General features: G+C 67.7%; 107 protein-coding genes and 1 pseudogene (2 of these 108 only partly in view). 63 read left to right on the top strand and 45 right to left on the bottom strand.

Annotated features, from left to right (window positions below; genetic code table 11):
- From HDA44_RS20570 to HDA44_RS20590, 5 genes are all read left to right on the top strand, one after another.
- Positions 1-278 carry the 3' end of a sensor histidine kinase gene (locus HDA44_RS20570; protein WP_184836814.1) on the top strand. The gene continues 1,000 nt to the left of window position 1, outside the view, so only the last 278 of its 1,278 coding nucleotides appear in the window; its start codon lies off the left edge, out of view; it ends in the stop codon at positions 276-278.
- The gene (locus tag HDA44_RS20575; RefSeq protein WP_184836816.1) at positions 181-858 is read left to right on the top strand and encodes a response regulator; all 678 of its coding nucleotides are present in this window, start codon (positions 181-183) and stop codon (positions 856-858) included. The genes HDA44_RS20570 and HDA44_RS20575 overlap by 98 nt, the downstream gene beginning before the upstream one ends.
- 147 nt (positions 859-1,005) lie before the next feature.
- Positions 1,006-3,285, top strand: a complete 2,280-nt coding sequence (locus HDA44_RS20580; RefSeq protein ID WP_184836818.1) for an MMPL family transporter — start codon at positions 1,006-1,008, stop codon at positions 3,283-3,285.
- Positions 3,286-3,318: 33 nt separating this feature from the next.
- Positions 3,319-3,753, top strand: coding sequence for an aspartate 1-decarboxylase (gene panD / locus HDA44_RS20585; RefSeq protein ID WP_184836820.1), 435 nt, complete (start codon positions 3,319-3,321; stop codon positions 3,751-3,753).
- A 40-nt stretch (positions 3,754-3,793) separates the two neighbouring features.
- Positions 3,794-5,311, top strand: coding sequence for an aminopeptidase P family protein (locus tag HDA44_RS20590; RefSeq protein ID WP_238352502.1), 1,518 nt, complete (start codon positions 3,794-3,796; stop codon positions 5,309-5,311).
- A gap of 624 nt (positions 5,312-5,935) precedes the next feature.
- Here the strand turns inward: HDA44_RS20590 and HDA44_RS20595 are convergent.
- The 3 genes from HDA44_RS20595 to HDA44_RS20605 form a co-directional block, all read right to left on the bottom strand.
- Complete coding sequence (locus HDA44_RS20595; RefSeq protein ID WP_184836822.1) at positions 5,936-7,891, bottom strand: M13 family metallopeptidase; 1,956 nt, start codon at positions 7,889-7,891, stop codon at positions 5,936-5,938.
- A 101-nt stretch (positions 7,892-7,992) separates the two neighbouring features.
- Positions 7,993-8,286 carry an HU family DNA-binding protein gene (locus HDA44_RS20600; protein ID WP_184836824.1) on the bottom strand — a complete coding sequence of 98 codons (294 nt, stop codon included), beginning with the start codon at positions 8,284-8,286 and terminating at the stop codon, positions 7,993-7,995.
- Positions 8,287-8,363: 77 nt separating this feature from the next.
- Positions 8,364-9,149, bottom strand: coding sequence for a phytanoyl-CoA dioxygenase family protein (locus tag HDA44_RS20605; RefSeq protein ID WP_184836826.1), 786 nt, complete (start codon positions 9,147-9,149; stop codon positions 8,364-8,366).
- A 70-nt stretch (positions 9,150-9,219) separates the two neighbouring features.
- On the opposite strand from HDA44_RS20605, the gene HDA44_RS20610 reads away from it, so the two are divergent.
- The 7 genes and pseudogenes from HDA44_RS20610 to HDA44_RS20640 all read left to right on the top strand — a co-directional run bounded on the left by HDA44_RS20610 (position 9,220) and on the right by HDA44_RS20640 (position 15,189).
- Entirely contained in the window at positions 9,220-10,023 is an 804-nt protein-coding gene (locus tag HDA44_RS20610) for a helix-turn-helix domain-containing protein (RefSeq protein WP_184836828.1), read from the top strand.
- Positions 10,024-10,105: 82 nt separating this feature from the next.
- Positions 10,106-11,137: an LCP family protein gene (locus tag HDA44_RS20615; protein WP_184836830.1), complete on the top strand. Its 1,032-nt coding sequence runs from the start codon at positions 10,106-10,108 to the stop codon at positions 11,135-11,137.
- A gap of 8 nt (positions 11,138-11,145) precedes the next feature.
- Entirely contained in the window at positions 11,146-11,715 is a 570-nt protein-coding gene (locus HDA44_RS20620; RefSeq protein WP_184836832.1) for a DUF1990 family protein, read from the top strand.
- Positions 11,700-12,389: a uracil-DNA glycosylase gene (locus HDA44_RS20625; protein ID WP_202887463.1), complete on the top strand. Its 690-nt coding sequence runs from the start codon at positions 11,700-11,702 to the stop codon at positions 12,387-12,389. Before HDA44_RS20620 ends, HDA44_RS20625 begins: the two co-directional genes overlap by 16 nt.
- Positions 12,390-12,560: 171 nt before the next feature.
- A pseudogene (locus HDA44_RS20630) lies at positions 12,561-13,229 on the top strand (DUF969 domain-containing protein); the annotation flags it as partial.
- Between the two features lie 26 nt (positions 13,230-13,255).
- Complete coding sequence (locus tag HDA44_RS20635) at positions 13,256-14,227, top strand: DUF979 domain-containing protein (RefSeq protein ID WP_184836838.1); 972 nt, start codon at positions 13,256-13,258, stop codon at positions 14,225-14,227.
- An 8-nt stretch (positions 14,228-14,235) separates the two neighbouring features.
- Positions 14,236-15,189 carry a DUF2891 family protein gene (locus HDA44_RS20640; RefSeq protein WP_184836840.1) on the top strand — a complete coding sequence of 318 codons (954 nt, stop codon included), beginning with the start codon at positions 14,236-14,238 and terminating at the stop codon, positions 15,187-15,189.
- On the opposite strand, the gene HDA44_RS20645 is transcribed toward HDA44_RS20640, so the two are convergent.
- Positions 15,137-16,912 carry an ABC transporter ATP-binding protein gene (locus HDA44_RS20645; protein ID WP_184836842.1) on the bottom strand — a complete coding sequence of 592 codons (1,776 nt, stop codon included), beginning with the start codon at positions 16,910-16,912 and terminating at the stop codon, positions 15,137-15,139. The genes HDA44_RS20640 and HDA44_RS20645 overlap by 53 nt on opposite strands.
- Entirely contained in the window at positions 16,909-18,564 is a 1,656-nt protein-coding gene (locus HDA44_RS20650; RefSeq protein WP_184836844.1) for an ABC transporter ATP-binding protein, read from the bottom strand. The genes HDA44_RS20645 and HDA44_RS20650 overlap by 4 nt, the downstream gene beginning before the upstream one ends.
- 145 nt (positions 18,565-18,709) lie before the next feature.
- Between HDA44_RS20650 and HDA44_RS20655 the strand changes: the two genes are divergently transcribed.
- The 8 genes from HDA44_RS20655 to HDA44_RS20690 all read left to right on the top strand — a co-directional run bounded on the left by HDA44_RS20655 (position 18,710) and on the right by HDA44_RS20690 (position 26,695).
- Complete coding sequence (locus HDA44_RS20655; protein WP_184836846.1) at positions 18,710-19,897, top strand: ROK family transcriptional regulator; 1,188 nt, start codon at positions 18,710-18,712, stop codon at positions 19,895-19,897.
- Between the two features lie 12 nt (positions 19,898-19,909).
- On the top strand, positions 19,910-21,232 hold the full coding sequence (locus tag HDA44_RS20660; RefSeq protein ID WP_184836848.1) for an ABC transporter substrate-binding protein: 1,323 nt from the start codon (positions 19,910-19,912) through the stop codon (positions 21,230-21,232).
- On the top strand, positions 21,229-22,155 hold the full coding sequence (locus tag HDA44_RS20665) for a carbohydrate ABC transporter permease (protein WP_184836850.1): 927 nt from the start codon (positions 21,229-21,231) through the stop codon (positions 22,153-22,155). The genes HDA44_RS20660 and HDA44_RS20665 overlap by 4 nt, the downstream gene beginning before the upstream one ends.
- Complete coding sequence (locus tag HDA44_RS20670) at positions 22,152-23,036, top strand: carbohydrate ABC transporter permease (RefSeq protein WP_184836852.1); 885 nt, start codon at positions 22,152-22,154, stop codon at positions 23,034-23,036. The genes HDA44_RS20665 and HDA44_RS20670 overlap by 4 nt, the downstream gene beginning before the upstream one ends.
- Positions 23,033-24,289 carry a 6-phospho-beta-glucosidase gene (locus HDA44_RS20675; protein WP_184836854.1) on the top strand — a complete coding sequence of 419 codons (1,257 nt, stop codon included), beginning with the start codon at positions 23,033-23,035 and terminating at the stop codon, positions 24,287-24,289. Before HDA44_RS20670 ends, HDA44_RS20675 begins: the two co-directional genes overlap by 4 nt.
- Positions 24,277-25,281 carry an N-acetylglucosamine kinase gene (locus HDA44_RS20680; RefSeq protein WP_337906194.1) on the top strand — a complete coding sequence of 335 codons (1,005 nt, stop codon included), beginning with the start codon at positions 24,277-24,279 and terminating at the stop codon, positions 25,279-25,281. The genes HDA44_RS20675 and HDA44_RS20680 overlap by 13 nt, the downstream gene beginning before the upstream one ends.
- Positions 25,282-25,518: 237 nt before the next feature.
- A complete protein-coding gene (locus HDA44_RS20685; protein WP_184836856.1) occupies positions 25,519-26,115 on the top strand; it encodes a hypothetical protein in 597 nt (198 codons plus the stop codon).
- Positions 26,116-26,155: 40 nt separating this feature from the next.
- Positions 26,156-26,695, top strand: a complete 540-nt coding sequence (locus HDA44_RS20690) for a hypothetical protein (RefSeq protein WP_184836858.1) — start codon at positions 26,156-26,158, stop codon at positions 26,693-26,695.
- Positions 26,696-26,760: 65 nt separating this feature from the next.
- Here the strand turns inward: HDA44_RS20690 and HDA44_RS20695 are convergent, their stop codons facing one another.
- Positions 26,761-27,636: a mechanosensitive ion channel family protein gene (locus HDA44_RS20695; protein ID WP_184836859.1), complete on the bottom strand. Its 876-nt coding sequence runs from the start codon at positions 27,634-27,636 to the stop codon at positions 26,761-26,763.
- A 237-nt stretch (positions 27,637-27,873) separates the two neighbouring features.
- Here HDA44_RS20695 and HDA44_RS20700 point away from each other — a divergent pair, with 237 nt between their 5' ends.
- A complete protein-coding gene (locus HDA44_RS20700) occupies positions 27,874-28,329 on the top strand; it encodes a GNAT family N-acetyltransferase (protein WP_184836861.1) in 456 nt (151 codons plus the stop codon).
- Here the strand turns inward: HDA44_RS20700 and HDA44_RS20705 are convergent.
- Genes HDA44_RS20705 through HDA44_RS20715 form a run of 3 tightly spaced genes read right to left on the bottom strand, consistent with a single transcriptional unit; the run spans position 28,316 to position 31,922 of the window.
- Positions 28,316-29,191 carry a neutral zinc metallopeptidase gene (locus HDA44_RS20705; protein ID WP_184836863.1) on the bottom strand — a complete coding sequence of 292 codons (876 nt, stop codon included), beginning with the start codon at positions 29,189-29,191 and terminating at the stop codon, positions 28,316-28,318. The genes HDA44_RS20700 and HDA44_RS20705 overlap by 14 nt on opposite strands.
- Before the next feature lies 1 nt (position 29,192).
- Complete coding sequence (locus HDA44_RS38615) at positions 29,193-30,794, bottom strand: neutral zinc metallopeptidase (RefSeq protein ID WP_184836865.1); 1,602 nt, start codon at positions 30,792-30,794, stop codon at positions 29,193-29,195.
- A gap of 33 nt (positions 30,795-30,827) precedes the next feature.
- On the bottom strand, positions 30,828-31,922 hold the full coding sequence (locus HDA44_RS20715) for a neutral zinc metallopeptidase (protein WP_238352504.1): 1,095 nt from the start codon (positions 31,920-31,922) through the stop codon (positions 30,828-30,830).
- A gap of 373 nt (positions 31,923-32,295) precedes the next feature.
- On the opposite strand from HDA44_RS20715, the gene HDA44_RS20720 reads away from it, so the two are divergent.
- From HDA44_RS20720 to HDA44_RS20730, 3 genes are all read left to right on the top strand, one after another.
- On the top strand, positions 32,296-32,718 hold the full coding sequence (locus HDA44_RS20720) for a hypothetical protein (protein WP_184836869.1): 423 nt from the start codon (positions 32,296-32,298) through the stop codon (positions 32,716-32,718).
- Positions 32,719-32,799: 81 nt separating this feature from the next.
- Positions 32,800-33,351, top strand: a complete 552-nt coding sequence (locus HDA44_RS20725) for a TetR/AcrR family transcriptional regulator (RefSeq protein ID WP_184836871.1) — start codon at positions 32,800-32,802, stop codon at positions 33,349-33,351.
- Between the two features lies 1 nt (position 33,352).
- The gene (locus HDA44_RS20730) at positions 33,353-34,573 is read left to right on the top strand and encodes an FAD-dependent monooxygenase (RefSeq protein ID WP_184836873.1); all 1,221 of its coding nucleotides are present in this window, start codon (positions 33,353-33,355) and stop codon (positions 34,571-34,573) included.
- Here HDA44_RS20730 and HDA44_RS20735 read toward each other — a convergent pair.
- The 7 genes from HDA44_RS20735 to HDA44_RS20765 all read right to left on the bottom strand — a co-directional run bounded on the left by HDA44_RS20735 (position 34,570) and on the right by HDA44_RS20765 (position 42,452).
- On the bottom strand, positions 34,570-35,388 hold the full coding sequence (locus tag HDA44_RS20735) for an aminoglycoside 3'-phosphotransferase (protein ID WP_184836875.1): 819 nt from the start codon (positions 35,386-35,388) through the stop codon (positions 34,570-34,572). The two genes, HDA44_RS20730 and HDA44_RS20735, sit on opposite strands and share 4 nt — an antisense overlap.
- On the bottom strand, positions 35,369-36,844 hold the full coding sequence (locus tag HDA44_RS20740) for an arylsulfatase (RefSeq protein WP_184836877.1): 1,476 nt from the start codon (positions 36,842-36,844) through the stop codon (positions 35,369-35,371). The genes HDA44_RS20735 and HDA44_RS20740 overlap by 20 nt, the downstream gene beginning before the upstream one ends.
- A 117-nt stretch (positions 36,845-36,961) precedes the next feature.
- Positions 36,962-37,954: a LacI family DNA-binding transcriptional regulator gene (locus HDA44_RS20745; protein ID WP_202887464.1), complete on the bottom strand. Its 993-nt coding sequence runs from the start codon at positions 37,952-37,954 to the stop codon at positions 36,962-36,964.
- 16 nt (positions 37,955-37,970) lie between these two features.
- Positions 37,971-38,846 (bottom strand): carbohydrate ABC transporter permease, encoded by an 876-nt coding sequence (locus HDA44_RS20750; protein WP_184836879.1) that lies wholly within the window; start codon positions 38,844-38,846, stop codon positions 37,971-37,973.
- On the bottom strand, positions 38,843-39,796 hold the full coding sequence (locus HDA44_RS20755) for an ABC transporter permease (protein WP_238352505.1): 954 nt from the start codon (positions 39,794-39,796) through the stop codon (positions 38,843-38,845). The genes HDA44_RS20750 and HDA44_RS20755 overlap by 4 nt, the downstream gene beginning before the upstream one ends.
- Positions 39,797-39,799: 3 nt before the next feature.
- Positions 39,800-41,422, bottom strand: coding sequence for a substrate-binding domain-containing protein (locus HDA44_RS20760; RefSeq protein WP_184836880.1), 1,623 nt, complete (start codon positions 41,420-41,422; stop codon positions 39,800-39,802).
- A 202-nt stretch (positions 41,423-41,624) separates the two neighbouring features.
- Entirely contained in the window at positions 41,625-42,452 is an 828-nt protein-coding gene (locus tag HDA44_RS20765; protein WP_202887465.1) for a DUF11 domain-containing protein, read from the bottom strand.
- 242 nt (positions 42,453-42,694) lie between these two features.
- Here HDA44_RS20765 and HDA44_RS20770 point away from each other — a divergent pair, with 242 nt between their 5' ends.
- The gene (locus tag HDA44_RS20770) at positions 42,695-43,291 is read left to right on the top strand and encodes a hypothetical protein (protein WP_184836881.1); all 597 of its coding nucleotides are present in this window, start codon (positions 42,695-42,697) and stop codon (positions 43,289-43,291) included.
- Positions 43,292-43,385: 94 nt separating this feature from the next.
- Here the strand turns inward: HDA44_RS20770 and HDA44_RS20775 are convergent, their stop codons facing one another.
- Genes HDA44_RS20775 through HDA44_RS20790 form a run of 4 tightly spaced genes read right to left on the bottom strand, consistent with a single transcriptional unit; the run spans position 43,386 to position 46,380 of the window.
- The gene (locus HDA44_RS20775) at positions 43,386-43,715 is read right to left on the bottom strand and encodes a cupin domain-containing protein (RefSeq protein ID WP_184836882.1); all 330 of its coding nucleotides are present in this window, start codon (positions 43,713-43,715) and stop codon (positions 43,386-43,388) included.
- Positions 43,693-44,331: a VOC family protein gene (locus HDA44_RS20780; protein ID WP_184836883.1), complete on the bottom strand. Its 639-nt coding sequence runs from the start codon at positions 44,329-44,331 to the stop codon at positions 43,693-43,695. The genes HDA44_RS20775 and HDA44_RS20780 overlap by 23 nt, the downstream gene beginning before the upstream one ends.
- 52 nt (positions 44,332-44,383) lie before the next feature.
- A complete protein-coding gene (locus tag HDA44_RS20785; protein ID WP_184836884.1) occupies positions 44,384-45,184 on the bottom strand; it encodes a polysaccharide deacetylase family protein in 801 nt (266 codons plus the stop codon).
- 53 nt (positions 45,185-45,237) lie between these two features.
- A complete protein-coding gene (locus tag HDA44_RS20790) occupies positions 45,238-46,380 on the bottom strand; it encodes an XdhC family protein (protein WP_184836885.1) in 1,143 nt (380 codons plus the stop codon).
- 145 nt (positions 46,381-46,525) lie between these two features.
- Here HDA44_RS20790 and HDA44_RS20795 point away from each other — a divergent pair, with 145 nt between their 5' ends.
- A complete protein-coding gene (locus HDA44_RS20795; RefSeq protein WP_184836886.1) occupies positions 46,526-47,680 on the top strand; it encodes an MFS transporter in 1,155 nt (384 codons plus the stop codon).
- Here the strand turns inward: HDA44_RS20795 and HDA44_RS20800 are convergent.
- The 10 genes from HDA44_RS20800 to HDA44_RS20845 all read right to left on the bottom strand — a co-directional run bounded on the left by HDA44_RS20800 (position 47,677) and on the right by HDA44_RS20845 (position 58,909).
- Positions 47,677-48,873, bottom strand: coding sequence for an amidohydrolase family protein (locus HDA44_RS20800; RefSeq protein WP_184836887.1), 1,197 nt, complete (start codon positions 48,871-48,873; stop codon positions 47,677-47,679). The two genes, HDA44_RS20795 and HDA44_RS20800, sit on opposite strands and share 4 nt — an antisense overlap.
- Positions 48,870-49,700, bottom strand: coding sequence for a carbohydrate ABC transporter permease (locus HDA44_RS20805; protein ID WP_184836888.1), 831 nt, complete (start codon positions 49,698-49,700; stop codon positions 48,870-48,872). The genes HDA44_RS20800 and HDA44_RS20805 overlap by 4 nt, the downstream gene beginning before the upstream one ends.
- On the bottom strand, positions 49,697-50,584 hold the full coding sequence (locus tag HDA44_RS20810; protein WP_184836890.1) for a carbohydrate ABC transporter permease: 888 nt from the start codon (positions 50,582-50,584) through the stop codon (positions 49,697-49,699). The genes HDA44_RS20805 and HDA44_RS20810 overlap by 4 nt, the downstream gene beginning before the upstream one ends.
- A 73-nt stretch (positions 50,585-50,657) precedes the next feature.
- The gene (locus tag HDA44_RS20815) at positions 50,658-51,965 is read right to left on the bottom strand and encodes an ABC transporter substrate-binding protein (protein ID WP_184836892.1); all 1,308 of its coding nucleotides are present in this window, start codon (positions 51,963-51,965) and stop codon (positions 50,658-50,660) included.
- A 94-nt stretch (positions 51,966-52,059) separates the two neighbouring features.
- The gene (locus tag HDA44_RS20820; RefSeq protein WP_184836894.1) at positions 52,060-53,259 is read right to left on the bottom strand and encodes an amidohydrolase family protein; all 1,200 of its coding nucleotides are present in this window, start codon (positions 53,257-53,259) and stop codon (positions 52,060-52,062) included.
- The gene (locus tag HDA44_RS20825) at positions 53,253-54,365 is read right to left on the bottom strand and encodes an NAD/NADP octopine/nopaline dehydrogenase family protein (protein ID WP_184836896.1); all 1,113 of its coding nucleotides are present in this window, start codon (positions 54,363-54,365) and stop codon (positions 53,253-53,255) included. Before HDA44_RS20825 ends, HDA44_RS20820 begins: the two co-directional genes overlap by 7 nt.
- The gene (locus HDA44_RS20830; RefSeq protein ID WP_184836898.1) at positions 54,362-55,324 is read right to left on the bottom strand and encodes an LLM class flavin-dependent oxidoreductase; all 963 of its coding nucleotides are present in this window, start codon (positions 55,322-55,324) and stop codon (positions 54,362-54,364) included. The genes HDA44_RS20825 and HDA44_RS20830 overlap by 4 nt, the downstream gene beginning before the upstream one ends.
- Positions 55,321-56,226 (bottom strand): FAD binding domain-containing protein, encoded by a 906-nt coding sequence (locus HDA44_RS20835; RefSeq protein ID WP_184836900.1) that lies wholly within the window; start codon positions 56,224-56,226, stop codon positions 55,321-55,323. The genes HDA44_RS20830 and HDA44_RS20835 overlap by 4 nt, the downstream gene beginning before the upstream one ends.
- On the bottom strand, positions 56,223-56,660 hold the full coding sequence (locus HDA44_RS20840; RefSeq protein WP_184836902.1) for a (2Fe-2S)-binding protein: 438 nt from the start codon (positions 56,658-56,660) through the stop codon (positions 56,223-56,225). Before HDA44_RS20840 ends, HDA44_RS20835 begins: the two co-directional genes overlap by 4 nt.
- Positions 56,657-58,909, bottom strand: coding sequence for a molybdopterin cofactor-binding domain-containing protein (locus HDA44_RS20845; RefSeq protein ID WP_184836904.1), 2,253 nt, complete (start codon positions 58,907-58,909; stop codon positions 56,657-56,659). The genes HDA44_RS20840 and HDA44_RS20845 overlap by 4 nt, the downstream gene beginning before the upstream one ends.
- 113 nt (positions 58,910-59,022) lie before the next feature.
- Here HDA44_RS20845 and HDA44_RS20850 point away from each other — a divergent pair, with 113 nt between their 5' ends.
- A complete protein-coding gene (locus HDA44_RS20850; protein WP_184836907.1) occupies positions 59,023-60,210 on the top strand; it encodes an enolase C-terminal domain-like protein in 1,188 nt (395 codons plus the stop codon).
- Positions 60,191-61,114: a 2-hydroxyacid dehydrogenase gene (locus tag HDA44_RS20855; protein WP_184836909.1), complete on the top strand. Its 924-nt coding sequence runs from the start codon at positions 60,191-60,193 to the stop codon at positions 61,112-61,114. The genes HDA44_RS20850 and HDA44_RS20855 overlap by 20 nt, the downstream gene beginning before the upstream one ends.
- Positions 61,115-61,144: 30 nt before the next feature.
- On the opposite strand, the gene ggh is transcribed toward HDA44_RS20855, so the two are convergent.
- Positions 61,145-62,467 (bottom strand): glucosylglycerate hydrolase, encoded by a 1,323-nt coding sequence (gene ggh, locus HDA44_RS20860; RefSeq protein ID WP_184836911.1) that lies wholly within the window; start codon positions 62,465-62,467, stop codon positions 61,145-61,147.
- A gap of 119 nt (positions 62,468-62,586) precedes the next feature.
- Here ggh and HDA44_RS20865 point away from each other — a divergent pair, with 119 nt between their 5' ends.
- From HDA44_RS20865 to HDA44_RS20875, 3 genes are all read left to right on the top strand, one after another.
- Positions 62,587-63,912 carry an ROK family protein gene (locus HDA44_RS20865; RefSeq protein WP_184836913.1) on the top strand — a complete coding sequence of 442 codons (1,326 nt, stop codon included), beginning with the start codon at positions 62,587-62,589 and terminating at the stop codon, positions 63,910-63,912.
- 64 nt (positions 63,913-63,976) lie between these two features.
- Positions 63,977-64,519 (top strand): helix-turn-helix domain-containing protein, encoded by a 543-nt coding sequence (locus HDA44_RS20870; RefSeq protein ID WP_184836915.1) that lies wholly within the window; start codon positions 63,977-63,979, stop codon positions 64,517-64,519.
- Between the two features lie 182 nt (positions 64,520-64,701).
- Positions 64,702-65,502: a polyprenyl synthetase family protein gene (locus HDA44_RS20875; protein WP_184836917.1), complete on the top strand. Its 801-nt coding sequence runs from the start codon at positions 64,702-64,704 to the stop codon at positions 65,500-65,502.
- Here HDA44_RS20875 and HDA44_RS20880 read toward each other — a convergent pair.
- Entirely contained in the window at positions 65,494-66,831 is a 1,338-nt protein-coding gene (locus HDA44_RS20880; RefSeq protein ID WP_184836919.1) for an aminotransferase class I/II-fold pyridoxal phosphate-dependent enzyme, read from the bottom strand. The two genes, HDA44_RS20875 and HDA44_RS20880, sit on opposite strands and share 9 nt — an antisense overlap.
- A 63-nt stretch (positions 66,832-66,894) precedes the next feature.
- On the opposite strand from HDA44_RS20880, the gene HDA44_RS20885 reads away from it, so the two are divergent.
- The 4 genes from HDA44_RS20885 (at position 66,895) to HDA44_RS20900 (ending at position 71,765) form a co-directional block, all read left to right on the top strand.
- Positions 66,895-67,569 (top strand): DJ-1/PfpI family protein, encoded by a 675-nt coding sequence (locus HDA44_RS20885; protein ID WP_184836921.1) that lies wholly within the window; start codon positions 66,895-66,897, stop codon positions 67,567-67,569.
- A gap of 41 nt (positions 67,570-67,610) precedes the next feature.
- On the top strand, positions 67,611-69,713 hold the full coding sequence (locus tag HDA44_RS20890; protein WP_184836923.1) for an endo-beta-N-acetylglucosaminidase: 2,103 nt from the start codon (positions 67,611-67,613) through the stop codon (positions 69,711-69,713).
- Between the two features lie 196 nt (positions 69,714-69,909).
- Complete coding sequence (locus tag HDA44_RS20895) at positions 69,910-70,836, top strand: EamA family transporter (RefSeq protein ID WP_184836925.1); 927 nt, start codon at positions 69,910-69,912, stop codon at positions 70,834-70,836.
- 14 nt (positions 70,837-70,850) lie between these two features.
- Positions 70,851-71,765, top strand: a complete 915-nt coding sequence (locus tag HDA44_RS20900) for an aminoglycoside phosphotransferase family protein (RefSeq protein WP_184836928.1) — start codon at positions 70,851-70,853, stop codon at positions 71,763-71,765.
- A 12-nt stretch (positions 71,766-71,777) separates the two neighbouring features.
- On the opposite strand, the gene HDA44_RS20905 is transcribed toward HDA44_RS20900, so the two are convergent.
- Positions 71,778-72,482: a hypothetical protein gene (locus HDA44_RS20905; RefSeq protein ID WP_184836930.1), complete on the bottom strand. Its 705-nt coding sequence runs from the start codon at positions 72,480-72,482 to the stop codon at positions 71,778-71,780.
- 165 nt (positions 72,483-72,647) lie between these two features.
- Here HDA44_RS20905 and HDA44_RS20910 point away from each other — a divergent pair, with 165 nt between their 5' ends.
- Together HDA44_RS20910 and HDA44_RS20915 are read left to right on the top strand one after the other, a co-directional pair.
- Positions 72,648-73,106 carry a nuclear transport factor 2 family protein gene (locus HDA44_RS20910; protein WP_184836932.1) on the top strand — a complete coding sequence of 153 codons (459 nt, stop codon included), beginning with the start codon at positions 72,648-72,650 and terminating at the stop codon, positions 73,104-73,106.
- A gap of 57 nt (positions 73,107-73,163) precedes the next feature.
- Positions 73,164-74,345, top strand: coding sequence for a lanthionine synthetase LanC family protein (locus tag HDA44_RS20915; RefSeq protein ID WP_184836934.1), 1,182 nt, complete (start codon positions 73,164-73,166; stop codon positions 74,343-74,345).
- A 211-nt stretch (positions 74,346-74,556) separates the two neighbouring features.
- Here the strand turns inward: HDA44_RS20915 and HDA44_RS20920 are convergent, their stop codons facing one another.
- Positions 74,557-75,300 (bottom strand): nucleotidyltransferase domain-containing protein, encoded by a 744-nt coding sequence (locus tag HDA44_RS20920; protein ID WP_184836936.1) that lies wholly within the window; start codon positions 75,298-75,300, stop codon positions 74,557-74,559.
- A gap of 63 nt (positions 75,301-75,363) precedes the next feature.
- A complete protein-coding gene (locus HDA44_RS20925; RefSeq protein WP_184836938.1) occupies positions 75,364-75,786 on the bottom strand; it encodes a pyridoxamine 5'-phosphate oxidase family protein in 423 nt (140 codons plus the stop codon).
- 214 nt (positions 75,787-76,000) lie between these two features.
- Between HDA44_RS20925 and HDA44_RS20930 the strand changes: the two genes are divergently transcribed.
- The 17 genes from HDA44_RS20930 to HDA44_RS21010 all read left to right on the top strand — a co-directional run bounded on the left by HDA44_RS20930 (position 76,001) and on the right by HDA44_RS21010 (position 95,081).
- Positions 76,001-76,969 carry an ABC transporter substrate-binding protein gene (locus HDA44_RS20930; protein WP_184836940.1) on the top strand — a complete coding sequence of 323 codons (969 nt, stop codon included), beginning with the start codon at positions 76,001-76,003 and terminating at the stop codon, positions 76,967-76,969.
- Between the two features lie 61 nt (positions 76,970-77,030).
- Positions 77,031-77,927, top strand: coding sequence for an amino acid ABC transporter permease (locus HDA44_RS20935; RefSeq protein WP_184836942.1), 897 nt, complete (start codon positions 77,031-77,033; stop codon positions 77,925-77,927).
- Positions 77,911-78,705 (top strand): amino acid ABC transporter ATP-binding protein, encoded by a 795-nt coding sequence (locus HDA44_RS20940; protein WP_425557123.1) that lies wholly within the window; start codon positions 77,911-77,913, stop codon positions 78,703-78,705. The genes HDA44_RS20935 and HDA44_RS20940 overlap by 17 nt, the downstream gene beginning before the upstream one ends.
- Positions 78,702-79,811, top strand: a complete 1,110-nt coding sequence (locus tag HDA44_RS20945) for a membrane dipeptidase (RefSeq protein WP_184836944.1) — start codon at positions 78,702-78,704, stop codon at positions 79,809-79,811. Before HDA44_RS20940 ends, HDA44_RS20945 begins: the two co-directional genes overlap by 4 nt.
- 4 nt (positions 79,812-79,815) lie before the next feature.
- Entirely contained in the window at positions 79,816-80,892 is a 1,077-nt protein-coding gene (locus HDA44_RS20950; protein ID WP_184836946.1) for a dipeptidase, read from the top strand.
- A gap of 71 nt (positions 80,893-80,963) precedes the next feature.
- A complete protein-coding gene (locus tag HDA44_RS20955; RefSeq protein ID WP_420488537.1) occupies positions 80,964-81,761 on the top strand; it encodes an electron transfer flavoprotein subunit beta/FixA family protein in 798 nt (265 codons plus the stop codon).
- Positions 81,754-82,746, top strand: a complete 993-nt coding sequence (locus HDA44_RS20960) for an electron transfer flavoprotein subunit alpha/FixB family protein (RefSeq protein WP_184836950.1) — start codon at positions 81,754-81,756, stop codon at positions 82,744-82,746. The genes HDA44_RS20955 and HDA44_RS20960 overlap by 8 nt, the downstream gene beginning before the upstream one ends.
- A 91-nt stretch (positions 82,747-82,837) precedes the next feature.
- Positions 82,838-83,203 (top strand): cupin domain-containing protein, encoded by a 366-nt coding sequence (locus HDA44_RS20965; RefSeq protein ID WP_184836952.1) that lies wholly within the window; start codon positions 82,838-82,840, stop codon positions 83,201-83,203.
- Positions 83,204-83,457: 254 nt separating this feature from the next.
- Entirely contained in the window at positions 83,458-84,753 is a 1,296-nt protein-coding gene (locus tag HDA44_RS20970; RefSeq protein WP_202887466.1) for an FAD-dependent oxidoreductase, read from the top strand.
- 51 nt (positions 84,754-84,804) lie between these two features.
- A complete protein-coding gene (locus HDA44_RS38620; RefSeq protein ID WP_184836956.1) occupies positions 84,805-86,022 on the top strand; it encodes a helix-turn-helix domain-containing protein in 1,218 nt (405 codons plus the stop codon).
- Between the two features lie 210 nt (positions 86,023-86,232).
- Positions 86,233-87,780: an ABC transporter substrate-binding protein gene (locus HDA44_RS20980; protein WP_184836958.1), complete on the top strand. Its 1,548-nt coding sequence runs from the start codon at positions 86,233-86,235 to the stop codon at positions 87,778-87,780.
- Positions 87,777-88,667, top strand: a complete 891-nt coding sequence (locus tag HDA44_RS20985; RefSeq protein ID WP_184836960.1) for an ABC transporter permease — start codon at positions 87,777-87,779, stop codon at positions 88,665-88,667. Before HDA44_RS20980 ends, HDA44_RS20985 begins: the two co-directional genes overlap by 4 nt.
- Entirely contained in the window at positions 88,664-89,692 is a 1,029-nt protein-coding gene (locus HDA44_RS20990) for an ABC transporter permease (RefSeq protein ID WP_184836962.1), read from the top strand. Before HDA44_RS20985 ends, HDA44_RS20990 begins: the two co-directional genes overlap by 4 nt.
- Entirely contained in the window at positions 89,692-90,558 is an 867-nt protein-coding gene (locus HDA44_RS20995) for an ABC transporter ATP-binding protein (protein ID WP_184836964.1), read from the top strand. Before HDA44_RS20990 ends, HDA44_RS20995 begins: the two co-directional genes overlap by 1 nt.
- On the top strand, positions 90,548-91,363 hold the full coding sequence (locus HDA44_RS21000) for an ATP-binding cassette domain-containing protein (protein ID WP_184836966.1): 816 nt from the start codon (positions 90,548-90,550) through the stop codon (positions 91,361-91,363). The genes HDA44_RS20995 and HDA44_RS21000 overlap by 11 nt, the downstream gene beginning before the upstream one ends.
- On the top strand, positions 91,360-93,426 hold the full coding sequence (locus tag HDA44_RS21005) for a hydantoinase/oxoprolinase family protein (protein ID WP_184836968.1): 2,067 nt from the start codon (positions 91,360-91,362) through the stop codon (positions 93,424-93,426). The genes HDA44_RS21000 and HDA44_RS21005 overlap by 4 nt, the downstream gene beginning before the upstream one ends.
- Positions 93,423-95,081 (top strand): hydantoinase B/oxoprolinase family protein, encoded by a 1,659-nt coding sequence (locus HDA44_RS21010; RefSeq protein ID WP_184836970.1) that lies wholly within the window; start codon positions 93,423-93,425, stop codon positions 95,079-95,081. Before HDA44_RS21005 ends, HDA44_RS21010 begins: the two co-directional genes overlap by 4 nt.
- A 115-nt stretch (positions 95,082-95,196) precedes the next feature.
- Here HDA44_RS21010 and ctlX read toward each other — a convergent pair whose 3' ends face one another.
- The 5 genes from ctlX to HDA44_RS21035 are packed head-to-tail and all read right to left on the bottom strand — an operon-like array spanning position 95,197 to position 100,423.
- A complete protein-coding gene (gene ctlX / locus HDA44_RS21015) occupies positions 95,197-96,156 on the bottom strand; it encodes a citrulline utilization hydrolase CtlX (protein ID WP_184836973.1) in 960 nt (319 codons plus the stop codon).
- A gap of 17 nt (positions 96,157-96,173) precedes the next feature.
- Complete coding sequence (locus HDA44_RS21020; protein ID WP_184836975.1) at positions 96,174-97,208, bottom strand: ornithine cyclodeaminase; 1,035 nt, start codon at positions 97,206-97,208, stop codon at positions 96,174-96,176.
- Complete coding sequence (gene ddaH, locus HDA44_RS21025) at positions 97,205-98,035, bottom strand: dimethylargininase (protein WP_184836977.1); 831 nt, start codon at positions 98,033-98,035, stop codon at positions 97,205-97,207. Before ddaH ends, HDA44_RS21020 begins: the two co-directional genes overlap by 4 nt.
- A 4-nt stretch (positions 98,036-98,039) precedes the next feature.
- On the bottom strand, positions 98,040-99,116 hold the full coding sequence (locus HDA44_RS21030) for a diaminopropionate ammonia-lyase (protein ID WP_202887467.1): 1,077 nt from the start codon (positions 99,114-99,116) through the stop codon (positions 98,040-98,042).
- 53 nt (positions 99,117-99,169) lie between these two features.
- Positions 99,170-100,423 (bottom strand): M20 family metallo-hydrolase, encoded by a 1,254-nt coding sequence (locus tag HDA44_RS21035; RefSeq protein WP_184843999.1) that lies wholly within the window; start codon positions 100,421-100,423, stop codon positions 99,170-99,172.
- A 98-nt stretch (positions 100,424-100,521) separates the two neighbouring features.
- Between HDA44_RS21035 and HDA44_RS21040 the strand changes: the two genes are divergently transcribed.
- A complete protein-coding gene (locus tag HDA44_RS21040) occupies positions 100,522-101,427 on the top strand; it encodes a LysR family transcriptional regulator (RefSeq protein ID WP_202887469.1) in 906 nt (301 codons plus the stop codon).
- A 14-nt stretch (positions 101,428-101,441) separates the two neighbouring features.
- Here the strand turns inward: HDA44_RS21040 and HDA44_RS21045 are convergent, their stop codons facing one another.
- Positions 101,442-104,867, bottom strand: a complete 3,426-nt coding sequence (locus tag HDA44_RS21045) for a bifunctional proline dehydrogenase/L-glutamate gamma-semialdehyde dehydrogenase (RefSeq protein ID WP_184836981.1) — start codon at positions 104,865-104,867, stop codon at positions 101,442-101,444.
- Between the two features lie 72 nt (positions 104,868-104,939).
- Here HDA44_RS21045 and HDA44_RS21050 point away from each other — a divergent pair, with 72 nt between their 5' ends.
- The gene (locus tag HDA44_RS21050) at positions 104,940-105,863 is read left to right on the top strand and encodes a LysR substrate-binding domain-containing protein (RefSeq protein ID WP_184836983.1); all 924 of its coding nucleotides are present in this window, start codon (positions 104,940-104,942) and stop codon (positions 105,861-105,863) included.
- Here the strand turns inward: HDA44_RS21050 and HDA44_RS38950 are convergent, their stop codons facing one another.
- Entirely contained in the window at positions 105,864-106,163 is a 300-nt protein-coding gene (locus HDA44_RS38950) for a MarR family winged helix-turn-helix transcriptional regulator (protein WP_420488538.1), read from the bottom strand.
- A 12-nt stretch (positions 106,164-106,175) separates the two neighbouring features.
- Here HDA44_RS38950 and HDA44_RS37420 point away from each other — a divergent pair, with 12 nt between their 5' ends.
- The 4 genes from HDA44_RS37420 (at position 106,176) to HDA44_RS21075 (ending at position 109,288) form a co-directional block, all read left to right on the top strand.
- Positions 106,176-106,916 carry a nitroreductase family protein gene (locus HDA44_RS37420; protein ID WP_420488539.1) on the top strand — a complete coding sequence of 247 codons (741 nt, stop codon included), beginning with the start codon at positions 106,176-106,178 and terminating at the stop codon, positions 106,914-106,916.
- Positions 106,917-107,260: 344 nt separating this feature from the next.
- Complete coding sequence (locus HDA44_RS21065; RefSeq protein WP_184836985.1) at positions 107,261-107,890, top strand: hypothetical protein; 630 nt, start codon at positions 107,261-107,263, stop codon at positions 107,888-107,890.
- A gap of 476 nt (positions 107,891-108,366) precedes the next feature.
- Positions 108,367-108,900: a DUF3592 domain-containing protein gene (locus tag HDA44_RS21070; RefSeq protein WP_184836987.1), complete on the top strand. Its 534-nt coding sequence runs from the start codon at positions 108,367-108,369 to the stop codon at positions 108,898-108,900.
- A 46-nt stretch (positions 108,901-108,946) separates the two neighbouring features.
- Positions 108,947-109,288, top strand: coding sequence for a DUF2200 domain-containing protein (locus tag HDA44_RS21075; RefSeq protein ID WP_184836989.1), 342 nt, complete (start codon positions 108,947-108,949; stop codon positions 109,286-109,288).
- A 364-nt stretch (positions 109,289-109,652) separates the two neighbouring features.
- On the opposite strand, the gene HDA44_RS21080 is transcribed toward HDA44_RS21075, so the two are convergent.
- Both HDA44_RS21080 and HDA44_RS21085 read right to left on the bottom strand, forming a co-directional pair.
- Entirely contained in the window at positions 109,653-109,979 is a 327-nt protein-coding gene (locus HDA44_RS21080; RefSeq protein ID WP_184836991.1) for a hypothetical protein, read from the bottom strand.
- A gap of 195 nt (positions 109,980-110,174) precedes the next feature.
- Complete coding sequence (locus tag HDA44_RS21085; RefSeq protein ID WP_184836993.1) at positions 110,175-110,396, bottom strand: hypothetical protein; 222 nt, start codon at positions 110,394-110,396, stop codon at positions 110,175-110,177.
- A 5-nt stretch (positions 110,397-110,401) separates the two neighbouring features.
- Here HDA44_RS21085 and HDA44_RS21090 point away from each other — a divergent pair, with 5 nt between their 5' ends.
- From HDA44_RS21090 to HDA44_RS21100, 3 genes are all read left to right on the top strand, one after another.
- Positions 110,402-110,848: an FtsK/SpoIIIE domain-containing protein gene (locus HDA44_RS21090; RefSeq protein WP_184836995.1), complete on the top strand. Its 447-nt coding sequence runs from the start codon at positions 110,402-110,404 to the stop codon at positions 110,846-110,848.
- 785 nt (positions 110,849-111,633) lie between these two features.
- Positions 111,634-111,846 (top strand): hypothetical protein, encoded by a 213-nt coding sequence (locus HDA44_RS21095; protein ID WP_184836997.1) that lies wholly within the window; start codon positions 111,634-111,636, stop codon positions 111,844-111,846.
- A gap of 383 nt (positions 111,847-112,229) precedes the next feature.
- Positions 112,230-113,447 carry an NHL repeat-containing protein gene (locus tag HDA44_RS21100; protein ID WP_184836999.1) on the top strand — a complete coding sequence of 406 codons (1,218 nt, stop codon included), beginning with the start codon at positions 112,230-112,232 and terminating at the stop codon, positions 113,445-113,447.
- Positions 113,448-113,459: 12 nt separating this feature from the next.
- Here the strand turns inward: HDA44_RS21100 and HDA44_RS21105 are convergent, their stop codons facing one another.
- Positions 113,460-114,839 carry the 3' portion of a hypothetical protein gene (locus HDA44_RS21105; protein WP_184837001.1) on the bottom strand. Its footprint extends 489 nt past the window's final position, so the window shows 1,380 of its 1,869 coding nt (coding positions 490-1,869); its start codon lies off the right edge, out of view — the gene reads right to left on this strand; its stop codon occupies positions 113,460-113,462.

Consider the following 114,839-nt stretch of genomic DNA (forward strand, 5'->3'; position numbering starts at 1 on the left):
CCGACACCGGTCGCGGACTCACGTCGGCAGGCGCTGCAGTCGCGCATGTGGGAGCTGGGCATGGGCTGGTTGGCATGCGGGAGCGGGTTGCTGCTGTTAGGGGCCGGTTGACGACCGGACCGGAACCGGCAGGCGGGTTCGCAGTACGTGCAACGTTGCCTTTGGAGACAGGAGTGATGAGTGACGATCAGGGTGTTGCTGGCGGACGACCAGACGCTGATCCGGAGCGGGTTCCGGGTGCTGGTGAGCTCGGCGCCGGACCTACTGGTCGTCGCTGAGGCGTCGAACGGGCAGGAGGCGGTCGAGCTGGCCCGGAGCGAGCGGGCCGACGTGGTGTTGATGGACATCCGGATGCCCGAGCTGGACGGGCTCGCGGCGACCCGGCTGATCACCGCCGACGAAGCGCTGGCCGGGGTGAAGGTGCTGATCCTGACCACGTTCGAGGTGGACGAGTACGTGTTCGAGGCGATCCGGGCGGGTGCCAGCGGGTTCCTCGGCAAGAGCGTCGAACCGGCCGAACTGATCGACGCGATCCGGGTGGTCGCCCGCGGCGACGCGCTGCTGTCCCCGAAGGCGGTGCGCGGACTGATCAACCGTTTCCTGGCCGAACCCACGCCCAGCCGGCCGACCGGGCCGACGGTGCTCGACGTACTCACCGAGCGCGAACGCGAGATCGTCGGCCTGGTCGCGCTCGGCCTGTCCAACGACGAGATCGCCGAACGGCTGGTGCTGTCGCCGTCGACCGCGAAGACACATGTCAACCGCGCGATGATGAAACTCGACTGCCGCGACCGCGCCCAGCTGGTCGTGCTCGCGTACCAGACCGGCCTGGTCCGCCCGGGCGTACCGCAGTCGTAGGTACCAACCCGCGCTGTATGTACCACCGGTGCGGTTCCGCGCTGTATGTACCGCCGGTGCGGTAGGCGGGTACGGCGATCGTGGTACGGGCAGGTGTCCGCGATCGGGCGACGCGGAGGACGGGGTCGCGCCGGGAGCATCGATTGCATGGCTACGTACCTCTACCGGCTCGGCCGCTTCGCCTTTCGTAGGCGGCGGCTCGTCGTCCTGATCTGGCTCGGGCTGCTCGCGGCCGGCGTCACCGGGGCGGTCACCCTCTCCGGCCCGACCGCCGCCGGCTTCTCCATCCCCGGCACCGAATCACAGCGCGCCGCCGACCTGCTCCACGACCGCTTCCCGCAGTCCGGCGCCGACTCCGCGAGTGCCCGGATCGTCTTCCAGGCACCACCCGGCCAGAAGCTCGCCGGCAACCCCCAGGTGCGGCAGACGCTGGACCGGCTCGCCAAGGCGCCACAGGTCGCGCACGTACTCGACCCGTTCGCCGCGAAGGCGATCTCGCCGGACGGCCGCACCGGGTACGCGCAGGTGACGTACACCGTCCGCGCCGCCGAGATCACGCCCGAGGCCAAGGACGCGGTGGACGCCGCGATCGCACCGGCCAAGGCTTCCGGTCTCACTGTCGAGTACGGCGGGGAGGCGCTGCAACCCAGTGGCGCGCAGCACCTGACCGAGGTGATCGGCATCGGCGTGGCCGCGGTCGTGCTGCTGATCACCTTCGGCTCGCTCGTCGCCGCCGGACTGCCGTTGCTGTCGGCAATGATCGGGGTGGGGATCGGGGTGACCGCGATCTCGGCCCTCAGCGGGTTCGTCGACATCGGTTCCGGGACGTCGATCCTGGCGATGATGATCGGTCTCGCGGTGTCGATCGACTACGCGCTGTTCATCATGATGCGGTACCGGCACGAGTTGGGTACCGGCCTCGAAGCCGAGGAGGCGACCGGACGGGCAGTCGGTACGGCCGGGTCCGCGGTGGTGTTCGCGGGGCTGACCGTGGTGATCGCGCTGGCCGGGCTGTTCGTCGTCGACATCCCGTTCCTCACCCAGATGGGGCTGGCGGCCGCGTTCACGGTGGTGATCGCGGTCGGGATCGCCCTCACCCTGCTGCCCGCCCTGCTCGGCTTCGCCGGTCCCCGGGTCTTCTCCGGGCGCCTCGGGCGCCTGGTAACGGCGCGCCGCACCGGCCGGGCCACCGGCACCGGCGCGGCCGGAGTAGCCGCAGTAGCTGGAGCAGCTGGAGCAGCTGGGCAGGCGGATGGGACTGTGCCTGAGCGGGTGACTGCTGGGCGCCGGTGGGTGCGGTTCGTTACCAAGCGGCCGCTGGCGGTGCTGCTGGTCACCGTCATCGGTCTCGGCATCGTGGCGATCCCGGCAACCGATCTCGAGCTCGGCCTGCCCAACGACAGCACCGCCGCCCCCGACTCCACCCAGCGCAAGGCGTACGACCTGCTCACCGAAGGCTTCGGCCCCGGCTTCAACGGTCCGCTGATCGTCGTCGTCGACGCCGGCAACACGCCCAGCCCGCCGAACGCGGCCAGTGCCACCGCGGCCGCGATCCGCGCTCTGCCGGACGTGAAGCTGGTCTCCCCGCCGCGCTTCAACCCGGCCGGCAACACCGCTCTGCTGACGGTCATCCCGGACAGCGGCCCGAGTACGACCCAGACGAGCGACCTGGTGAAGTCGATCCGCGCGCTGCCGAAGCACGACGGCGCCGAGATCGCGGTGACCGGCGCGACCGCGATCAGCATCGACGTCTCGGACAAGCTGGCCGGCGCGCTCGTGCCGTACCTGAGCCTGATCGTCGGCCTGGCGTTCCTGCTGCTGATGCTGGTGTTCCGGTCGCTGCTCGTCCCGCTGAAGGCGACGCTCGGGTTCCTGTTCAGCGTGGCGGCGACGTTCGGCGCGCTGGTCGCGGTGTTCCAGTGGGGCTGGCTGGCCGACCTGTTCGGGATCACCGGGCAGACCGGTCCGGTGATCAGCATGCTGCCGATCTTCCTGATCGGCGTCGTGTTCGGGCTGGCGATGGACTACCAGATCTTCCTCGTCACCCGGATGCGCGAGGAACACGTCCACGGCGCGGAACCGCAGGCCGCGGTGGTCGACGGGTTCGCGCATGGCGCCCGGGTGGTGACCGCGGCGGCGGTGATCATGACGGCGGTGTTCTCCGGGTTCATCCTGTCCGACCAGGCGCTGATCCGGGAGATGGGCTTCGGGCTCGCGCTGGCGGTCCTGATCGACGCGTTCGTGGTCCGGATGACGCTCGTACCGGCGGTGATGGCACTGCTCGGCCGGCGCGCCTGGTACCTGCCCCGGTGGCTGGACCGGCTCCTGCCGCGCGTCGACGTGGAAGGCGACTCGTTGCGTACCCGGCAACCGAGCGTGCCGCGGGAGCCGGAGCTGGTTTCCGGCGGCCGTGATGACGGCCACTGACAAAGTTGGCACTGCCGCCGGATGATGACCCGCATGTGGCGGCAAATGATGAAGTCGAAGGTGCACCGGGCGACGGTGACGCAGGCCGATCTGAACTACGTCGGTTCGTGCACGCTGGACGCCGAACTGATGGCGGCGGCCGATCTGTTGCCCGGTGAGAAGGTGGACATCGTCGACATCACCAACGGTCACCGGCTGTCCACGTACCTGATCGAAGGCCCGCGTGGATCGGGTGTCGTCGGCATCAACGGCGCGGCGGCACACCTGATCCACCCGGGCGATCTGGTCATCCTGATCGCGTACGGGATGTTCGACCCGGCCGAGGCCAAGGTCTTCGAACCGAGCGTAGTCTTCGTGGACGAGCACAATGCGATCACCCGCATCGGCTCGGACCCCGCCGAAGCACTGCCCGACACGGATATGCGCCGCGGCGACGAACTGGACACCAGCGTCTCGCACGCGATGTAGCTTGCGAGACACTTAGGGCTGAAACGAGGACTGGTCAAGGATGACCGACACCACCGCGCACACCACCGCGAACGCCACCGCTGCTTCCACGTCCGCTTCCGCCGACGCTGCCGTTGAGACCGGCGGTGGGGAGGCGGGGAATGCCGTGCCCAAGACGGCTTCGCATGACAACGAGCCGAGTCCGAAGCTGCGGGCGTTCATGAACTCCGGCTGGGCCGACTCCGAGCGGCACGACCTGGCCGTGGCGGACGTCGCCGACTGGGCGGCGAAGCGGCGGGACGCGTTGTCGCAGGCGTTCCCGGGCGAGCGCCTCGTCATCCCGGCCGGCACCTACAAGGTCCGGTCCAACGACACCGACTACGTCTTCCGCCCGCACACCGACTACGTGTGGCTGACCGGCAACCAGACCTCCGACGCCGTCCTCGTCCTGGAGCCGAACGGCACCACCGGCCACGACCCGGTGCTGTACTTCCGCCCGCGCGCCGACCGCAGCCAGGGCGAGGAGTTCTGGCGCGACCGGATGTACGGCGAGCTGTGGGCCGGCCGCCGCCCGTCGCTGACCGAGACCGCCAAGGAGTTCGGCATCGAGACCCGGCACGTCGACCAGCTGGCCGACGCGCTGAAGGGCGACGTACCGACCCGGGTCCGGCGCGACGAGGACCAGTCGATCGCGTCGCTGCTGACCGGCGCCCGGATCGATGACCTGAAGGACAACGAGCTCGCGGCGGCCCTGTCCGAGCTGCGGCTGGTCAAGGACGCATACGAGCTCGAGCAGCTCCGGGACGCGGTCGCGATCACCCACCGCGGCTTCTCCGATGTCCTCGCCGAAATGGACCAGGTCCGGAAGTACGGCGAACGCTGGATCGAGGGTACGTTCTGGCGCCGCGCCCGGGCCGAAGGGAACGACGTCGGGTACACGTCGATCGCCGCGGCCGGACCGCACGCGACCACGCTGCACTGGATCGAGAACGACGGCACGGTCGACGACGGCACGTTGATGCTGCTCGACATGGGCGTGGAGAACCGGCAGCTGTACACCGCCGACATCACCCGTACGCTGCCCGTGAACGGTGAGTTCACGCCCCGCCAGCGCGACCTGTACCAGCTGGTCCTGGACGCGCAGAACGCCGGGATCGCGGCGCTCAAGCCCGGGGCGGCGTTCCGCGCCGGCCACGAGGCCGCGATGGAGGTCATCGTGCACGGGCTGGACGCGATGGAACTGCTACCGGTGTCCGCCGAGGAGGCACTCGACCCGGAGAGCCGCCTGTACCAGCGGTACACGCTGCACGGCGTCAGCCACATGCTCGGCCTGGACGTCCACGACTGCGCCTCGGCCCGCAACGAAACCTACCGGCAGGGCACCGTCCAGCCCGGCTACGTCCTGACCGTCGAGCCCGGCCTGTACTTCCAGTCCGACGACCTCACCGTCCCCGAGGACCTTCGCGGCATCGGCATCCGGATCGAGGACGACATCCTGATCACCGAAGCCGGCCCGGAGAACCTCTCCGAAGCCATGCCGCGCACCATCGAAGACATCCAAACCTGGATGGCTTCCTAGCCCCCACTTAAGCCGGCCGCCCCTGCATAACCCGGCGCGAGACCACATCCCCATCACCCACCCATCCAGCGCACCGCACACGGCACAACCGGCGCAGGTACGGCTCCGCACAAACAGCACGAGCGAGCTGCACCCAACGAGAGCACACACCCGATGCCGGTCCCCGCCCCACGCGGGTACACACCCCGCGCCGGTCGACGCCCCGCGCGGAGCAACCGTGGTGATGCGGTGTAGCCGGCACAAGCGCGGGGACCCGCCCGGCCGCCGGTGGATCCCAGCCCTCGGGCGGTGGATGGCGGGTTGTTTGGCTGGTGGCGTCCTACAACGTGCCAGCGGTGAAACAACCCGGCAGCCGGCTCGTCCGCAGGCCATTTCAGGGGTGAACGTCTCGTCGTGAGCGTTCACCGGCCGCATGCGCGAGGTGAACGGGCAACTTCGGGGGCGAACGTCCGAAATGCAACGGAGGCGGGGCGGCCCGGTGCAGCCCGGGTAGGCCCGGCGCGATGCAACCCCGGGCCGGCGTCGTACAACCAGCGAAGGTGCGGCGCGGTGCAGCCCAGGCGGGTGCGGTGCAGCCCAGACGGGTGCGGTGCAGCCCAGACGGGCCGCACCGCAGGGGTAGAGCTACCAGATGCGGACCCGGTCGGCCGGATCCAGCCACATTGCGTCATCGGCGGTGGTGCTGAAGGTGGTGTGGAACTCGTCGATGTTCTTCACCACCGCGTTGCACCGGAACTCCGGTGGTGAGTGCGGGTCGATGGTAAGCCGGCGAGCGGCTTCCTCCGGGCGGGTCTTGGTGGCCCAGGCGTGCGCCCAGGCGGCAAAGAACCGTTCGCTGCCGGTACGCCCGTCGATCGTCTCGTCCTCGGCGCCGTTCAAGGCCAGCTGGTACGCGACGTGCGCGATCGACAGTCCGCCAAGGTCGCCGATGTTCTCGCCCAGGGTGAGCTTGCCGTTCACCTTCTGCCCGGGGGTTTCGGCCGGCTCCAGCAGGTCGTACTGCGCGACCAGCTTGTCGGTGCGCTGCTCGAAGGCGGCGCGGTCGTCGTCGGTCCACCAGTCGTTCAGGTTGCCGTCCCCGTCGTACCGGGAGCCCTGGTCGTCGAAGCCGTGGCCGATCTCGTGCCCGATCACCGCGCCGATCGCGCCGTAGTTGGTGGCGTCGTCGGCGACCAGGTCGAAGAACGGCGGCTGCAGAATGCCGGCCGGGAAGACGATCTCGTTCATCCGCGGGTTGTAGTACGCGTTCACCGTCTGCGGCGTCATCCGCCATTCGTTCCGGTCGACCGGCTTGCCGAGCTTCGCCAGGTCGCGCTCGGTCTCGACCGCGACCGAGCGGCGGACGTTGCCGAACAGGTCATCCGGGGCGACCTCGAGCGCCGAGTAGTCCTTCCACTCGTCCGGGTACCCGATCTTGGGCACGAAGGTGCCGAGCTTCTCCAGCGCCCGCTGCCGGGTGTCCGGACCCATCCAGTCCAGCGCCTCGATCCGCTGCCGGTAGGCAGCGACCAGGTTCTGCACCAGGTCGACCATCCTGGCCTTGGCGTCCGGTGGGAAGTGCTCGGCCACATACAGCTTGCCGAGGGCCTCGCCGAGCGCCTGCTCGACCGTGCCGACCGCGCGCTTCCACCGGTCGCGCAGCTCCGGCGCGCCGGTCAGGGTCTTGCCGTAGAAGGCGAAGTTCTCGTCGACGAAGGCCTGGCTGAGCAGCGGCGCGGCGCTGTGCACGACCCGCCAGGTCAGCCACTCCTGCCACCGGCTCGGCTCGATCTCCCGCAGCGCGGCCGCGGCGGCGGTCAGGAAGTCCGGCTCGCGGACGACAACCTGCGCGAACGCGCTTTCCGGTACGCCCGCGCCGGCCAGCCAGGTCTTCCACTCCAGGCCGGGCGTGAGCTCCTCGAGCCCGGCCCGGTCGAGCTTGTTGTAGGTCAGTTGGACGTCACGGTCCTTGACCCGGTCCCAGTGCGCGCTCGCGAGCCGGGTCTCCAGCTCCAGGACGCGCGCGGCGGCACCGGCCGGATCGGCCGCACCCGCCAGCTCCAGCATCTTCGCGACATGCGCGACGAACGCCGTCCGCAGCTCGGCGAAGTTGTCCTCGCGGTAGTACGACTCGTCGGGCAGGCTGAGGCCGCCCTGGGTCAGATGGACGATGTTCTCGTCGGACTTCTTCGCGTCGGCGTCGACCCAGTAGTGGAAGACGCCCGGCACGCCCTGCAGCTCCAGCTGCCCGAGGACGCCGGCCAGCGCGGAACCGTCGGTGGCGCTCCGGACCAGGGCGAGCTGATCGGCGATCGGGGCCGCGCCCAGCCGCTCGATCGTCTCGGTGTCCATGAAGCTGGTGTAGAGGTCGGCGATCTTCCGCGGCTCGCTGCCGGCCGGATGCCCGGCCGCGACCGTCTTCTCGACGATCGCGCGGACGTCCTGCTCGGCGGTGTCCCAGAGCGCGTGGAACGCGCCGTGGATCGCCTTGTCCGCGGGAATCTCGTGCTCCGCCAGCCACGCCCCGTTCACGAACCGGTACAGGTCGTCCTGCGGCCGCACCGCGCCGGACGCCTCCGCGCCGTCGATTCCTGCTGTCATCCTGACCCCTTGCTCCGTGTCGAGTTGCTGCCAGCGAACATACCCGGTTCGCCACGGCCGGGCCCGAACTTATCCACAGCACCTCGTCACATCGGCACTACTCAGGAAGACTGGGGTACCTTGCCGCGAGCCGCCGCCTTGAGCCGGCTCCCGCACGACAACCGCACCGAGTAGCCGGCCGGAATGGACAACGGCTCACCGGTCTGCGGATTGCGACCGGTGCGCGGGGCCCGCAGCACCCGCTCGATGCTGAGCAAACCCGTCAGCGACACCTTCTCGCCGCGCTGGACCGCGTCGGTCACGACGTCACCGAGGGCGTCGATCACCCGTTCGGTCTGGTTCCGCGGGATGCCCGCCTTCTCCGCCACGTCACTGATCAGTTCGTTCCGGTTCACGGCACTCCTCCGACTCGGGTTCAAGGTCCGAGCGGCATCTTAAACGAAATGATTGTCGTTTGCGAGAAGCGTGCCCGTCAGAGTCCGTCCCGGTCATGCCAGTGGTGCTGCCACCGGGCGTCGACGGCGTCGTCGGCACGCTGGTAGCGGATGTCGGTCGACAGCCGCATCTCCGTCGACACATTGTCCAGTGCGGCGTGGATGGTGTGCGCCGTGTGGATGACGACGTCTCCCGCCGCGTAGTTCGCGACGAGCCAGTTGGCGTCATACTCAGTTGCCAGCGCGGGCAGGTCAGCGGTCATAGATGCCGCAGGCCGTTTCAGTCGACCGGCGGCTTCGTCCGCGAGCACCCTGTGGTGGCTGCCCTCCAGGTACGCCAGTCCGCCGCGACTGACCGGGCAGTCACCCAGTGGAATCCAGGCCGACAGCACCTGGTCGCTCCCCTCTCGCAGGTACACCAGGTCGTAGTGCGCCTGGGTCGCCGTACCGATGCCGTTCTCGCCGGGCGCTGTCTGCCGGATGATCTTCCGCCGATGCAGGAACGGTTCACCACCCAGGAACCACTCGAACCAGTCCTTCAAAGCCGGCTGCGCGCAGAAGGCGGCGTACTCCGGCCCCGGCACGATCTCCTCGAACAGGACCTTCCGGTACGACGCCCGGTCCGTCGCAGCGCCCGTCAGCCGGAAGTAGTACTCGCGAAACTGTTCGACCACTGCAGCGTCCAGTAGTCCGGTCAGGTACAAGTACCCGTCGCGCATCAGCCGCGCGCGTAGTACGTCGCGTTCTGATCGCTCCGGTTCCGGTACGACCTGCAGTACGCCCAACCGTTCTTCGTCGAGCACGTATCCATTCGAAGTCAGCACATCTCAATGACACCGGCGTACGCCACCGAACGGAATGGACACGGCGCCGTACTTCTTGGACTCTTGTACCGTGCCGAACTGGTCGATCTACCTGACTCCAGGGGTCTTCGAGCGTGAACTTGGACTCTTCTGCTTAGGCGCCGGTGAACAGACACATGGTGCACTACCAGCCCCGGAACGCGCCCTCGGCTGCCATGCACTCGTCTGGCTCAAGGAAGGCCACGGCCACCTACTCCACGGCCCCGACCGCCAGTCGTACGAAGTACGCGCGCCGGCACTGCTGACACTCTTCCCCGGCGTACTACACGGCTACCGCCCCGCCACTCGCTGGCGACAGGCGTGGACGCTGTTCAGTGGCTCAGCAACCGATGCGCTCACTGCACTTGGTCAACTCGATGTCAGCCAACCAGTCCGCCAGTACAGCGATCCACGCCCACTGGACCGTGCGTTCACTCGGCTACTGCGCATCAGCGGCCAGCACAACCCCGTACAGCTCACCGGTGCTCTCTACGACCTCATCGGTGAAGCTGGAACAACGACGGGCGATGGAGTGGCCGCGCAGCTCGCTGACCTGGCATGTACGCCGATGAGCGTTCAGGACTACGCCAGTGCGCTCGGACTGACCGTACGCGAACTCCGCGATGCGGTACGCCGTACCACAGGCTCAACTCCACAGGAACTGATCCTGAGTACCAGACTCAGCTATGCAAAGGTTCTGCTTGCTGAGGAGGACCTGTCCGTCGCCGCGGTCGCCCGGCGGGTCGGGTACGACGATCCGGCGTACTTCAGCCGCCTGTTCGCCACCAGGGTTGGGATCTCGCCGGTCGCGTTCCGGCGATCTGGTTCGCTCTCCGGGCCGATTTCCTCCCTTTGAGGGAGGCGGCGGCTACTTTCGGACGTGTAAAACCATTCACTGGGGTGACGTGTCCGGGGTCCGGCACCGATACGGTCGTGGCATGAGTGAAACGCAGCCCATCGACCCGCGATACGCGGACCGGTCGCCACGGCCTTCGGCGCGGAAGCCGAAGAAGCGGCGCAACTGGTTCCTCCGGACCGTCGGACTGATCGTCCTGCTGTTCGTCCTCATGCTGATCGCGGTCCCGCTGTACGCGTGGAGCCGGATCGACAAGATCGAGGCGATGCCGACCGGCACCCGGCCGGCCGAGACGCCGGGGACGACGTACCTGATGGTCGGATCGGACGCCCGCGAGAATCTCAGCCGCGCGGAGCGGGCCCGGCTGCACACCGGCGGTGACGCCGGACCGGCCCGGACCGACTCGATCATGCTCATGCACGTACCGAAGTCCGGCCCGACCGTGCTGATCAGCATCCCGCGGGACAGCGCGGTGAACATCCCCGGCGTGTCCGGCCGGCAGAAGATCAACGCGGCGTTCAACAAGAGCCCGGCGCTGCTGATCCAGACGATCGAGAACACCACCGGCCTGCGGATCGACCACTACGTCGAGGTCGGCTTCGGCGGCTTCGCGTCGGTGATCGACAGCGTCGGCGGGATCAACATGTGCCTGCCGAAGCCGATGAACGACAAGCTGGCGCACATCAACCTGCCGGCCGGCTGCCAGAAGCTCGACGGCGTCAACGCCCTCGGGTACGTACGGTCCCGGCACGCGGACGGCCAGAACGACTTCGGCCGGGTGCAGCGGCAGCGGGAGATGGTCGGCGCGATCGCCAAGAAGGCCAGCTCGCCGTCCACCTTCCTGAACCCGTTCCGCTACTACGGCGTCGCTACCAAGGGCGTGGACGCATTGACCGTCGACAAGGACATGAGCCTGTTCGACTTCATCCGGTTCGCCCGTGGCATGCGAGCGATCTCCGGTAGCGGCGGAGTCACGCTGACTGTCCCGATCAGCAACGACAACTACCACCTGAGCAACGGCCGAGGCGTAGCCGTGAAGTGGGACACCGCAAAGGCGAAGGCCATCTTCGACGCGATCAAGGCCGACAACACCTCCGGCCTCAAGAGCAGCTAGCGAGTCCGATGAAGCTGGAAGACCTGGCGGACCTGCGGTTCAACTACGACGCCGTAGGTTCGACTCGGTACAACAAGACGCCGCAGGGCTACCACCGGCTCAAGCATCGCGTTCTGCTTGGTGCTGGGGACGACGTGTTCCAGCTGGCCAGTGACGGGCTGCTGCAGTGGCGCATGCACCGTGGCGCGGGGCTGCCGGTGCGGGCGACGGACACGCCGCCGCGCATCGGCACCAACGCACTGGCCAGCATGACCGCCGGCCTCCTGTTCAACCGGCTACGTACGCTGTCTCCGCTGAACCGGTTGGGCCTGCCAGTGCCCTGTCGCGTCGTCTGGACAGTCAACGAACCAGACCGCATCGGCTTCGCGTACGGAACGCTGCCAGGCCACCCAGCATCCGGCGAGGAGTCATTCGTCGTCACCCGGGACACCGACGGCGTACACCTCACCATCCGCGCCTACAGCCGCGCCGCCACTTGGTACACCCGCCTGGGCGGTCCGCTCACCCGGCAGGTGCAGCAGTACACGGCACGCCAGTACGCGGCTGCTCTCCGTCGCCTGGCATGCTGTGGCGGGTGACTGCTAAGGGTTTGGCTGAGTTGGTGGCTCCGGACTGGGCCGAGGCGTTGAGTCCGGTTGAGACGACCGTCGCGCGGATGGGCGAGTTCCTCCGTGGCGAGATCGCAGCCGGACGTTCGTACCTACCGGCCGGTGAGAACGTTCTGCGCGCCTTCCAGCGGCCGCTGGGCCAGGTGAAGGTGTTGGTGGTCGGCCAAGACCCGTACCCGACGCCGGGACACCCGGTGGGACTCAGCTTCTCAGTGGCCCCGGACGTACGGCCGATCCCGCGCAGCCTGGCCAACATCTACCGCGAACTGATGGCCGACGTCGGCGTACCCGCGCCGTCGAACGGTGACCTGACGCCGTGGTCGGACCAGGGCGTACTGATGCTCAACCGAGTACTGACCGTGCAGCCGGGCAAGTCCGGTGCGCACCGGGGCAAGGGCTGGGAGTCCGTCACCGAGCAGGCCATCCGCGCGCTGGTCGAGCGGGGCGGTCCGCTGGTCGCGATCCTCTGGGGCCGAGACGCCCAGACGCTCAAGCCGATGCTGGGCAGCACTCCGTACGTGGAGAGCGCCCACCCGAGCCCGATGTCCGCGGACCGCGGTTTCTTCGGCTCCCGCCCGTTCAGCCGGGTCAACGCCCTCCTGGAGCAGCAGGGCGCCGCACCGGTCGACTGGCGCCTCCCCTAGGTAACTCGCACGCCTCTCCGCACTCCCACCTGACTGTAGATACCTCCGCTTCCCACTCCCGCCTGGCTGTAGATCTTGTTCTAATGATCCATTGCAGGATCGTTGAACAATCCTTATGGTGAACGGAACATCTCTCCCCGTAGCTACACCGTTCCGTCCCCGGGAGGAACCATGTGGGTTCTGCTCGCCATCGCGGTGGTGGTCGTCGGCTTCGCACTGCGGATCAACTCGATGCTGGTCGTCACGGCGGCCGGCATCGTGGCCGGACTGATCGGCGGGTTGTCGCCGGTCAAGATCCTGAACGCCTTCGGTGACGGCTTCGCCGGCAGCCGGTCCGTCACCGTCTTCATCGTCACGCTGCCCGTGATCGGGCTGATCGAGCGCTACGGCCTGCAGCATCAGGCCCGGAAGCTGATCAGCAAGCTGGCGGTCGTCACCACCGGCCGGCTGCTGGCCGTGTACCTGCTGATCCGGCAAGGCACCGCGGCCCTCGGCCTGACCAGCATCGGCGGTCCCGCGCAGGCGGTCCGCCCACTCATCCACCCGATGGCCGCCGGCGCCGCGGAGCGCCGGTACGGCAAGCTGCCGGAGAAGGTCCAGGAGAAGATCAAGGCGTTCGCCGCCAGCGCCGACACGGTCGGGCTGTTCTTCGGCGAGGACATCTTCGTCGCGATCGGTTCGATCCTGCTGATCACCGGCTTCGTCGACGCCACCTACGGCCTGCACCTGGAGGCCATCGACATCGCGGTCTGGGCGATCCCGACCGGCATCTGCGCCCTGCTCATCCACGGCACCCGCCTGCTCCTGCTGGACCGCAAGCTCGACAAGCTGGCCGCCGAGCTCAAGGCCGAGAAGGAGACCGCGCGATGATCAAGGTCGAGTGGTTCTACTGGCTGTGCGGGCTCTTCTTCGTCGTGATCGCGCTGCAGGTGCTGAACGATCGCAGCAACCCGAAGCGGCTCGGCAGCGCGGCGTTCTGGGGCATCCTCGGAGTCTCGTTCGGCTACGGCACGTTCGTGGTGAACAAGCAGGCGCCGTCCTGGCTGCTCGGCATCGCGGTCATCGGTCTCGCGGTCCTGGCCGGATCGGGTTTCCCGGGCAAGGGCGCGGAGCGTACGACCACGCCGGCCGAGCGCGTACACCTGGCCGATCGCTTCGGCAACAAGCTGTTCCTGCCCGCGCTGGTGATTCCGATGGTCGCGGCGCTGTTCGGCGCCTGGCTGGCCAAGGTGAAGCTTGGTGACGGCAGCCTGCTCCTGCAGTCCGGTTCCGCGACCATCATCGGCCTCGGCGTCGCGTCGATCCTCGCGCTGATCGTCGGGATGACGCTACTCAGGCCGAAATCCCCTGCGATCCCTATGCACGAAGGGCGGCGGCTGCTGGAGCACATCGGCTGGACCGCGATCCTGCCGCAGATGCTGGCCACGCTGGGGCTGCTGTTCAACGCATCCGGTGTCGGCAAGGCGGTGGGCCGAGTCACCGATCACCTGGTACCCAAAGGTTCGCTCATCGCGGCGGTCGCGCTGTACTGCATCGGGATAGCCGTCTTCACCATCATCATGGGCAATGCGTTCGCCGCGTTCCCGGTGATGACGGCCGCGGTAGGTTGGCCGCTCCTGGTGCAGCAGTTCCACGGCACACCGGCCGTGGTGTTCGCGATCGGCATGCTGGCCGGCTTCTGCGGCACGCTGTGTACGCCGATGGCAGCCAACTTCAATCTGGTCCCAGCGGCTCTGTTGCAGATGAAGGACCAGTACGGCCCGATCAAGGCGCAGATCCCGACCGCTGTCCCGCTGCTGGGCTGCAACATCGTCCTGATGTACTTCTTCGCGTTCTAAGGAGAGTCATGGAGTACGCGGCCTGGGCGCGCATCGCCTGTGAGGTTCTGGACACGCGGTACCCGTATGGCAGCGCGCATGCGTCACGGGGTCCGGACGACGTCGATGTGACTCCGGAGCGGCTGCACCCTGCCTTCCACGGCTCGTACGACTGGCATTCCAGTGCGCACATGCAGTGGTCGCTGGTCCGGCTGCTCACGCTGGCGCCGGATCAGCGCTCGATCGACCTACTCAACCAGCGGCTCACGCCTGAGGCGATCGCTGTCGAGGCTGCGTACCTGCGCGAGCGGCCTGGGTACGAGCGCCCGTACGGCTGGGCGTGGGCCGCCATGCTCGTCGCTGCTGCCCGCGACACCCACTGGGCGGCAGCACTTGCTCCGCTGGGTGCGGTGATCGCGGACCTGGTCATGGCGTGGCTACCGAAGCAGGCGTACCCAGTACGTCACGGCGCACACCTGAACTCGGCCTTCGCACTAGCACTGCTCCACGAGGCGTACGGCGAGCTGGGCCGGACAGATGTGGTCGAGGCGGTCCGGGCGCGGGCGTTGGACTGGTACGGCGGCGACACCGCGTACGACACCCGCTTCGAGCCATCTGGGACAGACTTCTTGTCGCCAGCCCTGTCAGAGGCTGAGCTGATGCGGCGCGTACTGCCCGCTACAGCGTTCGCCAGCTGGCTGACTGCCTTTCTCCCTGGCTTGGGCAAGGAACAGCATCTGCACCTGCTGGAGGTGCCGGTGACGGATGACTCAGGCGATGGTCAGTTGGCGCATCTGGCCGGGCTGGCGTTGTCACGCGCCTGGCAGCTCCGCACGATCGCACCGGCGCTGCCGGACGTGGCCGACGTACTGCGGGCCGGTGCAGACCGTCAGGTCGCGGCAGTACTGCCGACTGTCACCGGCGGGGACTTCATGTCGACGCACTGGCTGGTGTCGTTCGCCCTGCTGGCTGACCAGGCGTAGCAGTACCCGTCCAGCTCGTCCACAGTTGCGCGTACCGCCCACCGCTGGCGAGCAGCTCCGCGTGGGTACCTGACTCGACCACGTGCCCGTGGTCCATCACGACAACCCGGTCCGCCTGCTCCGCTTGTGTCAGTCGGTGCGCGACGACCAGCGTCGTACGCCCTGCCGTAGCCGCCGCACTTGCCCGCTCCAGCTCACGTGCACCCGCACTGCCCGCTTCAGCAGTCGCCTCATCCAGTACGGCAACAGGCGGGTCCGCGAGTACCAGTCGAGCGAAGGCGAGCTGCTGTGCCTGCGCACCGGTCAGCTGATGACCGCTCTCACCCACCACTGTCGCCAGACCGTCAGGCAAGGCCCGCACCCACGCCAGTGCGCCAACACACTCGAGCGCGTCCTCGATCTCCGCATCGGTAGCGTCGGCGCGAGCGAGCCGTACGTCATCGACCAGCAGTCCAGAGAACACATGCACTTCCTGACTGAGCAGAGCGACCTGCCGCTCCGCCAGTGCCTCCAGTTGCACTCCACCAAGGCGTACGGCGCCGGCAGACGGCCTGAGTACACCTGCCGCGATCGCTGCCAGCGTGGTCTTCCCGGCACCGCTCGCCCCGACCAGTGCGACGCGTTCTCCTGGTTCCAGCCGCAGTGACACGTCACTGACGACCTCTGGTCCGTCGTAGCGGTGACTGATCTGCCGCAACTCCAGTGACGAGTCCGCCGGGTCCAGACGGACCGCCGGCGACGGTTCCGGTTCGATCTCCAGTACGCCCGCCAACCGCGCCATGCCCGCGGCGGCAGTCTGGATCTGGTCGAACTCCATCAGCACGATGTTGACCGGGTTGAACAACCGGTGGAAGTACAACGCGGCCGCCGTCACCGCGCCGATGCTGACCGAGTCCGCCCTGACCAGGAAGAACCCTGTCACCAGGATCGCTGTCAGGCCGGTGAACTCGGCGTGGTTGATCCGCGCCGAGAAAGAGCTGAACAGCCGGAACACACCGATCGAGATGTCCCGCGCGGCCCCGGAAGTCGCGTCGATCTTGCCCAGCTGCCGACCCTCCAGCCGGTACGCGCGGACGGTCGCACTGCCCCGCAGCGACGCGATGATCGCTTCGGACCGTTCTCCCATCGCGATGCGTTCCTGCTTGTAGTACGGCGCCGATCGCCGCAGGTACCAGTGCAACGCGAGGAGGTACATCGGTACGGCGAGCAGCCCGGCCAGACCGAGCCGCCAGTCGAGCGCGAACATGCCACCCACGGTCAGCACAATCGTCAACGCCGCCCCCAGCACGGACGGACCCACCTCGGTCAGCGCGGACGCGACCGATGCCACGTCGTCACCGACCCGTGAGAGCAGGTCACCGGTCCGCACCTTCTCCAGCATCGGTGCCGGCAACCGCAGCACCCGGTCCAGTACACGCTCCCGAATCCGCGCCAGTACGGTCTCACCGACCCGCGCCGCCAGTGTCACGCCAAGTGCAGTCAGGACGCCGGACAGCAGTGCAGCCAGTCCGATCATCAGCACAACGCGTACGATCGCGTGCTTGTCGCCACCGCCCGCGATGGCATCCACCAGTGCACCGAGCGCCCATGGCGCGACCAGACCGGCCGCACTGGCTCCAGTGATCACCAGAGCCGCCAGCGAGGACAGCCACGGCTGCCTGCGCAGCTCTTGCCACAGTACGGACCACGTCGCGCGCGGACCGGCAACAGGAAGCAAATTCATCGCAGTACCGCCTCCTGGTACGCCGGATCGGTCTCAGCCAGTTCGGAGTGGATGCCTTCAGCAACCACTGCGCCATCGGCGATCACGACCACACGATCCATCTTGCCCAGCAGGGCGGGGCTGCTCGTCAGTACCAGCGTGGTCTGACCAGCGCGCTCAGCGGCCAGCCCTTCCGCCAGCAGTTCCTCAGTCACTGCGTCCACTGCCGTGCTCGGATCATGCAGCACTAGCAGCGGCGGTTCAGCCAACAAGGCACGCGCCAGACCGAGCCGTTGCCGCTGCCCACCAGACAGCGACTGACCACGGTCAGCCAGCGGCCGGTCCAGTTCGTCCACCAGATCAGCAGCGCCGGCAGCCACCATCACCCGTTCCAGAGCCGGAGTCTCTACCAGTAAGTTGCTGCGCAGCGTCCCCTCGAACAGGTCCGTCTCGTGCCGCTCCAGCAGTACGGTCCGCCGCACCAGCTCGACGTCCAGCTCTTCGAGCACCGCGCCACCGACCCGCACCGATCCGGTGTGCTCAGGCGCGCGCCCACCCACGACTGCCAGCAGTACATCCGCATCGCGCGGGTCGTAGCAAAGCACGCCCACCGACTCCCCCGGCCGAACAACCAGACTCAGCGACGCCAGCGTCCCGTGCGACACCCCTTCCAGCGCAAGTGGCGGCTGATCCGCGTCAACGGCCGTACCGGTGCCGGTAACCATCAGTGGTGGCGCGGAAAGCACCCCAGCGAGTCGCTCCGCCGAAGCGCGCGACCTTGCAATCACCTGGCTGACGTACCCAAGCGTCGCCACCGGTTCGGCTACGAACTGCGCCAGGCCGACCACCGTGATCAACTCACCGATCGTGATCCGCCCGTGCAACGCGAACCAACCGGACACACCAGCCACCGCAGCCAGCAGCAAACCGCTCAGCGCGGTGGTCACACCGTCCTGCAGACCGTTGGTCGACGCAGCACGCAGTGTGGCCCGCAGAGTGGCCTGACTGGACCGCCGGTACCGCTCAGCCGCGTTGTGCTGCGCTCCGATACCCCGCAGCGTCCGCAGTCCACTCACCAGATCGGTCGCCAGTGCAGTCGTCTGCGCGACCGCCTGCTGCTGGCTCGACGTACGCCGGGTCAACAGCGGGGACAGCGCCTGGATACCCAGCACCAGCAGTGGTACGCCAATGAGTACCCCAAGCCCCAGTGGTACGTCGACCAGCAGCAAGGACACCGACGACACGACCAGCGCCGTACACGCGGCTGCTCCGATCGACACACCCCGCATCACCAGCGCGGCCTTCTCCGCATCGGATGTCGCGATCGACAACAACTCACCCGACCGGAGCCCGGTCCGATGACCACGCGGGTCGAGTACGCGTTGTGCGATCTCCAGCCGGAGCAGATGCGTCTCGTACTCGATCGCCCACACCACCTGTCGCGCGCCGGCCTTCCAGGCGTTCGACAGCACGGCGAACAGGACGACCATCATCAGTACGCACCACAGCAACGGCTGGACCCGGCTGGTCGCGACGGCGCGGTCCACGAAGATGCCGATCGCCACCGGGACCGCCGCCTCGGTCGCCTGGTGCAGCGAGAGCATCAGCACCCCGGCGACCATCCGGCCCCGATGCCGCCGGACGGCCCGCCTCAACAGCTCCCCAGTCGACATAGTTAGGTAACCCTAACTCAGCCGAACCGATTGACACCCGGGCCGGTCCACCGTACGGTCTCGCGTTAATAGGAAACTTTCCTAACAGTTCGCGTGATCCGCGCGGCGAGTACCCGCGAGCGGCGAAGGGAGGCAGGGTTGGCCCATGGCAACGACACCCGGAACGCCGCGCCTGCTGCGCGCGATGAACGACCGCGCCGCCCTGGACCTGCTGCTCAGCCAGGGCCCGCTCTCCCGCACCACGCTGGGCAACCTGACCGGCCTGTCCAAGCCGACCGCGTCGCAGCTGCTGGCCCGGCTGGAAGCGGCCGGCCTGGTCCGCCCGAGCGGCACCACCGAGGGCCGGCCCGGCCCGAACGCGCAGCTGTACGAGATCAACGGCGGCATCGCGCACGTCGCCGGGCTGGACGTCACGCCGACCCGGATCCGGGCCGCCGTCGCGGACCTGACCGGCAACGTGATCGGCCACTACGAGCTGGCCACGCCGGGCCGCAGCGCCAAGGGCACCGTCGACCGGGTCCTGAAGGCGATCGAGGGCGCGGCCGGCGACGCGGGCCTGGACCGCGAACGGCTGCGCCGGGTCTCGATCGGTACGCCAGGTGGGTTCGACCCGACCACCGGCCGGCTGCGGTACGCGACCCACCTGCCCGGCTGGCACGCGCCGCATCTGCTCGACGAACTGGCGGCCGCGATCGCCGTACCGCTCGAGGTCGAGAACGACGTGAACCTGGCCGCGATCGCCGAGCAGCGGGTCGGGCACGCCGTCGGCAGCGACAACTTCGTGCTGCTCTGGGGCGAGGAGGGCATCGGCGCCGCGATCGTGGTCAACGGCCGGCTGCACCGTGGTGCGACCGGTGGCGCGGGCGAGGTCGCCTTCATGCCGCTGCCCGGTACGCCGCTGGTCCGCGACGTCGGCCGCAACAACGCCGGCGGTTTCCAGGAGCTCGCCGGTGGGGAACCGGTCCTCGAACTGGCCCGTGAACACGGCCTGAAGGCGCGTACGCCGGAGGCCGCGATCGTCGCCGCGCTGCAGACCGAGGGCGCCGGCGACGCCGTCCTCGCCGAGTTCGCGCACCGGCTCGCGGTCGGTCTGGCCGCGATCGTCGCGGTCGTCGACCCGGAGCTGATCGTGCTCGCCGGTGGCGTCATCACCGCCGGCGGTGAACGCCTGCGCGGCCTGGTCCAGGACGAGCTCGCCGACCTCGCCGTCCCCCGGCCGCGGTTGCTGATGACCGCGATCAGCACCGACCCGGTGCTCTCCGGAGCGCTGCAGTCCGCCCTCAGCACCACCCGAGACGAAGTCTTCGACACCGCAGGTCCACCGATCACCTAGGAGAACGAACGGATGCACTCCCTGACCCGTGCCGTCATCGGCACCGCCGCGGTCGCCCTCTTGGCGACGGCCTGCACCGGTACCTCGAACGCGCCGCAGGCCACCGACGATGCCACCAAAGACGTCAGCATCACCTTCTGGCACGGGTGGAGTGCCCCGAGCGAAACCGCGGCGATCGCCGCCAACGTGAAGGCCTTCGAGGCCAAGCATCCGAACATCCACGTCAAGGTCGTCGGGAACATCAACGACGACAAGATCAAGCAGGCACTCCGGGCCGGCGGCACGAACGCCCCGGACGTGGTGTCCTCGTTCACCACCGACAACGTCGGTACGTTCTGCGCGTCGAAGGTCTTCAGCGACCTGAAACCGTTCCTGGACAAATCCGGGATCGAGCTGGACAAGACGTTCCCGAAGCCGCTGCAGGACTACACGCGGTTCCAGGGCAAACGCTGCACCTTGCCGCTGCTGAACGACGCGTACGGCCTGTACTACAACAAGGATGCGTTCAAGGCCGCCGGAATCACCGCGCCGCCGAAGACGTTGTCCGAATTCGACCTGGTCGCCAAAAAGCTGACCAAGCCCAACGGCGACACGTACGCCCAACTCGGCTTCATGCCGAACTTCCACGGGTACGAATCGACCACGTCGCACTTCGCGGCGCTGTGGAATCCGACGTACTTCACGCCTGACGGCAAGTCCAATCTGGCCAAGGACCCGGCGTTCGCGAACATGCTGAGGTGGCAGAAGGGCCTGGTCGATCAGCTCGGTGGGTTCGCGAAGCTGGAGAAGTACCGCGCGACCTTCGGTGACGAGTTCGGCGCGAAGAACCCGTTCCACACCGGTCAGGTCGCGATGACGATGGACGGCGAGTGGCGGCTGGGCATGGCCCGCGACGCGGGCGTGAAGTTCGACATCGGCGTCGCGCCGTTCCCCGTACCGGATGACCAGGCGGACAGCTACGGCAAGGGATACCTGTCCGGCACGGTGATCGGGATCGCCAGTACCAGCCAGAAGCAGAACGCGGCCTGGGAGCTGGTGAAGTTCATGACCACCGACACCGACGCCGTGGTCAGCTTCGCGAACGCCATCCACAACGTGCCGTCCACACTGGACGCACTCAAGTCCCCCAAGCTCACTGCCGACCTGAAGCCGTTCCTCGGCATCGCCCAGCACCCTCGGAGCAGCACCACACCGGCCAGCCCGAACGGTGGGGCGTACCAGTTGACGTTGCAGGACTTCGGTTACGCCTACGAGGCCGGCAAGGTCACCGACCTGGCCGCCGGCCTGGCCAAGACCGACGTGCAGATCGACAAAGACCTGGCGCAGGCGAAATGACTCTCCGGCAGAAACACCGCCGGGAGACGCTGCGCAACCTCGCTTTCCTGTCACCGTGGCTGATCGGTGTCAGCGTCTTCTTCCTGTACCCGCTGGTGTCGACCGTCTACTTCAGCTTCATGAAGTACGACGGCTTCACCCCGCCGACCTGGAACGGCCTGAAGAACTGGCAGTACGTCTTCACCGACTACCCGTTCTTCTGGCCGGCGCTACGGAACACACTGTGGCTGGTTGTCGTGATGGTGACGCTCCGGGTGCTGTTCGGTCTTGGCATCGGCATGCTGATCACCAAGGTGAAGACCGGCGCCGGCTTGTTCCGTACCGCGTTCTACCTGCCGTACCTGGCCCCGCCGGTGGCTGCGACGATGGCGTTCGCGTTCCTGCTCAACCCGGGCACCGGTCCGGTAAACAACATCCTCGGCAGCATCGGACTGCCACAGCCAGGCTGGTTCAACGACCCGAACTGGTCGAAGCCGGCGCTGACGATGCTGGCGCTGTGGGGCATCGGCGACCTGATGGTGATCTTCATGGCGTCGCTGCTCGACGTACCACAGGAGCAGTACGAGGCGGCCTCGCTGGACGGAGCAGGTGCCTGGCAGCGGTTCCGGTTCGTGACTCTGCCGAACATCTCGCCGATCGTACTGTTCGCCGTCGTCACCGGTGTCATCCAGACGATGCAGTACTACACGCAGCCGCTGGTGGCAGGGAAGGTCGCCAGCGGCGTGATCGGCAGTTCGGGACAGCAGTTCGAGCCCGGGTACCCGGAGAAGTCCACGCTGACACTGCCGCAGCTGGTGTACCACCTGGGCTTCCAGCGGTTCGACACCGGCGGTGCGTCCGTGATCGCACTCGTGCTGTTCGTACTGGCGATGGTGTTCACCGGGTTCCTGATGCGTTCGATGAGTGAGAGGAGTACGGCATGACCGCGACAGCTATCACCTCCGCTGTCCCGTTGACCTCGGCGGCCCGCACTGCACGCCGTACGCGTTTCCTCCAGTGGGTTGGGGTGCATGCACTCGCTATCGCGGCGGCGCTGTTCTTCGTACTCCCCTTTGTGTTCATCTTCCTCACCGCGCTGATGAGTGACCAGCAAGCACTCACCCGCAACCTGTGGCCGGACAGCTGGCACTGGGAGAACCTGCGTACGGTCTGGGAGACACCGGGCTTCCTGACCTGGTGGAAGAACACTCTGATGTACGCCGTACTCGGCACCGCGCTCACGTTGGTTTCGAGCATCCCTGTCGCGTACGCGCTCGCCCGGTTCAGCTTTCGCGGCCGGAACGTCGTACTGATGCTGGTGATCGCCACGATGATGCTGCCGCCGCAGGTGGTGATCGTGCCGATGTACCTGTTCTGGGCGAAGCAACTGCACCTGTCCGGGACGCTGTGGCCACTGATCATCCCCATGGCGTTCACCGACGCGTTCTCAGTGTTCCTGCTCCGTCAGTTCCTACTGACGATTCCGAAGGACTACGTGGACGCCGCGAAGGTGGACGGGTGCGGTGACTTCACTGCGCTGCTCCGGATCATCCTGCCCATGGCCAAGCCGGCTATCGCGGCAGTAGCGCTGTTCCAGTTCTTCTACTGCTGGAACGACTACTTCGGACCGCAGATCTACGCCAGTGAGAACCCGGCCGCCTGGACGCTGAGCTACGGCCTGGAGTCCTTCAAGGGCGCGCACCACACCAACTGGAACCTCACCATGGCAGCCACGTTGCTGGTGATGGCACCGGTCATCGTCCTGTTCTTCTTCGCGCAAAAGGCCTTCATCGAAGGCGTCACACTTACAGGGGTCAAAGGATGAAACTCACGGTCGTCGGTGGGGGCTCCACGTACACACCCGAGCTGGTCGACGGGTTCGCCCGGCTGCGGGACACGTTGCCGGTGTCGGAGCTGGTGCTGGTCGACCCAGCGCCTGACCGGCTGGAGCTGGTTGGTGGACTGGCGCGGCGGATCTTCGCCAAACAAGGCCATGCGGGCCGGGTGGTCACCACCTCCGATCTGGACGCGGGGATCGACGGCGCGGATGCCGTACTGCTCCAGCTGCGTGTCGGTGGACAGGCAGCACGCAACGAGGACGAGACCTGGCCGCTGGAGTGCGGTTGTGTCGGTCAGGAGACGACCGGCGCAGGTGGTCTCGCGAAAGCGCTGCGGACAGTGCCCGTCGTACTGGACATTGCTGAGCGAGTGCGGCGTACCAATCCGAACGCCTGGATCATCGACTTCACCAACCCGGTCGGCATCGTGACCCGGGCGCTGCTGTCACACGGGCACAAGGCAGTGGGGTTGTGCAATGTGGCGATCGGCTTCCAGCGACGGTTCGCAGCGATGCTGGGCGTACAGCCAGAGGAGGTGTCACTCGACCACGTCGGGCTGAACCACCTCACCTGGGAGCGCGCCGTCCGCGTCAACGGCGAGGACAAGCTGCCGCAATTGCTGCAAGAGCACCTGCCGGAGATCTCGGACGACCTGCACATCCCGTCTGGCGTAGTGCAGCAGCTAGGCGTCGTTCCGTCGTACTACCTGCGCTACTACTACCAGCACGACGAGGTGGTGCGGGAGCTGCTCACGAAGCCTTCACGAGCTGCTGAGGTCGCTGCACTGGAGAAAGAGCTGCTGGACATGTACGCCGATCCGCAGCTCGACGAGAAGCCCGCTCTGCTCGAACAGCGCGGCGGCGCCTACTACTCGGAGGCGGCCGCCGCACTCGCATCCTCGCTGCTGAACGACACCGGAGACATACAGGTTGTCAACACGCTCAACAACGGCGCCTTCCCGTTCCTGCCCGATGACGCTGTCATTGAAGTACCGGCAACGGTCAACGCACAGGGCACAACACCGGAGCCGGTGTCCCCGCTAGAGCCCCTGTACGCCGGGCTGGTCACACATGTGACGGCGTACGAGGACCTGGCGTTGGAGGCTGCCGTGAAGGGTGGATCAGAGCGTGTTTTCCAAGCGCTGCTGGCGCATCCACTGGTCGGTCAGATCTCTCTGGCGCAGGAGCTGACGGACAAGCTGCTGGCGCACAACAAGGCGTACCTGCCGTGGGCGCGCTAGTACCGGGCGGCGTGCTCGCCTTCGACGCCGGTAACAGCAAGACCGACGTCGCGCTGGTCGCCGCGGACGGCACAGTGCTTGGTACGGCACGAGGGGGCGGGTTCGAACCACAGAAGGTCGGTGCGGAGGCCGCAGTGACCGGACTGGCGCCGCTGGTACAGGCAGCCGCCGCACAGGCCGGACTGCGGGTCGGGGACGTGCCGCTGGTGCAGCAGCTCTCCGCCTGTCTGGCGAACGCTGACCTACCGGTTGAGGTGGAGGAGCTGACCGGTGTGTTCGAGCGGCGCGGCTGGGCGGAGTCTGTGTACGTCACCAACGACACGTTCGCGCTACTGCGGTCCGGAGTGGACGAACCGCGTGGTGTCGCGGTGGTATGCGGTGCGGGGATCAACTGCTCCGGCATGCTGCCAGACGGGCGGACTGCTCGGTTCACTGCACTAGGAACGCTGACCGGTGACTGGGGCGGCGGTGCGCAACTGGCTGAAGAGACGTTCTGGGCAGCGTCCCGTGCCGAGGACGGACGAGGCCCTGCGACCGCACTGCTCACTGCACTCCCCCTGCACTACGGGAAGCCGTCGCTGAGCGCGGTGATCGAGGCACTGCACTTCGGTGAGCTGTCAGCCGATCAGCAACTGGAGGCCGCGCCGGTACTCTTCCAGGTCGCGGCCGCTGGTGACGCCGTTGCCCTGGGCATCGTTCAGCATCAGGCCGAAGAGATCGTTGCGATGGCAGTCAGTGCGCTCAACCGCCTCGACCTACTCGGCGAGCGCGTCACCGTGGTTCTGGGCGGTGGCGTACTGACAGCAGGGCATGCCGTTCTGCTGGATCGTGTCACCCGCCTGCTGGCCGAGTACGCACCAAAAGCAGTGCCTCGGGTGGTGGATGTACCTCCTGTAGTAGGTGCCGCGCTACTTGGCCTGGACCACACTGCTGCCGGCGCAACAGCTCAGGCCCGGCTACGAGCCGCGTTCGCACCTCCACCAGCAGCCTGACGCGAGTGACGGCCCGGTACACACCGGGCCGTCTTTGTGTTGCGACCCTGTTTCAGCTCGAACTCTCGCCGACCAGGTGGCGTCCCACGAGTAGCAGCACATTTACTCGGGAGGTCGATGATGATTCGAAAGATTATGGGTCTCGGCGCTACCACGGCACTCGCGGTCACCGGACCGCTGGTACTCACGGGCGCCGCGCCGGCCAATGCCAGCACGACTGCAAGCACATGCAACCGCATGGCACCTGTGACGAACCTGTCAGCCGTGGCGTACGCCGACCGACTCGTACGCGCATGGGGCAGCGGTGACACCGCGGCGGCAAACTGCTACGCGTCTGCGACGACGTCACGCGCGCTGTTCGGTCAGGCCTCACCTGGTGGCATCCACTGGCGTCGCGTATCCACTGAAGGCGCCGCCGGGACGATCTACGTGACGTACCACGACGATGCGCGTGGCGGGAACCTGACAGTCGGCGTACAGAACGTCGGACTGCGGTCAGCCGGTGGCTGGCACGCCGCGTCCACAGCCCGGTTCAGCAACGAGCCGAAGGCGTGGAACGCGGTGCAGTGGTCCGACAACCTGGTCCGGGCCTGGGGCCGCGGTGATGCGAAGTGGACGGCGTACTACGCGACGCCGGCTGCTGTCCGCACGCTCCACGGCGTGCCGACGACCAACAGTGCGCACTGGACCCGGATCGGCTCCGAAGGCGCGGCCGGCACCACGTACGTGACCTATCGGAACGACGTCACCCGGCACACGCTGGTGATCGGCGTATCGAACGTCGGCCTGTCGCAGGGCGATGCGCACGCCGCGTACACCGTTCGGTACCACTGACCGACTTGAGTAGATTCCGTTTCGGTGTAATCATGATTACATGAGTACGAAGACCGAGCAGGAAAAGGTGCGGGGCTGGCTGACCGGGCGGTTGCCGGGCGACTGGTTCGAGGGTGAGACCGAGCTGTCGATCGACCGGGACGAGATCCTGATCGTCGGCCGGATCCCCGCACCGAAGCAGGACAAGGATGTCAGCGCCGCCGAGCGCTCCGCGGCCGAGGCCGGCCGGATCAAGCAGTTCCGCGAGGACACCCGCGAGCACCGGATCGACATCGCCCGCGAGCTCGAGCACGCCGCCCGGCGAAAGGTCGCCTGGGGAGTCCAGTGCGGTGAGACCACCACGGTCTTCACCTCCCTCTCCGCCCCGGTGATGACCCGCCTCCGCCAGCCCGAGCGCCAGGTCCTGGACACCCTGGTCGACGCCGGCGTAGCCCGCTCCCGCAGCGACGCCCTCGGCTGGTGCGTAAAACTCGTCGCCCAGCACAGCGAAACCTGGCTGGCCGACCTACGCGAAGCCATGACCAAGGTCGAAGACGTCCGCCGCGCCGGCCCCGACGGCACGCCGGACAAGGCGGAGTAGCAACAGGCGACGGGCGGCAACCCGATCGGGATTGCCGCCCGTCTTGAGGAGAGACGTAGTGCTGGTTACTGGCCCTGTTGCCAGTTGCCGTTCTGCTGGCTGCCGTTGGACCACTGACCGGAGCTGTGTGCCGGGTGCTGCTCGGGCTGGGTCGGCTGCTGGTAGCCGCCCTCGTAGTTCCCCTGGTAGCCGCCCTGCGCCGGGTACGCGGCCGTACCGTTCGAGCCAGTGGCGTTCGCACCGGTCCCGTTCGAGCCCGTTCCGTTCGAGCCGGTTGCCGGCTTGTTCATCGTTTCGCGGGAGAACACGTTGTTCAGCGCGCGGCCGGCCATCTCGCGACCCCCGAGGCCGAAAGCGAGACCGAGCGCGAGCGCGGCACCGGCGAGCACGATCAGCAAGGTGTTGCCGGTCAGCTGAACCGCGACGCCGAGCTGGGTCAGCGCGGCGAAGGCGGCGTACACCAGGATCGCGTAGCGGCCGACCTTTGCCAGTGTCTCGTTACCGGTGGCACCGCGGATGATCGCGGCCAGGAAGTTCGCGAACAGCGCGGCCAGGCAGACGATCACGATCGCCGCGAAGATCCGCGGGATGTACGCCAGCATGTCGCTCATGAACGTCGAGATCTCCGGCACCCCGAGCGCGGAGGCGAACATCGTGAAGCTGATCAGGAAGACGAACCAGAACACGACCTTGCCCAGCATCGCCGACGCGGTCAGCCCCGTGCCCGACCGTTGCAGCACGCCGGAGACGCCGGCCCGTTCCATCCACTGGTCGAATCCGACCCGGCCGAGCAGTTTGCCGACGAGTTTCCCGAGCACCTTGGCGACGAAGTAGCCGATGACCAGGATGACCAGTCCACCCAGCAGATTCGGGATGAACGACAAAAGTTTGCTGAAGGCATCTTCGAAGGGTTGAGTGAAGTTGATAGCTAACGCTGTCATCGGATGACCTTTCCGGACTGGGCCCGCATCCGCTGCCGCGCAGGACTGCACACGACCCCGGCACACGGGCGGATGCAGTGGTGTCCAGTATGACCCGTACCCTCCGATGCCGGAGGCAAACAGCCGGTGACGGCGAGGCGGACTACGAAAGGTGTTTGCGTAAGGCAATCACCGTTCCCCTGGATAGCTGATTACCCCGCCCGCTGAACCGATTCAGCGATTTGCGATGCTTGCCCCGTGAACAATCTGGACATCCGCCGCGCCACCGCCGGCGACGTGGCCGGGATCGTCGCGATGATCGCCGACGACCAGCTCGGCGCCACCCGTGAGTCGACCGACGACCTGGCCCCGTACCTGCAGGCGTTCGACCGCATCGACGCCGACCCGAACCAGCTGCTGGTAGTTGCCGAACGCAACGACGAGTTGGTCGGTACGCTCCAGCTGACGATCATCCCCGGCCTGTCCCGCCGCGGTTCGTCCCGCGGCCTGATCGAAGCGGTCCGCGTCGCCGCCACCGCCCGCGGCGAAGGCCTCGGCAGCACCCTGATCCGCTGGGCGATCGACGAGTCCCGCACCCGCGGCTGCACCCTGGTCCAACTCACCTCGGACAAGACCCGCACCGAAGCCCACCGCTTCTACACCAACCTGGGCTTCGAAAACACCCACGAAGGCTTCAAACTCAAGCTCCGGTAACACTCTTGGCCGGCGCCGCCCAGGTCCTGCACCCACCCGGCCCGGCCGCCCGGAACGCCTGCCGCAACCACCGATCGAAGTTGCTCAGCTCGGGATCCGACCTGTCATAGCCGCCGTGCCCGTAGTGATCCAGCCGCTCCCCACGAATCCGCAACGACGCCCGGTTCGCACCGAAGAACGCCGCCGCGAAGCAGTGCGCCTGCATCTCGCTCCGGTTCACCTCGGTCTGCCGCGCCGCCTCCGGCACTACCCCGTACCGAACGGCATAGTCATCCGAGATCCCGGTCAGCCACTGCACGTGGTGGCCGTACTCGTGCGCGATCAGGTACTGCACGGACGCTCGGCCGGCCTCCTGACGGTACGACTCCTTGACCACATACTCCGGCCAGTTGAAGTAGATGCCGCGATCGTCGTCGCAGTAGACGCCGAAGGTTCCCTCCTCCATCACCCCGCAGGCGGTTTTGCTGCCGGTCGGGGACGAGTGCACCGCGCCCGGTGGTACGAAATCGAAGCCCGCCCGGCTGATCACCGGCGCCCAGGCTCTGTCCAGACAGGCGACGAAGGCGGTGGCATACCGGATCATGGTTCGCTGATCCACCAGCTTCGCTGTCGGCAGAGAGCAGGTGACAGCGGCGATTCGGCCGGCCCGGTAGAGGGGGTTGTGCAGCAGGAACTCGTCCTTGATCGGCTCCGGACGCCGAACGGTCCGCCCAGACGGCTCAAGCGGCGGCGCGTACGTAGGCACGGACGTCGGCGTGGTCGACGGACCCGAATCCAGGCCCGACCGCGTACATCCACTGACACCCAGCATCGCCACCACACCGGCAAGCACCAGCACGCCACGCACCTGCGCAGCGATCACCTCAACTGACCCGTTCGGCCGACGCGGTGAACGTGTTGCAGGAGCCGGGGTTGGTGGTGTTGAAGGCAGGTTCGGCCCAGACCCAGTGGTTCTTCCGGGAACCGTGGTCGCGCACCTTCTTCGGGTTGTACTCGTCGCCGCTGTGCTGCACCTCCCACTCCCAGAGATCCAGTTTCCGCCCGGTCAGGCCGAGCGCCTTCTTGTTGGCGCCGAGGAAGGCGGCACCGAAGCAACCGGCCTGGAGCTCCAACCGGCGGCTCCACTCCAGCTCCTCCGCCTTCGTCTTCGCCCATCCGGCGCGGGAGTCGGCGGCGGTGAGCATCTCGGTCAGGTTCTGTACGTGGTGGGCGTACTCGTGCGCCATCGTGTCGATCATCCACACCCGCGCGGCGGTCGGCTCGTCCTTGTAGTACTTCAGGTCCTTCTTCCAGCTGACGTAGATGCTCTCGTCGGCCGGACAGTAGAACGCGACGTTGAGTTCACCGGTACAGCTGGACGAAGTGGACTGGTTCGTCTGCAGAACCACCTTCGGCGCCCGGAACGGATAGCCGGACCTCTTCAGCACCGGTGCCCAGGCGTTGTTCAGGCAAGGCAGGAGGGCCTTGTAGTACCGCAGGATCTCGGACTGGGACTGTGGTTTGATCGCCGGTTCCTGGCAGCTGACCGACGCGACCTTGCCGGAGGTGTAGATCTTGTTCTTCTGCAGGCGGACCAGGTCGGGGATGCCGGGGACGGTTACGGTGACGGTGGGGTCGGGGAGGGTGGGGATGGGGGCTTGGGATTTGCGTACGGAGGGCTGGGCGAGGGGGTTGTCGACGCGGCTGCCGTAGGAGTCGATGAGTTTTACGCCGGCGAAGGTTGCGCCGGTGAGCATGATCAGGACCAGGGCGGTGAGGGCGCCGACTACCTTGCGGGAGTGGTGGCGTGGGGGTTTCACCGGTGGTGGTGTGGAGCTGTACTGGGCGCCGGCGCGGGCGCGGTCGGTGGGCCAGGCGGCGGATCGGGACGGGTCGGCCGACCAGGTGCTGGACGGCGACTGGCCGGTCTGCCAGCCAGTGCGCCCGGACGGGTCGGTTGGGCGGGCGCCGTTGCGGGCGGCTGTGGTGTGCCAGCCGGTTGGGCGGGCGCCGCCGGCGCGGCGGGTGCCGGTGAGCGGGGTCTGCGGGGCATCCGTCAGCGGCGCGACCGGCGGACCGGTGTACTCGCTGGTGGTACCGGGTTCGGTCGGGAGCGGTCGCGCTTTGCGGCGGACCGGCGAGTCCTCCACCGCAACCGAACGCGCCCGCCCGAGAGAACCGGCTTGACCACCACTCAGAACAAGCGGCTGCGACCCAGCAGACGACGACCCACCGCCAACACCGGCACCGCCGGCACCGACATCAGCACCAGCACCAGCACCAGCACCGCCGACCCCAGCACCGCCGGCACTGACACCAGCACCAGCACCGGCGCCAACACCGGCACCAGCGCCGGTGTCGGCGCCGGTGTCGGCGCCGGTGTCGGCGCTGGTGTCGGCGCCGGTGTCGGCGCTGGTGTCGGCGCCGGTGTCGGCGAGGGAGTGGTCTGGTGCTGGTGAACCGTCCTCGGCGACATCCTCAGACACCGGCTGCTCCCATCCTTCTCAACTTCATGTGGTTCAGCTGACTTTCGTGGGGGCGGCGGTGAAGGTGTTGCAGGCGGCTGGGTTGGTGGTGGTGAAACCCTGGTTGATCCACGCCGCCAGGCTCTTGCTCGAACCGTGGTCGCGGACCTTGTCCTTGGCGTGTTCGTCGCCGCCGCGCTGGATCAGGCCGTTCCACTGGTTCAGCAGTTCGCCCTGGAGCGGGAAGCTGGCCCGGGCCGCGCCGAAGAACACTCCGCCCAGGCAGTACGCCTGCAGCGCCGCGCGCCGATCCTGTTCCAGCTCGGCCGCCTTGTTCGCCGCGGTGTCACCGAGGTTGTCCGACGCCGCCGCCATCCCGGCCAGATTCTGGACATGGACGCCGTACACGAAACCGAACGACTGCGCCATCTCCGCGCGGACCGCCGCCTTGTGCTTCGGGTAGTCCTCGACCACGTTCTGCCAAGGCATCGTCGCGCTGCCGCCTTCCTCGTCCTGGCAGTACAGCGCGAGGTCCTTCTGTACGCCGCACGCCGTCTCCTCGCCCTCGTCGAAGACGATCAGCCGCGGCGAGCGGAACTCGAACCCGGCCTTGACAACGATCGGCTGCCAGGCCTTGTCCATGCACGCGATCAGCGCCTGGTAGTACGAGCGAACATTCTCCTTTGACGTCGGCCGGAACGCCGGTTCCTGGCATTTCATCACCGGCATCTTCCCGGCCGCGTACAACGGGTTCCTCGCCACGATGTCGGCGTCCGGGGTGGCCTTGGTGGCCGGCTCGTCGGTCTTCGGCGCGTCGCTGGAACGGACCGACGGCGTACCCAGCGGGCCGGCGATCGAGCCGTCGTAGTTCGACAGCATCTTGACGCCGAAGGTGACGCCGCCGCCGACGAGCAGCAGCGCGGCGACGACCATCATCACGATCAGGCCCTTGGACCGCTTCCGCGGGTCGAAGGGAATCGGCTCCGGGTGGAACACCTCGCGGTACGCGGCCGCGGCCCGGTCGCCGTCCGGCGGCGGGCCGAGCCGGCTGCCGGAGAGCGTCGTCCGCTTGGAGTCGATCCGGGTCCCGGTCAGCTGCGGCGGCGCCGCCGGCGCGTCCCCACCCAGCCGCGGCGTCGGCGCCCGCAACGGAGCCGACCCACCACCAGTCCCGCCGGTGGCGGTGCCGCCCGGCTGCCGCGTCCCCGCCGGGCCCTGCTCGCCCCCAGGAAGACCCGCGTCTCCCGAAAGACCTGCGCCTCCTGGAAGGAAGTGTCCAGGCTTGGGTGCCGGCTTGTCCGCCATGACTTTCCCGTTTCTCCCCAGTACCGGTCGGTCGCCGGTCCCACCCATCACCAGAAAGGCCGGTACACCCCCAGTGCCGGCCGAGCCAGATATTACGGCCTGGACCGGCATCCGAAAACCGGGTTGCAGCTATTGACACCGTTTCGCGACCGCGCTCGTACGCACCGCGTCCGCCCGGCTACCCGATCCGGCACCGTTGGCTGGCATGCTGGACCCCATGAGCTGGGCTGTCTATGCGGTGCGTGGGCCAGGGGGCGTTCGGCGCCTCGACGATATGCCGGTCGACTACCAGGCGCCTTCGGTCGGGACGGTGGCCGACGTGGTGGCGACGGTACGGGAAGTAGTGCCGGAGGTGGACACCAGCCGCCCGTCCTGGCTGACGTTGCGGAGTCCCGAGTACGACGTCGAGATGACGATCGGCAAGGGGGTCGAGGTCCGCGACATCACCTTCTACCTGAACGACGGGCCGCGGTCGATCCCGATCGTGATGGAGATCAGCCGGCGGCTCGGCGTCACGCCGTACGACACCGAGTCCGGCGACTTCCTGACCGAGGAGTCGCGGCCGCCGGTACCGCCGCCGATGACGCCGGACGAGATCAAGATGAACAAGCCGAAGTGGTGGAAGTTCGGCCGCAAGTAACCCCGGCCGGGTTGCTCGGCCGTTTACTCGCGGAGTACGATCAGGACGATCGTACAGGACGATCGCCCTGGAGGATTTCGAATGGCTCCGACCGCACAACATGGTCAGGAAGTACGGCAACGGTTGCTGGCCGCCGCGGCGGAGCTGATCCCGGAGCGCGGCTGGACAGCCGTCAGCACGCGCGTCCTGGCCGATCGCGCCGGCGTGACCCCGAGCGTGGTGCACTACCACTTCAGCTCGATCCAGGACGTACTGACCGAGGCCGCCGTCGGCGCGATGCATCAGGTGCTCGCGGCGACCGATGAGCTGTTCACCGCCGCGATCACCCCGGCGGCCGGTGTCGACGCGATGCTGGCGTCGGTCGAGCAGTACGACGGCAGCGATCCGATGTCGCTGCTGTTCACCGAGACGTACTTGGCCGCGACCCGCGACGAACAGCTCCGGGAGGGGATCGCCACCCTGGTCACGGACTTCCGTGCCCGGGTCAGCGACTGGCTGACGATCCATCAGGTCGCCGAGCCGGCCGCGACCGCCGCGGTCCTCGCGGCGACCATCGACGGGCTGCTCCTGCACCGAAGTCTGGTGCCGGAGTCGCCTGCCCTGACCACCGTTCTCCGAAGGTTGGTGAGGTGAGATGCACGCGATCATCTGCGGTGCCGGGATCACCGGGCTGGCGCTGGCGAACCGGTTGTCCACGCTCGGCCACGACGTGACCGTTCTCGAACGCAGCCCCGCGCCGCGCGCGCAGGGGTACATGATCGATTTCTTCGGTCCCGGGTACGACGCGATCCGCGCGATGGGCCTGCTGCCCGCGCTCGAGGAGGTCGCGTACCACGTCGACGAGGCCGTCTTTGTCGATGAACAAGGCCGGCGCCGTGGGGCGATCGGCATCAGCGAGTTCGCGTCGGGCGATCTGGCCAGCGTGATGCGCCCGGACCTCGAACAGCTCCTGCGCGAGCATCTCCCCGCCGGTGTCGACCTCCGGTACGGCGCGACGCTCACCACAGTCACGCCCCGCAGGAAGGGGACGAGGGTCACGCCGGTCGACGACGTGCGGGGCGGACCGGTGGACGGGGTGCGGGTTGGACTGGCGGACGGCTCTGCCTTGGAGGCGGATCTGTTGATCGGTGCCGACGGCATCCATTCCGCTGTTCGCCGGCTGGTGTTCGGGCCCGAGGACTCGTACCTGCGGTTCCTCGGTTTCCACACCGCCGCGTACAGCTTCGACGCGCCCGGCATTCATGACGCGGTCGGCGGCCGGTTCTGCATGACCGACACGATCGGCAGCCAGTTCGGCTTCTATGCGTTGCGCGACGGCCGGGTGGCGTCGTTCGCCGTGCACCGGACACCCGACCCGACCATGCCTACCGATCTGCAAGCGGCGATCAAGTCGGCGTACGCGGGCCTCGGCTGGGTCGTACCCGAAGCGCTCGCACACTGCCCCGGCGACGAGAACATCTACTACGACCAGGTCGCGCAGATCGTGATGCCGCGGTGGAGCTCCGGCCGGGTCGTACTGACGGGGGATGCGTGCGGCGCGGTGTCACTTCTTGCCGGGCAAGGCGCCTCGCTCGGCATCGCCGGGGCGTACGTGCTTGCCGACAAACTCACCAATGCACCGACAATCGAGGACGCTCTCCGCGAGTACGAGCAGGTGTGGCGTCCGGTCGTCGAAGAGAAACAGAAGACCGGACGGTCGGCGGCGCGCTGGTTCCTCCCCGGCTCGCGCACCGAACTCGTGGCCCGGCGGTTGTTACTCCGGGTCCTCCGAACACCAGGCCTACGCAGCCTGCTCCCAGCCGCAATAGGCGGCAAGCCCACCACCCTGATCCACGACCTCGAACCGGCGCGTTAACCCCAGGTCAAGGGGTCGAGGAGGCGGTGGAAGTGGAGGCGGCGGTCGTCGGGGCTGGGGAGGCCGTACGCCTCGAGGAACGGCGCTGGGTCGATTGACCATTCGTCCTGGAGCTGGATGGTGGTGAGGGCGAGGTCGACGTAGCGGTCGGCGACGCCGAGTCGGCCGAGGTCGATCAAGCCCGTGACTTCGAGCGTGTCGGGGTCGAAGAAGATGTTCGGGAGACAGGCGTCGCCATGGCAGACAACCGGTTCCGAACGACTCTCGATATAGGGGCGCTCAGCAACTACTTGGGCGAGCAGCTCGCTGGGTTCGAGCAGGCGCCATTCGTCGGTCAGAAAGTCCGGGTTCACCGCGCCCCGGCGGACCACGTCGGTCGCTGTCGCGACGATCGAATCCAGAGGCCGCTCGAACGGGCAGCCGGTCAACGCGTGCAGATCCCGAAACACCCGCCCAAGACTCACCATCGCACGCTCGTAAGAGGCCGGTGGAAGGGCATCACCCGGCACACCTGGCACGGCCGAGGTGACCAAACACGCTCCACCGGTGGTAGCGAGGGCTCCGCGCGAGGATGACGTCGCAGGTTCCCCGAGCGCGGGCGCGGGCGCGGGTGGTGCGGATTCCAGCCAGTCGACGACTGTTGCTCCTGGCAACCCGGTGCCGGACAGCCAGCTGGTTCGGTCTCGTTCGGCGACCAGGTCGGCTACTCCGGACGGGTCGCAGCACTTGGCGAACAGGTTGCCGCGACGGTAGACCTTCGTGGCGGACTCGCCGACTTCGACGAGGGTCCAGTCGTCACCTGGTGGCGTCTGCAATTCGTCTCCTGGTGTGTTCGAGGATCGCGGTGACCGGCCGCCCGGTGACCAAGTCTCCGTCCGCGACGAAACCTTCCTCGCGCCCGGTCAGGTCCTGGATCAACCGCGACCGCCACAGCTCGCGGAGGTCCGGCCGGGCGGAGACCAGGTTGTGCAGCTCGCCCGGATCCGCGTCGAGGTCGAACAGTTGCTCAACCCCACGCGCCGACCCCCACACGTACTTGATCTTCCCGTCAGTCACCCACTGTAGAGACTGCTCAAAATGCAGATGCTCGCCGTGCAACCACTCCCGCACCGGCCCATCGGCCGAGCCGCGCAGGTACGGCGCCAGCGACTGCCCGTCCACCGACGAAGGCACCGGCACCCCGGCCAGGTCCAGCAACGTGGGCATCAGGTCCCGCAGTTCGACGACATGATCGACCACCTCGCCTCGCGAAGCACCTCCGGCAGCAGGACGATCCGCGACGATGAACGGCACCCGCGCCGACCCTTCGTACGGCACCGACTTCCGGAACATCCGGTGGTCGCCCATCATCTCGCCATGATCGGACGTGAACGCGATGATCGTGTCGTCGTACACCCCGAAGTCGACCAGCGCCTCGCGAATCCGGTTGATCTGCAGGTCGATCTGCGCCATCAGCCCGTAGTACCCGGCCCGGGCCCGATGCACGACCCGGTTCGGCAGATCGCCGATCGACGCCTGATAGTCCCCGTCGTGCCGGAACTCGTCCCAATCACCTTCCCAGTCCCCGAGCTCCCGTTCGTACGCCGGCAGCGCGTTGTACTGGTCGTACGCCCAGGCCGGCGGATCGTACGGCGGGTGCGGCCGATGGAACGACAGGAACAAGAAGAACGGCCGGGACGGATCCCGCCGGTACAACCATTCGATCGTCTGGGTCCCGATCCAGGACGTCGGATGCAGTTCCTCGGCCTTGTCCCACGGTCGCGCGACCACGGAATTGCAGTTCACCCCGTGATCGAAATACTCCGCATCCGGCGAAACCCCAGGCTGCCGCCGCAACCACGGCACATAGTCGTCGAAGAACCCGAACTGCTGCCGATGCGACCGCCGGGCGTGATGCAGAAACCCGTCGTGCAGAACGACGTCGTCGAACCCGAGCCGCGCCCGCTCCGGCCAGACATGCATCTTCCCGATCGCCTGCGTGTGGTACCCGGCCCGCCGGAACTCACCCTGCACGGTCACCGGATGCGCGTCGTCGAACGGCACTCCGTCGGTGTACCCGACCCGCCCGTGCCGTTCCTGCGACTGCCCGGTGAACAAGGCAACCCGCGCCGGTACGCAGGTAGGCGTCGCCGAGTACCCGCGGCTGAACCGCACGCCGTTCCGCGCCAGCTCGTCGAGATGCGGCGTCTCGACGTACGGGTGCCCGGCGCACGACATCGCATCACCGCGCCACTCGTCGACACAGATGAGTACGACATTCGGCCTGGTCATGGGGCCTCCCGGCCTGGACTGAGGAGTGGAGGGAGCGAAGCGACTGGAGTGACGAGGGAAGGCCGGGAGTCACAGCCCCATGACCCGCGGCGCCGGAGGCGTCGCATATGTACAGGCTCAAGAGGACTCCCGGACGAGTAGTTGCCATGGGAAATCGAAGACTTCGCCCGGCGCGCCCTCACGGTCGGTCAGTCGGCCGACGATGATGCCGGCCAGCGCGTCGTTGAAGTCCACCGGCCCGACCGTAGACAACGACGGGTCGAGCCGCTCCCCCTCCGGCGTGTTGCCGACGCCGATGACGGCCAGCTCCCGCGGTACGTCGATCCGCAGCCGGTGCGCCGCCCGGACCGCGGCGATCGCGGCGAAGTCCGTCGTGCAGTAGATCGCGGTCGGCCGATCCGGCCGGGTCAGCAGCGCCATCGCCGCCCGGTACGCGCCCTCCGGATGCTGCTCGAAGATCTCGATGTCCTCGGCCCGGACCGGCCGGCCGGCGGCGCGGAGCGTGTTCACGTACGCGTCGAAGCGGGCGAACCCGTTGGTGCGGGAGGTCAGCGCGCCGACCCGCTCGTGCCGTTCGAGCAGGTGCTGTACGGCGAGATGGCAGCGCGGCTCGGCGCCGGACCGGATCACGTCGAAACCCTGCGGTTCAAGGGTTTCGCTGAACGCCACGATCTGCACGCCCTGCGCCGCGAACGCTTCCAGCTCGGCGACCTGTTCCGGCTCCGGCTTGACGCTGTCGATGAAGATCACGTCCGGCGTCCGGTTCGCCAGCACCGTACGCCAGTCGCCGTCCGCGACGATCAGCGCGGTCTTGCCGAGCGGCGACACGGCCGTACTGACCGTGGCCGCGACCGCCTGCGACCACGGGTCGGCGAGATAGCTGAGCGACAGCAGCACCAGGTCCGACTTGCCGGTACGGATCGCGCGCGCCGCGTCGTTCCGCCGGTAACCGAGCCGGGAGGCAGCCTCCCGGACCCGGTCCGCGGTGGAGTCCTTGATGGTGTGACTGCGATGCCGTCCGGACAGCACGTACGACACGGTCGCGACCGAGACCCCGGCTTCCTTCGCCACCATCCGCAGCGTCGGCCGCTCAGCCAAAGGTGAGGACATGAGCAGAGCTTACGGCTTAGCCCTTGACGGCGCCGGTGATGACGCCCTTGGTGAAGTGCCGTTGCAGGAACGGGTACACCATCGCGATCGGCACCAGCGCGACGACCACGACGGCCATCTGCAGGGACTGCGGTTGCGGCAGCGGTTCCACCCCGAGCTGGTCCGCCGACAGCGACTTGCCCTGCAGTACGTACGTCCGCAGGATCACCTGGACCGGCCACTTGGACGTGTCGTTCAGGTACAGCAGCGCGTTGAAGAACGCGTTCCAGAACCCGACCGCGTAGAACAGCCCGACCACCGCGATCACCGCCTTCGACAGCGGCATGATGATCTGCCGGAGGATGGTGAAGTCGCTCGCGCCGTCGATCCGAGCGCTCTCCAGCAACTCACCCGGCACGTTCATGAAGAACGTCCGCAGCACGACGAAGTTGAACGCGCCCAGCGCCCCGGGCAGGATCAGCGACCACAGGCTGTCCAGCAGTCCGAGCTGCTTCACCACCAGGAACATCGGGATGATGCCCGGCGCGAACAACAGCGTGAACAGCACCATCAGCAACACCGGCCGCCCGAACAGAACGGGCCGCGAGGTCGCGTACGCCAGGGCGATCGTCACCGCGAGCGCGATCGCCGTACCGACCAGCGTGACGAACACGCTGACCATGATCGCCCGTCCCATCAGGCCACCACTGAAGAGCGTCTGGTACGCCTTCAAGGTCGGATGCGACGGCCACAGTACGTACCCACCGGCGTCGATGATGTCCTTGTCGCTGGCCAGCGACGTGGAGATCACGACCAGGATCGGTACCACGATCACCAGCGCGAACCCACCAAGGATCACCGCCTTGATCGCCTGGTACCCCGGCGACGGATTCTCTTTCCATACGGGTCTCATGAGCGCCTCTGGAAGATTCCCGGCTCACCGAGCCGATGAGCGAGCGAGTTCGCGCCCCACAGCAACAGCGCGCCGACCACACCCTTGGCCAGTCCGGCCGCGGCGCCACTGCTCCAATCGCCGCCGACCACGCCGGCGTAGTACGTGAACGTGTCGAGCACTTCGGCCGCGCCCGGTCCGACCGAGTCGCGTTGCAGGATGAACTGCTCGAAGCCGACGCTGAGGATGTCACCGATCCGCAGGATCAGCAGCAGCACGATGACGGTACGCAGCGACGGCAGGGTGATGTGCCACATCCGCCGCCAGCGCCCGGCGCCGTCCGCCGCGGCCGCCTCGTACAGCGAGACGTCCACGGTGGTCAGCGCGGCCAGGAAGATGATCATCGCCCAGCCCGCGTCCTTCCAGATCAGCTGCGCGACCACGAGCAGCGGGAAGGTGTCCGGGTTGGTCATGAACGGGATCGGGTCCAGCCCGGCCTGCCGGAGCAGGTTGTTGATGAACCCTGCCCCGCCCAGGGACTGCTGGAACAGCGTCACCACCAGCACCCAGGACAGGAAGTGCGGCAGGTACGCGATCGTCTGGAACCACCTGCGCAGCCGGTTGCTGACCAGCGAGTCGACGATCAGCGCCAGCCCGATCGGTACCGGGAAGAACAGCAGCAGCTGAACTCCGGCGAGCAGCAACGTGTTCCGTAGCGCATCCCAGAAGTCCGGGTTGTCGTACAGGCTGATGAAGTTCGTGAAGCCGTTCCACTCGCTGTGCATGATGCCGAGGTACGGCTGGAAGTCCTGGAACGCGACCACGTTGCCGAGCACCGGCAGGTAGAAGAACGCCAGCAGGAACAGCACGCCCGGGATCATCAGCAGCACCATCTGCCAGTCCCGCCGCCATTTGGCGGCGAGGGGCAGACCGCTGCTCACCTGCTTCTTCGAAGCGGTTCGTTTCAGCATCACTCAGGACCCGGTGACCGGAACGCTCGACGGCAGCACGGCGGCGAACTCGTCGCGCATCTTGTCACCGCCACCGGACTTCCACCGCTTCAGCGCGGCGTCGTACGCGTCCAGCTTCTGCCGGCCGGTGACGATGTCGATGATGGTGTCCCGGAACGCGGCGGTGATCTTCGGGCCGAGCTTGCTGCTGGTGTCGGAGTACGTGCCCGCGGTCGGATTCCGCATCGCGTACTTCAGCAGCTCCTGCTCGGTCGCGTAGATCTTCTTCGTGTCGTCCGGGAAGGCCGGGTTGAAGATCACGCTCTCCGGCGCGTTCATGATCTGCAGCGCGCTGACCAGACCCGGCGCCTGCTGCGTACCCGCCTTGGTCAGCACCGGGTTCTTGTTCGCGTCCAGCTGGTACTGCTGCCCCTGCACGCCGAAGTTCTTGACCAGGTACTCCTTGGTCCCGAACGGCGCGGACAGGTAGTCCATCAGCGCGAGCAGCTCGCGGATCCGGCCCTCGTCCGCCTTCTTGAACGGGGTGAACCCGACGGTGCCGTAGCCCATGTCGTACACCGGCTTGGCCTTGCCGTCGTGACCGAACGGGATCATCGTGTCCACGAACAGCGTCGGGTCCAGGTTGCGGAAGTCGGCGGTCCCACGCGGACCGACCACCACCTGCGCGGCGATCTGGCCGTTGACGGTCTTCGGGGTGGCGTCGGCCAGGTTCAGGTCCGGGTAGAAGACCTTCGCGGCCCAGAGCTTCGCGGCGTACTCGACCGCGGCCTTGTAGTTGTCGGTCTCGTACAGGTGGGTGAGCGACCGGTCCTGGTTGACCCGCCAGGTGTTCGGCGCGCCGAACCATTCGCCGAACATGTGCAGCATGTTGATGATGGCCGGCTCGAGCGCGTAGTTCGTACCGTTGCTGAGCTCCTTGCACTTGGCAAAGAACTCGTCGGCGGTCCTGCACTGCAGGCCGCCGACCTTCGCCCAGGTCTTCGGGTTGCCCATCATCACCTGGCCGAACGGCGTGGACGGGATCGGCGCGCCCCAGATCTTCCCGTTCACCACCGCGGTCCGCCACGAGGCCGGCTTCAGCGCGGCCAGGTTCGGGTACTCCAGCACCGCGTCACCGGACAGGTACGTGGTCAGGTCCTGGAACTTCGCCTCCAGCATCGGCCCGATGTTCGGGATGCCCTGGTTCGGCGGCAGCCACATCAGGTCCGGCAGCGAGTCGCTGGCGAGCAGCGTGGCGAACTTCTCCGGGTAGCCCGGGTCGGTGCCGATGGTCAGCCGCAGCTCGGCGCCGAGCGCCTGGTTCAGTGACTGCCACATCGGGTTGCTGCCCATCGGTGGCGGCGGCGTCGCGAACGTCTCCGTCAGCGCGGTGACCGCGTTCTTCAGCGGGGGCGCCTTGACGCTGGCGACCGCGTCCGCCGGGAACTTCAGGAAGCCGGGCTCCAGACCGGACTCGGCCCCGGGCAGATCCGGGCGCAAGCCCTCGAACGCCTTGTACGTCGGCAGCTTGAGTTCGCTGGATGCCTTCGCGCCTCCGCTCGACGCACCGCCGTCACCACAGGCCGCGAGGGTCGAACCCGCTACCGCCGCACCGGTTACCTGCAGAAACCGCCGCCGACTGATCATAGCTGCTCCAAGTTTCGAAGAAGTGCTCACTAACACTCACTTAAACGTTAACCCGGACGGTAAACCGAGGCTGCCACTTGGCGCAAGACACAGCCCACACCTGTACCGATTTTTTGGCTCCGCCAAAGGAACCAGCGACCGCGGGACTCGAGAACCCGCGGCCGCCGGCCGTCTTGCTACTTCGCTGCTAGTCAGCCTGTGGTCAGCACCGCACGATCAGCCCGGTGAGCGCGGTACAGGTCCGGCTCGCCTTGTCGTTCGTTGCCACCGGGTCACTCGGTGAACTCGCCGTCCGTTGCGCCGTACCCGTCAGCGCACCCACCGTGAGCAGACCGGTGTCGGCAGTGATCGTCCGGGTCGTACTCGCACCACTCGCCAGCGACGCGATGTCACAGTTCACCGACCTGGACGTCCCCACCCGGGTACACGTCGTGCCCGCGTAGGTCAGGCCGGCCGGGTACGCGCCGACCACCCGGATCCCGGTCGCGTCGGCCGGGCCGTTGTTCTGTACGGTGATCGTGTACGTGATCCGCGCCGTGACCGTGCTCCGGACAGCGGCCGTCATCGATACCGCGAGGTCGGCCGCGGGCGGCGTGACCGGGGTGATCGTGATCGTCGGCCCGGAGAGGATCTCGAACGCGTAGTTGTCGGCCAGGAACTGGTGCCGCAGGATGAACGGCTCCGGCTTCGGGTTGTCCTTCACCCGCAGGGTCCACACCACCGTCCGGCTCTCCCCGGCCGGCACGTCACCGAACGACGCGCGGAAATGCGCTCCCTCGGCAACAAAACAGTTCGCGCCCGTACAGCTGACCAGGTCCAGCCAGTCGGTCAGCGTCTGATCCTTCGCGTACAGCGCCGCCTTGGCGCCCTCGAAGGTGAAATCCGCGATGTTCGTCACGGTCTGCGTGACCGTGAACGTCTCCCCCGGACTCAAGGTCGTCTGACTGACCTGCACCGTGGTACTCGGCGGATCGTCCGCCGACGCCGCCACCGGTACGGCCAGCGACGCGCCGGCGATTCCCGTGATCAATGCAGCACGAAGCAACTTCCAGGCATGCACGGCAAGCCCCCCATCCCCATGAGAATTGTCCCCACAACAACTGCCCCCACAGCCCGCCGACGGCGGTGCCAGCAGTATGTAAGTCCTCGCGGTAGGTGGTCAACCACTCGCCCATCTACACGAATCCGTAATCAACCTTTCCCCGGGCCAGGCTGTCTCAGGGTGTGTGCCGCTCAACCGGAGCGGTACACCGATCAAGGGGGAAACACGGCATGAAGCGGTTCGGAATGATCACCGGGATGGCAGCACTGGCCGGCGCGGGCGCGCTGATGGTCGGCGGTGCCGTACCGAGTCAGGCGGCGGTTGCCTCAAGCAACAGCGTGAGCAGCTCTTCGGTGACGTACAAGACGCGCTACTTCAACCACTCCAGCGAGGGCTACCACGCGAGCGCGGTGCTGCCGTCGACTTGGCGATCGGTCGTACTCGGTCCGTGGCAGCAGCGTTTCGACGACACCACGCACAACCGGATGATCCGGTTCAACACCTCGTACAACCCGAACCTCAGCACCGTGACCGCGCTGAACCGGAAGATCGCCGCGCTGAAGAAGGGCACCCGCGGACTGCACCTCGTCGGTACGTCGACGGTGACGATGAAGTCCACCACCGGGCAAGGCCCGATGCGCGTCAGCACCGTCGTCTACACCTACCGCAGCGGCAAGGACACCCGCTGGGTCGCGACCCGGTACGTCGGCGTGGCCGGCACCACGACCGCCGACACCGAGATCTCCACGGCCGGTTCGACCCGCGACGCGAAGCTGCTCGGCACCGTACTCAACAAGGCGACCGTTTCGCTGGCCCTGGCAGGCTGACGCCCTTCAACTGCTGACGCCAGTCGTGCTTTGAGGCTGAACAGAGCCTCGAGGCCGACTGGCGTTTGTCATGCCCGGGGACGAGATGTGCCGGCTAGTGCAGCGCAACCGAGAGCAGGATGACGGCCGCGGTGCGGGCGTGGACGTCGTGGCGTTGAGGTGGGACCGCGACCAGGTCGCCGGCGTGCAGCTCGGCCTCCGCGTCGGCGGTTCGGAGCACCACCTCGCCGCGGAGGCACAACAGCGACGCGTCGCCCGGACTCTGGTGCTCGCCCAGCGTGCGGCCGGCGTCCAGGGCGATCAGCGTCTGCCGCAGTCGCGCGCCGGATCTGCCGTACACGGTCGTCGCGCTGCGGCCGCTCTCGCTGGCCGCCGCCGACTCCAGGTGACTCGCCGCCAGCTCATCGACTCGCAAGATCTCCATCAATCGATGATGACACGGGCTCCCAGCGGAAACCGTCCGGGTCGGTGAAGTTTCCGCCGTCCGCGCTGAGCGCGATCCGGTGCGAACCGCTCCCGTCGGCCGGTACGCCGGCGTCCTTGGCCAGCGCCTTCCGCCCGTACAGCGCCAGCTTCACCGGACCGGTGCTGTCGAACTCGACGTACTTGCGCCCGAAGCTCTTCGCTACCGTCAGCCCGTGCTCGACGTAAAACTTCTTGCTCACGGCAACATCCGTGCAGCCGAGCAGCAGCACGACCGAGTCGATCGCCCGCGTCGCCGGTCCGGTGTCCTTCTTCTCCGAGGTGGCGATCTTCCAGATCGTGCCGTCGGGCGCCTGCAGCGTGCCGCCGTAGCCCCAGAACGACTTGGTGACCGGCTTGATCACGGTCGCGCCGGCACCGACCGCGCTCTCGAACAGGCTGGTCACCGTACTCGGCTGACCCACCGTCAGCGACAAGGTGAATCCCCGGAAACCGGACGCCTCCGCGCCGGACTCCCGTACCCGAACCTGCTCCGCCAGCCCGAGGGCAGCTGACAGGAACCGCTCCGCCGCTGCCTTGTCCGCTACTTCCAGAACCACGCTGTCAAGAGTTGTCATGTCTTCAAGTTAGGCAGTCGCGGCGGCCGCCGCTTCTCGATTCCTGACCGCTTCAGCAGGACAGGGTCGCGAACCCGTATCCGCGTGCCGACAGCTTGGTCAGCGCCTGGTCCAGCCCCGCGACCGTCTGCGACCGGTTGCCGCCGCCGTCGTGCATCAGGATGATCGCGCCCGGCCGCGCACCGGCCACCACCCGGTTGGCGATCGTCGTCGCGCCCGGCCGCTTCCAGTCGTTGGTGTCCACGTCCCACAGCACCTGCTGCATGCCGTCCCGCTTGATCTCCGCCTTCACCCGCGGGTTGGTCGCGCCGTACGGCGGCCGGAAGCACTTCGACTGAATCCCGTTCGCGACCTGCTCGTGCAACCGCGCCGGCGACAGCTTGGTCAGCTGCGGGTGCGAGACCGAGTGATTCCCGATCGCGTTACCGGCCGTACGCACCTCGTCGACCAGGTCCGGATGCGCGTCCGCGTGTTCCGCGAGCATGAAGAACGTCCCGTGCGCGTTGTGTTTCGCCAGCACCGCAAGCACTTCCGGCGTCCAGCGCGGGTCCGGCCCGTCGTCGAAGGTCAGGTACACGACCTTCCCCTTCGCTTGCTCGACGGACTTCGTGCTGGCCGGCGTACTCACCGTCGCGCTGGGCTTACCCGACGCACTGGGCTTACCGGACGCACTGGGCTTACCGGACGCACTGGGCTGGCCGGACGAGGCCGCCGACGGGCTGGCCGAAGCGGTCCGCGGCGCCTGGGCCGCGCTGGCCTTCGCGCCACCGCCGGAAACGGCCGCATGCAGACTCCAGATCGCCACCGCGGCGCCGAGCGCGAGCACAATCGGCAACCTGATCTTCGTCCACATCTCCGAACCCCCAAGCTCGTCCCAGCAGCGCCTCTACAACCACACAAGACGCACTAGAGCTGAGGAAAGTTGGTTTGGTGGTGGATGGGGCCGTCGAGGGTGGAGAGGGGGCGGCCGGCGCCGCCCCAGGTGGTGGCTATTATTTCGGCGGCGATGCTGATGGCGGTTTCTTCGGGGGTGCGGGCGCCCAGGTCGAGGCCGATCGGGCTGGAGAGGCGGGTCAGCTCCTCGTCGGTCAGTCCGGCTTCCTGGAGGCGTTTCAGGCGGTCGTCGTGCGTACGCCGGGAGCCCATCGCGCCGACGTACGCGACCTCGGGCAGCCGGAGCGCGACCTCCAGCAGTGGTACGTCGAACTTCGGGTCATGAGTGAGTACGCAGATCGCCGTCCGCCCGTCGATCCGGCCGGCGGCTGACTCGGCCGCGAGGTAGCGATGCGGCCAGTCCACGACGACCTCATCCGCCGACGGGAACCTGGTCGCGGTCGCGAACACACCGCGGGCATCACAGACCGTCACCCGGTAACCAAGGAACGACCCGACCCGGGCCACCGCGGCAGCGAAGTCGATCGCGCCGAAGACCAGCATCCGCGGCACCGGCGCGTACGACGACACGAACACCCGCATGCCGGCACCACGCCGCTGCCCGTCCGGACCGTACTCGAGCGTCTCCGACCGCCCGTTCGCCAGCAACCCGCGTACGTCATCCACGACCGCGTCATCCATCCGGTCCGAGCCGAGCGTCCCGGTGATCGCGGCGCCTTCCGGGCGTACGACGATCCGGCGACCGACCCGCGCCGGATCCGGATGCGCCACCACGGTCGCCACCGCGACCGGCCGCTGAGCCTCGATATCGGCCGCGATCTCACCCAGTTCCGGGTACGAGGAACGGTCCACGCGCTCCACGAACACGTCCAGGATGCCGCCGCACGTCAGCCCGACCGCGAACGCCGACTCGTCACTCACGCCGTACCGCTGCAGCACGGGTTCACCCGAAGCGACGACCTCCTCACCGAGCTGATACACCGCCCCCTCGACGCACCCGCCGGACACACTGCCGACGGCCTCGCCGTCCGGCCCCACGAGCATGGCCGCGCCCGGCAGCCGCGGCGCGGACTTGAACGTCGCCACGACCGTTGCCATCGCCACCGGCTGGTCGGCGTTCCACCACTCCAGCAGCCGGTTCAGTACCTCACGCATCGCGGATCACTCCCTCAAACGGCTTCGGTCGCGCATAATGGCTGCTGTTCGGCGCGGTTCCTTCGCCTTCGCGAGGGCGCGCCGCCCCCGGCCGGGGCGTGGGTTCGGAAGCGCGGGCCGGGAGGAACTGTTCGAGGTTGCATCCATGACCAACTCCGCGGCCGTACCGGTTCGCACCAGCCTGTGGCGGCTGCCCGCCGTCCGCCAGCTGGCCGTCCTGACCACGCTCGGCTTCTCGAGCTTCTTCCTGACCCTCGCGTCGCTGCCGTCGTACGCGGTCCGCGGCGGCACCGGCGCCGGATCGGCGGGCGCGGTGACCGCCGTGATGCTCGGCTGCACGGTCGCCGTCCAGGCGGTCGTGCCGTGGCTCGAACGCCGCCTGGGTACGCCGGTCCTGCTCGTGATCGGCCTGATCGCGCTCGGCGCCCCCGCGCCCCTCTACCTGCTCAGCGACAGCCTCGGCTGGCTGGCCGCGGTCTCGGCCGTACGCGGCGTGGGCTTCGCGATCCTGACCGTGATCGGCGCCCTGCTCAGTACGTCGGTGGCACCGGCCGATCGACGCGGTGAGGCGATCGGCGTGTACGGGTTGTGCATCGCGGTACCCAACCTGATCGCGATTCCGGCCGGCGCCGCGCTCACGTCGTCCGGCCGGTTCGGCTGGGTCGCCGTACTGGCCGCCGCGCCGCTGCTGGCGATCCCGTTCGTGCTGCGGCTCCGCCGCCGGACCGACGATTCCCCGCAAACCAGGTCCGCCGCCGGACCGGCCGTACGCTCCGCGAGTGGACCGGCCGTCGTGCTCCTGGTCGTGATGCTCTCCGGCGGCGGCCTGCTGACCTTCCTGCCGATCGCCCGCCCGGACGGCTCGCTCGCCACCATCGCGCTGCTCGTACTCGGCCTGTGCGGCACCGTCAGCCGCTGGCGGGTGGGACCGATCCACGACCGGTTCGGCGGTCGCGGGCTGCAGCCGGCCATGCTTGCCGCCGGCATCGTTGGACTGGCCCTCGTTGCCATCGCGCTGCACGGTAACGGGCGTACGGCCGTGCTGCTGGCCGGCGTCGCGCTCTTCGGCATCGGCTACGGCGCGACCCAGAGCCTGACCCAGATCGCGGTGTTCGAACGGACGCCGCCGGAGCAGGCGGTGACCGCGAGCGCGGTCTGGAACACGGCCTTCGATGCCGGCACCGGGATAGGTGCCTACGGCATCGGATTGCTCGCCGCGACCAGCCTGGAACTGCCCGGCACCTACCTGCTCTGCGCCGCCCTGCTGGTGCTGACCATCCCACTCACCAGGCGTCATTAGAACGGTACGTCCGTCGTGGTGACCGTTTGTGCCACCAACTGTCCGCGGTGCCAGACGAGCCGATCGCCTGGCGCCCGGGCAATGGCATCACCGAGATCATCGGCGCCAAGGGCAACCAGCTCCGCGGGCGCACCGGCCACCAAGCCGCCGGCCGGCAGGCCCATCACCGTACGCGCCTCGGACCCGACCATGCCGGCCGCGTGCACTGGTTGCTGATGGCCCGCGGTCACCAGCAGCGACGCGATCTCCAACGGATCGCAACGGCCGACCAGGTTGAACGGGTCCCGCACGTTGTCCGACCCGGCCGCGACCTGAACCCCCGCGGCCCGCAGCGCGTCGATCGCGGTCAGCCCGCGCGGCTTGGCGCTCAGGACGTCCCGGCCCTGCAGGAACAGATTCGTCATCGGCAGCGTCACCACCGACATCCCGGCCGCGGCGACGGCGGCGGCGATCTCCTTGGCCTGCGAGTCAGGCAGCACACCAAGCGACACGCAATGCGCAGCCACCACCCGGACACCACTCTCCAGCGCCCGCGCCGCGACCCGATCCAGCGTCACCGAGTCGAACGACTCGTCCACATGCAGATCGAGCTCGACCCCACGATCGAGCGCGACCTCCAGGCAGGACTCCAGCGCAAGGTCCGGATCGTCCTCCGAGAACGGATTCCCGCCAAGCTGATCCGCGCCCGCATCGAGCGCCCGGTGCAACAACGCCCGATGCCCGGCCGCGCCACCATCCGGTACGCCGACATGCGCCACGATCTGCAGGTCGACGTACGCCGACACCTGCTCACGTACTTTCGCCAGCGCCTCGATCGCGGTCACGCCGGACAACCGCCCAGCGCCGATCTGACACCGTACGGCCGTGGTGCCGGCGGCAACGAACAACCGCAGCGCGCGCATCGCCCGGTCGGCGATCGCGTCGCCCTGCCGCATCGACGCGACCGCCGAGTACGAGGCCATCGCCCCTTGCAGATCACCGGTCTGATTGGCGGCCAGCCCGGCCGTGAACGCCTTGTCCAGATGGACATGTGGCTCGGCGAACGCCGGCAGCACCAGTCGGCCGTCCAGGTCGACCACCGCTTCACCAGGAAGCGGTGTCAACGTACCCAGCTCGCCGATCAGATCGTCGACAATCCGAATGTCCACCCCTTGACCGTCGGCGCCCCGGCCGCCGCGCAACAGTTCGGTCATCCCTTCACGCCGCCTCCCGCGATCTGGGTCAGGTACCGCTGCAGGAACGCGAAGATGATCACCACCGGGATCGTCATCACCACGCCTCCGGCAAGCAACTGGCCCCAGTCCGTCGTGTACTGGCCGATCAGCGAGTTCAGGCCGACCGACAACGTCCGGTTCTCGTCACTGTCGATGAACGTGTTCGCGTACAGGAACTCGTCCCACACGTTCACCACGCAGAACGCACCGGCCGCCGCCGCGCCCGGCAGCGCGGGCGGCAAAGCCACTCGCCACAGCGCGGTGAACATGTTGCAGCCGTCGATCAGCGCCGCTTCCTCGACCTCGATCGGGACGGTCAGGAAGTAGTTGCGCATCATCCAGATACAGAACGGCAGCGCCAGCGTCACGTACACGATGGTCAGGCCGGTCCGGCTGTTCAGCATGTCCAGCTCACGGAGGATCTTGTACAGCGGGACCGCCATCAGTACGGCCGGGAACATCTGCATGTTCACCACCGACAGCAGCAACAGCCGATTGCCCGCGAACTTGAACCTGGCCAGCGCGTACCCGGCCAGGATCGCGATCAGCAAGGACAGCGTCGTCGTCACGACCGCGACCACCAGGCTGTTCACCAGGTACACCGGGAAGTTGCTGGTCCGGAACAGGTTCGTGTAGTTCTCGGTGTAGAGCGTCCCGGGCAGGAAGTTCTTCTCCACCCCGTTCAGCTCCGACGGCTGTTTCAGGCTGGACAGGACCGCGTACAGGAACGGCCCGACGAAGACGACCAGGGCCACCAGCATCCCGCCGTACAGGCCCAGCTTTCCGAGTCTGCGTTTGGTGGTCACAGTTTGCGCCCCTTCCGTCCCTCGACGCTGAAGAAGTAGGCCGTGCTGACGACGAACAACCCGGCGAAGAGCACCACGGCGACCGCCGCCGCGCTGCCGAAGTCGAATTCGGTGAACGCCTTGCGATAGGCGAACGTGGTAAGCGTTTCGGTCGCGCCGATCGGGCCGCCCTGGGTGAACAGCCAGATCCCGTTGAAGTTGTTCACCGAGTAGCCGATCGTGAGCAGGCTCGCCAGCGTCAGCGAGGTCCGGATACCCGGGACGACGACATGCAGCAGCCGTCCCCACAGACCGGCCCCGTCGATCATCGCGGCCTCGTGCAGTTCCTCCGGGATCGCCTGCAACCCGGCCAGCAGGATCACCGCGACGAACGGCGTCCACTTCCACACGCTGAGCAGGATCACGACCGGCATCGCCGTCGCCTGGTTCGCCAGCCAGAGCACCGGCTCCTGAGTCAGCCCGGTACTCATCAGGAGCTGGTTCAGCGGACCGGACGTCGGGTCCAGCAGGTACCGCCAGATCACCGCGACGACGACCGACGGCACCACCCACGGGATGATCACCACGCTGCGGAACAGCGCGCGGCCGGCCAGCTTCTGGTGCATCAGCAACGCGAGGCCGAAGCCGATCGTCAGCTGCAGCACCAGGTTCGCGAGCGCCCACAGGCCGGTGTGGCCGAGGGCGGTCCAGAACGCGCCGTTGCCGAAGATGGCGCGATAGTTGGCCAGCCCGGTGAACCGGTCGGCGGACGGGTCCGTCGGCACACTGTGCTTGAGACTCGTCCACACCGCGTCGAGCACCGGGTAACCAAGGACTCCTGCCAGCGCCACCAGCGCCGGCAGGAGGTAGAGAAACGGTGACAGAGCGGTCAGACGCTGTCGCAAAGGTCGCACCGATGCGGCAGCCGGTGACGGCCCTGCCGGAGTGTGCTTGACCTCGGTCAGAGTCATCGGTCCTCTATTTCTTGGTCAGCTTCGCGGTCGAGTCGGTCGCGGCCGCCTTCAGCGCGTCGGCGGGGGCCTTCTTCTTCTGGATCACCGAGTCCCACGCGTCGGCCATCACACCCCACTCGATCGCGCCCCAGTTCGGTACCGGCGGGCGGGACACGGCGGTCGCCGCCTGCTGGACGAACACGGCCCGCGCCGGGTCCTTGCCGGCGAACTCCGAGCCGGTGATGTCGGTCCGGGCCGGAATCCGCTTGTAGCCCTCCTCCAGCACCTTCTCCTGCTCGGCCGAGGTCAGCCAGGAGGTGAACTTCCAGGCCAGGTCGGCGTTCTTCGCCGCCTTGGTGACCGCGACCGCGTTGCCACCGAGGACGGTAGCGCTCTGCACCTTCTTGGGCATCGGCGCGACCCCGTACTCGAGCTTCGGGTTGCCCTTGGTGAGCGGCGCGATACCGAAGTCACCCATCGGCATCATCGCGACCGTCTCGGTCATGAACGGCTGCAGGAACTGGTCCCACGAGTCGGTCACGCCGAGGAAGGTCGGCGGGACGACGTTGTCCTTCAGGTACAGGTCGGCGTAGAACTGCCACGCCTCCAGGCCCTCCGGGCTGTCGAACGTCGCCTTGGTGAAGTCCGGGCTGGTGACCTGGCCACCGTTCTGCCACAACCACGGCCAGTACAGGTACGAGCCGTAGCCCTTCGCGCCGAGCATGTAGCCGTACTTCCCGCCGCCGGTGAGCTCCTTGGCGGCGGACCGCAGCTCGTCCCAGGTGGTCGGCGGCGCGCTGATGCCGGCCTTCTCGAACATCTTCTTGTTGTAGAACAGCGCGACGTTCGAGGTGTCGTACGGGACCGCGTAGATCTTGCCCTCGGAGGTCGCGGCGGCGATGTTGCCGGGGAAGAACTGGCTCTTGATCGGGGTGACCCGGTCGGTCAGGTCGGCCAGCAGCTTGGCCGCGGCCAGCTGCGCGACCTGGGAGACGTCGACGATGACCAGGTCCGGGCCGCCGCCACCGCTGAGCGTGGTGGTGATCTTGTTGATCAGGTCGTTGGCCGCGAAGCCCTGCACCGTGACCTTGACGTCGTTCTTGGTACCGAATTCGCCGGCCGCCTTGCTCAGGGCCGAATCGCCACCGGGGACGAACGTCGTCGACGCCCAGATGGTCAGAGTGCCGTTCTTGCCCGAGCCACCGGAACCGCCGGAACCGCAGCCGGCCATGGCCGTGGCCAGGCCGATACTGCCGGCACCGATCAGGAACCCTCGGCGGCTGGCCTTCGCCTGCAGGAGTCCGGGGAGCCTGCCTTCGACGCGTGGACGCATCTTTCAGCCTTCCTCATTCATGTCGCGAGCTTGCGACAGGTCGGTCTTTCACTGCTGTGGGTGCTGGCCGTAACGGGGCGCCGGCCGGGAAACGTCAGTTCTGCTGCCAGTTCCAGTCGGCCGGCACCTCCTTGCCGGTACGCTCCGCGATGCCGCGAGTCGCCTTCCAGGCACGCTCGGTCAACTCGGCCAGATCGGCCTTGACCAAGGCGCCGTCGCGTACGACGAGCTCGCCGTCCACCAGCACATCGCGTACCTGCGGACCGGAACCGCGATGTACCAGCGCCTGCACCGGGTCGACGAGCGGCGCGAGCCGTACGTCGTCCGCGGCCACCGTGATCAGACCAGGATCGTTGTCGCCGATTGCCGCGGACCCGTCGGTGGTCCCCATCCGCCAGGCGGATTCGGTGGTCAGCGCGCCCGGACGACCGGCGGCCGATCCCTGCGCGTACACGGCCTGTCGCATCTCGGTGAACAGATCGGTCATCCCGTCGATCCCCAGGCAAACCCGGACACCGGCGTCACGCATCGCCAGTACCGGCGCGAAGCCCTTCGCGAGTTTCAGGTGGTTCGACGGGCAGTACACGACCGACACCGAGTTCTCCGCGAGCAGCTCGATCTCTCGGTCGTTCACCTGCACGCAGTGGACGAGGACCGTGCCGGGGCGCAGGAAGCCGATGCCGTGCAGCAGCTCGATCGGCCGCAGACCGTGTTCGGCCTGGCAGCGTTCGACCTCGTCCAGTGTCTCGGCGATGTGCGTGTAGAGCCGGAGCCCGGTCCGCTCGGCCGCCGCGACCGAGGCCCGGTAGTCGGCCACGGAGGTCTGCCGCAAGGACACCGGCGCCAAGTACAGCCGTTCGGCGGGTACGACGTCGTCCGCGGCGGCGGCTGCTCGGTCAAGATCGATCGCCGAGCTCACGCCGTACGCGATCTGCCCGCGCAAACCCGCCTCCGCATGCCCTTCGGCCACTGCCCGCAGCATGGCTTCGTCATGCAGCGGATAGACGTGATCGACAGCGGAGACGATCCCGGACAGCACCTGCCGCGCGGACGCGAGCGCCGTGAGCGCGCGGTAGTCCTCGGCCGTCGCGGCCGTTCCGGCGAGCCGGCCGGCCTCGATCAGGTCGGCCAGCGCGCTGGTGTCGGAGCGCCGGGTGAACGGCAGCAGCGAGCGCAGGTGGTCGTGCCCGTTCACCAGGCCGGGCAGCACCACCTTTCCCGCCACCGAAAGGTCCGCCGGGAGGTTCAGGTCGTTGGCCTCGGCAACGGTCCCGTCCCGGACCGTGGTCACCACCAGCCGTCCCTTGCGGCCGCGAGCAGGCCCTCCTTGCCGGCGCCGGCCAGACCGAGATCGGCCAGCGTCCGGCCGACCTTCCAGAAGTCGGTCTCGGTCGCGATCCCGGCAAGCTGGATCAGGCTGTCGATCGTCGGCGTCCGCACGCCCAGCTCGTCGCCGAGCGACGACAACGGCACCAGCGCGTACGGAACGTCCTCGGTGATGTACCGGCTGTTCAGCGCGGTCGGCCCGGTCGCGATCGTGCTGCTCGCGAAGGCCGACGACTGCAACGTGTCGTGCAGCGTCTCGCCACGCTCGGCCGCGAAACCCTGCTCGACCAGGTAGTCGGCGTACCCGGCGCGGTCCTTCAGGCCGAGCGCGGCCCGGATCGCGAGCAGTTCCGCGTCCACGTACTCGATCACCCGCGACACCGCCGGGGTCGAGCCTTCGCCCCACAGCAGGTACGGGGCCGTCCGGCCTTCGACCGCGCCGAGGTTGCAGATGATCGGCGCGACGTGGTCGATCGCGTTGAAGTTCAGCAGCATCGTCTCCCAGACGTTCTCGGCCGGGCTGAGCCACGGCCAGATCGTGGTGACGACCTCCACCAGCCCGTTGCCGGCCGGCAGCCCGGCGACCCGGGTACCACCGGCTTTGCGGGAGGCGGTGATCAGACCCGGCGCGCGCACCCGGGCGCCGTACGGGAGGCTGTTCGACTCGGCGATCTGGAGATCGAGCTTCCGGTCCGCCCGCCGGAGCGCGGCCGCCAGCGCCAGCGCGCCGCCGCCCTCGCCCATCCAGATCACCGACTGCCCGTCGACCAGTACCTCGGCCAGCAGCTCCGCGAAGGTCTCGTGCCCGAACGCGGGCACCGAAACCAGGATCAGCTCGTTGTCACGGGCCGCCTGCGCCGGGCTGGTCGACGTACCGGCGATCGGGGCCTCGTCGACGCCGTGCCACGGGCACTTCAGCTTGATCACGCCGCTGTCGGCGAGCGCCTCGATCCCGCTCGCGAACTGCGGGAAGTCGGCAACGGTCACCTCGATCCCGGCGAGCGACATCTCCATCGCACAGGACAGGGCACCGGCCCCGGAGCCCAGTACGGCGGCGGTTTTCGGCATGTTCATCGGATCACTGCTTTCGCCAGTTCGGTCAGGCTGTTCGTGGTTTCGTCCAGGCCGCCGGCCGCGGTCGAGAGGATCACCTCGTCGACACCGAAGCTCGCCAGCTCGGACAGCCGTTCCGCGACGTGTGCCGTCGGCCCGGCGATGGTGAAGGCGTCGACCATTTCGTCGGTGACCAGCGCGGTCGCCGCGTCCCGGTCGCCGGAGCGGACCGCGGCGCGCAGCCGCTCGACGTCCGGCCGGTTCAGGCCGTAGATCTCGATCAGTTCGTCGGCGTACGAGCCACCGGCCATGTTCAGGCAGCGTGGGCGCAGCGCGTCCAGCGCCCGGCCGCGGTCCTCGTCGACCTGCACGTCGAGCATCACGACCACCCGCGGGCGGTTCTCGGCCGCGGACACCTGGTCGATCACGTACTGGATGTGGCCCGCGCTCAGGCCGTGCGTGATCACACCGTCGGAGATCTCACCGGCAAGGCGGAGCATCTTCGGTCCACGGGCAGCGAGGTAGACCGGTGCCGGCGGCGCGTTGAACTTCAGCGCGGCGTTCTGGGTACGGAACGTGTCGCCGGGCTCGGTCGTCGGGCCTGCCATCAAACCGCGGATGATCCGGACGGTTTCCTTGGTCAAACCCAGTGGCCGCTTGACCGGCGTACCCAGCTCGGTGGCGAACTCGTAGCCGCCCGGACCGACACCGAGGACGAGCCGGCCGCCGCTGATCTCACCGATCGACCCGGCCAGGCTGGCGAGCAGGGCGGGGTGGCGCAGGAGCGGGCTGGTCACGGCGGTGCCCAGGGTGACGCGGGTGGTCGCGGTGGCCATCAGCGACAGCGCGGCACTGGCGTCGCGATGGAAGTAGTGGTCGGCGACCCAGACACCGTCGAATCCCAGGTCCTCGGCACGCCGGGACAGCTCGGCCGCGTCGGTGACCGGCTGATCGAGCCGGATCGTGGCGGATGTCTTCACAAAACCTCCAGTAGATGAGCACCCAGCGCCTCAACCAGCACGCCGGCCAGCGCCGCACGCCGATAAGCCGCGGTGGCGCGCAAGTCGTCAATAGGCGAAATATCAGCCTGCAACGCCGCCGTCACAGCAGCTGCCGTAACAGCCGCCGCGGCAGCCGGGGCGGACACCCCGGTCGCCCCGGTCGGCCGCCGGGCGCCGGTAGTCGGCTGCTTGGCGCCAGTTGTTGGTTGCTTGGTGTTGAGCAGTGCTTCGGTTTGCTTGCAGCGGATGACAGTTGGTGCGACGGCGCCGGCGGCCAGCCGGACATCCTGCAACCCGTCCGGCGTCTCCCGCCAGGACCACGCCAGGCTGGCGACCGAGATTGCCAGCGCGCGCCGCCCGGCGAGCTTCCGGAAACCCTCGACCCGGTCACTCAGGTCCGGCACCTCGACCGCGTGCACCCACTCACCCGCCTGCAGACACGTACGCCGCGGCCCCTGCGCGAAGTCGTCAACCGGCACCCGCCGAGTACCGGCCGCCGACCGCAACACCAGCACCGCCTCGGCAGCGACCAACGGCGGCACGCAATCAGCAGCAGGCGAGGCATTCGCCAGGTTCCCGCCCAGCGTCGCCCGGTTCCGGATCTGCTGCGACGCGAAACAACCGATCGCCATCCGCAACCCCGGCAACGATTCCCCCAGCTGCCGATCGAGCTCCGCGATCGGCGCCAGCGCGGACAGGATCAGCAAACCGTCCCGCCGCTCGACCACGGCCGGCGCGTCAGCCAGGTTCGTGACATCCACCAACGTCCCGAAGTCCCGCCCGTCCCGCCGCTGCACCAGCACATCGGTGCCTCCGGCAAGCAAACTCCCGGCACCCGGCAGCGCGGCCAGCTCAACCGTGGATCCCGGCGAAATCATCATCGGCGTACGCTCCGGAGCGCCCGCGTGATCGCGCCGTACCCCGTACACCGGCAGATGTTTCCCTCCAGCGCGGCGTGCATCCGATCCTCGTCCGGATCGGCGTCCTCGGCCAGCAGCGCGGCCGCCGAAACGACGATCCCGGCCGTACAGAACCCGCACTGCACCGCTTGATTTTTGATCAACGCGTCCTGCAACGCCGGCCCGAGCGGATGCTCGGCGATCCCCTCGACCGTGACGACCTCAGCCTCCGCAAGCTGCCCGGTCAGCACCAGGCACGAGCACACCGGCCGACCGTCGATCAGCACGGTGCAGCTGCCGCACTCGCCCATCCCGCAGCCTTCCTTGCTGCCGGTCAGACCGAGGTCGTCGCGCAGGTAGTCCAGCAGCCGGGTGTCCGGCTCCGGCGAAGTCACCACGTGTCCGTTGATCTTCATGACGCCCGCGCCATCAGCAGCATCTCGGGCGTGATCGGCAACCGGTCCGGCCGTACGCCGACCGCGTCCGCAACCGCCGCCGCGACCGCCGCGGCGGTCGGCACGATCACCACTTCGGCCATTCCCTTCGCGCCCATCGGGCCGCTCGGCTCGTCCCCCGCGATCAGCAAGGTGCGGATCTCGGGTACGTCGCGGATCGTCGGGATCAAGTAGTTCTCCAGACTGCGTGTCACCGGCTGCCCATCCGCGAGCCGGTAGTCCTCCATCAGTGCAAAGCCGAGTCCTTGCGCGACCCCGCCCTCGGCCTGGCCGATTACGGCGCCGGGGTTGATCGCCGTACCGCAGTCGACGGCACAGACGACACCCAGTACGCGGATCTCGCCGGTCAGTTCGTTCACTTCCAGCCGGACCACCTGCGCCGAGGCGCCGTAGACGAGATGCGGCGCGTACGTGCCGAGCTCTTCCGGATCGATCAACCCGGTGTCGGACACGTCCGGCAGGTGAAAGGTCGCCTCGAACTCGGCGCGTTCGTCCGCGACCAGCTTGGCCGCGAGCGCGGGCAGATCGTCCAGCGAAAGCTCACCCGCGGCCTCCAACAACTGCCGGCAGACCGCGCGAACAGCGGCACCACCGGCGTACATGCTGCGCGAGGCCGCGGTCGCGCCGGACTCGGGAACGAGTTGGGTGTCGCCGACCACGACCTCGATCTGGTCGGCGGGCAACCCGAGGGTGTCGGCCGCGACCTGCCGGTACGCGACGTCGATCGCCTGCCCGGTGTGGTTCGGCCCGGCCCAGATGTGGATGCGTCCGTCGAGCGAGATGATCAGCCGGGCGCGCGCCGCGTCGCCGCGACCACTGCCCATGCCGACGCCCTTCACCGCCAGGGCGATCCCGGTGCCACGCCGCCACGGGCCCTGCGCCTTTGCCTGCCAGGCTTTCCGGCCGGCCCACCATTCGTCGTCGGCCGCCGCCTGCAAGGTTTCGGCGGCACGCAGGCCGGTGGTGATCACATGCCCGTACAGGCCGTGCCGCTCACCGCCGCGGAGCAGGTTGCGCATCCGCAGCTCGACCGGGTCCACGCCGAGCCGCTCGGCCGCCTCGTCGATCGCGGTCTCCAGCGGGAACGCGACCTGGGGTACGCCGTACCCGCGGAACGCGCCGGCATTCGCGTTGTTGGTGTGCGCGACCCGGCCGTCGTACCGGGCGACGCCCATCCGGTACGGACCGACCGACATCTCCGCGGACGTCTTCAGTACGAACGGACCCGACGTCAGGTACGGACCGGTGTCGGCGACCGCGGTCATGTCACTCGCGACAAATTTGCCGCCGGCATCGATCCCGAGCCGCAGCCGGGTACTGAACGGGTGCCGCTTGGCGCCGGAGATCATCGTCTCCTCGCGGGTCATCCGCATCGCCACCGGCTTCCCGGCCGCCTTGGCGAGAACCGCGAGCAGCGTCGGCATCGGGTCGTCGTTCCGGGCGCCGAACGCGCCGCCGACCGGGCCGGCGATCATCCGGACGTCCGAGACCTCGACGCCCATCGCCCGCGCCACCTGCCGGGTGTGCAGCCCGGGGTTCTGCGAGCCGCACCAGATCGTCACCCGGCCGCTCTCCCAGACCGCGACGCCGCCCGGGGTGTCGATCGCGACGTGTTCCTGGGCGGGCGTGAAGACCTCACGCTCGATCACCGTGTCGGCGGTGTCCAGCGCGGTCTCGACATCGCCGGACGCGAAGGCGATCCGGCCGGCCTCGTTCCCGGTCGGGTACAGGAGCGTCGCGCCCGGGCTGAGCGCGACGGCAGCGTCGGCCACCACGGGCAGCGGTTCGAGCTCGACCACGATCGCCTCGGCGGCGCGGCGGGCCGTACCCTCGTCGACCGCGGCCACCAGCGCCAGCGGGTCGCCGACCTGCCGGATCGTGGTCGCGGCCAGCACCGGGCCGTTCGCCTCGCTCGGACCGAGCAGGTTGAACGGGACGTCCGCGGCCAGCACGACCGCGTGTACGCCGGCCATCGCCCGGGCGGCGGTGGTGTCGATCCGGAGGATCCGCGCGTGCGGGACCTTCGCCCGCAGTGCGGCACCGTGCAGCATGCCAGGCAGGCGGCGATCGGTCACGTACTCGAGCCGGCCGTTGACGGCCGCCCGCGCCTGGTCGCTGGGGACCGAGCGCCCGACCATCCGCGCTGCCTTGTCCCCTGCTCGCCGGACACCACCGCCCGCGGCGACCGCGAGCGTCGGATCTTCAGGCACTTGACGTCACCTCGGGTTCGGGTTGAGCCTCGATGTTGAGAGTGTCAACACTGTAGCCTGATCATCCGGCTTTTTGTACACCTGCTGAACAGATCTATTTTCGAGGTGACAGTGTGAGGATCTCCGGTATCCGCTGCGTCGAGTACGTCGGCGCGCTGCCTGCCGACCGGCCGTTCTGGGACCAGCGCCTGCGCCGCCCGGTCGACCTCTACCCGGAGTACGCCGATCGTGGCCCAGAGCAACTGGTACGCCGCGACGACGGCACGCTCGAGGTTCGGCAGCTGTTCCTGCACGTCGACACCGACGAGGGCATCACCGGCACCACCGCCGTCCTGTCGAGCGACCAGGCCCACCTGCTGCGGACCACCTTGCGCAACACGGTCGTCGGGCTGGACCCGCTCGCCGGCGCCCGCGTCTGGGACATCGCCTACCGGTCGATGATCCACGGGCGGGCCGGCGCCGGCATGCTCGCGTTGTCCGCGCTCGACTGCGCGTTGTGGGACATCCGCGGGCAGCACTTCGGCGTACCCGCGCACGTACTGCTCGGTGGACCGACCCGCGACGCCGCACCCGCGTACGCGTCCACGCTGGGCGACTCGCTGGAGCCGGACGCGGTCGCGGCGCGGACCAAGGAGCTCCGCGCGCTGGGCTTCCGCGGGCTGAAGTGGTTTCCGCGCTGGGGACCGAACGACGGGCGGGCCGGGGTCCGCAAGGTGGTCGAGCTGGTCGAGACGGTCCGCGCGGCCGGTGGCGACGACCTCGAAATCATGCTGGACGCGTGGAACTCGTGGGACATCCCGTTCACGGTCGCGGTCGCGCGCGAGACCGAGCACCTGCGGCTGCGCTGGATCGAGGAACCGCTGCTCCCCGACGACACCGCCGGGCTGGCCGCGTTGCGCGATCTCGTTGCCGGTCGCACGCAGCTCGCGGGCGGTGAGCACGAGTACACGCACTGGGGTGTCGCGCGGCTGCTGCGGCACGCGCCGCTCGACCTGTACCAGGCCGATCCGCACTGGGGCGGCGGGATCAGCGAGATGAACCGGATCGGGGCGCTGATCTCGGCGGCCGGGCGGCAGTTCATCCCGCACGGACAGTCGCTGCAGTGCAACGCGGCGCTCACCTTCTCGGCGTCGCCCGGGCTGATCCCGGAGCTGGAGTACCTGCTGCGGCTCGGTCCGCTGTACCAGCACTTCCTCGCCGATCCGATCCGCCCGGTGGACGGCGTCGTCCACGCACCGACCACTCCCGGCCTCGGGATGCGACTGAACGAGGAGGCGATTCATGACGTACGCGAACTCTGATCCCGTCGTCGCGTGCTTGTCGGCGTACGACGAGGCGCTGGTCCGCGAGTTGGCCGGGACCGATCAGCTGCGGATCCGGATCGCCTCCGGCAGCGGCGACCGCGACGAGCTGCACGAACTGGTCCGCGACGCCGACCTGGTGATCGCGGACGCCGCCCGGCGGTACCTGCTCGACCGGGACGCGATCGCGGCGATGAAGCAATGCCGCTTCATCCAGCAGCCGGCCGTCGGGTACGACTCCATCGACGTCGCCCAGGCCGCCGCGCAGGGCATCCCGGTCGCGAACACCCCCGGCGCCAATGCACCCGCGGTGGCCGACTGGGTACTGATGGCAATCCTCAACGTGCTCCGCAACCGCACCGGCCTGGCCAATGAGCTTGGCGCGTTGCGGGTCGGGCTGGTTGGCATGGGCGCGGTGGCGCGCGAGGTTTCCAAGCGAGCGCGGGGCTTCGGGGCAGAGGTGATGTACGTGGCGCGCCGCCCGCTCGACGTACCCAACGCCCGCGCTGTTCCACTCGACACCGTGCTCGCCGAAGCGGACGTGATCAGCCTGCATCTGCCGCTCACCGCGGACACCCGCGGGATGTTCGGAGCCGCGGAGTTCAAGCGGATGAAGCCGGGCGCGATCCTGGTCAACTCGGCGCGCGGCGGCCTGCTGGACACGGACGCACTGATCGCCGGCCTCCGCGAGGGCCGGCCGGCCGCCGCGGCCCTCGACGTCTTCGACCCCGAGCCGCTCGACCCGGCATCGCCGCTGCACGACCTGTCCAACGTCTACCTGACGCCGCATATCGCGGCCAACTCACATCAGTCCCGCGCCCGCGTACGCGCCATGGTCGGGGAGAACCTGCGCCTGGTCCTGGCCGGCGAGGCACCACTCAACGTGGTGAACTCAGTGAGTTAGGACATGCAGCGGGGCCAGGTCGCGGCCGGGCTACCAGGATCGACCTAGCCAGTCCAGGGCGACCGCTGCCGTCCAGGACTGGTTGCGGCTGCCCAGGGCGGCTCCGCTCAGCGGGTGGTAGTACTCGGAGAAGCTGCCATCGCTGAGCTGCCGCAGCGACTCCCCCCGCAGCAGGCCGGCCAACTCGTCATCCCCACGTTCGACGGCAGCGCGCGCGAACAGCCAGTTGATCACCGGCCACTGCGGGCCCCGCCAGTACCGCCGCGGATGGAACGCCGCATCCGCCGGCGAGGTCGTCGGCGGCACCGCATACCGAAGCTCTGGATGCCCGCACCACTCCGGCCCGAGGAACAGCTCCCGCTGGGCCGACACGAGCCCGGGATCGCCGCCGCACAGCAGCGGCGCGAACCCGCCGACGGTTGCTGTCGACAACCACTCCCCGGTCCGTACGTCGCGATCCCGCGCCAGGCCGGTGGCCGGCGAAACCGAGGCCGCGACCCCGTCCCGCGACCGCTTGGCGATCACCCGCAAGCGGTCCGCGGCGTCCGGCCGGCCCACGGTGTCGGCCAGCTCCGCCAGCACATCGCTGGACAGCGCGAGCAGCGCCGAGCTGAACACGTCGCTCACCCGGAAGTCGATCACGCGTTGCACGTCGGCATCGTCGTACCGCACCGAGGCCATCTGGTCGACGAGCCAGATGTACCGGCGGTAGTCCAGGTCGGTCGGGCGCTCGGTCGCATCCTCGACGTGGGCGAGATCCCGGCGTACGAACGGCGCCATCACACCGGGCGTGACCCGCGTGTACGGCGCGTCCCATCGCGGCGAGTTGTCCATCCCGGACTCCCAGCTGTGATGGATCTCGAACAGGCCGGTGCGGTCCGGATCGCGGACCGTCGCGAGCCATTCGTGCCAGGCCAGCCACTGGTCGAGCGTGTCCCGGACGAACTCCGTCGCCGCGCGCCGATCCGCGGCACTGCCGTGACGGGCCGCCTCGACGATCGCCGCCAGCGCCAGGCTGTGCACCGGCGGCTGGCAGATGCCGGACGTCGGCGGGGTGGCCGGACGATTCGGCGACAGCTCGGTCCGCCAGCGCTCCGGGCCGGGGAAGTACCCGTCGACGGCGTCGAAGACGATGTGCGGAATCATCCCGGTCTGCCACTGCGCGCCGAGCAGCCAGGACAGCTCGGCCAGCGCGCGCGGCACCGACACCCGGGCCAGCCCGACGGTGATGAAGGCGGCGTCCCAGCTCCACTGGTGCGGGTACAGGCTCGGGGCAGCGACCAGGATCACTCCGTTGTCGTTGTCCCGCAGCACCTGCGCGGCGCCCTCGGCCAGGGTCGCGTCGACGGTCATGGCGGCGACCTCTCTCGTCTCGGGGCTTTGGAAGATCCCTGGACTTTAGTATGCTGACTGAACGTAACTAGGGTAGCCGTCGTACGTCAAGGCACACCATCGAGGGGACCGATGCGCGCGTGAGCTCCGAACCGCCGGAAGCCGTAGCTGCCGATTCCCAGGGTGCCGATTCCCAGCATGCGGGTGGGTCGGCCGCCGGGTCCGCACCCGGTGGGTCGGCGTCGGCCGGGCACATCTTCGCGCTGATCCGGAGCCGGCCCGGCTGGACCAGGCAGCAACTGCTGGCCACGACGGGCGTTTCGCGGACCACCCTCTTCGAGCGGCTCGACCAGTTGTTCCGGGCCAATCTCGTGTACGAAGCGGGCGCGGCCAACTCGGACGGCGGCCGGCCCGCGCAACTGCTGCGCTTCGACGATCGCGACCGGGTGGTGCTGATCTTCGACCTCGGTCAGCTCCGCGGCCGGATCGCGGTCGCCGACCTGGCCGGTCGTACGCTCCGGATGGAGACGTTGCGGCTCGACACCTCCCAGCCGCCGGACCAGCTGATCCCCCAGCTGCTCGACCAGGGCGATGCCCTGTTGCGGACCGACGGCGCGGCCCGGCTGGTCGGCGTCGGGATGGGCATCCCGAGCCCGGTCGACCCGGCCACCGGGCGGCTGCTGGAGGGGACGACGATGCGGCACTGGGAGGACTACGACCTGGCCGGGCACCTCCGCGACCGCTGGGGCGTGCCGGTCCTGATCGAGAACGACGCCCGCGCGCTGGCCCTCGGCGAGGCCGCGGCGACCGCGGACGACGGGATTCTGCTGGCGGTCAAGTACTCGCACGGCATCGGCGCCGGGATAGTTGTCAACGGCAACGTGATCGACGGCGCGAACGGGGCGGCCGGGGACATCGGCCACATCCGCGTCACCGACGACGGCCCGCGCTGCAGCTGTGGCCGCTCCGGCTGCCTGGCCGCCTGGGCGTCCGGCCGGGCGATCCTCCGCGACCTCGGCCTGCACGACCTGGACGACGTGGTCCACGCCGCCCTCGACGGCGACCCGGTCGTCCTGGACGCGCTCACCGCGGCCGCCCGGCGGGTCGGCCGTACCGTCGCCTCGATCGTCGCGACCGTGAACCCGGCGCGGCTCGTCCTCGGCGGTTCACTCGGCCGGCTCGACGTCGTCGCCGGCGTGATCGAGGCGCAGGTACGCGCCGACACCGTCGCCCGTGCCCTGCAGGACCTGCGCGTCACCCCGACCCGGGTCGCCGACGAGAGCAGCACCATCGGCCTCAGCCGGCAACTCGTCCGCGGCGCGTACTCGGCGGAGGCGGTCGACGCGCTGCTCGCGGGCGCCGCCGCGCCGGTCGTGCCGGTCAAGCCCGCCAAGCCTGCCAAGTCCTCGGGGCCCGGCCAGCCCACCCGGCTCGCCGTCACCCGGGCCCCGGGCCCGTCCCGATGAGATCGTTGGGTGCGCGTGAGGACCACGGGAACGGTGCGGCGAGCTGGACGGAGCAGGGCGCGAGATGAACTTGAAGGACGTGGACGTTCAGCTGGGCACCGCGATCCGGCAACTGCGGCACCGCCAGGGCCGGACCCTGGTCGAGGTTGCCGAGGCGACCGGCCTGTCACACCCGTTCCTCAGCCAGGTGGAACGCGGCCGGGCCCGGCCGTCGATGCGATCGCTCTTCCTGATCGCCGAAGCACTGGGCACCACCCAGCAATCCCTGCTGGCCTCGGTCTCGCCCATGCCCGAAGCCGCCGAGCCGCCGCTGCTGGGCGAAGGCACCCGGCTGTTACTGCATCAAGAAGGCGTCGACGTCACCGAGTTCAGCGAGATCGGCACCGAGTACGAGGAATTCTTCAAACACGCCCGGCCCGAATTCCTGTACGTCGTCACCGGCCACCTGGAACTGGAAACCCGTGAACCCGGCGACGCCACCAGCACCTTCACCACCCTCGCGCCCCGCGACTCCGCGACCTACCCCGGCAACACCCAGCACCGCTTCCGCCGCCTGACCCCGGAACCCTGCACCGTACTGATGATCCACGGCGATCACCACCCCTAATTTCGTGAAGGCTTTTCCAAGAACTGCCTTTTCACTTGAACCCGCAATTTCCGGCTCCGTCGATATCGCCGGCCGAGTATTAAGAAAGTCGCGGCGGCATTGACGGGAATCGGGGTCCGGCTGGACGATGTCGAACATTCCGCCCCGGATTTCGCATTCCCGCCGCCTCGAGGAGTTCGCCGATGCCGCCGTTCCGCGAGCTCACCGCGCCGCTGCTCCGGCAAGCAGTGGACCGCCTGTCCGATCCGGTCCGGATCGTCGCGCGCTATCACTTCGGCTGGTGTGACGCAGCTGGCCGGCCGACCGAACCCGGCCCAGGCACGGGCCTCCACGGCTCGCTGGTACTGGGCAGTGCACAGGCACTGGGAGCCGCGCCGGAGGACGCCATCCGTTCCGCGGTCGCGGTCGAACTCGTACACCACTCGACGGTGCTGAACGACGAGCTGATGGACCGGGACCACCTCCAGCACGGACGACCCGCGGCCTGGAAGGTTTTCGGCGACGCCCGGGCGGTCCTGGCCGGGGATGCCTTGCTGACCTCAGCCATGAGCGGCCTGACGCACGGGCCTGATGCTTGTCCGAACGCCGCCCGGGAGATGTGCCGGACATTGCTGGCGCTGGCCGCTCGGCAGGACGCCAAGCTCGCCTTCGAGAGCTGTCCGGATGTGACGGTGGACGAATGCCTGGCCATGGCCGCCGGCAAGGCCGGCTCGCTCTTCGCCGGGGCCTGCGCGCTCGGCGGGCTCGCCGCGGGCGCGACCAGCTTCCAGGTCGACTGCCTGCGCCGGTTCGGCAACCACCTCGGCCTGGCGTTCCAGCTGTTCCGGTATGCCGCCGGGGGTTGCCACTGGGCCACTCAAGAAGCCACTCGCCAGCAAACCAAGGCCCTCACCCACCTGACCAACGCCAACCCGAGAACCGTCGATCCCCTCTTTTGCCTGGCCACCCAGATCGGCCACCGCCCCTACCTGACATCAGCGTGATTGGTCGGCATCGATTGCCTCGCGAACCTGGTCGAGGGCGGTGCGGAGGGTGGCGAGCGGGACCGAGCCGAGGGCCAGGCGCAGAGCTTGTGGCGGTGGGGGTACGGGCGCGAACGGCTCGCCGGTGGAGACCGCGATTCGCCGGCCGGCCAAGGCCGCGGCGATTCGGTCCGGTCGCGCGTCGGGCGGCAGCGGGAGCCAGCGGAAGTACGACGACGGGTGGCGTACTGAAGGCAGCCCGGCGAGCACCTCGTCCGCGATCGCCTGCCGCGCCTGGGCATCCAGCCGTTTCTCGTCCTCCAGCCGGTCGACCGTACCGTCGTCCATCCAGCGGCAGGCGATCGCCGAGTTCAGCGCCGACGTCTGCCACGTAGTCACCCGGATGACGCGTTCGAATCCGGGCACCAGCTCCACCGGCGCCGCGAGGAAGCCGATCCGCAGACCACTCGCGACACTCTTCGAAAGACTGGAGACGTACACCGTGCGCTCCGGCGCGAAGGTTGCCAGCGGCGGTGGAGGATTCTCGGCCAGGTACGCGTAGGAGGCGTCCTCGACGATCAGTACGTCGTGGTCGCGGGCGATCGCTGCCAACCGCGTACGCTGCGGCTCGTCGTACACCAGGCCGAGGGGATTGTGCATCGTCGGCATTGTGAAGATCGCCCGGACGCGGCGGGATCGGCACAGGCTTTCGAGCGCATCGAGATCGGGCCCGCGCCCGCTGATCGGCACCGGCGCCAAGTCGAGCCCCAGCGTGCGCGCGAGCACGATGAATCCGTAGTAGCTGACGGCGTCGACCGCGATCATGTCACCAGGCTTGAACAGCGCCATCGCCGTCACCGCAAGCCCGTGCTGAGCGCCGTTCACGAGCAGGATTCGCTCGCGGCCGACGTCGAGTCCACGCCGGCGCAGATGCCGCGCGACCGCGGCGCGATCCTGGCCGCGACCGCGATGCGGCTGGTAGCGCAACAGCGCGTCGAGATCACCGGCTCCGGCCAGGTCGCGCAACGCCTGCCGCAGCAGCTCCGCCTGGCCCGGCACGGACGGCGAGTTGAAACTCAGATCGATCGCGTCGGCCGCGACCTCCCGTTCGGAGATCCCTTCGCCGGGCGTGACGACAAGGTCGCGGACGAAGGTCCCGCGCCCTTGCTCGGAACTGATCAACCCCATCGCCGCCAGCTCCGCGTACACCCGGGAGGCCGTGACGAGCGCGATTCCTTCGGCCGAGGCGAGCCGCCGGTGGGTCGGCAGCCGGTGCCCGGCCGGCAACCGTCCGGTCCGGATCTGCTCGGCGAGGGCGTCCACCAGCGCCTTGTACTTCGGTGCTCTCACACCCGCGATTGTATGCATGACAATTCTTGGACAGTCATGAACAGACCTCCTTAACCTGCCGGTATGCACACCGCGATCCTGACCTTCGACGGCTACAACGAACTCGACTCGCTGATCGCCCTCGGCATCCTGAACCGGGTCAAGGCGCCGGGCTGGAAGGTGTCGATCGCCGCTCCGGAACCGCGCGTGACCTCGATGAACGGGGTTACCATCGACGCGACCATCGACCTCGACGAGGCCTGCGCCGCCGACGCGGTGATCGTCGGCAGCGGTTGCCGGACCCGCGAAGTGGTCGAGGACCCCGCCATCATGCGGACCTTGCGCCGGCTCGACGTCCGCCGCCAGTTGCTGGCCGCGCAGTGCTCCGGCACGCTCGTACTCGCGAAACTCGGCTTGCTGGCCGATGTCCCCGCGTGTACGGACGTGACCACGAAACCCTGGGTGATCGCGGCCGGCGTGAACGTACTCAATCAGCCGTTCTTTGCCCAAGGCAACTTGGCCACCGCCGGCGGCTGTCTCGCCTCGACCTATCTGGCCACCTGGACGATCGCCCGCTTGCAAGGCCTGCCCGCGGCCGAGGAAGCCATGCACTACGTGGCGCCCGTCGGCGAGAAGGAGGAGTACGTCGACCGCGCCCTCCGAAACGTGACCCCTACCTGGAGCCGGCCGCCGTCTGACCAGAACGGCCCATCGCAAAACCAGTTCAGCTCTTCTGTTACGTCCTTGTCGTCCCTATGATGCGGTGCAAGCTAAACCGGTATATCTAGGAGCGTGGGGCGATGACGGATCCACAGCAGGTCTCCCGGCGGACGGTGATCACGGTCGGCGGTGCCGGGCTTGCGGCGGCACTTGCCGGGATCACCGGTACGGCGCCGGCGGCCGCTACCGTCGGCGGGACCTCAGGCGCGGCCGGGACAACCGGTGCCGCCGCGGCCAAGCCGGGGTCCGGCGGGATTCCACCAGGGCCGTCGACGTACGGGTGGAACCCGGCGGACCTGCTCGCCTTCGACCCGGCCACCCATCCGTGGGCGCGGCACCTGCGCTGCCTGGTCCCGCTGGCACCGCGGATCGCGCCGTTCACGCCGACCCAGGCACACCCGAACCTGGACCCCGGCGTACGGCTGTCGACGCTGACGATCGACGACTCCGGCTCGATCTACGAGGGCCGGAACCAACCGATCGGGCTGGAGGGACAGGTCTACACGCAGCGATTCTGGCCGTACATCGACGTTTGGGGTACGTGGCACGGGCAGGTGCTGCCGTCCGTACCGAGTGACGTGGTCGCCACGCCAGGCGCGCCGGGGCGGACGTACGGCGTCATCGACATCCCCAACCCGGGCTGGACCGAGGCCGCGCACAAGAACGGCGTGAAGACGATCGGCGGCTGGTTCTGGCCGCGCACCGGCGTCGACTTCGGCGAGTTCCTGGTGCAGGCGGCGGACGGATCGTTCCCGGTCGGCGACAAGCTGATCGAGATCCGTCGGTACTTCGGGTTCGACGGCCTGTTCATCAACCAGGAGGCGGCGATCACCGCCGCCCAGGCCGGAAAGCTGCGCGACCTGTTCCGGTACATCAAGGCGCAGGATCCGGACTTCTACCTGCAGTACTACGACGCCGACCTGCCGAACGGCAACCTGAACTACCAGAACATGCTGAACGAAAGGAACGTCGGCTGGCTCGGCACCCCCGGCGATCCCACCGTGGACTCGATCTTCGTCAACTACGGCTGGCCGTACACCGACCGCGACCTGACCGCCAGCGCCAAGACCGCGACCACCGCCGGATTCGATCCACGCGCGGTCGCGTTCGCCGGCGTCGAGCATCAGCAGGGCGGTTTCAACCCGGCGGAATGCTTCGCCGACTATTCGTACCCAGGGCACCCGGGACCGGTCTCGGTCGGGCTGTTCGTCGAGGACGCGTTCTGGAACGGGACCGCCACCGTGACGCCGGACGGACGGGCGAAGTATCGCGACCTCGAGCAGCGGTTCTGGTCCGGTCCGACCGGCAACCCGGTCAGCTCCGGGCGGCAACTGCCGCGCAAACCGCCGTACCGTCAGGATGTCCTGAACTACAAGAAGTTCGACGGTGTCGCGCACGCGATCGCCGAACGGTCGCCGTACGGCGCCTTCCCGATCGTGACCAGCTTCAACCTCGGCGTCGGCAGCACGTTCTACCTCGACGGCAAGCAGGTCCGCGACAGCGGCTGGGACAACCAGGGCTGTGCGGACCGATCGCTGACCTGGCAGTACTGGACCGACGGCCTGACCGTGACGCTCGACGAAAGCATCGCGTACGAGGGTGCGCACAGCCTCGCGTTGTCGGGCAGCGGCATCATGCACCTGTTCAAGACCGACATCACCCAGTCCGCGCACACCAAGCTCCAGGTGCTGGCCGCGGGCCTGGCCACGGTCGAGGTCGGCATCACCCGGCGGTCCGCACCCAACACGATCACGTGGACCAAGCTCGTACCCGGCAAACCGCGCGACGGCTGGACCGAGTTCCGCGGCATGATCCACAAGGACAAAGACCGGATCGCGCGGATCTCGTTGCGTACCAGCGGAACCGGCCACCTCGGCAAAGTACTGCTCGACGACGTCAACGCCATCCACGGCAAGCCCGGGAAGGTCCGTGCCTTCGAGGTCGCGGACGCCGGGCCGGGCGCCGGTTCCACCCGGCACCTGACCTTCGCCTGGTCGTTGCGTTCGGACGCCTCGGCGTACGACATCCTGCAGACGTCCCGCGACAGCATCCGCTGGCTCGGTCGGGTCCATCGCGACGTCTTCTTCGCCGAGTCGGTCGACCTCACCGCCGGCCGAAGCTTCGAACTCGTCCCGATCGGTGCCAACGGCAACCGTGGCACGGCCGCCACGGCCACTCTCTGACAACCGCGCCCGCTCCCTGGAAGAGCAGGGCCGCTGAGACGCACCGCGACCGCCCCTCCCCTGACCTCGCTCTCCAGCACCGATTTTCCGAACGGAAAGCCGATCGGTCCTTGAGGTATTGGTGCAGTCATAAGACGACCCTCGGAGCCTTCGTTTGCGCATGGTGCCGGTCGGCTTTGCTGTCGACAATTAGGGCATGACTAGTTCGACCGACGCCGGTCCGGGAGGACCCGCGCGGACCGTGGAGCGAATGCCACCGCACCTGTACTTCGTGGTCAGCGCGGTGTTCCACTACCTCGGGCCGGCACTGGCGGTGCTGTTGTTCGCCCGCATCGAGGTGCTCGGGGTGGCATGGTTACGGATCGCGACCGCCGCGGTCCTGTTCGCCGCGTGGCGGCGGCCATGGCGTGTGTGGCAGCGCCTCGACCGGCCCACTCGCCGGCTGCTGCTCGGCTGGGGCGCTGTACTCGCAGTGATGAACAGCGTCTTCTACCTCGCGATCGACCGGTTGCCGTTGGGCACGGTCGCCGCGATCGAGTTCCTGCCGGTCATCGTGCTAGCCGCGGTCGCCGCCCGGACCCGCCGGAACATCGCCGCGCTGATCGCGGCAGTCGGCGGGGTGTATCTGCTCACCGACGTCCGGCTGGTCGCTGAACCACTCGGCATGGCGTTCGCTGTCGCCAATGCCGTGCTGTTCGCCCTTTACATCGTGCTGGGGCACCGCGTGGCGCGCAGCCGGCACGTTTCCGGCATCGACGGCCTGGCGATGTCGATGCTGATCGCCGTGGTGATCGCCCTGCCGATCGGCATCCGCCAAGCCGTACCGGCCTTCCTTGACCCGGTCACACTTGCCGCCGCGGCTGGGGTGGGTATCTGCTCCTCTGTCATCCCTTATGTCACCGACCAACTCGCCATGGCGCGGCTGCCCCGTGCCACCTACGCCCTGATGGTGTCGTTGCTACCGGCAACAGCCACCGTCATCGGCATCCTCGTCCTCACCCAGCTCCCGACCGTCGTGGAAGCGTTCGGTGTGGCGCTGGTTGTCGCGGGCGTCGCCCTCCACCAGCAACGCCCCGCGGCTTCCGAGCAACCGAAACCCACTTCGTCTCGCCACGGCCCGTGAGCTAGGTTTTCCCAATGGGTCTGGATGTTCCTGGGTCGTTCGCCGTGTCGTACGTGAAGATGTTCGGCATTGAAGGTGAGGAGTGGATTGCCGGGCTGCCCGCGCTGGTTCAGGGTTTGCTGGATCGGTGGGAGCTGAAACGGGACGGGGATGCCGGCGCCGGGGAAGCGTCGCTGGTGTTTCCGGTGGTGCGTACGGACGGCTCTCGCGCTGCCCTCAAACTCCAGCAGCCCCGCGAGGAAACGACCGCCGCGCTGATCGGGCTCCAGGCGTGGAACGGCGACGGCATCGTACGCATGCTCGACCACGACCCGCAGAGCAGCGCCATGCTGCTGGAGCACCTGGACAACTCACGGACGCTGGCGTCCCTCGAAGACGATGACGTGGCCATCACCACCTTGGCCGGAATCATGGCCCGGCTGCACGCCGCACCAGCGCCCGAGGGCTTGCGTGGTCTCGGCGACATCGCGTACGAGATGCTGGCGTCGGTTCCGGCGGCAGTAGCGGCCCTACCGGACCCCGATGACCAGCGGCGGGTGCAGGACTGGGCGTCGGCCGTCACCGAACTGGTAGGCGAGCCGGGCGACCGGATGCTGCACTGGGACCTGCACTACGACAACATACTCGCTGCCGATCGCGAACCCTGGCTGGCCATCGACCCGGAACCTCTCGTCGGCGACCCCGGCTTCGACCTCTGGCCGGCACTGGACAGCCAGTGGGACGACGTCGTCGCCAAGGGCAACCCGACGCGGGTGGTGAGACGCAGGTTCGACCTGCTCACCGAGGTTCTCCGGCTCGACCGCGGCCGGGCCGCGGGCTGGACCCGCGGTCGGCTGCTGCAGAACGCCCTGTGGGACATCGCCGACGGCAACACCGCCCTCGCCTCATCCGCCATAACCCTCTCGGAGTCCTTACCCGACCATTCCTGATACGGATCCCGGCTACGAGTACGGGACGAGGTGAAGGAGCACCGCGGCGAGCGCGGCGACAGCGAGTGTCAATGACAGGATCACGATCCGGGCATTGCGGCCGGCCAGCCGCGTCGCGTGGCCACTGACCCCGGTGATGCGGAGCGCGGGCACGATCCGATCGACAGTGTGGAGTCCGGTGGCCACGACCCAGACGGCGGTGGCGACCTTGTGCAGGGCCAGGAACCCTATTTCCTGCCCGCCCAGAACCAGCAGCGGGTTGGTGGCCGCTTGCGAACCGACCGCGACAAGAGCGAGTCCGGTGCCGAGTAGACCCAGCGTGGACCCGACGACTACGGGCCCGAGAACGCGCAGGGGCATCGGCGGAGGGCCGGCCTGCCGATAGGTAGGTCGGCCGGTGTAGTAGCGGAGAATGCGCCAGCCGGTGGTCGCAGTCTTGACCAACGCCGGCGGCACCAGCAGCGCTCCGACCGCGATGTGCCAACTGATGAGATCTTCGAGATCGAGCAGCGTGACGATCTCGGCAAGGAACAGCACCAGCAGGACCAGCCCGGTCCAGGCAGTCAGGCGGGCGTTTCCGGCCGGTCCGCCGGTACGCGGTTCCTCTGGGTCAACCCGGAGGCGGCGCCCGGTCGCCTCCGCGAGCGTCTCGGCCGCCCATCGCCGCCAACTCCCCCGCCGCGCCCGGTCGCGGAGCCGCCCCGCATCCCCACTCATCCATCTCCGCCCTTACTTCACCATTTGATGAGGAATACCGTACGACACCCACGCACCGAACGCCACCAGCCGATGAAGAAAGGCGCCACCGGCTCAACACCCGCCGGGTCGGGGAGGGCAAACACTGACATGAGATGTCAGTACACCTGGCTTACCGTTCGAGTCATGACCGACCCTTCGACGCGCGCTGACCGCGACCACCCCCAGGCCAGTACCCGCGCCACCGTCACCGAGTTCCTCAGCCGGGTGGCCGAAGGAGATCCCGACCGGATCGCCGAACTGTTCGCCGATCGCGTGGACTGGCAGCTCAACTGGCCGGACGAAGGCGACCCCTCGGTGCCCTGGATCCGGCCCCGCTCGACCCGCGCCGATGTTGCCGAACACTTCCGCGAGTTGAACGCGGCCCATGTCCGCGAGAACAGGGGCGGCATGCAGCCGCAGATCCTGATCGACGGCCAGAACGCCGTCGTCCTCGGCGACATCCGCCAAACCGCCCGATCCACAGGCCGCTCGTACCGTGCCCTCATTGCCCTGCATCTCACCATCGCCAACAACCAGATCACCCGCTACCACGTCTACGAGGACAGCCTCACCGTCGCCCAAGCCCTCACCCCAAGCCGATGACCACAGCCGCGGTCGGCGCCTCGGTGGCAGCGACGCGTACGCACGTATCCTGCCGCCATGGAGACATCCGACCGCGCGGCACGGACCGAGACCGCGACGCGGCTTGCGCGCGGGGCGGCCGACTGGTTGCTCGGCAACTTGGGCGACCGCGAGGATCCGTCGCTCTACCACGGGCAGGCCGGCATTCTGCTTGCCTTGCACGAAGCCGCGCGGCACTTCGACGACGATCGCTATGACCAGGCGGTTGCAGCCGGCGTGGCCGCGCTGGCCACGAGCGTCGACAGTCTCGACGACTCTTCGTTGTACTTCGGCTTGGCCCGCGTCGCGGCCGCCCTGGCCGCACTTGGGAAGCCCGATGCGGCGAACCGAGCGCTGACCCGGGTCCGGGATCGCTTCGACGGCCAACGCTGGAGTCCGATGTTCGAACTCCTGGCCGGCAACGCGGGCATCGGCCTCGGCGCACTGTCTGCGGGTGACCTGGATCTGGCCGTGACCGCGGTGACGCCCTACCTCACGACGGCGGACCAGACACCAGGCGGTGTGAACTGGCCGGTCCGCCCATCGCCGCCCCGGTCCCATCACATCGCGCACGGCACGCTGGGCATCGCGTACGCGCTGGCCGCCGTCGGTCGGGCCGCCGACCGCAAGGACCTGATCGACCTAGCTCTCGCCGGAGCGGCGGACGTCGTGAGCCGCAACGAAGCCGGTCCGGCCGGGTTCCTCGTACCGCACTCCGACCCGCCGCACCGACCCGAGCTGATCGAGCGCTACAGCCTCGGTTGGTGCAACGGCCCGGCCGGCGACGCGCAAGTCTTCCGCCTGCTCGCTCAGGTCACCGGAGATCCGGCCTGGGTACACCTCGGTGACTGCTGCTGGCACACGGTCACCGAGTCCGGGTTGCCGCGCCGGATCCGCCCAGGCTTCTGGGACAACCACGGCCGATGCTGCGGAACCGCGGGCGTACTCGCCCTCGCCTGCGATCGCATCGTCGAACGCGCCGACGACTTCACCTTCGCCGACGTACTCGTCGACGACCTCGCGACGCACGCGATCATCGACGAAACCGGCGTGCGCTGGTCCAACCACGAGCACCGAGCACCCGTACCAGCCCTCGAACCCCGCCCCGGCTGGGCCATGGGCAACGCAGGCATCCTCCGCGAGCTCCTACGCTACGTCCGCCTGAACAACAACACCCCCAGCACGTACGCGATCCCCTGGCCGGACCACCCCGCCACGTGAACGCGATCCCCGTCGCCCCGATCAGCCGATCCGCCGCTCATCCGAGTCAGTACGCGGACTGAACCCGGGGAGTCCCCCGTACGGGTGACTCGGAGCAGGGCAATCTCTGGCTATCGTCACCACTCCTCCCAATGTCCCCGCTGCCGCCGTCTCTCGTACCTCCTCCGGCGGCAGCGGGGTCGGGGTGTCCTGGCCGCCGAGGAGCGCCCTGTCACCGGATGGCCTGCTCAATCGCGGGTCTGAGGAAGGCGAGGGTCAGCTCGGCCCGGTGGGTGAGCCACTGTTCGGTCGCCGGGTCGGGTACGCCGTAGCGACGCTGTCTGATGTCATCCACGACGTCGACGGGTGCGCCCAGTTCGGTGAGTACGTCAAGAGCATCGGCCTTGGTGATCAGCTTTCCGTACTGCAGTGTCGCCGTCGCTCTGGCCAAGGTCAGCAGGCCGAGGTCGACCCAGATGTCGCGCAGCCAGCGCTCCGGGTGGTCGAGGGCCGGCAGCCAGAAGTTTTTCAGGTCCGCGACGACAAAGTCAGCGAGCTGCCCGTCAGTCACCGGTGGAAGCAGGTCCGCGGGCGGCTGACCGTACAAGACAAGTCCGAACTCGTGAAGTTCTCGCCTGGTCACCGGTGTGACCGGCCGATGCATCAACTCCTCGTGTGCCCAGGTCAAGTGCGGGTGTACTGAGTCGTCCAACTCTGCCACCACGGGATAGCTGCAATGCAGCTTCGACGCCAGCGGGGTGACCTCGCCCAAGTCCTGATGCACTTCGCCGAGTCGCTGTTGCTCCGCCACCGTGCAGGGCCGGTCCAGGACAGCGATCAGGTCGAGGTCGCTACGCCCCGGCTGATAGTCGCCACCCGCGAGTGACCCGTGCGCCCAGACCGAGACCAGCGGCACGACCGGCCGTAGTGCGAGGACGAAACGCTCGATGAGTTGCTCAGTGTTCTGATCCGCCATAAGGAAATTCTGAGCCACGCACCGCCCGTTGCCGACCCCGCACCCGCGGGCCGTAGCTTCCGGTCAGTAGATGCGCGCCCGAGTGACTGCTATCCGAATGACCGAGGTGTAGTCGGCGAAGAAGTCGGCGGGGGTCAGCTCGGCCCAAGTCATCGAGTCGAGGTGCTTCGCCAGGTAGGCAGCCGTCTCAGCTTCGGTCAGCTGAGCGGCTCCACCGGGTGGCGCATGCGTCACCTCGGCGCGACCTTCGATCGTGAGTACGCTCCCTTCAGCATCCAGATCCAGATGCAGGGCGACCCGAGGATTCTTGCTCAGATTCCTGATCTTCGGAGTATCCGGCCGGCTGACGATCAAGATCGTCGTCCCGTCCCACACATACCCCACCGGCGACACCTGCGGCTGCCCACCCGGACTGACCGACGCCAGCCACACAATCGACCCGTCCCGCAAACGCCGCTCGGCCCGGTCGGCAGCCTCATCCTTCAAATCAGGAAGCATTCCTCATTCTAGCCAGGGAGATTGCCGTAACGAAGAGGAAGGCGTTCGGCACCGACGGCGATCGAAGCGCTCTGTCTCGGGGCCGTCCGTGGTCACAATGAAGTGAAAACAGCCGTCGTCGTTCTGACGAATGTGCGTGGACCGTGGTGTGGCGCGTTCCTACCATGACTCGCAGGTCAACATCTGGAGTCAGGGAGGCGTCATGGGAGTTGGAGTCCGGCAACAGCGGCGACAGGCGATCAGGCGCTTCCGTTCAACAGGTGTCGTGGGCGTCGGCCTGGTGGTCGTCGCTACGGTACTGGCCGGTTGCGGGGCAGCCGCGGCTGAGAGTGACACGACGAAGATCGAGTCCGTTGGGACGATCACGGTCGATGCCGAGCTGGCCCGGGCGGTTCCGGAGAAGGTGAAGGCTTCCGGGCTGCGGGTCGTGACCTCGGCGCCCTATCCGCCGTGGGAGATGATCAACAACGGCGTGCTCGAGGGGGTTGACATCGACATCGCCCACGCGATCGGGGCGCGCCTCGGTCTCAAGGTAACCGTCGAGTCCGTCGACTTCCAGGGGCTGGTTCCGGCGGTCCAGGCTGGAAAGTACGACGTCGCGATGGCGGGCATGGGCGACAGCAAGGAACGCCAGCGGGTCTTCGATTTCGTCGACTATGCCCAGAGCGGTGGGGTCTACGTCATCCGGAAGGGCAATCCCGAAGGACTGCGGACCTTCACGGACCTGTGTGGAAAGGTGGTCGGCTTCGAGCAGGGGAGCACCCAGAGCCAGGCCATCGAGAATCGGCAGTCCCTGTGCACCGACGCCGGCAAGCCCAAGGTACGGCTGGCGCCCTACCCGAGCTCGTCGATAACGCTTGCCTTGCGGAGCGGCAAGATCTCCGCCTACCCGACGAACCTCTCCAACGCGCTGCCGCTCGTCAAGGCTCAGGGCAACGTGTTCGAGCTGCTGCGTGATCCCGAGGCGCCCAGCGGCTATCCGGAGAAACCCGGCGGCCAGATCCCGTACACCGGGATCGCGGTCTCGAAGGGCGTCGCGCACCTGGCCGACTCGATCTATGCCGCGATGGTGTCGCTCGGCAAGGACGGGACGACCAAGAAGATCTTCGAAAAGTGGGGAATCGGTGACGTAGCGGTGGTCCCACCGCTACGCAATCAGGCGAACTACTGACCGGGCGGGAGAGCGCGAGATGGGCTTCAACCAGCGGAAGCTGTCATCGAGGACGGGTGTGATGAGTTCTGCCCCAGCCACACCGCACGAGAGCGCCGGGCGACCGGAGTCGGGTGCGCCGTTCGCCGGCATGCCGATCCGCCCCGCACCCCGGTACAGCACCACGGCGTTCGCCGCGCTCGCCGCGATTCTCCTCGCCAGTCTGCTCTGGTCACTGGCGACGAACCACAACATGGAGTGGCCGGTTGTCGGTCAGTACCTGTTCTCCGGCCTCACGCTGCGCGGTGTCCTCGTCACGCTCTATCTGACGGTGATCGCCGTTGTGATCGGGTTCGCCGGTGGTGTGGTACTCGCGTCGATGCAGCTTGCCGACAATTGGGTCCTTCGAGCCATCGCCGGGCTGTACACAACGATCTTCCGCGGGGTTCCGCTCCTGGTTCAGATCCTCTTCTGGGGCTATCTGGGAGCGCTGTACCCAACGCTCGCCCTCCGCATCCCGTTCACCGGGATCACCCTCGTCGAGCATGACACCAACTCCGTGATCGGCGCGATGACCGCGGCGATCCTGGCGCTGGGACTCAACGAGATCGCGTACGCCGCCGAGATCATCCGTGGCGGCATCCTGGGCGTGGACACCGGCCAGACGGAAGCGGCCTATTCCTTGGGCATCTCCCCTCGGTCCACCATGAGTCGCATCGTCCTGCCGCAGGCCATGCGCACCGTCATTCCCCCGTTCGGCAACGAGGTGATCACGATGCTCAAAACCACCTCGCTCGTGTCCGTGATTGCCGGAAACGACCTGCTGACGAATCTCCAGACGGTCTACGGGCAGACCTATCAGGTCATCCCGTTGCTTGTCGTGGCCTCTATCTGGTACTGCGCGCTCACCACGATCCTCGGTGTGCCGCAGCGTGCTCTCGAAAGGAGGTACGGCCGTGGCTTTGCCACTGTCCGCTGATCGGATCGGTCCGTTGACCCAGGACGCTGTACGCATCGTGGGTGCGTGCAAGTCCTATGGCAGCTTGAAGGTTCTCAAGGATGTCGACCTCGCCGTACACCCGGGCGAGGTGGTGTGTGTCATCGGCCCCAGTGGCGCCGGGAAGAGCACGCTGCTGCGGTGCGTCAACAGGCTGGAGCGGCTCGATGCCGGGCTCGTACTGATCGACGGCGACCCGATCGGACTGGTAGCCCGAGGCAACCATCTCCGGGAACTGCCGGAGGCCAGGGTCGCCGCCCAGCGTGCTCGCGTCGGCATGGTCTTTCAACGGTTCAACCTGTTTCCCCACATGACCGTGCGAGACAACATCACCCAGGCGCCCGTACTCGTCAACAAGGAGACGAAGACAGCCGCCATCGCCGAGGCCAGACGGCTCTTGGCCCAGGTGGGCCTGGCCGAAAAGGAACTGGCTTACCCGAACGAGTTGTCGGGCGGCCAGCAGCAACGAGTCGCGATCGCTCGCGCTCTGGCCATGCGGCCGAAGATCATGCTGTTCGACGAACCTACCTCCGCGCTCGATCCTGAACTCGTCGGCGAGGTCCTGGCCGTGATGAAGGGCTTGTCCGACACGGGTATGACAATGATCGTGGTGACACACGAGATCGGCTTCGCGCGCGAGGTCGCGGACACGGTGGTGTTCATGGCTGACGGGCAGATCATCGAGGCGGGCCCACCGGAGGCCGTACTCGACGAGCCTCGTCACGAGCGCACCCGCGACTTCCTGGCGCGCGTACTGTGAGCCGCGGAGCCGGCTCCGACCCGGCCGGGCGGCAGGAGACGGGACTCACCGGGTGGCGCGACTTCGACGGTTACGCCCAGATCCACGCCGCTCAGGACCGTGAGCGCAGGATCAGTGCAGCGGCGGCGACGTTGGTGCGTGAGTCCGTGCTGGTGGACATGACCCTGCCCTCGGCCGAGGGCAACATCACCAAACATCAAGTACTGGAGCGGGCCTACGGCGCCGGCTTCGACTTCGTCTCGGTAACCGTGAACGACCTCGATGTGGTCCCCGCGTCACTTGGCGCTCTGCGCACCATCGCGCGAGTCCAGAGGTACGTGTCCGAGCACGAAGACAAGTTCGTGTACGCGCGAACGCTCGGCGATGTGGCCGCGGCACGGCGAGCGGGACGGATGGCGGTAGGCGCGCATTTCCAGGGCACGGATCCGCTCGAGGATGACCTTGATCTGCTGACGACGTACCGAATGCTCGGCGTCAGCCACATGCTCTTGGCATACAACAACGGGAACCGCATCGCGGGCGGTTGCGCTGACGCCGTCGATCCGGGCCTGAGCCCGTTGGGACGGCGCGCGATCATCGAGATGCGGGCAGCAGGCATTCTCTGCGACGGATCGCACACGGGCAGGCGGTCGACCCTCGAGGCGATGGAGCTCTACGACGGACCTTTCATCTTCTCGCACAGCAATTGCGCCGGCCTGGTCGGCCACTACCGCAATCTGACCGATGAGCAGATCCGCGCTTGCGCGGCGACCGGGGGCGTGATCGGGCTCAATGGTTGCGGAGAGTTCCTTGACGACCCGATGGCACGTGCCGAGTCGCTCTTCCGGCACCTCGACTACCTGTGCGAACTGGTCGGCCCCGAGCATGTCGGGCTCGGTCTCGACCGGATCGCGGACGCGGATGCATCGCATGAGGCGGTGCTGCGCAATCGCCTCAGATGGCCGACCGGCGCGGACGAGGAACCGAAGTACTACAACTTCGCGGCGCCCGAGACGGCCGGCGAGCTGGTTGACCTGATGCTCGAGCACGGCTACGACGAGACGGCCGTGCGCGGGATTCTGGGCCAGAACTGGATGCGGGTTCTCGCTGAGGTTTGGAGGGATTGACGAGATGCGGATAAGTCAAGAATCCCGGGCTCTTCACGACTCATCGATTGTGGTTGACGCGCACAACGATCTGCTCCTGCTGTGTTCGAGGCGCCCGGCGGACACCCAGGCCGCGTACTTCGCCGCCACCTGGCTGCCGCAACTGCGCGCCGGCGGGGTCAAGGTGCAGGTCCTGCCGGTCTTCATCGAGGACGACTTCCGGCCGGAAGGGGCACTCCGGCAGACACTGCTGATGATCGAGACGGCTTGGCGGATCGCGAAGGGCTGCGGCGACGCGGTCCAGATCTGCCTCACCGGCGCTGAGGTCGACGCGACCGTGCGGGAGGGGCGGTTGGCGCTCGTTCTCGCGCTCGAGGGTTGTGAGGCCGTCGGGACCGACGTCGGGATCTTCGAAACGCTCTTCCGTCTCGGCGTCCGCGTTGCTTCCTTCACGCACTTCGGTCGCACGATGCTGGCCGACGGATCGGCTGAGGACGACGCGGGCGGGCGGCTTACGCGCGCCGGAGTCGACGCGGTCGCGGCCTGCGAGGAGATCGGGATCATGCTCGACGTTTCGCACCTCGGAGCGTCCAGTACCGACCATCTTCTGGAGCTGGCAACCCGTCCGGTGATCGCCTCGCACTCATCCGCGTTCGCGGTCCGGGCACACCACCGCAATCTCACGGACGAGCGCATCCGCGGGCTCGCCGACGGCGGCGGGGTCGTCGGCATCAACGTACTCGGCGAGTTCATCGATCCTCACGAGCACTCGATTGCTCGCGTCGCCGACCACATCGAGCATGTCGCCGCGCTCGTCGGCGTGGAGCACGTGGGGCTCGGGCCGGACTTCATCAAGGAAGTTCTGGACGGAACTACCCGGCCCGAGGAACTGACGTGGAACGACGACGCCCGGCTCGATTACGTACCCGGTCTCGAAGGACCTGCCGGGTTGCCTCTGATTACGGATGAGCTGGCCCGTCGAGGCTGGCCGGCCGAGGCAGTTGCCCGGGTCCTGGGTGGAAGTTTCCACCAACTGATGCTGAGCCAATTGGGTCTCAGCCGCAGCGAGGCGCTCGAGCTCTCGGAGCGAGCAGAAGCCTGAGGTCTGGGGCTCCCGCAACAAATCAAGGAGGGAGCGCTTTCGAGCGCGCCAGCATGAACATTGTCGTGTGCGTGAAGTATGTACCCGACGCGACCGCCGATCGGCGGTTCGCGCCGAACAACACCGTCGACCGCGAGAGTGTCGACGGTTTGCTGTCCGAGCTCGACGAGTACGCCGTCGAGCAGGCGCTGCGGATCAAGGAGACGTCCGGCAACCCCGAGGATGTGCGGGTCACCGCGCTGTGTGTGGGACCGGAGAAGGGCATCGACGCCGTGCGCAAGGCGCTGCAGATGGGCGCCGACATCGGCGTGCACGTCACAGACGAGGCGGTCGCCGGCTCAGACGCGATCGCGACCTCATTGGTGCTCGCGAAGGCGGTCGAAAAGATCGGTTCGCCGCAGCTGGTCATGTGCGGCATGTCCTCCACCGACGGCGCCATGGGCGTCGTTCCGGCGATGCTGGCAGAGCGGCTTGACCTACCGCAGTTGACCCTCGCCTCGGTGATCGAGGTCCTGGACGACCAGGTTCGGATCCGGCGCGACGGCGACGTCGCGACCGAAGACATCGGTGCGACGATGCCGCTGGTGCTCTCGGTGACCGACCAGTCCGGTGGCGTCCGCTACCCATCGTTCAAGGCGATCATGGCGGCGAAGAAGAAGCCGCTGGAGACCTACTCGCTGTCCGACCTCGGCCTCGACGCCGACGAGGTCGGGCACTCAGCCGCGTGGAGCGAGGTCGTCGGCACGACCGAGCGGCCACCGCGGACCGCCGGGGCGATCGTCAACGACGAGGACGGTTCGGGCGCGATGGCGCTCGTCGGGTTCCTTGCCTCGAACAAGCACATCCGAGGAGCTGTCGAGCATGTCTGAGGTACTGGTTCTGGTCGATCACGTCGACGGCGCGATCCGCAAGCCCACCGCCGAACTGCTCACTGTCGCGAGGCGTCTCGGCGAGCCGTCAGCAGTGTTCATCGGCCGTACGGACCACTCCGCCGGCGCGGTAGCAGCGGTCAGGAAGTACGGCGCCGCGAAGGTCTACCTGGTCGACGACAGCGAGATCAGAGACTACTTGGTGGCCCCGAAGGCCGAGGTGCTGCAGCAACTCGCGGTGAAGGTGTCGCCCGCGGCGATCCTGGTGACCTCGTCCTTCGAGGGCAAGGAGATCGCCGGCCGGCTGGCCGTAAAGCTCGGCTCCGGACTGATCACCGACGCGGTCGACGTACAGGAGGGCCCGGTGACCACTCAGTCGGTGTTCGCCGGCAACTACACCGTACGGGCGAAGGTCACCAAAGGCACTCCGATCATCGCGGTCAAGCCGAACTCCTCCGCACCGGAGGAGTCTGACGGTGCCGGCGCGGTGGAGGAGTTCCGCGCAACGATCTCCGAGTCGGCGAAAAGCGCGCGGATCCTGGCCTCCGAGCCGCGGCAGGCCACCGGCCGCCCCGACCTGGCCGAGGCCGCGATCGTGGTCGCGGGCGGTCGTGGGACCGGCGGCGACTTCACCCCGGTGGAGAAGCTGGCGGACGCCCTGGGCGCGGCCGTCGGTGCTTCCCGCGCGGCGGTCGACTCGGGCTGGATCTCGCACGCCTTCCAGATCGGCCAGACCGGCAAGACGGTCTCGCCGCGGCTGTACATCGCCGGCGGCATCTCCGGAGCGATCCAGCACCGCGCCGGCATGCAGACCTCGAAGGCCATCGTGGCGGTCAACACGGATGCAGACGCCCCGATCTTCGAGTTGGCCGATCTCGGTGTTGTCGGTGACCTCCGCGTCGTGTTCCCCAAGGTCGTCGAGCTACTCGCGGGCACCGCAGGTGGAATCTCCGCGTCTGTCGGAACGAGTCAGCCCGAGGCTTGACGTTTGTGAGCAGACCGGAACGGTACTCGGCTGGGAAACTCGTCCCGTCAGAGATGCAAACACCTGTAATTGCAGGAGTCTGGGGAGCGCGATGACCATCATCTTCCGGGCAGCCGACCTGGATTCGGCCGACGACTACGAGCACGCCCTGTTGGGGCAGCCCTCCGCGCAACCACTCAGTGGTGACATCGAGGTGGGGAGCTACCTCGCCTTCGAATCGACCGACGGCCGCATCGAGTCCGGTTCCTGGGAATCGGCGCCGGGCCGATCGCGGTGGGAGTTCGCTGACCGAGGCGAGTTCATCCAGGTGATCAGCGGCAGGATGACGGTCGAAGAGGACGGCGGCCATCCGGCGACGCTGACGGCCGGCGACAGCGCCATATTCCCCGTCGGCTGGAAGGGAACCTGGACCGTCGAGGAGCACCTCCGCAAGGTCTTCGTTGCCTTCAAGTCCTGATGATCGGCGTGGATCTCTTGGCTGGTAAGGGATCTGGTGACGCGTGACACGGCCGCCCCGTCAAATGTGAAGTCGGACCGGCACCTGTTGCGACATGTGCTTGTCGACTACGCGGCGCACGGCCAAGAGGATTGACCTCAGGCTGAACAGAGACCGGTCGCTCACCGAGTACGACGTCCTGTTCGCCTTCGTGAACTCGGCCGGTGCCACGAGCGCCGAGCCGCAATGGCATGAGAACTTCCCAGGAGGCCGACGTGATTCGTTCGGACAAGCGTGCGCTCGTTGTGGGGGCAGGCGTCATCGGCAGCGCGATCGCGCTGGAGCTGAGCCGCGCCGGGTGGGCGGTCACGGTCATAGACAAGTTCGCCTCCGCCGGCGCGGGCTCGACCAGCGCTTCCTCGGCGATCGTGCGTTACCACTACAACCACCTACCCGAAACCGCGCTCGCGTGGGAAGCGGGCAAGCGGTGGATGGACTGGGGTGGCTATCTGGGATCGGCCGACCCGCGCGGACTCGCCAACTTCATCCGATCGGGTGCGCTTGTCCTGGATGGCGCGCTGATGGATCGCGAGGTATGCCTGGAGAATCTCCGCGCGCTGGAGATCCCGGTCGAGGAACTGACGCCCGAGCGGCTCCGCGAGCTGTTCCCTGCTCTCGACATCTCCGAGCTCGGCCCGCCGGCACGAGTCGAGGATGACGCCTTCTGGCGCGATCCGGCCGGCGAGCTCGGCGCCTACTGGGTGCCCGATGCCGGGCACGTGGACGATCCGCAGCTCGCTGCCCTGAACCTCGCGCATGCCGCGGCGGCGAACGGTGCGGTCTTCCGGTTCAAGGCGACCATGCGGGAACTGGTCGTTCGCGACGGCCGGGTCGGAGGGGTCGTCCTCGAGGACGGTACGACGCTCGAGGCCGACGTTGTCATCAACGCCGCGGGACCGTGGTCACAGCAGGTCAACCGCATCGCCGGCGCGTTGTCCGACTTTGCGGTGTCCACCCGCCCGCTCGAGCAAGAGGTCATCTCGCTACCGCTTCCCGAGGGCTTCGAGCTGGGTGCTTCGGGCACCTGCATCAACGACGCTGATTTCGGTACCTACTTCCGGCCGCACGGTCACACCCTGATCGTCGGCGGCATGGAGCCGGAGTGTGATCCACTGGTGTTCCTCGACAGTCCCGAAGACGCGCGTGCGAGCGTACGTGCGGACACCTGGGAGGTCCAGAGCCTTCGGATCGCCCGCCGGATCCACGGCGCCAAGGTGCCCAGTCGCCCGAGCGGCATCGTGGGCGTGTACGACGTCACCGAGGACTGGATCCCGATCTACGACCGGACTGCGATTCCAGGGTTCTATGTGGCCATCGGAACGAGCGGACACGGGTTCAAGCAGGCCCCGATCGTCGGCGAGATCGTTGCCCGCCTCGTTGATGCCTGTGAGAACGGCCATGACCACGACCGGGATCCGCTGACGCTCAAAGGGTCCTACTCCGGCGCCGAGATCGACCTCGGACACTTCTCCCGCCTTCGCACCGCGGTGCCGCAGTTCGGCATGAGCTGAAGCGGCGAGCCAGCGATCCCGTTCGCGGTGGGGCGCGGTTAAGCTCGTCTCGTGGCTGAAAACCTCCAGAAGCTGGTCGACGGCTTTGCAGCCCGATTCAATCGATCAGTCGCAGTCGACGACGCCGGCATGAACCTGCTCGCGTACAGCGCGCACCAGGGCGACGTCGACGAGGCTCGGATCACGTCCATCATGCAGCGGACTGCCTCGAAGGGGGCGATCGAGTACTCGATCGAGCGCGGCGCGATGGAAGCCACGGACATCTTCCGCGACCCACCCAATCTCGACATCGGCCAGACGATCGCGCGGATCGCCATGCCGATCCGGTACGAGAACCGAGCCGTTGGATTCATCTGGCTGATGGAGTCGGACGGCCCGGTCACGCCGGAGCTGCACGCGGCATTGCGGGAGATGGCAACGGAGGCAGCCTTCCTGCTGCGCCGGGCCAACGCCCTCACGGCCATGCGCCGTGACCGTGAGACGGACTACTGCCTCGGCCTGATGTCCAACGATCTGCGGGTGCGGCGGGAAGTGGTACGCGACGTCGGTGAGGAGCGGGTGCTCGAACCCGCTGATCCGGTCGTTGCCTTCTACCTCTACACGACCGGAGTCACCGTCGGCAGCGACGCGGAACGGCTTGCGATCGCCGTCAGCGTTGATGCCGGCCGAGCCTGCACCGCGGGGCGCAAGGCCATCACCATGACGACCGAGCGGCACGGGCTGCTGCTCGTCAGCTGGCCGGCCGGATCGACCGACGACCTGCTGCGCAAGATCGGTGGCTGCATCCACGAAGCCGCGGTAGGCGTGGGTGGAACGGCAGCGGACTGGTGGGTCGGGGTCGGACGTCCGACGGACCTGGAACACGTCCCCGCGACGCACTCGGGTGCTCGAAGAGCTGCCCACGTCGCCGGCGCGCTTCGTTCGCTGGGCAGCGTCGTCACGGTCGACGAACTCGGTATCTACGGGGTGCTCTCCGAGGTGCCCGAAGACCGGCTGCGCTCCGCGCTGGATCCCAGGTACGTCCAGTTGGCCGATCACAATGGTCACGACAGCGTCCTGATCGACACTCTCGAGATGTATCTCGACAACGCCGGCAGTGTGCAGGCAACGAGCAAGGACCTGCACATCGAGCGAGCGAGCCTCTACTACCGGCTCCGCAGGATTCAGGAGATCGCAGGCATCGACCTGACCGATGGCCGTGACCGGCTGTCAGTGCACTGCTCGCTGAAGGTCGCCCGCCTGATCGGACTGCGTTCAGCCGGCAACTGAGTCCTCGGAAGGCGATTCACCAAATGTAGGACTGGTGGCTTCCGGACCCTCGCCAAATGTGCATCGACCGGCCTGAAGGGGCGCACCTACTCTCGGTTGAGCGCCCACGGTCCCCAGATGTTTCCCGGACCGTCGCAGCTCGATCCTCAGGAGGAGCTCATGGTCAGATACCGCCTGCAACGAGTCGTCGGTGTTGGTGCTCTAGCGTTCATGTCTGTCGTTGCCGCAGTCGGCTGCAGCCAGTCCACGCCCGGGAACGTGGCGAGTCGAGCCGTCCGGGTGGTGAGCAGCCAGATTCCGGTGAGCCTGGACCCCGCGAGGGCGGTGGCCGCCGTCGACTCCACCGCGGGATCCAACTTCTACGTCGCGCTGACCCGATACGGCACAAGATCCGGGCCCGACGGCACCAAGGTCGAGGACCCGACGAAAGTCGAGCCGTACCTGGCCGGCAGTTGGCAGATCTCTCCGGACGGCAAGACGTACGACTTCAAACTGAAGCCGGGGCTCAAGTTCGCTTCAGGCGCACCTGTCGACGCCGCTGCCGTCGTGTATTCGTTCAAGCGGCTGCTCGCCTCGCCGGGAGCCTATTACATCACCGCCGGCATCGATGGGCTCATCAAAGCCGTGACCGCGACCGACGACTACACGGTCCGGTTCGTGTTGTCACAGCCCCAGCCCGCGGTCCTCAAGGCCTGGGGCACCGCTGTCGCCGCGATCGTCGACCCGACCGTTGTCTCCAGCAAGCCGAAGGACTGGCTGAGCAACCACGAGGCCGGCTCCGGACCGTTCCAGCTCAAGTCCTACCAACCGGGGCAGTCCTTGACGATGGTGCGCCGCCCTGGGTTCGAGGAGTGGGCCGGGTGGACCACCGACGCCGAAGAGGTCGACATCTCCTATGTGGGCGACGATTCCTCGCTTTTGCTGAAGGCACGTTCGGCTGCCGATGTGACGGTAGGGCTGAGCAACCAGGCCGCCGACTCGCTCCGTACCGGGTCCAAGGCGATTCGTGTCGTCGGCTTCGATGCTCCGCTGTTCGAGAGCCTGCTGCTGTCATGGAGCCGTCCGCCGTTCAATTCGCTCGCCGTGCGTCGGGCGCTGACCCTTGCCGTTCCGTACGACGACCTGCTGAAGGGCCCGGGGGCGGGGCGGGGGCAGCGCTTCTACGGACCGATCCCGGCCAACATCCCGGGCTACGACCGGGCGTTGGGTGCTCCGGCCGAGACGAACGTTGCCGAGGCGAAACGGATCCTGGAGAAGGCCGGCGTATCGATTCCCGTCAAGGCTACGATCACCGTCGACCAGGGCAGTACGACTGAACAACAGCTGGCGCAGATCATCCAGTCGGAGGCCAAGGAGGCGGGTTTCGACTTCGAGATCCGGGTCCTGACCTCGTCACAGTACTCCGAGGTGATCTACGGCGACGGATTCGAGGCTGTCCTCCGGGTCGATTCACCAGCAGTCGCTGATGCCGGCTTCTTCCTCGGGTACTCGATGGCCTACAAGCAACCCGGTGGGTTCAGCAACCCGGGGCTGATCAACATCCCCAAGGCCGACGAGCTCCTCGCTCAGGCCCGCGCGACTCAGGACAAAGAGAAGCAGAGCAGGCTGTACAGCCGGATCACCGAGCTCTGGAATGCCCAGGCGCCGGCCGTGCCGCTGTTCACCGTCGGTCAGTCGGTCGCGCTGAGCAACTCGCTGAAGTCCTTCAAGTACACGCTCGGCAACACCATGGCAATGTACGAGTGGGGGTTGAAATGATCCTCGGGCGCAGTCCGGGCGAAGCCACCAGGGCGTTTGGCAGTACGCCGCGGATCGGCATCCGGATCGTACGGTGGCGGCCGAGCCTGAGTTATGCGGCCATCGTGATGCTCGTGCTGGTCGGAGCAAGCTTGACCGCCGGCTGGTGGTGGAACGGCTCCGTTTACGGCACTGATCCGAGTGCCGCGCTGCACGCGCCGAGCCTCAGCCACCCGATGGGAACTGACACGCTGGGCCGGGATGTCATGGCACGAGTGTTCGCGGGCGCTCGCGTATCGCTCGGAGCAGGTCTCGTCACTGCCGTGGCCGCAACCGTGGCCGGCAGCCTTCTCGGTGTTCTGGCCGGACTGCGCGGCGGAGCCCTTGATTTCGTGGTGTGCAGGGTCTCGGACGCGCTGATGGCCTTCCCGCCGCTGATCCTCGCCGTCGGTGTCGCGGCCGGCCTCGGAGCGGGCCTGCTGCCGGCGTGTTTCGGGATCGCCTTGGGCTCGATGCCGTACGTCCTGCGGATCTGCCGCGCGGACGCCATCCGGGTCCGGGGCAGCGGCTTCGTGGCCGCCGCCCGCGCGCTCGGGGTGCCACCGCCGCAGATCGTACGCCGGCACGTCCTCCCGCACGTCCTGCCCTCGATCCTGGTCCAAGGAGCGGCCACCTGCTCGTTCGCCGTCATCGCGCTCGCCGGACTGGGCTTCATCGGACTCGGTGCGCAGCTCCCGACTCCTGAGTGGGGAACCATGATCACCGAAGGCTCGGCGCCGCTTGTCGCCGGGCAGTGGTGGATCAGCATCTTCCCCGGTGTACTGCTGCTGATCGCGACCGTCTGTGTCAACGCGATGGCCGACGAGTTCCAGGAACGGCTCGGTGGCACTCGGGAGATGGCGCTATGACGTCGTTCAAGAAGCATGCGCTGCGCGCGTTCGCGCTGTCTGTCTCGTCGATCTTCGGCGCTTCGATCCTGTGTTTCGTGATCACCCGGGTCGTGCCGGGCGATCCCGCCCGCCAGGCGCTCGGCCAGTTCGCATCACCCGAGCAGATCAGCCAGTTCCGCGCCGACAACGGGCTCGACCAGTCTCTGGTGTCTCAGTACTGCACCTTCATGGTTCATTTCGTCCGCGGCGACTGGGGCTTCTCGTACTCCTCGGGGGCTCCAGTACGGGACCTCATCACGACTGCCCTGCCCGCCACGATCGAGCTGGCGCTGTCTGCCTTCGCGTTTGCCGTGCTCGCGGGCCTCGCGCTCGCCCTGCTGTCGACCTACGAGCGTCGCCGCTGGGTCGACCGGATCGTCAACGGGATCGCCTCCTTCGGACTCGGCGCACCTCCGTTCTGGGTTGCTCTCCTGGTGTTGCTGGTGTTTTCCGAGCGGATCCCGATCCTGCCAGGCGTCGAGGGACAGGTCGGCCCGCGGTTCGACATACCCCGGCGGTCCGGCTTCATGACGATCGACACCCTGCTTGCTGCTGATCCGGCGGCGTTCTTGAGTGCGCTCGCGCACCTGGTGCTGCCGACTTTCGCACTCGGCATCGCCATGTTGGGCTATCTCTTACGGGTCATGCGCGTCAGCCTGATCGAGGTCTCGCAGGCGGCGTACATCCTGTCCGCGCAGGCGAAGGGCCTGAGCAGGTGGACGGCGTTCACCCGCCACGCACTCCACAATTCGTTGCTGCCGGTGCTCACGGCGAGCGGGATGGTCCTGGGCCAACTACTGGCGGGATCAGTGCTCGTCGAGGCCGCGTTCCAGTGGCCGGGAGTAGGCAATCTTGTTGTCAGAAGCATCAGCCAGCAGGACTTCCATCTCGTCGACGTGTACGTGCTGATTTCGGCGACCGCGTTCGTGCTCATCAACCTGGTCGTCGACGTACTGCATGCGTGGATCGACCCTCGGATCCTCACTTCGGAGGGAGCACGGTGATGGCGAGTGACAAGGTGCTTGCAGTCTCCGGCCTGGGCATCGCATACGGCCGGGGCCCTGACACCGTCTCCGGCTTCGACCTCGACATCCTGCCAGGAGACCGGGTCGGGATCATCGGCGAGTCCGGAAGCGGGAAGTCCACTGTTGCCCTCGGCATGTTCGGACTGCTTCCACCGCCTGGACGCATCACGAAGGGGACGGTCGAGGTCCATGGTGTCGACGTCGCCACGATGACCCCACGCGGCCGCCGGCAGATCCACGGAAGAACCATCGGGTTGATCTACCAGGACGCCTCGACCTCACTCGACCCGTTGAAACGCGTGGGATCCCAGGTCGCCGAGGCGATCCGCGCGCACCAGGACGTGCGCGGCAAGGCATTGACCCGGATGGTCGCTGCCGCGCTCGAAGGCGTCAATCTCCTGGAACGTCATGCGCGGAGCTATCCGCACGAGCTCTCCGGAGGGATGCGTCAACGTGCGGCGATCGCGATCGCGCTGGTGAACAACCCGGACCTGGTGATCGCCGACGAGCCGACCAGCGCTCTGGACGTCACCACGCAGGCCACCGTCCTGAAACTCCTCGACGAACGGGTAACGACCCAAGGGTGCGCACTCGTGCTTGTGACCCACGACCTGGGGGTCGTCGCTGACCACTGCGACCTCACGATCGTGATGCATCAGGGCCGAGCCGTCGAGCGAGGGGACACCGATGCGGTACTGACGAAGCCTCGGCACCGCTACACCCAATCGCTCGTGGACTGCTATGCCGCGCTCGACGACAACGATCTCGAGCGGCTGCCCACCGACCTACTGGCCACCGCCGAGGACTCGGCGGCGAGCGACAAGGAGGTTGGCCATGCCGGATAGCCGAACCGTACTGCTCGAGGCAAAAGACCTGAGCGTCGCCTTCCGGGCCCGGGGCGGGCAACGCGGAGAGTTCAAGCACGCCTTGAAGAACGTGTCGCTGGAGGTACGTCGAGGCGAGCGGGTGGGCGTGGTCGGGGAGTCGGGAAGTGGCAAGTCGACCCTCGGGACGGTGCTTGCAGGTCTGAGGCGGCCAGACGAAGGCACGGTCCGGTTCGACGGAACCGACCTCGCGACGTTGTCGAGCGGTGCGCTGCGAGCTTTGCGATCCAGATTGCAGATCGTTCTCCAGGACCCGAGTACGTCCTTGAACCCCCGGATGAGCGTGGAGCGGATCATCCGCGAGGGTCTCGACGTCCATACGCGGCTGAGCGAAGCGGACATCGCACAGCGGGTGAACTCGGCGATGTCGAGCATGCGGCTTCCTCGCCTGCTCGCGCCCAAACGGCCGCCCCAGCTCTCTGGCGGTCAACGGCAGCGAGTGGCGGTGGCAAGGTCTCTGGTCCTCCGGCCGGATCTCGTCATCTTGGACGAACCGGTCTCCGCGCTCGACATGTCGGTCCAGGCGCAGCTACTCAACCTGCTCCTGGATGTGCAAGAGGCAGCGGATCTGACGTACGTCTTCATCGTCCACGATCTGCGCGTTGCCCGGTGGTTCTGCGATCGGATCCTCGTCATGCACGAGGGAGAGATCGTCGAAGCGGCGGACAGCGAGACGTTCTTCGAGCGCCCCGAGCACCCTTACAGCATCGGGCTGCTCGCCGCGGTTCTCAACCAACCACCAGCACCCAAGGGCAGGACACAATGACCGCAGCGAAGTCCCCAGGCCTGGTCGGCACCCGAGTCGCCGTGGATGTCGGCGGTACGTTCATCGATCTCATTCAGTACGACCCACTGACCGGGCAGGTGGCGGTCGAGAAGCAGCCGTCGAATCCGGATACGCTCGCGGACGAGGTCCTCGCGGGTCTGCGCCGGCTTCCGGTGTCCACTGCTGACGTCGCGCTCCTGATCCACGGCTCGACGGTCGCGGTCAACACGATCGTGCAGGAGTCCGGCGCCCGGGTAGGCGTCGTCACGACACGCGGGTTCCGCGATGTCACCGAGATCGGCAGCGGCGCGCGGCTCGAGATGCTGAACTGGGTCTACCAGCCGCCGCGCCCCCTGGTGCCCAGGCACTTGCGCCTCGAAGTCGACGAGCGGATGGACGCGGACGGCGTCGAGATCCAGCCACTGTCACAAGACCAGTTGCTCCAAGCCGTCGACCAGTTGGTCGACGAGGGCGTCGAGGCTGTCGCCGTGTGCTTCCTGCACTCGTACCGCAACCCGGTACACGAACAGGAGGCAGCGACGGCGATCTCGGAACGCTACCCCGACCTCCGCGTCACCATCTCTTCGGACATCTCGGGTGAGTGGAACGAGCTCAACCGGTTCTCGACCGCAATCCTCAACGCCTACGTCCAGCCGCGGTTCGGCAGCTACATCACCGAGCTGCTCGGCAAGCTACGAGCAGAGGACTACGAGAACCGCCTGCCTGTCATGCAGTCGAACGGTGGGGTCATCGACGCCGCCCGCGCGGCGGAGCTGCCGATCCGGACAGTTCAGTCGGGCCCTGCCGGCGGGGTGATCGGTGCCGGCCTGATCGCGCGGTCACTCGGCCTCACGGACGTGATCTGCGGAGACGTCGGTGGCACTACGTACGACGTAGCCGTCATCCGGGACGGTGCCGCCGAGGAGCGGTCGATGATGGTCCTGAACGGGCGACCGGTCCTGTCGGCGTCGATCGACATCGAGTCGATCGGGTCCGGCGGCGGGTCGATCGCATGGCTCGATCCCGCGGGAGCCCTTCGGGTCGGCCCGGAGAGCGCCGGCGCCAGACCCGGCCCGGTGAGTTTCGGCCTCGGTGGAACGGTGCCGACCGTGACAGATGCTCAGGTCGTGCTCGGATGGCTCGACCCGGACTCCTACCTCGGCGAGCGGATGCGCCTCGACGCGGAGGGCGCGCGGGCCGCCATCGATCGTGACATCGCCAGTCCGCTGGGCATCACCGTCGAGGACGCCGCTGCCGGGATCCTGACGATGGCAGTGTCGAAGATGGCCGACGCCATCCGCCGCGTGACCATCGAGCGGGGCGTGGACCCGCGCGACTTCACGATGCTCTCCTACGGCGGTGGCGGCGGACTCTTCGCGGCAGCGGTCGCCGAGCAGGCTCAGTGTCCTCGGGTCGTCGTGCCGCTGAACCCCGCGGTCTTCTCCGCCTGGGGTCTGCTCTCCGCCGATTTCCGTGAGGACAAGTCGAAGACGATCGCGGCCGCGCTCGAGGAGGCGGTGGCCGGCGACTTCGTTGCCTCCGTCACCGAACTCGAGGCGGACTGTACGGCCGTACTGACCGCGCTTGGGCTCGCTGACTCCGAGGTGGCGGCGCGGTCAAGGGCCGACCTGCGTTTCGCCGGTCAGGAACACACCGTGACCGTCGAGATCGACCCGGCCTGGACCGAGTCCGACCTGATCCGCGAGCTCAGCGCGCGGTTCAGTGCCCGTCACAAGCTGCTTTACGGGCACGCCGACGACGGTGCGGCCGTGGAGCTCGTGACGCTGCGAACGACAGCGATCGCGCACAACCCCAGGCCCCGACGGTCGTTGGTGCAGCCGCAAGGCGCGATGGCGCCCGTACGGCACCAGAGCGTGGTCTTCGCCAAGGACCGTGGTGCCGAGCAGGTCCCGGTCTACGCCCGGGCTGACCTGAACCCCGCCGAGCCCGTTCCGGGCCCGGCGATCATCACCGAGTGGAACACCACGATCCTGGTACCGCCCACCTGGACCGCGGTCGTCCTCGAACACGGCGAACTGTCGTTGGAGAAGGAGTCAGTGTGAGCATCGACAAGGTGACAGCGGAGGTCATCCGCAACGGACTCGCGGCCGCAGGGGACGCCATGTTCGTCACGATCGAGCAGACCGCTCGCAGCCCCCTGCTGTACGCGTCGCACGACTTCGCCGCCGGGATCGTATCGGCTGCCGGCGAGCTTTGGGGCAGTGCTCCGGGGGTGGGGAACTTCATCAGCGCGCTGTCGGACACCATCAAGAGCGGAATCCGGGAGATCGGCCTTGCGTCGATGGGCGAGGGCGACGTGTTCGTCGTCAACGATCCGTACGAGACCGGGACGCACATCTCGGACACCTCCATCTACGCTCCGGTCTTCTTCCAGGGCGAGCTCGTCGGGTTCTCCATCGTGACCGCGCACTGGTCCGACATCGGCGGCAAGACGCCGTCGGGTTGGTGCGCGGACTCGACGAGCGTGTACCAAGAGGGCCTTTGTTTCAGCCATCAGCGGATCGTCCGGGCCGGCGAACGCGACGCCGACTGGTTGCGGTTCGTCGCGGCCAACGTCCGGTTCCCGGAGACCGTACTCGCGGATCTCGACGCCCAGTTCGCAGCCTGCCACCAGGGCGCCGTCCGCCTACGGGCCTTGTGTGAGCGCTACGGTGCCGACCTGGTCCGGCAGTCCATGGACTATGTGATCGAACGCAGCCGGGAGTCGATCCGCGCCCGGGTGGCGGCGCTTCCCGACGGCATCTACGCGGAGTCGCTGCAACTCGACCATGATGGCGTGGATCCGGACTCGGCGCCGGTCGTGAGCGTTCAGGTCACGATCGCGGGAGACTCGCTGGCGGTGTCGTTCGACGGTTCGTCCCCCGCGACCAAGGGCCCGATCAACAACCCTGGTGCCCAGCACGACACGTTCTGCGCATTGAAAGGATTGCTTGCGCCGGAGGAACTCGACAACGAAGGCTACCGCCAAGCCTTCGACCTCCGGATCGAGCCCGGACTGATCGTCAGTCCGCTGCGTCCGGCCGCGGTGGATTCCTATGGGTACGTCGGCATCGCCGTGATCGAGCTGGTGATCCGTGCGATGGCCGGCGCCCTGCCGGGGAAGACTCCGGCAGCCGGGTTCCAGATCTACAGCGGTCAACTGAGCCGCGCCGACCCGAGCCACGGCTCGACGTTCTCGATGAACGACTTGTGCCCTGGTGGAGCTGGTGCGCGACCGGACGGAGACGGCCCTCAACTCGTTTTCGTCGGGAACGGCGATACGCCGGTGACGCCGGTCGAGGTCATCGAGGCGACGTACCCGGTGAGGTGTCAACGTGCGGAGCTCATGCCCGAGTTGGCCGGGCACGGAAAATGGCGGGGAGGGGCGGGTACGCGTCGTGACTACGTGATCCTGGAAGAAGGGATTTCGCTGGACGTGAGCAACCAGAACGTCGAGCACACGCTCGCCCAAGGCGTACACGGAGGTGGCGACGGCCTGCCGAGCCGCACCGTGATCAACCCGACGACGCCGGACGAAGTCGTCATCCCCGACCGGATCCACATCGAATCCTTGAAAGTCGGCGACGTCATCAGCAGTCAACGCGGCGGAGGCGGCGGCTACGGAGACCCGAAGGACCGCGACCGCGACCGGATTGCCGACGACATCAAGCAGGGGTACCTGACTCCCGAGGTCGCACGAGACGTGTACGGCTACTAGCGCGGGTCGCGGAACTGCCGACTGTTCCGCACAACGTGATGTCCGATTGCCGCCGGCGAGATCCCCTTGTGGAGACCACGCCGGCGGCAATCGTGTGAGGCGATTGATGCCCGGCTCAACACCCAGCCGGGCAGGGCGCGCCCTGCCCAACCATCGCACCGCGGGCGGGAAGATGGATCGTCGCGATCATGCAGCGCACGGAGCCACCCGCCAGCTCGACAGTCGGGACGGAGATGGGCATCAGTTCGAGGTAGCGCTCGAGATGGCGACGCTGGTGCGCCGTGAGTGTCTTGACGGCGCGGGCGGAGATGACCAGGTAGCGGCCCGCTCGGCCCGTCAACTCGATCGTGTTCCCCGCGAATTCGTCCAGCTGGGCGCCGCCGAGCGCGACGATGTCCCGACCGGACGCCTCCAATGAGGTCCGTACGGCCCGCCGCTCGCCGGCATCGGCGATCGACTCCAAGGCGACGAGGGCTACGTCGGTTCCGACCGACATCATCACGTTCGTGTGGTAGATCGGAGTTCCGCGCAGGTCCTGGGTCGAGAACAGGATCGGCCGGTAGCCGAGGTCACGACACACCATCTCAACCGCTCGATCGTGCGAGCGGAAGGACCGCGCGACGTAGGCCGTGCGCTGGGGATGATCCAGCACCATCGACCCGGTGCCCTCGAGGAACAGTCCGTCGTCCTCCAGCACCGAATAGTCGTGCACCACGTTCACCCGGAACTCGGTGCGCAGCGCGGCCAGGACGTCGAGCCGGCGTTCCGTCCGCCGGCTTGGTGAGTACATCGGATAGAGCGCGATTCTTCCGTCCGGATGAGTGGAGAACCAGTTGTTGGGGAAGACACTGTCCGGCCGGTCGGTCTCGTGATCGTCGAACAGGTGGACGGTGACACCGACCTCCCGGAGCTGCTCGGCCATCCGGGTCACTTCGGCATACGCCTTGGTGGCGAGGCCGGCCGAGGGCTCGATCGGTTCGCGGGGCTGGAAGAGGTTGTCGGCAATCGTTGCTGGGTTCGGGGTGAACTTCGTTGGGCGAACCATCACTACGGCGTGGGGGGCCTGGATACTCATCGCGATCCTTCGACTGGTCAGCCGACCGCGGCATTGGAGCGTGCCACGAGAGCAAACAGGTTCTTGGGGTCCGCTGGGTTCGCGATGAGGTCGGCGGTCGTCGCGTACGCCGTCCCCGAAACCGATTCGGCGAGGTAGCGCAAGGCCGCGAAGTCCTCGATCGCGAATCCGACCGAGTCGAAGACCGTCACGGACGACCGGTCACGGCGGCCGGGACTTCGGCCGCTGAGCACCTCCCACAGTTCCGTGACCGGGAAGTCGGCCGCCTGTCGCTGGATCTCACCTTCGATCCGCGTCTGCGGCGTGTACTCGACGAACACGTCGGCTTCGGAAACGATCCCCGGATCGAGTTCCGTCTTGCCCGGGCAGTCGCCGCCGACCGCGTTGACGTGCACGCCGGCCTGCACCGACGCCCCGCGCAGGACGACGGCATTCGCCTTGTCCGCGGTACACGTGGTGATGATGTCGGCGCCGGCGCAGGCGTCGTCGGCGCTGCCGGCGCGATGCACGGTGAAGCCAAGCTCGAGGGCGTTCGCCTCCAGCTTGTCCATTGCCCGGTCGTCGACGTCCCAAATGCGCAGTTCGTTGATCCCGAGTACGGCGCGGAACCCAAGTGCCTGGAACTCTGCCTGCGAACCGCAGCCGATCATCGCCATCACCGACGAGTCGGGGCGGGCCAGCGCCCGAGCGGCGAGCGCCGATGTCGCCGCCGTGCGGAGCGCGGTCAGGATGGTCATCTCGGCCAGCAGGGTGGGGTATCCGTTGCTGACATCAGCGAGCATGCCCAGCGCGGTGACGGTCTGGAATCCGCGTTCGGGGTTCTTGGGGTGACCGTTGACGTACTTGAACGCATAGGTGCGCCCGTCGCTGATCGGCATCAGTTCGACCACACCATTCGCCGAGTGACTGGCGACGCGCGCGGTCTTGTCGAATTCGCGCCAGCGCAGGAACTCCGTCTCGATGGCGTCAGTCAGCTCCCGAAGGATCCGTTCGACGCCGCGGTCGGTGACCCATCGGGTCAGGTGTGCCACATCTACGTACGGAACGCTCATGAGCGCAGCTCCAGGGTGCAGCACTTGACGCTGCCGCCGGACTTGAGGAGTTCGCTCATGTCGGTCGTGATCGGATGGAAACCGGCCGCCTCGAGCTGCTTCGTCAGACCCGGAGCGCGATCGGACATCACGACGTTGCGGCCGTCGGACATCGCGTTGAGCCCGAAGCCACAAGCGTCTTCTTCGGTGGCCCGGATCGCGCCGGGGAACAGCTGCTCGATGACTGCCACGGCGGCCTGCGAGAACGCGCCCGGATAGTACGCCACGGTCCGCTCGTCCAGAACGGACATGGCGGTGTCCAGGTGATAGAAGCGAGGGTCGACAAGCTCGAGCGTGATGACGGGTACGTCGAAGAACTCGCGGAGTTCTTGATGCGACGCGCGTGCGGTTCGCGGGCCGACTCCGGCCAGCATCAGGCGACCGACGGTGAGCACGTCGCCCTCACCTTCGTTCCGCGTGGCGGCGATCGAAGCGGGCCGGAAGCCGGCCTCGCGGAACCAGCCGAGGAAGCCTTCACTCTCCGGCTGTCGCTCCGGGTGGGTGAAGTTGGAGACGAGGGCGCGCCCGTTGTGGACCACTCCGGCATTGGCGGTGAAGACCATGTCGGGCAGCCCGGGCAGTGCCGCCATCACGTCCACCCGATGGCCGAGTTCCTCGTAGATCTGGCGCAGGCGCTCCCACTGACGGTTCGCCAGACCGTGATCGACCGCGACGTCGACATTCATCCATGGGTTGATTTCGTACCTGACGGTGAAGTGTTCCGGCGGGCACATCAGCAGGTGCCGTTTGGTAGCGACGCGCGCGGCTGCGGTAGCGGTGGTCGTCATGATCTCAATCCTTCAAGTTGGTGGTCAGCGGAACGCCAAGGTCGATCTGAATGCCCTCTGTGCTGACAAGGACGGCACGGGTGGTGGGGCCGAGTCCGACGGCCTGCGCTCCCCCGGACAGGCCTGCGGCGGCCTGAAGCCCGGCCAGAGCCGCCGCGCCGCACGGTCCGACCGACAGGCCATGCTGCTGGAGGACTCCGAGCGCGGCCATGGTCTCGGCATCGCTCACGCCGATCCCGGCATCGAGGCCGCGCTCGATGACAGGCCACGCCGTGGACGACACCGTGCCGCAATTGAGGCCGGCCATGACGGTCGGCGCCGCGGTGTCGACCGACACGGGCTTGCCGGCCCCGAGCGAAGCAGTGACACATGCGGCGGTCGCCGGTTCGACGGCGAGGATCGCCGTTCGTCCGTCGCGCCCGGAGGCTCGGTAGTGCTCGATCGCGGCCTGCAGGAGTGAGCCGACGCCGGTCGGTACGACGACCAGGCCAGGGCTTGTACCGAGTTGTACGTCGATCTCCGCGAACAAGGTCGAGTACCCGGCGACGATCCAGCGAGGCACTTCCTCATAACCGGTCCACGCCGTGTCCTGGATCAACAGCTCCGCGTCGGTGCACGACTCGTTGGCGATCCGTACGGCCTCGTCGTACACCTGGCCGGTCTCGACGACCTGGGCACCTTCGTCTCCGATCGCCCGCAGCGTCCCGGCCGGCAGACCGGCCGGGACGTAGATGCGGGCGGTCAGGCCGAGAAGCCTGGCGATGTGGGCGAGAGCACGGCCGTGGTTGCCGTCCGTCGCGGTCACCACCGTCAGCGGTGCCGGTCGGGTCAGCAGTGCCGTAGTCGCGGAGAGTTCGGCGAACGTCCGGGCCGGCGGCCGGCCCGCCCGGGCGCTGACCGCCAGGTTGGTCGCCCACGACGCGCCGAGGACCTTGAAGGCCGGCAGGCCGAAGCGGTCTGACTCGTCCTTGATCCACACCTGTTCCGCACCGAGGGACTCGGCAAGCGCGGGCACCGCGACCAGCGGCGTGGGCGAGTAGCCCGGGATGCTTTGGTGGAACTCCAGCGCTGGTGCGGCCAACGTTGGTGCAGCCCACGAACCTGCCATCGGGTTGGTGGCCCAGGGGCGCCGGCTCACTCGGCGGCCAGACGGAGGACGGTGTTGGCCAGGACGGTGATCCCCGCGGCGCAGTCCTCGGGCGTGGAGTACTCCCGCGGGTTGTGACTGATGCCGTCGTACTGACCGCGGACGAAGATCATCGCGGTCGGCGTGATCGCGGCCATTTCCTGAGCGTCGTGTCCCGCGCCCGAGATCAACCGCATCGTCGGGATGTCCAGGCTGCCGGCGGTCGCGGCGATCGCGTCCTGTACCCGCTCGCTGAACGGCACGGCCGCGGTCTTGGCCATCCGCTTGGTCTCGACCCGAAGCACCGGCAAGGTCTCGAGGTACGTCGCGAGGTCGGCTTCGGCCTGGGTCATCAGCGCATCGTCGGGGTTACGCAGATCGACGGTCAGCTCGGCGCGGTCAGGGACGACGCTCGGGATGCCCGGGAAGGTCTGCAGGTGGCCGACGGTGGCACGCAGCTGCCCGTACTCGCCGGAGTCGACCATCTCGCGCAGCCGAACCACGAGCTGCGCGGCAGCGAGGCCGGCGTCGACGCGCAACTCGGTCGGGGTGGTGCCGGCGTGCGCGGCCCGGCCATGCAGGGTGATCTTCTGCCAGGAGATGGACTGCACCCCGGTGACGACCCCGATCGCATAACCCTGGTCGGCCAGCACCGGGCCCTGCTCGATGTGGCACTCGACGTACGCGTGCGGCGGGTCCAGGCGAGCCGGACGGTCGCCCTTGAAACCGATCCGGACCAGTTCGTCGCCGAGCCGCAGTCCGGCGGCGTCGACCAGTTCGTAGGCGTAGTCGAGTGTGAGGCGGCCGGCGGCAACGGCCGAACCAAGCATGTCGGTGCCGAAACGAACGCCCTCCTCCTCTGTCCACGCGGCGATCACCAGCGGACGGCGGGTGGTGAGGCCGGCGTCGTTGAGCGAGCGCACGACTTCCAGCGCACCGAGCACTCCGAGGCAGCCGTCGAACGCACCGGCGGTGGCGACGCTGTCGATGTGGGAGCCGGCGATCACCGGCGCGAGATCCGGCTCGAGCCCTTCGCGACGCCCGAAGATCGTGCCCAGCTCGTCGATCGTGACCTCGAGGCCGGCGTCCTTCATCCACCCGATGACGAGCTGCCGGCCGGCCGCGTCCTCGTCGGTCAGCGACTGCCGGTCGACGCCGACGAGCCCGGTCGCCGTGTCGTCGTACGCGCCGATCCGCGCCAGCTCCATCAGCGCGGACCAGAGGCGGTCGGAATCGATGGACAGGTGCGTGCTGCTCGTCATCGTCACAGGGCTTCTCCTCGATCGGTTGACGCCACGCTACGGGCGGCGACCGATGACGTCGATACGATGGTTGACAGCAGTACACATGGAGAAGATTCATGAATCGGGGTGCCGGGATGTACAACGTGAATCGGCTGCGGCTGCTCCGCGAGGTTCAGCTGCGTGGCACGCTCGCGGCGGCCGCGGCGGCGCTCGGCCTGAATCCGTCGTCGGTCTCGCACCAGCTGTCGATCCTCGAGCGCGAGGCCGGGGTGCCGCTGCTCGAACCCGTCGGCCGGAAGGTCCGGCTGACCGCCGAGGCGCTGATCCTGGTCGAGCACACCGAGCACATCCTTCGCCACCTCGAAGAGGCGGAGGCTGACATCGCGGGCGTCTCCGGCAAGGTACGCGGACTGGTTCGGGTCGCGACGTTCCAGACCGCTGCCCATCAGGCGATCCCCGACGCCGTACGGGCACTCGCCGCGGCACACCCCGCCCTACAGGTGCAGGTCAGCCACATCCCCGTCGAAGACGCGCTTCCCGCCCTCATCGCCCGCGACTACGACGTCGTACTCCAGGAAGACTTTCCCGGCCACCCGCAACGAAAGCTCGAGAGCGTCGAAATCACGCCGGTCGCGCGAGACCCGCTGTGGCTCATCGCGGCGGCCACGGCTCCGGTGAAGTCAATCGAGGACGCGGCAACCCGCCCGTGGGTGATGGAACCCGTCGGGACGCTCTCCAGGCGCTGGGGTACCGCAACCTGCCGACGAGCCGGCTTCGAGCCAACGGTCGCGTACGAGTCGTCCGACGTGCTCCTGCACGTGAGACTCGTCGCCGAAGCAGCTGCGGTTGCCCTCGTACCTGGGCTGGCACTCGCATCCTGCGACACCACCGGCGTGCAGCAACACCCGCTTCGGGACAGCCCGGCCCGCACCATCTCTCTCGCGGTGCGACGCGGCAGCGGTCACGCGCCGGCAATCACCGCCGTCCGCGACGCGATCGCGGCCCAACTTCGCCGGCCGTGACCTCGGCGCGCACGTCAGAACAGCCCTTCAGCCAGCTCGGTCGGCGAGCCGAACCGATGCGCGGTGACCGTGACCGACTGCTCACGTAGGAACGTCAGCAACTCGATGCGTCCGGCCTCGACGACGGGATGAGCGTAGAGCGCCACATCCGGCCTGCCGGCACTCGCTGCGGCAAACTCTTCCCGGCGGCCGCCCAGAAGACGGACTCGCGCGGGAGGCGAGTCCCGCAGCACCTGCTCCCACGCGATCGGGTCGTCGACGCGGCACTCGATCCCCAATCCGGCAAGCGATTCGAGGATCACCGGATCGAGCGGCTTCGCGGTGGAAACCGTCACGGCCGCACCGGCCACCGCTCCAGCACCGACGACGCGGAGCAGAGGCGCCACGCCGACGTCCTCCGCGCGTACTGTGACCGGGAGCGGAAGGTAGCGGAGAACGTTCTTCTCTGCCATCAGCGCGGACACGTCGCGGGCGACACCGAACTCCCTCGACCAGGCCAGGGCATCGGAACCGTACGCGCGCTCGAGGAAGTCGAGTTCGTGCTGCCCGAGCCCGAGGCGCCGCGCCGCGCCGAGCAGCCCGCTGACGGCCGGAGAGATCGGTGCCGTGGCGGTCGCGGGCGCAACCCGCCAATCGCTCAAGCCGATCAGGTAGTTCGGCCCGCCGGCCTTGGCGCCGGCACCCACTGCGGACTTCTTCCAACCACCGAACGGCTGACGCCGCACGATCGCACCGACCGTGGACCGGTTCACGTACGCGTTGCCGGCCTCGACGCGGTCGATCCAGCGCTCGATCTCGGTGCGGTCCAGGGAGTGCAGACCGGCAGTGAGTCCGTAGTCGACCTGGTTCTGCAGGGCGATCGCGTGGTCCAGGTCGTCGGCCTCGATCAGCCCCAGGACCGGACCGAAGTACTCGGTCAGGTGGAACTCCGAGCCGGGCCGGACACCGGCCTTCACCCCTGGCGACCAAAGCCGGCCGGTGTCGTCGAGCTGACGGGGCTCGACCAGCCACTGCTCCCCCGGAGCCAGCTGAGTCAGCGCCCGGCGCAGCTTGCCCTCGGCGGGCTCGATGATCGGGCCCATCTGCACGGTCGGGTCCGTCGGGTAGCCGACCTTGAGCGAGGCGACCGCGTCGACGAGTTGGTCGCGGAACCGCGCCGACCGGGCGACGGATCCGACCAGGATGGCCAGCGAGGCAGCCGAGCATTTCTGGCCCGCGTGCCCGAAAGCCGAGTAGACGACGTCCTTGACCGCCAGGTCGAAGTCGGCATGCGGGGTGACCACGATCGCGTTCTTGCCGCTGGTCTCGGCGAGCAGCGGCAGGTCCGGCCGGAAGCCGCGGAACAGCGCGGCCGTCTCGAAGGCGCCGGTCAGGATCAGCCGGCCGACCCGTTCGTCGGAAACCAGCCGTGTCCCGAGGTCGCGCTCGCTCAGGTGCACCAAGTGCAGAACCTCGCGCGGGACGCCGGCGTCCCAGAGCGCCTGGACCATCACCGAGCCGCACCGGCGGGCCTGGCCCGCGGGCTTGATGATCACCGGGCTGCCGGCGGCGAGCGCGGCCAGCACCGAGCCGGCCGGGATAGCGACCGGGAAGTTCCACGGCGGCGTCACCACGGTGAGTCCTACCGGTTCCGCGATGGCGCCGTCGACGTGATCGAGCTCCTCGGCCTGTGCCGCGTAGTAGTTCGCGAAGTCGACGGCCTCCGAGATCTCCGGATCGCCCTGGTCCAGCGTCTTGCCGCACTCGGAGGCCATGACCTCGAGCAGAACCGGACGCGCGGCCTCGAGAGTCCCGGCAGCGCGGCGCAGGATCGCGGCGCGCTCGGTCCCGGACATCGCGGACCAGGTACGGCCGCCGTCGACCGCGCGCGTCATGACCGAGTCGAGCGCGGAGACGTCCTGGACAGTGTGCTCGGCGACCTGAGCGGCACCCGCCGTCGAGGTGGCGATCCGCTCGGTGATCGCCCGCCCCCAGGCCCGGTTGGGCGGCAGGGACGGGTCGGTGTCCGGAACGTTCGCGAACCTGCCGGACGGCCGCACGACGGCGGTGGGGTCGTCGCTGCCGCGGTCCTGCCGGCGATTCGGCTCCGGCACAACGCTGTCCAGCTGCGCCAGCGAGCTGACGAACCGATCCTTCTCCCGCTCGTACAGCTCGGGGTTGTCCTGCAGTTCGAAGACCGCGGACATGAAGTTGTCCTGGCTCGCGCCTTCCTCGAGCCGGCGCACCAGGTACGCGATCGCGACGTCGAAGTCCTTCGGGTGTACCACCGGTACGTAGAGCAGCAGGCCACCGACCGTACGCCGCACGGCTTCTGCTTGCCCCTCGGCCATGCCGAGCAGCATCTCGAACTCGACCCGGTCGCGTACGCCGCGATGCCCGGCGAGGGTCCAGGCGTACGCGATGTCGAAAAGGTTGTGACCGGCGACGCCGAGCCGCACGTTCTCGACGCGGTCGGGTCGAAGTGCGTAGTCCAGCACCCGCTTGTAGTTGGTATCGGAGTCCCGCTTGGTCGACCAGGTCGCCAACGGCCAGTCGTGCAACGTCGCGTCCACCTGCTCCATCGGCAGGTTCGCACCCTTCACCAGCCGGACCTTGATCCCGGCACCGCCGCGGTCTTTGCGCGCCTTCGCCCAGGTCTGCAAGCGCATCATCGCGCCCAAAGCGTCCGGGAGGTACGCCTGCAGCACGATGCCGGCCTCGAGGTGAAGCAGCTCGGGCCGGTCGAGCAGCCGGGTGAACACCGCGATGGTCAGCTCCAGGTCGCGGTACTCCTCCATGTCCAGATTGATGAATTTGGGGGTCTGCGAGCTCGCGGCCAGGGTGAACAGGGGAAGGAGGCTGCGCTCGATGTGGTCCACCGTTTCGTCGAACGCCCACGGCGAGTGCGGCGGCACCGTCGCCGAGACCTTGATGGACACGTAGTCGACGTCGAGTCGCGAGAGCAGGCGCTGGGTGCCCTCGAGGCGGCGGGCAGCCTCGGCCTGGCCCAGCACCGCCTCGCCCAGCAGGTTGAGGTTCAGCCCGACACCGCGCTTCCGGAGACGTGCGATCGAACGGCCCAGACGCGCGTCCGTCGCGTCGACGAGCAGGTGCCCAACCATCCGGCGCAGCTCCCGGCGCGCGATCGCGATGACCCCGCCGGGTGCGATCACCGAGAGCAGCGCACCCAGCCGGACCAGTTGGCGCAGATGCCAGGGCAAGAAGCCAGGTGCGCGCCGGGCCAGGTCGCGGAGGTTGGCCGCGGCGACCCGGACATCTTCCGGACGGATCACCCGGTCGACGAACCCGACAGTGAAGTCAAGGCCGGCTGGGTCGCGCAACACATCCGCCAAGCGGCGCGCGGCCGGCGCGACCGGTTGCCCAGCGGCATCGTCGAGCCACCGCCGAACCAGGGTCTCGACTTCCGTCAGCACGCCGTCCTCGGAACTCAGCTGGGTCATGGTGCTCATCGTGGCCCAAGCAACCCCTGGGATAAAGTGATCATTACCGAAGTCAAACCGTAAGTAGAACTGATGAAACAGCATCCCGATCTTCTCGACGTCCGCCGGCTGCGGCTGCTGCACGAGCTGAGCCTGCGTGGCACCCTGGCCGGAGTCGCCGAGGCACTGCACCAGAGCCCGTCATCCGTGTCGCAGGCGCTGACCCAACTGGAGCGTGAGGTCGGCGTCCCGCTGCTGGAAAAGGTCGGCCGGCGGGTCCGGCTCACGCCGGCCGCCGAGGTACTGGTCGAGCACACCGCCGTCATCCTGCAGCGCCTCGAATCGGCCGCCTCCGACGTCGCCGCGCAAGGTGACCAGGCCTCCGGAACCGTACGCCTGGCCGTCTTCCAGTCGGCTGCCTCGGCGTTCATGCCGCAGATGCTCACCGAACTGGCCGCGCGTCATCCGAGGCTTCGGGTGACGATGTCGCAGCGTGAGCCCGAGCAGGCCTTGTACGAGACGTGGATGCGCGAGTTCGACCTGGTCATCGCCGAGGAGTACCCAGGCCACACCGCCCGCGCGTACCCCAATCTGCACCGGCAACCACTGACCACCGACCTGCTACGGCTGGCGGTTCCACCGTCGGGCGACCCCTGGGATGCGATCACCTCGATCGCGGCCGCCGCCGGCGTCCCCTGGACGATGGAGCCCACCGGTACCGCATCGCGCCGCTGGGCCGAACAGCTCTGCCGCGAGGCCGGCTTCGAACCCGACGTTCGATTCGAGACCGATGACCTGGAAGCACAGATCGCGTTGATCGAGAGCGGAAACGCGGTCGCGATCCTCCCGGATCTGATGCGAGTCCGGCGCAAACCACAGGCGCGCATGATCGACGTGGACCCCCGACGCCGCTCGGTGTTCACCGCGACCAGGACCGCAATCAGTACCACACCGGCGATCCGGGCCTGCCGAAAAGCGCTCGCGTCAGTGGTGCCGAGGCAGATCCTCGTACCCTGATCACGGTCGAGCTTGCAGCAGTTTGCCGAGGATGCCGGAGAGCTGACCGCGCTCCGCAGGGGTCAGGGCGTGGAAGGTTCCGTCCAGGAACTCGGGCACGGCATCCTCGGCCTGGGCCAGGAGTTTCCGGCCGGATTCGGTGATGGTGACGGCATCGGCGCGGCGGTCCGTGGCGTCTCGTTCGCGGCGCACGTGGCCTGCCTGTTCAAGTCCGTCGCAGATGCCGACCATCACTGTGCGATCGATGCGCAACTCGTGGCTCAGGACCCGCTGCGAGCAGGGGCCGACCTCGGCGAGCATCTTCAGCACAAGATGCTGGCCGACGCCGAGCCCGAGCGCACCGGCCTGGGCATCCGCGGCACGAGCAACCGCGGTCGAGGCCCGGCAAAGGGCGATGTCCAACCGCTCCGCGGCGAGCAGAGGGAAATAAGCGGTGGTCGCGCGGTCCGTGCCGTACGCAAACGCTTGGACCTGGATCGTCCGGTTCCACGTTCCCTGATCTACGAGTGCGTCGACCTGGCCACACAGGCTCCGACAGGGCGCAACCGGCAGCGCTGGCACTTCATCGTCGTCACCGACCGCGAGCGGCGCCGCCTCGTCGGGGACATCTTCCGCCGCGCGCTGACGACCGGAGGTGGACAGCCTCCGACCGAGCGGGACCTGCCGCGCATGTTCGCCCACCCCGGCTCAATGGAACGGATCTCGGACGGCCTGCGCCACCTGCACGACAACATTCACCGTGTGCCCGCCTTCGTGATCCCAGCCATCGAAGGGCGCACCGAAGGCGCCTCCGTACTCGACCAGTCCATGACCTGGGGATCCATCCTCCCGGCGGCGTGGAGCTTCATGCTCGCCGCCCGCGCCCGCGGGTTGGGCACCGTCTGGACCACCGCACAGGGCCCCCTGGAAAGGGAACTCGCCAAAGCCCTCGCAGTGCCCTACGACGAGGTGATGCTCGCCGCCTTCATCCCGATGGCATTCACCATCGGCACCAACTTCAAACCGGCCCACCGAATCCCCCGGGAGCAGGTACTGCGTTGGGAGCGGTGGTAACACATGACCATCCACGCGAAACCCGGTCACGATCCTTGGTGGCGGCACTACGTGAGGCAGTTGGATTCGTAGTAGTCGTCCTTGACGACGAGGTAGTACAACGGCGTGATGCAGGCCAGGAATATGAGGATGATGGCCGGGATAGCGAGCGGAACGATGTCGTAGGCGAGCCAGGAGCCGGCATGGCCACCACGACGTCGAGGGACATCGGCGAGGTTGTCCTCGCGCGGGCGCAGCGGGTTGTTGACGCTATACCTTCACCTACGCATACATTTTCGGGCGCAGCGCTTTCACCGCTGCTGGATTTTGACGCCTGACCCTGCTGACTGGTTCACTGCCGTCGCATGACCGAGCTCATCCCCGCGCCACAGCCGATCAGCACGCAGGAACGCGAGTTCATCGCGTCGGTCGAGGGCACGATGCGTCCCGCGTTCCTCGACGCCGTCATCCAGGACCTGGGGCCGTCAGGCCGGCCCGCGGCCGAGCTGGCAGGACAGATGGCGTCCGCTGCGCCAGGGGAGCGTCTGCAGAGGGCCGTCGAGGCGACCATGGATTCCAGCCGCCACTTCGATCGGGTACCGGCCGAAGAGCGCCCAGCAGTCGCCGAGCGGGCCGCGCTGGCCATCGCCACCCGGATCGATGCGCGATTGACCGTCGAGGCCGGTGAGGGCCGGCTCGGGCAGATCGCCGGCCGGGCGGCGGATCACCTACTCCGCGGTCAGTACGAGACCATCGCGCACGAGGCCGGCAACGACGCGCGCATGGTCCTGAGCGGCGCGATCAACCGCGCGCACTTCAAGCAGCTGGAAGAGACCCAGCGCCACGCAGGCGCCGGCGTCACTCCGCCCACCACCCGACCCGCTGCCCAGTCCAGCACCACGGCCGAGACCACCACCGACCAGTCCGCGACAGCCACCCGGCCACCGGAGAGCCGTCCAAGGTCCTCCGGCGCCCAACCCCACCAACGCGACTGACGCGCACCACCACCCGACCCCGCACGTACGACTACACCCGCCGCCGAGTCGTGGTTTCGATTGCTCCAGGCAACCATAATCCACGACGCGGCGAGCGTACGCCGAGCCGTTCGCCGCAACCGGATGACACGACCACGGATCGCCGCTGCCACGCGACAACGGATGGACAGTGAGAGAGTTCGGCGCCGACAATTTCTTCGGCAACGTTCCGAGTCCGAGGATCTTTGCGCCGATCAGCCGGCGATCGTCTCTCCATACCGATCGGAAGTTGGCGCACCCCGTTCGTCGACACATCCACAACCCGCGCGGCCAGGTCTGCGCCGCTGGATCGTTCCCCTGCTTGCCGACAGCCTTGGATCGGGATTCCCGGACCTTCACCGGGCTGTCAGGCCGGCGACGATGTTCACAATTGCCATCCGCGATAGCCGACAGCGTTCGCAATAGACAGCGGGAGCCACGTCAGGTTGGCTAGGCGGATGGCGATCGGGGGCTGGGGAACTCGTGGTGAGCGTGTCACAGCCGTCGTCGCCTGGTTGCTGTTCACGGCCATGGCGGCCGGCGTGCTTGCCGGTGGTGTCGCCATTGCGATGCTGGGGCGGCGGGCGCTGCGAGACGTCAACTCGTTGGGTGCACATCATGAGCAGGCAGTTGGGCGGGTCGTGGCCAAACATTCGTACCCGAACGGCCCACAGTCCGGCGACAAGACCGAGGTGACGATCGGCTTCACCGCTGCCGACGGATCGTGGCACACGACGACCCGGACGCTTCAGCTGTGGAGCAAGGCAAGGAACGTCGGCGACACCGTGACGGTGAGCTACGACTCCGGGAATCCGGCGGACTTCGTCACCGGCTCGATCGGCTGGAAACGCACACGGGAGATCCTGACCATCGCGGTCGGAGTCGTCTTGACTCTCGGTACGCCGGTCGCGTACGTCGCGACGGTCCGCGACACCTTCGTCGGAGCTTGCGGGAGGCCACGTTCCTCGGGCGCTCGGCAGCGGAGGCGGTAAAACCACCTTCCTCGATGCCGATGGAATCCTTCGCTACGGTTGCCGAATGAGCCGCATCTTCACCGTCACGTTCGCATCCGTGTACCCGCTGTATGTCACGAAGGTCGAGAAGAAGGGTCGTACCAAGGCCGAACTAGATCGCGTGATCGAATGGCTGACCGGGTTCGACGCCGCGGCTCTGGACAAACACCTGACCGCCGGCACCACCTTCACCGAGTTCTTCGCCGCTGCCCAGCTCAACCCACGGGCCTCCGCCATCACCGGAACCGTGTGCGGCGTACAGGTCGAGAACATCGACGATCCCTTGATGCAGAAGATCCGCTATCTCGACAAACTCGTCGACGAACTCGCCGCCGGCAGGCCGCTCGACAAGATCCTGCGCGCCTGACAGCTCTCCCGCGTTCAGTCCGTCGTACGCAGGTAGGCCGCAGGGCTTCAGCGGCGGTATCGCGCAGCAGTACCAGGCCCCCGTCCGGTACGAGTAAACCTGGAGTAGCCGCCCTGCGGGAAATAAGCGGCTACTTATCTTCCCAGGTCGGAGAGCCGGTGAGGGGACTTGAACCCCTAACCCCCGCTTTACCGTGCCAGCTCTGTCAATGGTTCGCATCGGTGTCCGAATGTTGCCGTTGACCTGGTCGCTCTCCAATAGAGAGCACTCGCTGTGAAGCACCGTTCCTCGACCCATCCCGCTCATTCCGGTGAGTAATACGGTGAGTTGATGACGCCGTCGGGGAACCCCTGGCGCTGCCCGATCAAAGCAGCGCGCGGTTAGGCTCCATCGGATGCCACAGCCGCCACCCGTCCGGGAGGTTCTTCATCGCTTCCCAGCAGGCCCGAGCCGTGCCCGTCGAGGAGTCGCCGACCAGCATCGCGATGCCGCTCGGCCCATCCGATGCCGCAGCGACCATCGCATCCAGCCGCTCGTCGAACTCCCGCCGGACGTAGGCGGGGAGCCCGCCGAGCCCGTCGTCGGAGCCGGCGGCGAGGGCCGGGTGCACCTCCAGGTCGTCAAGACGAGTCGGTCGTCGTACTCGGCGATCGGCCGGCCAGCGAAGGTGTGCATCCTGGCCTCGATCCACAGATCACGCACTCGCGTGGCCAGATCTTCCTCGTTCCAGGCAGCACGGCGGGCGAGCACGATCGCGATGGAGACGGCGTCGGCCTGGCTGGGCGGCAGGTTCGGTGATCTGATGCAGCGGTGGATGGTGTCCCTGCTCGGGGCCCCAGTCACCTTGCGGTCTTCGGCATCGACATTGGTCATGTCCGCGGCGATCTCATCCAGACTCGGCGCAGCCGCTGTCCAGGTAGGCCTCGTACAGCAGGTCCTTCAGTTCCCGTAGCGGGCGGGGCCATCCCACCTGCGCCCGCTCCAGCTTCCGCGGCCGCTTCACCGGGCCGCCTCGTCGCAACACACCCCACGTCTCGTCGATCCCGTTCCAGACCTCCCGTATCGGCGGGAAGTCCCCCGCGCTCGCTACAGCCTCGACGACAGCCAAAGCCCATGACCTGGCACGAGCTCGGGCGACCGGTGGTCTTGGCGATCGATGCGGACGTCAACGACAGCACGACCGCACCCACCGACCTGGCGCTGCTGGTGCGCGCCCTGCAGGACTCCGCACGCCTCGCCGATGTCACAGCGCCGAAGAGTCCGTGGCTGCCTCCCCTCGCCGATCGTGTCACCCTTGCCCAACTCGACGCCGTCGGGCGCGGCGACGACGGCCGTCTGCCGGCGATCCCGTTCGGACTCAGCGATGTTCCACATGGGCAGGCGCGCGAAGTGGCGACGTACGACCTCAACTCGTCCGGCCCGCTCGGCATCATCGGCGCACCTCGCAGCGGCCGCTCGACCGCCCTTCGAGCGATCGCCGCGTCGATCGCACATCTCACCGAACCGAGGGACGTCCACCTTTACGGGATTGACTGCGGAACAACGCGCTGCTCCCGCTAGTCAGCCTCCCGCACACCGAAGCGGTGGTCGCTCGTGACCAACTCGATCGACTGACCCGGCTCACCACTCGCTTGCAGGCGGAGATCGGTCGCCGCCAGCAACACCTTGCCTCAAGCGGCTACGCGGACATCGCCGAGCAGCATCGCAGAGGTAGGTTCGATGAGCGGCTGCCGTACATTGTCGTCCTGCTCGACCGCTGGGATGCGTTCAAGGTCCCCTTCGAGACTGTCGCCGGGGCAGGTCTACGATGCGTGGTTCCACATTCTGCAGGAAGGCGCCGCCGTCGGGGTCAAGGTCGTCCTGACGGCTGATCGCACCGCGATGATCGGCCCTATCTCCGCGCTCCTCGAATACAGGCTTGTACTCCGTATGACCGATCCGACGGACTTCCTGACGATCGGGCTGCCTTCCAAGGACGTACCTCAGCACTTTCCGCCCGGCCCGCGGCTTCCGCGCCCGCGGACTCCGCGAGACACAGGTAGCGTTGTTGACCGAGGACGACGAAGGAATGGCGCAAATCGCGGCGTTGCACGAGATCGCTGCCCAGGTAACTCCTCTCACCGAGATCCCGAGTATCCGCCGCCCGTTCCGGGTGGACCCTCTGCCCGCGTCGATCGACGCGACCGACGCGGCCGCCCAAGGCAACGAACCGCTGCGGACCACCGAGATCCTTGTCGGGGTCAGCGGAGATTCGCTGAGCTCGCGAGCGTTTGACGCGCAAGAACATGGTCCAGGGATCGTCGTGGTCGGCCCCGGGTCCGGTCGCAGCACCCACTCTGCTCACCATGACCCAGTGGATGGTCTCGCGCGACTGGCAGGTGGCCGTAATCACCCCGCGACGGAGCCCTCTCCAGGACCTCGCTGGCACAGACGGCATCGTCGGCGTCTTCCAGGCAGGTGCTGACAGCAACGAGATCGAGAGAGTCCTGGACAACCTGGGACGCCGTACGCCATCGTCGTTGACGACCTCGAATTGCTCGGCGAGGACGGTCCGCTAGCGGGCCTAATCGTGGATCGTGTCGCGTCCTTGCGGGACACCGGGAATCTCGTCATCGGCGCAGGCACGACGGGAGACCTGAGCCGCATGATCTATCGCGGTCCGGTCGTCGCCTTGACCAAGTCGCGCGCCGGGATCGTGCTCTCACCGGAAGAGTCCGACGACGCAGAGATCTTCGGGATACAGCTGCCTCGAGACCTTCCCGCCGGGGCACCGCTCGGCCGCGCTCTGATGGTCACTGCAGGCCAATGGAACGCATCCAGGTCGCCAAACCCGCCGAGTGAGGTCAACCTACTAGCAAATTGCTGCGACAGCTCGCATCCAAGACCTCTGGACGGTCGGAGTTCGGCGCACCAGATCTACCGGCCCAGTAGCATGACGGCCATGAGATGGCGCCCGGCACTGACGCTCGCAGCTGCGCTCACGCTCCTCCTGAACGGCTGCCACACGGAACAAAGCAAGGCGCCGGCCGGCGAACAGGTCGCGATCGTCGCAGGTGGCGGCGCGGAGACGACAGCAACGAAGGCCCTCGATCTCAGCCTGAGCGGGGTTCCGAACGACTTCGAGGTTGGCCGCGACGGCGTTGCCAGGTTGATGGTGACTCAAAGCGGACGTGTGCTGATCTGGACGTTCAAGCCCGATGGATCTGCGACTCGCATCGATGTCGATCCGAAGATCACCGATGTTTCGCAGCTTGCGGTCGCCGACGACGGCAACCTGTACATCTCGCACCTGGCGGGCCGTGTGTGGTGCATCTCGAAGGTCGATAGAAATGGCCGAGCGACGCCGGTTATCGTCAACGGGCAGCCGGCTCCAACGGCAGGCGCTCAGAACGGTCGAGGAGACGTTCGGATCGATGGCATCGCGATCGACCGTCAAGGGCGGCTCGTGTTCGTCGAAGATGCGTACAACGTGGCGCTGCAGCAGGCAATCAACCTCGTTCGCCGGGTCGAGGCGAACGGACACATTACGACCATCGCCGGACGTGCCGGAGTGCTCAGCCCGAAGGAGTACGCGGAGGCCATCGTCGGATCGGTGGCGCCCCCGCCAGGGACCAGAGCGACCGACTGGCCGCTTCCGGGGCTAGGAGAGTTGGACAGCCTGGCCGTAGGCGAGGACGATACGATCTTCGTCCAAGCACATCGTGGAGTGCTGGCGGTCGCTCCTGACGGAACGATTCGCGCCATTGCCCGGCGTCGCGACAACACCGCCGCGCTAGTGGCAGATCGCCCGTTCACGCGCGAGGGTGAGGCACTCGATGCCGATCCCAGGTTCATCGATCACGCTAGCATCACAGCGGACCGCGGCTTCCTGACGATGCCCGTCACACATACTCAATCCGAGGAGTCGCGTTCGATCCCAGCGGCTTTCCGCTGGGTGGGTGAATACTCCGACGGTCAGCGGGCCATCATCGAAGCGGCTGGCAGACGAGCCAGCAAGGACCGCTTGCAGCAGATCCTGCGGATCGTTCGACCTGACGGGTCTGTGACCACGGGCGCCTGGGCAGTAGACGGAGGTGCAGTACGAGGCGGCAACCTCTACCTGCTTATCCGGGGGGACAACAACCAGTTGATGATCGGCAAGATCGAACTCCCGAACTGATCGGCCGCTGCGTCACTTACCTTCGGCGCCCTGAAAACCGAGAATGTCCGGGTAGGCCTGGCTCCAAACCGCTTGCTGTACCGCAGGATCCTGTAGCCATGCAGCATACGCACGCAGCTGCGCTGTTGACATTTCGTTGACGGGCATGATCGGCGACGTGTGGCTGCCCGTGGTGAAATGCACGCCGTACTTCTTCTCGTAGACGCGCGGATCGCCGGTCCATCTGGTTCCGTCTCTGGTCGTCACCGGCCGAATCCGCTGCGGCGGAATAAGTTGATCGGCCGCCTTGCTCTGCCAGACTTTGCTGTCGTCAAGCCAATCGAGGTCCGTCGTGTAGCTCGGAGGCTTCCGTTCGAACCAAGCAGCCACCATGTCCTTGACTGTACTGGTGCCCGTCGACTTGAGCAGATCTACCACAGCCTTTCCTGCCGCGGCCGCAGGACCTGCCTCGGCGAACAAGGCAGCCTTGGTCGGGTCGGCCAGATAGCCGATCCATTCCTTCACCTTCGCGTTGTACGTCGCGGCATCCTGCGCCGTATCGGTCTTGACCGCGTTCAGTTGGGCCAGGAACCAACCCCTGACCTGTCCATTCTGCCAGTTCGAGAAACCAGTCGCATCCGGAGCTCCGTCGAGCTTCCGGCTCGAGATCTCGTGTGAGTTCTCCTCGTACTTCATCCTGAAGACTGCACTGAGCAACGCAGCGTTCTTCGGATCCCACATGGCTTGCTTGACGAGAGCTCGCCAAGCCGCGTCCGGTGCCTCGATTCCCGGTCGATCTGGATCCGGGTTGTCGAAGTATTGAGGGACCGGTGGACCCGCGATGGCGGCTTGAAGGTCGTCGAAGTACGCCGTCGCGATCGACGCGTATGCGCCCTGGACGCCGCTGAACACCGCGCGCTGCGGATTGTTCATCAGATCCATCAGAAGTTTGCGCGTCAATGTATCGGCCGGATTTTCCGACGATTTCGAGCCGTTCGGTCGTAGGCCTTCGTACAACGGCCGGGCATCGACGGTCGCAGCGCGGATGAAGTCCCCCAACGGATCGCCAAGCTCGGAGTCCGCGCCGATCGTCCACCCCGGGGAACGACCTCGTGACATGGCTTGGATCCGATCAAAGTGGTCCTGATACACCCTGCTGGCGGCAAGCGGCGACCGGGCAATCGCAGCCAGCACCTGCGCGGTGCGCTCGTTGTCGATACCGAGCCGATCCGGACGCAACGCGAGGTTGCCGACATGGACGAGCAAATCGTTGTCCCAGTTCCCGAACTGCATGAGCGGCAGCAGACCTGGTACAGCGGGGAAGTTCGGAAACCATCTGTCGTCGAACACCCGGCGGTGGCTCGCCGTTGCGAAGAGGTTCGCAAGTGCCGGAAGTCTGTCCGACTTCATCGG

The organism is Kribbella solani (assembly GCF_014205295.1).
In the GTDB taxonomy this organism is placed as follows: Bacteria; Actinomycetota; Actinomycetes; order Propionibacteriales; family Kribbellaceae; genus Kribbella; species Kribbella solani.

Excerpts from the sequence above, each read along its gene's own strand:
- HDA44_RS20580 (WP_184836818.1), top strand. The coding sequence starts at position 1,006 with ATGGCTACGTACCTCTACCGGCTCGGCCGCTTCGCCTTTCGTAGGCGG.
- panD (WP_184836820.1), top strand. The coding sequence starts at position 3,319 with ATGTGGCGGCAAATGATGAAGTCGAAGGTGCACCGGGCGACGGTGACG.
- HDA44_RS20590 (WP_238352502.1), top strand. The coding sequence starts at position 3,794 with ATGACCGACACCACCGCGCACACCACCGCGAACGCCACCGCTGCTTCC.
- HDA44_RS20595 (WP_184836822.1), bottom strand. The coding sequence starts at position 7,891 with ATGACAGCAGGAATCGACGGCGCGGAGGCGTCCGGCGCGGTGCGGCCG.
- HDA44_RS20615 (WP_184836830.1), top strand. The coding sequence starts at position 10,106 with ATGAGTGAAACGCAGCCCATCGACCCGCGATACGCGGACCGGTCGCCA.
- HDA44_RS20620 (WP_184836832.1), top strand. The coding sequence starts at position 11,146 with ATGAAGCTGGAAGACCTGGCGGACCTGCGGTTCAACTACGACGCCGTA.
- HDA44_RS20625 (WP_202887463.1), top strand. The coding sequence starts at position 11,700 with ATGCTGTGGCGGGTGACTGCTAAGGGTTTGGCTGAGTTGGTGGCTCCG.
- HDA44_RS20635 (WP_184836838.1), top strand. The coding sequence starts at position 13,256 with ATGATCAAGGTCGAGTGGTTCTACTGGCTGTGCGGGCTCTTCTTCGTC.
- HDA44_RS20640 (WP_184836840.1), top strand. The coding sequence starts at position 14,236 with ATGGAGTACGCGGCCTGGGCGCGCATCGCCTGTGAGGTTCTGGACACG.
- HDA44_RS20645 (WP_184836842.1), bottom strand. The coding sequence starts at position 16,912 with ATGAATTTGCTTCCTGTTGCCGGTCCGCGCGCGACGTGGTCCGTACTG.
- HDA44_RS20650 (WP_184836844.1), bottom strand. The coding sequence starts at position 18,564 with ATGTCGACTGGGGAGCTGTTGAGGCGGGCCGTCCGGCGGCATCGGGGC.
- HDA44_RS20655 (WP_184836846.1), top strand. The coding sequence starts at position 18,710 with ATGGCAACGACACCCGGAACGCCGCGCCTGCTGCGCGCGATGAACGAC.
- HDA44_RS20660 (WP_184836848.1), top strand. The coding sequence starts at position 19,910 with ATGCACTCCCTGACCCGTGCCGTCATCGGCACCGCCGCGGTCGCCCTC.
- HDA44_RS20665 (WP_184836850.1), top strand. The coding sequence starts at position 21,229 with ATGACTCTCCGGCAGAAACACCGCCGGGAGACGCTGCGCAACCTCGCT.
- HDA44_RS20670 (WP_184836852.1), top strand. The coding sequence starts at position 22,152 with ATGACCGCGACAGCTATCACCTCCGCTGTCCCGTTGACCTCGGCGGCC.
- HDA44_RS20675 (WP_184836854.1), top strand. The coding sequence starts at position 23,033 with ATGAAACTCACGGTCGTCGGTGGGGGCTCCACGTACACACCCGAGCTG.
- HDA44_RS20685 (WP_184836856.1), top strand. The coding sequence starts at position 25,519 with ATGGCACCTGTGACGAACCTGTCAGCCGTGGCGTACGCCGACCGACTC.
- HDA44_RS20690 (WP_184836858.1), top strand. The coding sequence starts at position 26,156 with ATGAGTACGAAGACCGAGCAGGAAAAGGTGCGGGGCTGGCTGACCGGG.
- HDA44_RS20695 (WP_184836859.1), bottom strand. The coding sequence starts at position 27,636 with ATGACAGCGTTAGCTATCAACTTCACTCAACCCTTCGAAGATGCCTTC.
- HDA44_RS20720 (WP_184836869.1), top strand. The coding sequence starts at position 32,296 with ATGAGCTGGGCTGTCTATGCGGTGCGTGGGCCAGGGGGCGTTCGGCGC.
- HDA44_RS20725 (WP_184836871.1), top strand. The coding sequence starts at position 32,800 with ATGGCTCCGACCGCACAACATGGTCAGGAAGTACGGCAACGGTTGCTG.
- HDA44_RS20730 (WP_184836873.1), top strand. The coding sequence starts at position 33,353 with ATGCACGCGATCATCTGCGGTGCCGGGATCACCGGGCTGGCGCTGGCG.
- HDA44_RS20740 (WP_184836877.1), bottom strand. The coding sequence starts at position 36,844 with ATGACCAGGCCGAATGTCGTACTCATCTGTGTCGACGAGTGGCGCGGT.
- HDA44_RS20745 (WP_202887464.1), bottom strand. The coding sequence starts at position 37,954 with ATGTCCTCACCTTTGGCTGAGCGGCCGACGCTGCGGATGGTGGCGAAG.
- HDA44_RS20750 (WP_184836879.1), bottom strand. The coding sequence starts at position 38,846 with ATGAGACCCGTATGGAAAGAGAATCCGTCGCCGGGGTACCAGGCGATC.
- HDA44_RS20755 (WP_238352505.1), bottom strand. The coding sequence starts at position 39,796 with ATGCTGAAACGAACCGCTTCGAAGAAGCAGGTGAGCAGCGGTCTGCCC.
- HDA44_RS20760 (WP_184836880.1), bottom strand. The coding sequence starts at position 41,422 with ATGATCAGTCGGCGGCGGTTTCTGCAGGTAACCGGTGCGGCGGTAGCG.
- HDA44_RS20770 (WP_184836881.1), top strand. The coding sequence starts at position 42,695 with ATGAAGCGGTTCGGAATGATCACCGGGATGGCAGCACTGGCCGGCGCG.
- HDA44_RS20775 (WP_184836882.1), bottom strand. The coding sequence starts at position 43,715 with ATGGAGATCTTGCGAGTCGATGAGCTGGCGGCGAGTCACCTGGAGTCG.
- HDA44_RS20780 (WP_184836883.1), bottom strand. The coding sequence starts at position 44,331 with ATGACAACTCTTGACAGCGTGGTTCTGGAAGTAGCGGACAAGGCAGCG.
- HDA44_RS20785 (WP_184836884.1), bottom strand. The coding sequence starts at position 45,184 with ATGTGGACGAAGATCAGGTTGCCGATTGTGCTCGCGCTCGGCGCCGCG.
- HDA44_RS20790 (WP_184836885.1), bottom strand. The coding sequence starts at position 46,380 with ATGCGTGAGGTACTGAACCGGCTGCTGGAGTGGTGGAACGCCGACCAG.
- HDA44_RS20795 (WP_184836886.1), top strand. The coding sequence starts at position 46,526 with ATGACCAACTCCGCGGCCGTACCGGTTCGCACCAGCCTGTGGCGGCTG.
- HDA44_RS20800 (WP_184836887.1), bottom strand. The coding sequence starts at position 48,873 with ATGACCGAACTGTTGCGCGGCGGCCGGGGCGCCGACGGTCAAGGGGTG.
- HDA44_RS20815 (WP_184836892.1), bottom strand. The coding sequence starts at position 51,965 with ATGCGTCCACGCGTCGAAGGCAGGCTCCCCGGACTCCTGCAGGCGAAG.
- HDA44_RS20825 (WP_184836896.1), bottom strand. The coding sequence starts at position 54,365 with ATGAACATGCCGAAAACCGCCGCCGTACTGGGCTCCGGGGCCGGTGCC.
- HDA44_RS20835 (WP_184836900.1), bottom strand. The coding sequence starts at position 56,226 with ATGATGATTTCGCCGGGATCCACGGTTGAGCTGGCCGCGCTGCCGGGT.
- HDA44_RS20840 (WP_184836902.1), bottom strand. The coding sequence starts at position 56,660 with ATGAAGATCAACGGACACGTGGTGACTTCGCCGGAGCCGGACACCCGG.
- HDA44_RS20855 (WP_184836909.1), top strand. The coding sequence starts at position 60,191 with ATGACGTACGCGAACTCTGATCCCGTCGTCGCGTGCTTGTCGGCGTAC.
- ggh (WP_184836911.1), bottom strand. The coding sequence starts at position 62,467 with ATGACCGTCGACGCGACCCTGGCCGAGGGCGCCGCGCAGGTGCTGCGG.
- HDA44_RS20870 (WP_184836915.1), top strand. The coding sequence starts at position 63,977 with ATGAACTTGAAGGACGTGGACGTTCAGCTGGGCACCGCGATCCGGCAA.
- HDA44_RS20875 (WP_184836917.1), top strand. The coding sequence starts at position 64,702 with ATGCCGCCGTTCCGCGAGCTCACCGCGCCGCTGCTCCGGCAAGCAGTG.
- HDA44_RS20885 (WP_184836921.1), top strand. The coding sequence starts at position 66,895 with ATGCACACCGCGATCCTGACCTTCGACGGCTACAACGAACTCGACTCG.
- HDA44_RS20890 (WP_184836923.1), top strand. The coding sequence starts at position 67,611 with ATGACGGATCCACAGCAGGTCTCCCGGCGGACGGTGATCACGGTCGGC.
- HDA44_RS20895 (WP_184836925.1), top strand. The coding sequence starts at position 69,910 with ATGACTAGTTCGACCGACGCCGGTCCGGGAGGACCCGCGCGGACCGTG.
- HDA44_RS20900 (WP_184836928.1), top strand. The coding sequence starts at position 70,851 with ATGGGTCTGGATGTTCCTGGGTCGTTCGCCGTGTCGTACGTGAAGATG.
- HDA44_RS20905 (WP_184836930.1), bottom strand. The coding sequence starts at position 72,482 with ATGAGTGGGGATGCGGGGCGGCTCCGCGACCGGGCGCGGCGGGGGAGT.
- HDA44_RS20910 (WP_184836932.1), top strand. The coding sequence starts at position 72,648 with ATGACCGACCCTTCGACGCGCGCTGACCGCGACCACCCCCAGGCCAGT.
- HDA44_RS20915 (WP_184836934.1), top strand. The coding sequence starts at position 73,164 with ATGGAGACATCCGACCGCGCGGCACGGACCGAGACCGCGACGCGGCTT.
- HDA44_RS20920 (WP_184836936.1), bottom strand. The coding sequence starts at position 75,300 with ATGGCGGATCAGAACACTGAGCAACTCATCGAGCGTTTCGTCCTCGCA.
- HDA44_RS20930 (WP_184836940.1), top strand. The coding sequence starts at position 76,001 with ATGGGAGTTGGAGTCCGGCAACAGCGGCGACAGGCGATCAGGCGCTTC.
- HDA44_RS20935 (WP_184836942.1), top strand. The coding sequence starts at position 77,031 with ATGAGTTCTGCCCCAGCCACACCGCACGAGAGCGCCGGGCGACCGGAG.
- HDA44_RS20950 (WP_184836946.1), top strand. The coding sequence starts at position 79,816 with ATGCGGATAAGTCAAGAATCCCGGGCTCTTCACGACTCATCGATTGTG.
- HDA44_RS20960 (WP_184836950.1), top strand. The coding sequence starts at position 81,754 with ATGTCTGAGGTACTGGTTCTGGTCGATCACGTCGACGGCGCGATCCGC.
- HDA44_RS20965 (WP_184836952.1), top strand. The coding sequence starts at position 82,838 with ATGACCATCATCTTCCGGGCAGCCGACCTGGATTCGGCCGACGACTAC.
- HDA44_RS20980 (WP_184836958.1), top strand. The coding sequence starts at position 86,233 with ATGTCTGTCGTTGCCGCAGTCGGCTGCAGCCAGTCCACGCCCGGGAAC.
- HDA44_RS20985 (WP_184836960.1), top strand. The coding sequence starts at position 87,777 with ATGATCCTCGGGCGCAGTCCGGGCGAAGCCACCAGGGCGTTTGGCAGT.
- HDA44_RS20990 (WP_184836962.1), top strand. The coding sequence starts at position 88,664 with ATGACGTCGTTCAAGAAGCATGCGCTGCGCGCGTTCGCGCTGTCTGTC.
- HDA44_RS20995 (WP_184836964.1), top strand. The coding sequence starts at position 89,692 with ATGGCGAGTGACAAGGTGCTTGCAGTCTCCGGCCTGGGCATCGCATAC.
- HDA44_RS21000 (WP_184836966.1), top strand. The coding sequence starts at position 90,548 with ATGCCGGATAGCCGAACCGTACTGCTCGAGGCAAAAGACCTGAGCGTC.
- HDA44_RS21005 (WP_184836968.1), top strand. The coding sequence starts at position 91,360 with ATGACCGCAGCGAAGTCCCCAGGCCTGGTCGGCACCCGAGTCGCCGTG.
- ctlX (WP_184836973.1), bottom strand. The coding sequence starts at position 96,156 with ATGAGTATCCAGGCCCCCCACGCCGTAGTGATGGTTCGCCCAACGAAG.
- HDA44_RS21020 (WP_184836975.1), bottom strand. The coding sequence starts at position 97,208 with ATGAGCGTTCCGTACGTAGATGTGGCACACCTGACCCGATGGGTCACC.
- ddaH (WP_184836977.1), bottom strand. The coding sequence starts at position 98,035 with ATGACGACCACCGCTACCGCAGCCGCGCGCGTCGCTACCAAACGGCAC.
- HDA44_RS21035 (WP_184843999.1), bottom strand. The coding sequence starts at position 100,423 with ATGACGAGCAGCACGCACCTGTCCATCGATTCCGACCGCCTCTGGTCC.
- HDA44_RS21040 (WP_202887469.1), top strand. The coding sequence starts at position 100,522 with ATGAATCGGGGTGCCGGGATGTACAACGTGAATCGGCTGCGGCTGCTC.
- HDA44_RS21045 (WP_184836981.1), bottom strand. The coding sequence starts at position 104,867 with ATGACCCAGCTGAGTTCCGAGGACGGCGTGCTGACGGAAGTCGAGACC.
- HDA44_RS21050 (WP_184836983.1), top strand. The coding sequence starts at position 104,940 with ATGAAACAGCATCCCGATCTTCTCGACGTCCGCCGGCTGCGGCTGCTG.
- HDA44_RS38950 (WP_420488538.1), bottom strand. The coding sequence starts at position 106,163 with ATGCTCGCCGAGGTCGGCCCCTGCTCGCAGCGGGTCCTGAGCCACGAG.
- HDA44_RS37420 (WP_420488539.1), top strand. The coding sequence starts at position 106,176 with ATGCTGGCCGACGCCGAGCCCGAGCGCACCGGCCTGGGCATCCGCGGC.
- HDA44_RS21065 (WP_184836985.1), top strand. The coding sequence starts at position 107,261 with ATGACCGAGCTCATCCCCGCGCCACAGCCGATCAGCACGCAGGAACGC.
- HDA44_RS21070 (WP_184836987.1), top strand. The coding sequence starts at position 108,367 with ATGGCGATCGGGGGCTGGGGAACTCGTGGTGAGCGTGTCACAGCCGTC.
- HDA44_RS21075 (WP_184836989.1), top strand. The coding sequence starts at position 108,947 with ATGAGCCGCATCTTCACCGTCACGTTCGCATCCGTGTACCCGCTGTAT.
- HDA44_RS21090 (WP_184836995.1), top strand. The coding sequence starts at position 110,402 with ATGACCTGGCACGAGCTCGGGCGACCGGTGGTCTTGGCGATCGATGCG.
- HDA44_RS21095 (WP_184836997.1), top strand. The coding sequence starts at position 111,634 with ATGACCCAGTGGATGGTCTCGCGCGACTGGCAGGTGGCCGTAATCACC.
- HDA44_RS21100 (WP_184836999.1), top strand. The coding sequence starts at position 112,230 with ATGAGATGGCGCCCGGCACTGACGCTCGCAGCTGCGCTCACGCTCCTC.